This window comes from Flavobacterium lindanitolerans (genome assembly GCF_002846575.1).
GTDB lineage: Bacteria > Bacteroidota > Bacteroidia > Flavobacteriales > Flavobacteriaceae > Flavobacterium > Flavobacterium lindanitolerans.
In genome coordinates, this window is record NZ_PJND01000008.1 from 230,686 (window position 1) to 346,028 (window position 115,343).

Annotated in this window: 109 protein-coding genes (2 of these 109 only partly in view); 56 read left to right on the forward strand and 53 right to left on the reverse strand. The window is 38.0% G+C overall.

The features are described 5' to 3' along the window. The 5 genes from B0G92_RS10910 to B0G92_RS10930 form a co-directional block, all read right to left on the reverse strand. Window positions 1–2, reverse strand: partial view of a S8 family serine peptidase gene (locus B0G92_RS10910; RefSeq protein ID WP_101472219.1) — a 2-nt sliver only. It extends 3,052 nt beyond the left edge of the window; a 2-nt sliver of its 3,054-nt coding sequence is all that appears in the window; the start codon is cut by the window's left edge — 2 of its three bases fall inside, at window positions 1–2; its stop codon lies off the left edge, out of view. A 645-nt stretch (window positions 3–647) separates the two neighbouring features. Further along, window positions 648–1,664, reverse strand: a complete 1,017-nt coding sequence (locus tag B0G92_RS10915) for an LLM class flavin-dependent oxidoreductase (protein WP_101472220.1) — start codon at window positions 1,662–1,664, stop codon at window positions 648–650. Between the two features lie 6 nt (window positions 1,665–1,670). Further along, complete coding sequence (locus B0G92_RS10920) at window positions 1,671–2,189, reverse strand: peptide-methionine (S)-S-oxide reductase (RefSeq protein ID WP_101472221.1); 519 nt, start codon at window positions 2,187–2,189, stop codon at window positions 1,671–1,673. 2 nt (window positions 2,190–2,191) lie between these two features. After that, entirely contained in the window at window positions 2,192–3,184 is a 993-nt protein-coding gene (locus B0G92_RS10925; protein WP_101472222.1) for a bifunctional methionine sulfoxide reductase B/A protein, read from the reverse strand. A 199-nt stretch (window positions 3,185–3,383) separates the two neighbouring features. After that, window positions 3,384–4,139, reverse strand: coding sequence for an SDR family NAD(P)-dependent oxidoreductase (locus B0G92_RS10930; RefSeq protein WP_101472223.1), 756 nt, complete (start codon window positions 4,137–4,139; stop codon window positions 3,384–3,386). Between the two features lie 110 nt (window positions 4,140–4,249). Between B0G92_RS10930 and B0G92_RS10935 the strand changes: the two genes are divergently transcribed. After that, a complete protein-coding gene (locus B0G92_RS10935) occupies window positions 4,250–4,603 on the forward strand; it encodes a winged helix-turn-helix transcriptional regulator (protein WP_245867817.1) in 354 nt (117 codons plus the stop codon). Between the two features lie 187 nt (window positions 4,604–4,790). Continuing rightward, window positions 4,791–5,549, forward strand: coding sequence for an SDR family oxidoreductase (locus B0G92_RS10940; RefSeq protein WP_101472224.1), 759 nt, complete (start codon window positions 4,791–4,793; stop codon window positions 5,547–5,549). A 72-nt stretch (window positions 5,550–5,621) separates the two neighbouring features. Here the strand turns inward: B0G92_RS10940 and B0G92_RS10945 are convergent, their stop codons facing one another. The 4 genes from B0G92_RS10945 to B0G92_RS10960 all read right to left on the reverse strand — a co-directional run bounded on the left by B0G92_RS10945 (window position 5,622) and on the right by B0G92_RS10960 (window position 8,033). Beyond that, window positions 5,622–6,230 (reverse strand): HD domain-containing protein, encoded by a 609-nt coding sequence (locus B0G92_RS10945; RefSeq protein ID WP_101472225.1) that lies wholly within the window; start codon window positions 6,228–6,230, stop codon window positions 5,622–5,624. A 91-nt stretch (window positions 6,231–6,321) separates the two neighbouring features. After that, on the reverse strand, window positions 6,322–6,822 hold the full coding sequence (locus B0G92_RS10950) for a hypothetical protein (RefSeq protein WP_101472226.1): 501 nt from the start codon (window positions 6,820–6,822) through the stop codon (window positions 6,322–6,324). Window positions 6,823–6,970: 148 nt separating this feature from the next. Further along, window positions 6,971–7,825: a helix-turn-helix domain-containing protein gene (locus B0G92_RS10955; RefSeq protein WP_101472227.1), complete on the reverse strand. Its 855-nt coding sequence runs from the start codon at window positions 7,823–7,825 to the stop codon at window positions 6,971–6,973. 22 nt (window positions 7,826–7,847) lie between these two features. After that, window positions 7,848–8,033 carry a hypothetical protein gene (locus B0G92_RS10960; RefSeq protein ID WP_101472228.1) on the reverse strand — a complete coding sequence of 62 codons (186 nt, stop codon included), beginning with the start codon at window positions 8,031–8,033 and terminating at the stop codon, window positions 7,848–7,850. A gap of 192 nt (window positions 8,034–8,225) precedes the next feature. Between B0G92_RS10960 and B0G92_RS10965 the strand changes: the two genes are divergently transcribed. Next, on the forward strand, window positions 8,226–9,632 hold the full coding sequence (locus tag B0G92_RS10965) for a serine hydrolase domain-containing protein (RefSeq protein WP_101472229.1): 1,407 nt from the start codon (window positions 8,226–8,228) through the stop codon (window positions 9,630–9,632). A 136-nt stretch (window positions 9,633–9,768) separates the two neighbouring features. On the opposite strand, the gene B0G92_RS10970 is transcribed toward B0G92_RS10965, so the two are convergent. Both B0G92_RS10970 and B0G92_RS10975 read right to left on the reverse strand, forming a co-directional pair. After that, on the reverse strand, window positions 9,769–10,500 hold the full coding sequence (locus B0G92_RS10970; RefSeq protein WP_101472230.1) for a DUF3108 domain-containing protein: 732 nt from the start codon (window positions 10,498–10,500) through the stop codon (window positions 9,769–9,771). Window positions 10,501–10,671: 171 nt separating this feature from the next. After that, a complete protein-coding gene (locus B0G92_RS10975) occupies window positions 10,672–11,310 on the reverse strand; it encodes a TetR/AcrR family transcriptional regulator (RefSeq protein WP_101472231.1) in 639 nt (212 codons plus the stop codon). Window positions 11,311–11,408: 98 nt separating this feature from the next. Here B0G92_RS10975 and B0G92_RS10980 point away from each other — a divergent pair, with 98 nt between their 5' ends. Continuing rightward, on the forward strand, window positions 11,409–12,740 hold the full coding sequence (locus B0G92_RS10980; RefSeq protein ID WP_180326430.1) for a serine hydrolase domain-containing protein: 1,332 nt from the start codon (window positions 11,409–11,411) through the stop codon (window positions 12,738–12,740). Window positions 12,741–12,835: 95 nt separating this feature from the next. On the opposite strand, the gene B0G92_RS10985 is transcribed toward B0G92_RS10980, so the two are convergent. Continuing rightward, window positions 12,836–13,306: an META domain-containing protein gene (locus B0G92_RS10985; RefSeq protein WP_101472233.1), complete on the reverse strand. Its 471-nt coding sequence runs from the start codon at window positions 13,304–13,306 to the stop codon at window positions 12,836–12,838. Window positions 13,307–13,428: 122 nt separating this feature from the next. After that, the gene (locus tag B0G92_RS10990; protein WP_101472234.1) at window positions 13,429–13,947 is read right to left on the reverse strand and encodes a hypothetical protein; all 519 of its coding nucleotides are present in this window, start codon (window positions 13,945–13,947) and stop codon (window positions 13,429–13,431) included. A gap of 164 nt (window positions 13,948–14,111) precedes the next feature. Between B0G92_RS10990 and B0G92_RS10995 the strand changes: the two genes are divergently transcribed. From B0G92_RS10995 to B0G92_RS11035, 9 genes are all read left to right on the forward strand, one after another. Then, window positions 14,112–14,474 carry a helix-turn-helix domain-containing protein gene (locus tag B0G92_RS10995; protein ID WP_101472235.1) on the forward strand — a complete coding sequence of 121 codons (363 nt, stop codon included), beginning with the start codon at window positions 14,112–14,114 and terminating at the stop codon, window positions 14,472–14,474. A 275-nt stretch (window positions 14,475–14,749) separates the two neighbouring features. Then, entirely contained in the window at window positions 14,750–15,505 is a 756-nt protein-coding gene (locus tag B0G92_RS11000; protein WP_101472236.1) for an SDR family oxidoreductase, read from the forward strand. A 231-nt stretch (window positions 15,506–15,736) separates the two neighbouring features. Continuing rightward, window positions 15,737–16,192, forward strand: a complete 456-nt coding sequence (locus B0G92_RS11005) for a hypothetical protein (RefSeq protein WP_101472237.1) — start codon at window positions 15,737–15,739, stop codon at window positions 16,190–16,192. 32 nt (window positions 16,193–16,224) lie between these two features. Further along, window positions 16,225–17,961 (forward strand): ATP-binding protein, encoded by a 1,737-nt coding sequence (locus B0G92_RS11010; RefSeq protein WP_245867823.1) that lies wholly within the window; start codon window positions 16,225–16,227, stop codon window positions 17,959–17,961. Next, window positions 17,954–18,700, forward strand: a complete 747-nt coding sequence (locus tag B0G92_RS11015; protein WP_101472239.1) for a LytR/AlgR family response regulator transcription factor — start codon at window positions 17,954–17,956, stop codon at window positions 18,698–18,700. Before B0G92_RS11010 ends, B0G92_RS11015 begins: the two co-directional genes overlap by 8 nt. 355 nt (window positions 18,701–19,055) lie before the next feature. Next, window positions 19,056–20,423: a hypothetical protein gene (locus B0G92_RS11020; protein ID WP_101472240.1), complete on the forward strand. Its 1,368-nt coding sequence runs from the start codon at window positions 19,056–19,058 to the stop codon at window positions 20,421–20,423. Between the two features lie 73 nt (window positions 20,424–20,496). Beyond that, window positions 20,497–21,591: a phosphotransferase family protein gene (locus B0G92_RS11025; protein WP_101472241.1), complete on the forward strand. Its 1,095-nt coding sequence runs from the start codon at window positions 20,497–20,499 to the stop codon at window positions 21,589–21,591. Next, window positions 21,584–22,528: a T3SS effector HopA1 family protein gene (locus B0G92_RS11030; RefSeq protein ID WP_101472242.1), complete on the forward strand. Its 945-nt coding sequence runs from the start codon at window positions 21,584–21,586 to the stop codon at window positions 22,526–22,528. The genes B0G92_RS11025 and B0G92_RS11030 overlap by 8 nt, the downstream gene beginning before the upstream one ends. A 9-nt stretch (window positions 22,529–22,537) precedes the next feature. Further along, window positions 22,538–23,764, forward strand: a complete 1,227-nt coding sequence (locus B0G92_RS11035) for a lanthionine synthetase LanC family protein (protein ID WP_101472243.1) — start codon at window positions 22,538–22,540, stop codon at window positions 23,762–23,764. 64 nt (window positions 23,765–23,828) lie between these two features. Here the strand turns inward: B0G92_RS11035 and B0G92_RS11040 are convergent, their stop codons facing one another. Together B0G92_RS11040 and B0G92_RS11045 are read right to left on the reverse strand one after the other, a co-directional pair. Beyond that, window positions 23,829–25,292, reverse strand: a complete 1,464-nt coding sequence (locus tag B0G92_RS11040; RefSeq protein WP_101472244.1) for an AAA family ATPase — start codon at window positions 25,290–25,292, stop codon at window positions 23,829–23,831. Between the two features lie 44 nt (window positions 25,293–25,336). Beyond that, complete coding sequence (locus tag B0G92_RS11045) at window positions 25,337–26,455, reverse strand: vWA domain-containing protein (RefSeq protein WP_101472245.1); 1,119 nt, start codon at window positions 26,453–26,455, stop codon at window positions 25,337–25,339. A 161-nt stretch (window positions 26,456–26,616) separates the two neighbouring features. Here B0G92_RS11045 and B0G92_RS11050 point away from each other — a divergent pair, with 161 nt between their 5' ends. After that, on the forward strand, window positions 26,617–27,189 hold the full coding sequence (locus B0G92_RS11050) for a pentapeptide repeat-containing protein (protein ID WP_056065971.1): 573 nt from the start codon (window positions 26,617–26,619) through the stop codon (window positions 27,187–27,189). Here B0G92_RS11050 and B0G92_RS11055 read toward each other — a convergent pair whose 3' ends face one another. The 5 genes from B0G92_RS11055 to glyA form a co-directional block, all read right to left on the reverse strand. Next, entirely contained in the window at window positions 27,190–27,777 is a 588-nt protein-coding gene (locus B0G92_RS11055; protein WP_056065968.1) for a MiaE family protein, read from the reverse strand. 213 nt (window positions 27,778–27,990) lie between these two features. Next, a complete protein-coding gene (locus B0G92_RS11060) occupies window positions 27,991–30,138 on the reverse strand; it encodes a M56 family metallopeptidase (protein WP_101472246.1) in 2,148 nt (715 codons plus the stop codon). A gap of 19 nt (window positions 30,139–30,157) precedes the next feature. Next, window positions 30,158–30,535 (reverse strand): BlaI/MecI/CopY family transcriptional regulator, encoded by a 378-nt coding sequence (locus tag B0G92_RS11065; protein ID WP_101472247.1) that lies wholly within the window; start codon window positions 30,533–30,535, stop codon window positions 30,158–30,160. A gap of 7 nt (window positions 30,536–30,542) precedes the next feature. Then, a complete protein-coding gene (locus tag B0G92_RS11070) occupies window positions 30,543–31,919 on the reverse strand; it encodes a serine hydrolase domain-containing protein (protein ID WP_101472248.1) in 1,377 nt (458 codons plus the stop codon). Between the two features lie 171 nt (window positions 31,920–32,090). Next, window positions 32,091–33,365 carry a serine hydroxymethyltransferase gene (glyA, locus tag B0G92_RS11075; protein ID WP_056065956.1) on the reverse strand — a complete coding sequence of 425 codons (1,275 nt, stop codon included), beginning with the start codon at window positions 33,363–33,365 and terminating at the stop codon, window positions 32,091–32,093. Window positions 33,366–33,475: 110 nt separating this feature from the next. Between glyA and fahA the strand changes: the two genes are divergently transcribed. The 12 genes from fahA (at window position 33,476) to argH (ending at window position 47,033) form a co-directional block, all read left to right on the forward strand. Beyond that, window positions 33,476–34,759 (forward strand): fumarylacetoacetase, encoded by a 1,284-nt coding sequence (gene fahA / locus B0G92_RS11080; RefSeq protein WP_056065952.1) that lies wholly within the window; start codon window positions 33,476–33,478, stop codon window positions 34,757–34,759. A gap of 112 nt (window positions 34,760–34,871) precedes the next feature. After that, entirely contained in the window at window positions 34,872–36,053 is a 1,182-nt protein-coding gene (locus B0G92_RS11085; RefSeq protein WP_101472468.1) for a hypothetical protein, read from the forward strand. 130 nt (window positions 36,054–36,183) lie between these two features. Beyond that, window positions 36,184–37,041 (forward strand): TolB family protein, encoded by an 858-nt coding sequence (locus B0G92_RS11090; protein WP_056065947.1) that lies wholly within the window; start codon window positions 36,184–36,186, stop codon window positions 37,039–37,041. Between the two features lies 1 nt (window position 37,042). Continuing rightward, a complete protein-coding gene (locus B0G92_RS11095) occupies window positions 37,043–38,515 on the forward strand; it encodes an N-acetylmuramoyl-L-alanine amidase (protein WP_101472249.1) in 1,473 nt (490 codons plus the stop codon). 457 nt (window positions 38,516–38,972) lie between these two features. Then, window positions 38,973–39,581 carry a GNAT family N-acetyltransferase gene (locus tag B0G92_RS11100; protein WP_056065941.1) on the forward strand — a complete coding sequence of 203 codons (609 nt, stop codon included), beginning with the start codon at window positions 38,973–38,975 and terminating at the stop codon, window positions 39,579–39,581. A gap of 4 nt (window positions 39,582–39,585) precedes the next feature. Then, window positions 39,586–40,779 carry an argininosuccinate synthase gene (locus B0G92_RS11105; RefSeq protein ID WP_101472250.1) on the forward strand — a complete coding sequence of 398 codons (1,194 nt, stop codon included), beginning with the start codon at window positions 39,586–39,588 and terminating at the stop codon, window positions 40,777–40,779. Next, a complete protein-coding gene (gene argC / locus B0G92_RS11110) occupies window positions 40,772–41,749 on the forward strand; it encodes an N-acetyl-gamma-glutamyl-phosphate reductase (protein WP_101472251.1) in 978 nt (325 codons plus the stop codon). The genes B0G92_RS11105 and argC overlap by 8 nt, the downstream gene beginning before the upstream one ends. Before the next feature lie 17 nt (window positions 41,750–41,766). Continuing rightward, complete coding sequence (locus tag B0G92_RS11115) at window positions 41,767–42,903, forward strand: aspartate aminotransferase family protein (RefSeq protein WP_101472252.1); 1,137 nt, start codon at window positions 41,767–41,769, stop codon at window positions 42,901–42,903. Between the two features lie 5 nt (window positions 42,904–42,908). After that, window positions 42,909–43,859 (forward strand): N-acetylornithine carbamoyltransferase, encoded by a 951-nt coding sequence (locus B0G92_RS11120; RefSeq protein ID WP_101472253.1) that lies wholly within the window; start codon window positions 42,909–42,911, stop codon window positions 43,857–43,859. After that, a complete protein-coding gene (argB, locus tag B0G92_RS11125) occupies window positions 43,849–44,631 on the forward strand; it encodes an acetylglutamate kinase (RefSeq protein ID WP_101472254.1) in 783 nt (260 codons plus the stop codon). Before B0G92_RS11120 ends, argB begins: the two co-directional genes overlap by 11 nt. Before the next feature lie 11 nt (window positions 44,632–44,642). Next, window positions 44,643–45,734 (forward strand): M20 family metallo-hydrolase, encoded by a 1,092-nt coding sequence (locus B0G92_RS11130; protein WP_101472255.1) that lies wholly within the window; start codon window positions 44,643–44,645, stop codon window positions 45,732–45,734. Between the two features lie 12 nt (window positions 45,735–45,746). Continuing rightward, window positions 45,747–47,033: an argininosuccinate lyase gene (gene argH, locus B0G92_RS11135; protein WP_101472256.1), complete on the forward strand. Its 1,287-nt coding sequence runs from the start codon at window positions 45,747–45,749 to the stop codon at window positions 47,031–47,033. 224 nt (window positions 47,034–47,257) lie between these two features. Here argH and ytxJ read toward each other — a convergent pair whose 3' ends face one another. Continuing rightward, window positions 47,258–47,668, reverse strand: coding sequence for a bacillithiol system redox-active protein YtxJ (gene ytxJ / locus B0G92_RS11140; protein WP_056065918.1), 411 nt, complete (start codon window positions 47,666–47,668; stop codon window positions 47,258–47,260). A gap of 127 nt (window positions 47,669–47,795) precedes the next feature. On the opposite strand from ytxJ, the gene clpB reads away from it, so the two are divergent. Further along, the gene (gene clpB, locus B0G92_RS11145) at window positions 47,796–50,396 is read left to right on the forward strand and encodes an ATP-dependent chaperone ClpB (RefSeq protein WP_101472257.1); all 2,601 of its coding nucleotides are present in this window, start codon (window positions 47,796–47,798) and stop codon (window positions 50,394–50,396) included. Window positions 50,397–50,472: 76 nt separating this feature from the next. Here the strand turns inward: clpB and B0G92_RS11150 are convergent, their stop codons facing one another. Together B0G92_RS11150 and B0G92_RS11155 are read right to left on the reverse strand one after the other, a co-directional pair. Further along, the gene (locus B0G92_RS11150; RefSeq protein WP_056065912.1) at window positions 50,473–50,733 is read right to left on the reverse strand and encodes a hypothetical protein; all 261 of its coding nucleotides are present in this window, start codon (window positions 50,731–50,733) and stop codon (window positions 50,473–50,475) included. Between the two features lie 33 nt (window positions 50,734–50,766). After that, window positions 50,767–51,048, reverse strand: coding sequence for a hypothetical protein (locus tag B0G92_RS11155; RefSeq protein ID WP_056065909.1), 282 nt, complete (start codon window positions 51,046–51,048; stop codon window positions 50,767–50,769). Window positions 51,049–51,481: 433 nt separating this feature from the next. On the opposite strand from B0G92_RS11155, the gene B0G92_RS11160 reads away from it, so the two are divergent. The 5 genes from B0G92_RS11160 (at window position 51,482) to B0G92_RS11180 (ending at window position 56,235) form a co-directional block, all read left to right on the forward strand. Then, complete coding sequence (locus tag B0G92_RS11160) at window positions 51,482–51,889, forward strand: hypothetical protein (protein ID WP_143395023.1); 408 nt, start codon at window positions 51,482–51,484, stop codon at window positions 51,887–51,889. 91 nt (window positions 51,890–51,980) lie between these two features. Beyond that, complete coding sequence (locus tag B0G92_RS11165; protein ID WP_101472258.1) at window positions 51,981–52,826, forward strand: aldose 1-epimerase family protein; 846 nt, start codon at window positions 51,981–51,983, stop codon at window positions 52,824–52,826. 82 nt (window positions 52,827–52,908) lie between these two features. After that, window positions 52,909–53,463, forward strand: coding sequence for a DUF3575 domain-containing protein (locus tag B0G92_RS11170; protein WP_056065901.1), 555 nt, complete (start codon window positions 52,909–52,911; stop codon window positions 53,461–53,463). A gap of 50 nt (window positions 53,464–53,513) precedes the next feature. Then, window positions 53,514–54,677: an ABC transporter ATP-binding protein gene (locus B0G92_RS11175; RefSeq protein WP_056065898.1), complete on the forward strand. Its 1,164-nt coding sequence runs from the start codon at window positions 53,514–53,516 to the stop codon at window positions 54,675–54,677. Window positions 54,678–54,690: 13 nt separating this feature from the next. Further along, on the forward strand, window positions 54,691–56,235 hold the full coding sequence (locus B0G92_RS11180) for a GyrI-like domain-containing protein (protein ID WP_101472259.1): 1,545 nt from the start codon (window positions 54,691–54,693) through the stop codon (window positions 56,233–56,235). A gap of 34 nt (window positions 56,236–56,269) precedes the next feature. Here B0G92_RS11180 and B0G92_RS11185 read toward each other — a convergent pair whose 3' ends face one another. After that, entirely contained in the window at window positions 56,270–56,500 is a 231-nt protein-coding gene (locus tag B0G92_RS11185) for a VF530 family protein (protein WP_056065891.1), read from the reverse strand. Between the two features lie 56 nt (window positions 56,501–56,556). Here B0G92_RS11185 and B0G92_RS11190 point away from each other — a divergent pair, with 56 nt between their 5' ends. Beyond that, a complete protein-coding gene (locus B0G92_RS11190) occupies window positions 56,557–57,042 on the forward strand; it encodes a SixA phosphatase family protein (RefSeq protein WP_101472260.1) in 486 nt (161 codons plus the stop codon). A 56-nt stretch (window positions 57,043–57,098) separates the two neighbouring features. Here B0G92_RS11190 and B0G92_RS11195 read toward each other — a convergent pair whose 3' ends face one another. Continuing rightward, window positions 57,099–57,776 carry an OmpW/AlkL family protein gene (locus tag B0G92_RS11195; RefSeq protein ID WP_101472261.1) on the reverse strand — a complete coding sequence of 226 codons (678 nt, stop codon included), beginning with the start codon at window positions 57,774–57,776 and terminating at the stop codon, window positions 57,099–57,101. 143 nt (window positions 57,777–57,919) lie between these two features. Here B0G92_RS11195 and smpB point away from each other — a divergent pair, with 143 nt between their 5' ends. Both smpB and B0G92_RS11205 read left to right on the forward strand, forming a co-directional pair. Further along, the gene (gene smpB, locus B0G92_RS11200) at window positions 57,920–58,375 is read left to right on the forward strand and encodes an SsrA-binding protein SmpB (protein ID WP_056065886.1); all 456 of its coding nucleotides are present in this window, start codon (window positions 57,920–57,922) and stop codon (window positions 58,373–58,375) included. 61 nt (window positions 58,376–58,436) lie between these two features. Further along, window positions 58,437–59,483, forward strand: a complete 1,047-nt coding sequence (locus B0G92_RS11205) for a Fic family protein (protein WP_101472262.1) — start codon at window positions 58,437–58,439, stop codon at window positions 59,481–59,483. Between the two features lie 22 nt (window positions 59,484–59,505). On the opposite strand, the gene B0G92_RS11210 is transcribed toward B0G92_RS11205, so the two are convergent. Then, window positions 59,506–60,147, reverse strand: coding sequence for a protein-L-isoaspartate(D-aspartate) O-methyltransferase (locus B0G92_RS11210; RefSeq protein ID WP_056065880.1), 642 nt, complete (start codon window positions 60,145–60,147; stop codon window positions 59,506–59,508). A gap of 204 nt (window positions 60,148–60,351) precedes the next feature. On the opposite strand from B0G92_RS11210, the gene B0G92_RS11215 reads away from it, so the two are divergent. From B0G92_RS11215 to B0G92_RS11265, 11 genes are all read left to right on the forward strand, one after another. Continuing rightward, window positions 60,352–62,535 (forward strand): prolyl oligopeptidase family serine peptidase, encoded by a 2,184-nt coding sequence (locus tag B0G92_RS11215; RefSeq protein WP_101472263.1) that lies wholly within the window; start codon window positions 60,352–60,354, stop codon window positions 62,533–62,535. A gap of 113 nt (window positions 62,536–62,648) precedes the next feature. Beyond that, the gene (locus B0G92_RS11220) at window positions 62,649–63,728 is read left to right on the forward strand and encodes a sensor histidine kinase (RefSeq protein ID WP_101472264.1); all 1,080 of its coding nucleotides are present in this window, start codon (window positions 62,649–62,651) and stop codon (window positions 63,726–63,728) included. 3 nt (window positions 63,729–63,731) lie between these two features. Continuing rightward, window positions 63,732–64,454 (forward strand): LytR/AlgR family response regulator transcription factor, encoded by a 723-nt coding sequence (locus B0G92_RS11225; protein WP_101472265.1) that lies wholly within the window; start codon window positions 63,732–63,734, stop codon window positions 64,452–64,454. Window positions 64,455–64,542: 88 nt separating this feature from the next. Next, window positions 64,543–65,508 (forward strand): Gfo/Idh/MocA family protein, encoded by a 966-nt coding sequence (locus tag B0G92_RS11230; RefSeq protein WP_056065871.1) that lies wholly within the window; start codon window positions 64,543–64,545, stop codon window positions 65,506–65,508. Window positions 65,509–65,537: 29 nt separating this feature from the next. Continuing rightward, window positions 65,538–66,425: a 3-hydroxybutyryl-CoA dehydrogenase gene (locus B0G92_RS11235; protein ID WP_056065870.1), complete on the forward strand. Its 888-nt coding sequence runs from the start codon at window positions 65,538–65,540 to the stop codon at window positions 66,423–66,425. 233 nt (window positions 66,426–66,658) lie between these two features. Continuing rightward, entirely contained in the window at window positions 66,659–67,876 is a 1,218-nt protein-coding gene (locus tag B0G92_RS11240) for a DUF1015 domain-containing protein (protein ID WP_101472266.1), read from the forward strand. A 10-nt stretch (window positions 67,877–67,886) separates the two neighbouring features. Continuing rightward, the gene (locus tag B0G92_RS11245; RefSeq protein WP_101472469.1) at window positions 67,887–68,549 is read left to right on the forward strand and encodes a YggS family pyridoxal phosphate-dependent enzyme; all 663 of its coding nucleotides are present in this window, start codon (window positions 67,887–67,889) and stop codon (window positions 68,547–68,549) included. A gap of 51 nt (window positions 68,550–68,600) precedes the next feature. After that, window positions 68,601–69,962 carry an exonuclease domain-containing protein gene (locus tag B0G92_RS11250; protein WP_056065863.1) on the forward strand — a complete coding sequence of 454 codons (1,362 nt, stop codon included), beginning with the start codon at window positions 68,601–68,603 and terminating at the stop codon, window positions 69,960–69,962. 39 nt (window positions 69,963–70,001) lie between these two features. Then, window positions 70,002–70,820, forward strand: coding sequence for an ion transporter (locus B0G92_RS11255; protein WP_101472267.1), 819 nt, complete (start codon window positions 70,002–70,004; stop codon window positions 70,818–70,820). Next, entirely contained in the window at window positions 70,817–71,743 is a 927-nt protein-coding gene (gene miaA / locus B0G92_RS11260) for a tRNA (adenosine(37)-N6)-dimethylallyltransferase MiaA (RefSeq protein ID WP_101472268.1), read from the forward strand. The genes B0G92_RS11255 and miaA overlap by 4 nt, the downstream gene beginning before the upstream one ends. 12 nt (window positions 71,744–71,755) lie before the next feature. After that, window positions 71,756–72,496, forward strand: coding sequence for an acyl-[acyl-carrier-protein] thioesterase (locus B0G92_RS11265; RefSeq protein ID WP_101472269.1), 741 nt, complete (start codon window positions 71,756–71,758; stop codon window positions 72,494–72,496). A gap of 355 nt (window positions 72,497–72,851) precedes the next feature. Here the strand turns inward: B0G92_RS11265 and B0G92_RS16705 are convergent, their stop codons facing one another. The 18 genes from B0G92_RS16705 to B0G92_RS11350 form a co-directional block, all read right to left on the reverse strand. Further along, complete coding sequence (locus tag B0G92_RS16705) at window positions 72,852–72,989, reverse strand: hypothetical protein (protein ID WP_180326431.1); 138 nt, start codon at window positions 72,987–72,989, stop codon at window positions 72,852–72,854. 158 nt (window positions 72,990–73,147) lie between these two features. Continuing rightward, entirely contained in the window at window positions 73,148–73,558 is a 411-nt protein-coding gene (locus tag B0G92_RS11270; protein WP_143395024.1) for a hypothetical protein, read from the reverse strand. A 409-nt stretch (window positions 73,559–73,967) separates the two neighbouring features. After that, the gene (locus B0G92_RS11275; RefSeq protein WP_056065849.1) at window positions 73,968–74,684 is read right to left on the reverse strand and encodes a response regulator transcription factor; all 717 of its coding nucleotides are present in this window, start codon (window positions 74,682–74,684) and stop codon (window positions 73,968–73,970) included. 3 nt (window positions 74,685–74,687) lie between these two features. After that, on the reverse strand, window positions 74,688–76,271 hold the full coding sequence (locus tag B0G92_RS11280; RefSeq protein WP_056066722.1) for a sensor histidine kinase: 1,584 nt from the start codon (window positions 76,269–76,271) through the stop codon (window positions 74,688–74,690). 72 nt (window positions 76,272–76,343) lie between these two features. Further along, window positions 76,344–76,928, reverse strand: a complete 585-nt coding sequence (gene coaE, locus B0G92_RS11285; protein WP_101472271.1) for a dephospho-CoA kinase — start codon at window positions 76,926–76,928, stop codon at window positions 76,344–76,346. Between the two features lie 12 nt (window positions 76,929–76,940). Then, entirely contained in the window at window positions 76,941–77,939 is a 999-nt protein-coding gene (locus B0G92_RS11290; protein ID WP_101472272.1) for a glycosyltransferase family 2 protein, read from the reverse strand. 88 nt (window positions 77,940–78,027) lie between these two features. Continuing rightward, window positions 78,028–81,786, reverse strand: a complete 3,759-nt coding sequence (locus B0G92_RS11295) for a T9SS type A sorting domain-containing protein (RefSeq protein ID WP_101472273.1) — start codon at window positions 81,784–81,786, stop codon at window positions 78,028–78,030. Window positions 81,787–81,874: 88 nt separating this feature from the next. After that, on the reverse strand, window positions 81,875–84,871 hold the full coding sequence (locus tag B0G92_RS11300; protein ID WP_101472274.1) for a T9SS type A sorting domain-containing protein: 2,997 nt from the start codon (window positions 84,869–84,871) through the stop codon (window positions 81,875–81,877). A gap of 269 nt (window positions 84,872–85,140) precedes the next feature. Then, window positions 85,141–89,175 carry a T9SS type A sorting domain-containing protein gene (locus tag B0G92_RS11305; protein WP_101472275.1) on the reverse strand — a complete coding sequence of 1,345 codons (4,035 nt, stop codon included), beginning with the start codon at window positions 89,173–89,175 and terminating at the stop codon, window positions 85,141–85,143. Window positions 89,176–89,385: 210 nt separating this feature from the next. After that, on the reverse strand, window positions 89,386–90,579 hold the full coding sequence (gene fabV, locus B0G92_RS11310; protein WP_101472276.1) for an enoyl-ACP reductase FabV: 1,194 nt from the start codon (window positions 90,577–90,579) through the stop codon (window positions 89,386–89,388). A gap of 66 nt (window positions 90,580–90,645) precedes the next feature. Continuing rightward, window positions 90,646–92,298: a DNA repair protein RecN gene (gene recN / locus B0G92_RS11315; protein ID WP_101472277.1), complete on the reverse strand. Its 1,653-nt coding sequence runs from the start codon at window positions 92,296–92,298 to the stop codon at window positions 90,646–90,648. Between the two features lie 82 nt (window positions 92,299–92,380). Beyond that, window positions 92,381–93,265, reverse strand: a complete 885-nt coding sequence (gene porD, locus B0G92_RS11320; RefSeq protein WP_101472278.1) for a type IX secretion system protein PorD — start codon at window positions 93,263–93,265, stop codon at window positions 92,381–92,383. Continuing rightward, window positions 93,258–94,466, reverse strand: a complete 1,209-nt coding sequence (gene coaBC, locus B0G92_RS11325; RefSeq protein ID WP_101472279.1) for a bifunctional phosphopantothenoylcysteine decarboxylase/phosphopantothenate--cysteine ligase CoaBC — start codon at window positions 94,464–94,466, stop codon at window positions 93,258–93,260. The genes porD and coaBC overlap by 8 nt, the downstream gene beginning before the upstream one ends. Window positions 94,467–94,471: 5 nt before the next feature. Continuing rightward, window positions 94,472–94,789: a DNA-directed RNA polymerase subunit omega gene (locus B0G92_RS11330; RefSeq protein ID WP_056065814.1), complete on the reverse strand. Its 318-nt coding sequence runs from the start codon at window positions 94,787–94,789 to the stop codon at window positions 94,472–94,474. A 9-nt stretch (window positions 94,790–94,798) separates the two neighbouring features. After that, window positions 94,799–95,605 carry an outer membrane protein assembly factor BamD gene (locus B0G92_RS11335; RefSeq protein ID WP_101472470.1) on the reverse strand — a complete coding sequence of 269 codons (807 nt, stop codon included), beginning with the start codon at window positions 95,603–95,605 and terminating at the stop codon, window positions 94,799–94,801. 173 nt (window positions 95,606–95,778) lie between these two features. Continuing rightward, window positions 95,779–96,288 carry a ferritin gene (locus B0G92_RS11340; protein ID WP_056065811.1) on the reverse strand — a complete coding sequence of 170 codons (510 nt, stop codon included), beginning with the start codon at window positions 96,286–96,288 and terminating at the stop codon, window positions 95,779–95,781. Window positions 96,289–96,309: 21 nt separating this feature from the next. Beyond that, window positions 96,310–97,191 (reverse strand): 4-hydroxy-tetrahydrodipicolinate synthase, encoded by an 882-nt coding sequence (gene dapA, locus B0G92_RS11345; protein WP_101472280.1) that lies wholly within the window; start codon window positions 97,189–97,191, stop codon window positions 96,310–96,312. A 2-nt stretch (window positions 97,192–97,193) separates the two neighbouring features. Further along, window positions 97,194–97,712, reverse strand: a complete 519-nt coding sequence (locus B0G92_RS11350; protein ID WP_101472281.1) for a DUF6913 domain-containing protein — start codon at window positions 97,710–97,712, stop codon at window positions 97,194–97,196. A 49-nt stretch (window positions 97,713–97,761) separates the two neighbouring features. On the opposite strand from B0G92_RS11350, the gene B0G92_RS11355 reads away from it, so the two are divergent. Both B0G92_RS11355 and B0G92_RS11360 read left to right on the forward strand, forming a co-directional pair. Further along, window positions 97,762–98,541, forward strand: a complete 780-nt coding sequence (locus B0G92_RS11355; protein WP_056065801.1) for a 5'-nucleotidase C-terminal domain-containing protein — start codon at window positions 97,762–97,764, stop codon at window positions 98,539–98,541. Between the two features lie 23 nt (window positions 98,542–98,564). Beyond that, a complete protein-coding gene (locus B0G92_RS11360) occupies window positions 98,565–99,479 on the forward strand; it encodes a bifunctional metallophosphatase/5'-nucleotidase (protein ID WP_101472282.1) in 915 nt (304 codons plus the stop codon). Between the two features lie 127 nt (window positions 99,480–99,606). Here B0G92_RS11360 and ligA read toward each other — a convergent pair whose 3' ends face one another. The 5 genes from ligA to rpsF all read right to left on the reverse strand — a co-directional run bounded on the left by ligA (window position 99,607) and on the right by rpsF (window position 103,435). Beyond that, window positions 99,607–101,604 carry an NAD-dependent DNA ligase LigA gene (gene ligA / locus B0G92_RS11365; RefSeq protein ID WP_101472283.1) on the reverse strand — a complete coding sequence of 666 codons (1,998 nt, stop codon included), beginning with the start codon at window positions 101,602–101,604 and terminating at the stop codon, window positions 99,607–99,609. Between the two features lie 71 nt (window positions 101,605–101,675). Further along, entirely contained in the window at window positions 101,676–102,152 is a 477-nt protein-coding gene (locus B0G92_RS11370; RefSeq protein ID WP_056065791.1) for a DUF6495 family protein, read from the reverse strand. A gap of 139 nt (window positions 102,153–102,291) precedes the next feature. Then, window positions 102,292–102,732, reverse strand: coding sequence for a 50S ribosomal protein L9 (rplI, locus tag B0G92_RS11375; RefSeq protein ID WP_056065789.1), 441 nt, complete (start codon window positions 102,730–102,732; stop codon window positions 102,292–102,294). A gap of 59 nt (window positions 102,733–102,791) precedes the next feature. Continuing rightward, window positions 102,792–103,088, reverse strand: coding sequence for a 30S ribosomal protein S18 (gene rpsR / locus B0G92_RS11380; protein WP_020211613.1), 297 nt, complete (start codon window positions 103,086–103,088; stop codon window positions 102,792–102,794). A gap of 5 nt (window positions 103,089–103,093) precedes the next feature. Next, a complete protein-coding gene (gene rpsF / locus B0G92_RS11385; protein ID WP_056065785.1) occupies window positions 103,094–103,435 on the reverse strand; it encodes a 30S ribosomal protein S6 in 342 nt (113 codons plus the stop codon). 174 nt (window positions 103,436–103,609) lie between these two features. Between rpsF and B0G92_RS11390 the strand changes: the two genes are divergently transcribed. After that, a complete protein-coding gene (locus tag B0G92_RS11390; protein WP_056065783.1) occupies window positions 103,610–104,305 on the forward strand; it encodes a LytR/AlgR family response regulator transcription factor in 696 nt (231 codons plus the stop codon). Here B0G92_RS11390 and priA read toward each other — a convergent pair. The 3 genes from priA to nadC form a co-directional block, all read right to left on the reverse strand. Beyond that, window positions 104,302–106,755, reverse strand: coding sequence for a replication restart helicase PriA (priA, locus tag B0G92_RS11395; protein ID WP_101472284.1), 2,454 nt, complete (start codon window positions 106,753–106,755; stop codon window positions 104,302–104,304). The two genes, B0G92_RS11390 and priA, sit on opposite strands and share 4 nt — an antisense overlap. A 397-nt stretch (window positions 106,756–107,152) precedes the next feature. Continuing rightward, a complete protein-coding gene (locus tag B0G92_RS11400; protein ID WP_056065778.1) occupies window positions 107,153–108,076 on the reverse strand; it encodes a YihY/virulence factor BrkB family protein in 924 nt (307 codons plus the stop codon). 10 nt (window positions 108,077–108,086) lie between these two features. Next, the gene (nadC, locus tag B0G92_RS11405) at window positions 108,087–108,944 is read right to left on the reverse strand and encodes a carboxylating nicotinate-nucleotide diphosphorylase (protein ID WP_101472285.1); all 858 of its coding nucleotides are present in this window, start codon (window positions 108,942–108,944) and stop codon (window positions 108,087–108,089) included. Window positions 108,945–109,115: 171 nt separating this feature from the next. Between nadC and rlmH the strand changes: the two genes are divergently transcribed. Next, entirely contained in the window at window positions 109,116–109,589 is a 474-nt protein-coding gene (gene rlmH, locus B0G92_RS11410) for a 23S rRNA (pseudouridine(1915)-N(3))-methyltransferase RlmH (protein ID WP_056065771.1), read from the forward strand. A gap of 231 nt (window positions 109,590–109,820) precedes the next feature. On the opposite strand, the gene folP is transcribed toward rlmH, so the two are convergent. After that, window positions 109,821–110,639, reverse strand: a complete 819-nt coding sequence (gene folP / locus B0G92_RS11415; RefSeq protein WP_101472471.1) for a dihydropteroate synthase — start codon at window positions 110,637–110,639, stop codon at window positions 109,821–109,823. 127 nt (window positions 110,640–110,766) lie between these two features. Between folP and B0G92_RS11420 the strand changes: the two genes are divergently transcribed. The 6 genes from B0G92_RS11420 to B0G92_RS11450 form a co-directional block, all read left to right on the forward strand. Next, entirely contained in the window at window positions 110,767–111,309 is a 543-nt protein-coding gene (locus tag B0G92_RS11420; RefSeq protein WP_056065768.1) for a DUF1599 domain-containing protein, read from the forward strand. A gap of 57 nt (window positions 111,310–111,366) precedes the next feature. Next, window positions 111,367–112,464, forward strand: coding sequence for a MauE/DoxX family redox-associated membrane protein (locus B0G92_RS11425; protein ID WP_101472286.1), 1,098 nt, complete (start codon window positions 111,367–111,369; stop codon window positions 112,462–112,464). 6 nt (window positions 112,465–112,470) lie between these two features. Further along, on the forward strand, window positions 112,471–113,547 hold the full coding sequence (locus tag B0G92_RS11430; RefSeq protein ID WP_101472287.1) for an ABC transporter permease: 1,077 nt from the start codon (window positions 112,471–112,473) through the stop codon (window positions 113,545–113,547). Window positions 113,548–113,656: 109 nt separating this feature from the next. Then, complete coding sequence (locus B0G92_RS11435) at window positions 113,657–114,154, forward strand: TlpA family protein disulfide reductase (RefSeq protein WP_101472288.1); 498 nt, start codon at window positions 113,657–113,659, stop codon at window positions 114,152–114,154. Further along, window positions 114,154–114,906 (forward strand): triose-phosphate isomerase, encoded by a 753-nt coding sequence (gene tpiA, locus B0G92_RS11440; RefSeq protein ID WP_056065756.1) that lies wholly within the window; start codon window positions 114,154–114,156, stop codon window positions 114,904–114,906. The genes B0G92_RS11435 and tpiA overlap by 1 nt, the downstream gene beginning before the upstream one ends. Before the next feature lie 195 nt (window positions 114,907–115,101). After that, window positions 115,102–115,343, forward strand: partial view of a choice-of-anchor I family protein gene (locus B0G92_RS11450; protein ID WP_245867829.1) — the start only. 3,706 nt of this gene lie beyond the right edge of the window; only the first 242 of its 3,948 coding nucleotides appear in the window; its start codon is at window positions 115,102–115,104; its stop codon lies off the right edge, out of view.

A 115,343-nucleotide genomic window follows, 5' to 3' on the forward strand; every position in this document is an offset into this window, starting at 1 on the left:
ATGATTTCATAGTTTAGGTTTCTAATTGTTTTAGGTATGCTAAAAGGCAACCTCAGTTCATGGGGGATGAATTGACTTTAGATTCATCTGTAGAAAGGTGGGTATGTTTAGTAAGTTTGCCATAGTATATAGTAGAGGTGGTAGCTCTTTATATAACCGTTAAAAATGCAAATCCTTAAAATTCAATAGGTTTACCGAATTTACGATACACAAAAAGCCTATCCTTACGGCTTTCCCCATCTGGTCCTTTTTTCTGAAAATGAACGTCTAATCTTACGTATTTTTAGTCTGCGCGTAGTTTTAAAAAAAGGGGCTGAATACCCGTTTTTGTTTGTTTTTTCTTAAAAATCGTTATGGGTTTATTTTGAAAAAGACTTCTTGATTTTTTTAAAAAATTTTTTTTTTATTATTTCCAAAAAATGACCTAATTACGTTTTTCCTCAATAAAAAAAGACAAATAACTGTACTTCAAAATATTACACACAATCACAAGGTTCGAATTTGTATCCAAATGTTTACAAAACATAAAAAAAGAGGCATTTTAGCCTCTTTTTTTATTCGGAATAATTTGACACTAAAGTCCGATAATTTTGATACCAAATTTACCGGTCTACTGTGCTTTTGAACTCTCCAATCTTCTAATGCCTTTACTGGCTGTTCCTCTCATTTATAATCTCGGACAAAATCTGATACGACACAACTCTATCCTTATGCGCATGCATATTGGAAACTACCATAAGTTCATCGACACCGATTTCTAAAAGGAATTTATCCAATTGCTTGGCAACCGCTTCTTTTCGTCCTACAAATGAGTATTTAAGCATCTCTCGTACCGCAGGATTATGCTGTATCATCATTAGCTCGTCGGTCATTTCCATTGGTGGTTGGAGTGCTTCTCTTTTTCCTGTAAGGATACCGAGGAACATGCGAATGAGCGATGTAAAATTTCTTTCTGCTTCATCGTCGGTATTAGCCGCTATGACATTGACTCCGGCAATGGTATAAGGCTTGTCAAGCCACTCCGATGGTTGGAACTCCTTTCTGTATATATCCAACGCCTCTTGCAGCAAACCGGTAGCAAAATGGCTTGCAAAAGCATAAGGCAGTCCCATTTTTGCAGCAAGGTGTGCACTGTCCAGACTGGAGCCTAAAATATACAGCGGTACATTCACTCCTTCAGCCACAACCGCTCGTACCTGCGACCACTCATTCTCATTTGAAAAATACTTTTGTATCTGCTTAATCTCTCCCGGAAAATTGTGTACTGACTGCATTCTGTCACTACGTATGGCATGCGCCGTAATCTGGTCAGTACCCGGTGCCCTGCCCAATCCCAAATCAATTCGATTTGGATAAAGCCTGCCGAGCGTACCAAACTGCTCTGCCACGATAAGCGGCGAATGGTTGGGCAGCATAATACCTCCGGAACCTACCCTTATGGATTTGGTATTTCCGGCTATGTGCCCGATAAGAACCGATGTAGCTACACTCGCTACATGAATCATATTATGATGTTCTGCCAGCCAGAATCGCTTGTAACCCATTTCTTCTGTTTTTTGGGCAAGGTCTACGCTATTCTTAAATGTCTGTTCTATTGTCACCCCGCTCGATACGATAGCCAGTTCCAATATCGAGTAGGCTGTTTTTTTATTTGTTGTTTCCATAGTGTGTTATGCATCTAATTGTTTCAGATGCCTTAGCTTATCAGTGTCTGCAAGCTTAGAAAACCGTTCCATGATAAGCTTTAATTTGGGATTGATATAAAGTTCGCAAAAAGGTTTTTGCGGGTCATTAAAATAATAATCCAACAACTCCTCTCTGCTTGAGGTAAATGCCCCGTAGGGCAATACTTTTGTAATGATAGTACTTTCAAACTCTGGTTGTAGGGTTTCGATGGCTTCTTTGGCCGATTCTGCATCCTGAACATTAAATGTATAGATGGCAGAGCGATATTTGCCACGCATTGAATGTTGTGAGGTACTGCTGTGAGTATGCAGATGGATAGCAATAAGTGTATCGAAGGAAATAATATCGTCATTATATTCGACAATCACTCCTTCTGAAAATGACATATCTGAACCAGTTGAGGCAATCCAACCCTGTTGCACAGACACTATGCCTTTTAACGAGGAAAATACAGCCTCAGTACACCAATGGCATCCACCACCAAATCCCGCCTGCCTAATCATGCTTATTTTAATTCTCCTTCCTTCGTGTCTTTCAGCCTGTTCTTAAAAAGTTCCCTGAATTTTCTTAGTTTCGGATTGATAACCGCCTGGCAATAGCCTTCCTGAGAATTATTGGAATAATAATCCTGATGGTATTCTTCCGCTTTATAAAAGTATTCCAATGGGGCCACTTCTGTAACAATAGGTTCATCGTAGACTGCCTGGATTTCCGCAATGACTTGCTCCGCCTCTTTTTTCTCAGCTTCATTCCTGTAAAAGATAGCGCTTCTGTACTGTGTGCCAACGTCGGCTCCCTGCCTGTTCAAAGTTGTCGGGTTATGCGTGCTCAGGTGTATGCGAAGCAAATCACCATAGGTTATTTCATCAGGATTGTAAGTCACTTCTATAACTTCGGCATGGCCTGTCAGTCCGCTACAAACTTCCCTGTAAGTAGGATTTGCAATTTTGCCACCGCTATAGCCGCTTTCTACTTTCGTGACACCTTTCAGTTGGTTAAATACTGCTTCGGTACACCAAAAACAGCCTCCTCCAAAAGTCGCTTTTCTTTCGTTACTTTCTACCTTTTTAAGGGCTACAGCGTTCATGCAATATCTTAATCCACCAGGACCCGGCCCATCAGGAAAAACATGTCCTAAATGCGCATCGCAGGTATTGCATGTGGTTTCAACACGCACCATTCCATAACTTATATCCTTATGGTAGGCAATGGCGTTTTCGGTGACGGGCTGAGTAAACGATGGCCAACCGGTACCGCTTTCAAATTTTTCATTGGCATCAAAAAGCAATGTCCCGCAGCAAACGCAGGCATATTTTCCCGGTTCAAACAGGGAACACATCTCTGAACTATGCGCCCGCTCAGTGCCTTTTAAGCGGGTAATCCTGAACTCCTCAGGCGTAAGCAGCTTTTGCCACTCATCATTTGTTTTTATAACTTTTTTGTCTGGAACGGGGTTACCGGTGCCGGCAAACCGTATGATATCAATCCATTTTAGCATTTTTAATTTCCTTTCTTTTTTTACTTAGGATTATGTAATGTATAGTATAAAAAGTATGCCAAATAGGGTTTGGTTGTTTATCTGTAAAAAATCAGCCCTTTTGTCATGTTCAAAAAAATGGAAAAATCATGTGCCAAATTATAAATCTGGCGGCCAATAGCCGCCAGTTAAAGAATCAGTTATTTTTCAAAATGCAGGCTTAAAAACCATATATGCCACCTCCAACACTAATTTTCTCGCCGGTAATCCATGCGGCATCATCGGAGGCAAGAAATACGGCCACTTTTGCAATATCATCTGGCTGGCCAGTACGGCCGAGTGGTGTTTTAGAAACAAAACTTGCTTCGGCCTCACTACCAATAAATCCCGCACTATGAGAGCCCTCAGTCTCTACTATGCCCGGAAGAATTGAATTGATACGGATGTTCCTGCCGGAAAATTCCTTAGACAACGCAATCGTAATGGCATCCAATGCCGTTTTTGTTGCAGAATATACAGAACCAGTAGGCAAAGGCGAATTGCTTGCACCCGAACTGATATTGATAATGTTTCCACCCTTATCTCCAAAAAGCTTAAGGGATTCCTGAATTGCAAATATCGATCCCAGCACATTAATATTGAATGATTTATGAAAAGTTTCCGCAGATATCTGTTCGATTGGTTCATACAAATAAACGCCCGCGTTGTTCACTAAAATGTCCAGTGAGCCGAATGTATTTCTGGTTTCTTCAAATATTCTTGCCACATCGGCTTCTTTCGACACGTCACCCTGAACGGCTATGGCAGTTCCTCCCTGCTCAGTAATTGCCCTAACTACTTTGTCTGCTCCTTCTTTGCTCGAAGCATAATTTACTACCACCTTTGCGCCCTCAGCTGCAAAATATTTTGCTATCGAAGCCCCTATTCCTTTAGATGCTCCTGTAACTATAGCTACCTTGTCTTTTAATTTACTCATTTTTTAATCTGTTTAAAATTTTGAAATACAAAGCTATATACATCTGATTTATTTAAGTAACTTTGTAACCAAAAGTAACAGTAACCTTGAGGTAACAAAGTAACAACAGCATGGAATGCACACCCCGTATAGAAGAACAGCATAAAAAGGAAATGATGGCCGTTCAGGATTCAATGGATGTATTGAACGGTAAATGGAAAATAGCGATACTCTCCTCTATCTGCTACTACAATAAGAGACGATTTTCAGACATACTGAATGATGTTAAAGGTATTTCCAACAAGATGCTAAGTAAAGAGTTAAAAGAATTGGAAATAAATAAATTGGTCCGACGTACAGTTCTGAACACACAGCCTATTTCGGTATTGTATGAGCTTACGGAACATGGCCTTACCCTTAAAACACTAATCACCCATTTGGTAGAATGGGGAATTCAGCATCGAAAAGAAATTACTAAGAAATAGCCGATAACACCTCTATATCTTAGGTAGCAGACATTCATAAAACAGGGCTGTATGGAATGCGGTCAAAATACTTCCACCACATAAATTGTTTGATTTTTGCAATTATCGCTTTGTTTATTACAAAAAAAGAAATGACTACACAGACTAACTTTGTCTTATAATTTTTAATTTTAAAAAAACAAAGATCATGAATAAAATAGCATTAGTTACAGGAGGTAGTCGCGGACTCGGAAAAGACATGGCTCTTAATCTTGCCAAAAAAGGAATTGATGTCATCCTGACTTATAACAGCAATAAAGACGCAGCAGATAAAGTTGTTTCTGAAATTGAAAGCATGGGACAAAAAGCACTTGCCGTACAATTAGATGTAAGCCAACCGAATACTTTTGATACTTTTTTTGGTGAATTGGAAAAAGTCCTGAATCCAAAATTTGGTACTTCTAAATTTGACTTTCTTATAAATAATGCCGGAACAGGTGTTGCAGCGGTATTTACTGAAACTTCTGAAGAACAGTTTGATGAAATGATTAACGTTCAATTCAAAGGTCCATTTTTCTTTACCCAGAAAGCCCTTAACCACGTGAATGATGGCGGAGGAATCGTAAACGTTTCATCCGGACTGACACGCATTATCATTCCTTATTATCCGGTTTATGCCTCTGTAAAAGCTGCCATGGAAAACCTGACCAAATACCTGGCAAAAGATTTGGGTGTAGCACGTAAAATCCGTGTCAATATTGTTGCTCCTGGCGCTATAGAAACTGATTTTGGAGGTGGAGTTGTACGCGATAATCAGGAAATGAATACGTTGATTGCATCGCAAACCGCTCTAGGGCGTGTGGGACAGCCAACGGATATAGGTAGCGTGGTAGCCTTTCTTTGTACCGATGAAGCAAAATGGATTACTGCCCAACGTATTGAAATTTCAGGCGGGCAAAGTCTGTAATAATTATGAAGATATAAAAATGGGCACTTAATTATAAGTGCCCATTACTTTTAAAGAATACTACTACTTTAGCTAATCTTCTGCATCTTGATTTTTCCTGAGTATACCCTTTTCTACGCTTTCATTTAATAAACGTTCGGCATAGCTCCAGATTGAGGCAGAACCGTCCTTTATTGCTTTTTTCTTATTGTAGACGGTATGATATTCCACATCATATTCTGCCCACGTTCCTCCATTATTGCTTGTATTTTGTAACAATGGCTCAAAACGGTCCATAGCCCGTGCAAATTTGGCTTCGTCAGTATTACCCGCTTCAAATTCTTCCCAGATGGCTATGAATTCCTGTGCCTGTTTTTCGGGTAAAAGTCCAAAAATGCGTTTTGCAGCCAGCAGTTCTTCATCCGTATTGGTATGATTTTTTGAAGTATCGTATATGAAAGTATCTCCGGCATCAATTTCCACCAAATCATGTATCAATACCATTTGTACAACCTTAAGTATATTAACCGGTTTATCCGAATGTCCGGCCAGAACGAGTGCCATCATGGCCAGGTGCCAGCTATGTTCGGCATCATTTTCATGCCTGTCGCTTTGAAATAATCGGGTCCTGCGCTGAATGTACTTTAGTTTGTCAATTTCTTTGATAAAAGCCACTTGCTTCAGCAAATCATTTGTGTCCATTTTTTTTAATTTAGATACTCCGATACCGGTTTAAAGTCAGTATAAATATACTTCAATTATGGCTTATGCGGCTTTACGTCATTTGAAATTTTCAATCCTTTTTAATTACAGATACATTGACTTTTTTCTGCCTGATATATTGATAAACAGAACCGGCAATAAAAAGAAGAAAAAGAGCCAAAAGTGTCTGCCCAATTATTGGGTCGCTGATGTCCTTTGCCAAAGGATGTCCGATTGGAATTCTTGTAAATGTTTCGTTCACGGTAGGTACCAACGACAGAAAAAAACTAAACGACAAAAGAAAGTTTTCGAAATACCGGGCTCTGTTACTGGCTTTCTTTTTTGAAAATAAAAGATAGGCAACAACCAGTAAAAGGACAATGAATATAGAAAATGCATGTCCTGCATTAAAGCCACCGTGTTTTGAAATACCCAATGCACTTAAACTGGTGACGAGTGTTGTATAAAAATACATACTTCCTGATAATTCCCCCAGATTAATTTTGCCATATTTGATAAAGCCTGTTAATGCGGCTACAATTGCCACGATACCAATAATCGTGTGAAAAATTCCTAAGCTTGATAATCCCATTCTGATACTTTTTAATGATTACAGCTGCAAAGTTCTATCAGAAGTAAGAAAATGGTTTTGGGAATTAGTTCAATTATTTGGCATTTTAGTCCATAAAAAAGCGTTCCCCCATCCTTTTGGAAATGCTTCGTTTTTATACTATTATCTGTCAGTTATCTTTTGTCCCGTTTCTGTAATTTGTGGGAGTAACGTTATATTTATCGCTGAAACTTTTGGTAAAGTTAGCCAGGTCATTAAACCCGCAATCAAATGCGATATCGGTAATTCGCTGGTCTGAAACCCGCAACAATTGCGCAGCTTTTTCGAGCCTTTTGTTTTTAATGTAATTCGCCGGACTATCATTGTATAGTTTGGCAAATTCCCTTTTGAAGGAAGAAACGCTTAAATTATTCTGCTCTGCCAGCTGTTCAATTGTTAATTGCGAAAACAGATTGGCTTCAATAACCTGTTTGAAAGTATAAGTCGTAGGAGAAAAAAGCTGTGAAAGGATAATTTGTACGGCTTCTGCATTCTGCGTTTGCGATAGCAAAAGTATGATTTCCTTTAGTTTCAATACCAGTATATCCTCATTGATGAGCGACGGATTTTCAAAATAGAAGAGCAATCCCTCAATATATTTTTGGATTAGGAAGTCGTTATTTATTTTTTCATTAGACTTGTTTGAAACAATATTTTTTGGAGCATGAAGCAATGCCGGCAATTCTCTGTCGTAGATTTTCTTCAATATATCCGGATAAAACGTAACGATTACAATTTCGCATGTGCTTGACGGCTCAGGATTACGAAGCTGCTTTCCGGATGTGATGCAGTTTAACAATAGGGAATAATTGGCCGGGATATTTATTTGCTCTGTATCTACCTGATATTGGAATTCTCCCTGCAAAACATAGAGGAAACAAGCCTGTTCTGTAACCGGAAAATCAAATTTAAATGGTGCCGTAAGTGCAATTTTTTGCAGCAGTGTTTTGCCAAATAAGTCGTGTTTCTTATAATCGTTTACCATAACAGCTTGAATTCCGTTTAATTTAAAGATTTTGCAATTCCTTTTCTATCAGATTCAAAGAAAAACGGAGCGCATTTATTCGTCGCACCATCAATGTATGCTGCGGTGAATTTTCTTTTAATTTGGCAAATGCCTTCTCACATTTGTTTAATATGGAGTCGAGAGATTTCTTTGCTTCAATAAGTTCGTCCGGGGTAAAGCTTGTCATGCGATAAGGTATTTGTAGCAACAAAGATACTATCAGATGAGTAAATCTCATTCAAAAGTATGGATTTATCCATAAGTATAAAAAACAAAGTAACAGCCAATTAACTATTTTATCATTTAACGAACTAAAATTACAGTTGTATAACTAAAAAATTAGTTTTATGTTTGGATATCATTAATCATCAATCAAAACATGAAACAGTTTACATTATTTTTTATGCTGCTAATCATCAGCAACTTTGCCTATGCGCAAAAAAAACAATCCGAAAGACTCGACAGTCTTTTTACAGTACTCTATCAACAAAACCAGTTTAACGGGACGGCTCTTATTGCCGAAAAGGGAAAGATTATCTTTAAAAAGAGCTATGGAATTGCCAATGAGGACACCAAAGCGCCTATCAATGAAAAGACAATATTTGAGCTTGCCTCCTGCTCCAAACAATTTACGGCCACAGCCATAGTTTTGCTTAAAAGAGAAGGCAAATTGCAATATACCGACAAGATTTCGAAATATTTGCCGGAGCTTGGCTTTTGGGAGAATGTCACTATCTATGATTTATTAAGGCACACCAGCGGAATTCCTGATTTTTTAAAGTACATGCCAGACAACTGGAACCACAACAAAATAGCCGATAATAATGACCTAATCAAAGTGCTTGCCGCTAAAAAAGACACCTTAGAATTTACTCCAAAAAGCAGACATAGTTATAGCAATTCCAATTATATTCTTTTAGGCAGTATCGTAGAAAAGGTATCCGGTAAAAAGTTTCCTGATTTCTTATCGGATAGAGTCTTTAAGCCTTTAAAGATGAAAAATACGTTTGTGTATTGCAGACATAAATACCCTAAAAAGATTGACAATTTTGCTTATGGTTATGTGTGGGAAGATGGCGGGTTTAAGAAAATCCTTGAAGAGAATAGCCAACGCGAAATCTCGGAAGTCTATTATCTGGATGCCATACTTGGTACATCAAAAGTTCATTCCAATGCAGAAGATCTTTATACATGGATGACCAGCCTGAAGAACAACACGCTTCTCACGAAGAAAGAGTTTGATGAAATGACGGAAATTACCAAAACGTCTAATGGCAGGGATGTAGCTTACGGGTTTGGATTAGACCTCAGGAAAGGCGAAAATAAATTCACATTCGGACATACCGGAAGTTGGGACGGTTATAGTACTTTTATGCTTCATGATGTGGTAAAGGACAGGACGTTTATTATACTGCAAAATTTCCATTTTGGTGCCGTACCTTATACCAATATGTTCCAGATAATGGAAGATAAACCGCTTCAATTACAATATCCTAAGAAAATTGCACTATCAGATGATGAAATAGCTCAGTATACCGGTACCTATACCAATGAAGAAGGCGAAACCCATATTATCACCAGTAAAGAAAAGCACTTACTTTATAATACTCCGACAGTTTCATGGAATATGAGATTTTTTCCTTATTCCGATCATGAATTTAGGGGAATCAGGCAAGCCGGTGCTGATGCCGTATTAAACTTTACCAAACTTGACAACGGAGATATAAAACTGGAAATGTTTCAGGATAAACAAATTGTAGGTACCGGAGTCAGAAAAGGGAAATAACAAGGATTGAGAAATTTTCCGGATTGTATATTCCGATTATGCAATGGCAAATTATAACAAAAGAGGCTCCCGGCCTCTTTTGTTACATATCCGAACTTTAATGGGTGTTTATTATAACCAGATTAAAAAATGAATATCAATCCGCAGAAAGTTCCATAAACATTTTACGGGCTCCCATATTTATTTCCTGCCCCAGAAGTTTGCGGGTTTTTGAATCAATGTAAAATATAACGGTGGATTGATTATCCGTTATATCGTCTGTTACCTCTACCGTCCATACATCTTTATCCTTATAGATATCTTTACGGGTATTTTTGATATGGGCTTTCATTATGCCCTTGCCTGCCTGTGGATTGTAATCGAAAATTGAGATGCTTGTTTTATAATTTTCTTTTAACGGTAGCCAACGAATCAACTGCGGATAAATATTACTGTCAAAATAAGAACCTTCTGCCATTTCATTAATTTCTGTCTTTTCATTAGTGGGTTTACGCAGATAATATCCTGTTATTGTTTTTCCAAACTGTAAAACCATATCCCTTTGCCCGTTAAAGGAAGAATGAGCTATAGGTAAAAGATTCGGGAGTTTTGCCCGGGTGGAATCAATCCAATCTGATGTTGAATTTACCATCTTTACTTTTGTGGTGATAAGAACTTCGCTTTTTGATTTCTTGATTTCGGTAAAAATCTTTGCAATCATTATCTTTTTATCTTCCCGCATAGTATACCAATCCATAGTATATTGCTCATTATTGATAAGTTTGCTGTTAATTTCATTACGTAATGGGGTCTGAAGGTCTGTTTGGGCGTTCAAGCCGGTATATTGCAACGCAAATAAGATGATAAAGACGAGGTATTGTGTAGTCATAAATAATTGGGCTTACTATTTTATTGGATTTTTATTTCTATTTCTGCCATGAAGTATCCAAAATTACAATATTTTTATTCTGATATTGAAACTATTAAAAAATTGTAATAAATCTGAATTGCGTCCCCCGGTTATCAAAAAAAAGTACTTTTATCAAACCATTGTCTAGGATTAATTTTCCTTATTATGGTCTTCATAAACAAGGTCAATTATTTTTTCAAGAGCTCCTTTAATCTGTTGACTCCCCTCCTTTTTTGTCAAATCGATTCCACAAAATGTTTCAGCATTCACCCCTTTATACAAATTCAGATAGTAGATCCCAGAAATTAGTATTGCCATGATGGCTCTGTATTGCAGGGCGTTTTCGGCAAAATAGGGGTCTGCAATCTGGTTAAAAAGCTGCTCGCCATTGCGCTCGCGTTCATCGGCAATATTTCTTAGCGAGTTACGCTTTTCAGCCACACCCCAAAGCAATATTTTCTGAAGGTTTTTATTACTGGCAACATAATCAAATTGTTGTGTGAGTAGCTGTTTCGAAAATTCTTGTCCTCCGTCGACAATTTCCGGAGCCGTATTGCCATCAACATTACTCCAGAAATCAAGCGAACTGATGTATTCGTCAATGAGTTGGTCTGTTCCACCAAAATAATTATAAATCATTTTTTTATCAACTCCGGCTGTGGCAGCAATATCATTTACTTTCAGACCTGAATAACCTTTGGTTTCCAGGATTTTGCCCACGGCTTCCAAAAACTTTTCCTTACTCCTTTCTTTATTCCGGATATTACCAGCAACTGCTTTCCTTTCCATAGCGATTATTAATGTGTCTGCAATTTAGCAAAATTCGACAACTATTTAGACACTATTTAGTGTTTTATTTTTATACCTTTGCGGAAAATAGACCCATAATGATAAATGCAATCACCAAAAAGGTAAAAACAATTACCCTAATCTTCCTCTGTTTTATAGGACAAACAGCAGATGCACAGAATAAACTTGATGCTTATTTCAACCACCTTCAAGCCAACAATAAAATGATGGGAAGTGTGGCCATATCGTTAAATGACAGTATCGTCTACAAAAAAGCAATTGGTTATTCCAATGTAGATGCGAAGACAAGCAATACAACCGATACAAAATTTCGTGTGGGTTCCATCACCAAAACCTATACGGCTGTGCTGGCATTGAAAGCGGTAGAAGAAGAACTTCTTACACTGGATACAAAACTGAGCCATTACTATCCGGAGGTAAAAAATGCGGAGAAGATAACCATTGAGTACTTACTAAAGCAACGAACAGGCATTTACAATTTTACTGAAATTGCAGGTGAAGTTGAATGGGGACAGCAATTTCATACACAACAAGAATTCATCAATTACTTTGTCAACCAAAAAAGCAATTTTGAACCTGGTTCCGAATACGAATACAGCAATACCAATTATGCCCTATTGGGATTCATACTCGAGAAAATTTATGGCAAAACCTATGCTGAAATCTTAGACGAAAAAATTGTCAGGCCGCTGCATTTGCACAATACCTATTACAGTTTTGAAACAGACGAAACTAAAAACGAAGCACTTTCCTATAATATTCAGGACAAGTATGTCAGAAATGAGAAAACCAATTTCTCCAATCATCCGGCAAGCGGCGGAATCGTATCCACTCCAACAGAGCTAAACAAGTTTCTTTTTGCCCTGTTTAACGGCAAACTTATTACGCCGGAAAGCCTTAAAATAATGCTTCCTGAGGAGAAAGGCGCTTATGGGATGGGAATCATAAAATTAAGTTTTAAAAATCCGGAAGGCTATACGCATAGCGGAAGAGTGGAAAACTACATTTCAGATTACTATTATTTCCCGGACGAAAACATAGGGATTGTTTCCTTAACCAATGCTGTTAATATTAACACCGATGAAGTCATGAATACAATGTTAATGTATCTTTATAGAAAAACTCCCGAATTAGCTAATTTTAATGCAACTGCTGAGGTTTCAGAAAAAGATTTCATGCCTATAAAAGGTACCTATTATTTAAAAGAAACCCATGCAACGGTAACCATTTCATCTGACGGTCAAAACGTAATTTTTCAGGATTCCAGAGCCGGACAGATGTATGTTCCGCTAACATATAAAGCCAAAAATGAGTTTGAATATGAAGATTTAAAACTTTCGTTTGTTCCTAAAAAGAAAGAAATGATTTTTGAGCAAGGTGGTGTAAAGGTTGTTTATAAGAAGAAATAAACCCCGGATATAAAAAAACTGTTGAAATTAAAAAGAGGCTGTTATGCCTCTTTTTGTATTTAGAAAATTAACTGACAGTAACCATGTTCAGCATTTTATTTCCCCGTTACTAATTTCGCCACAACTTCTTTCTTTTCGTTATCAAGCATAAGGCTGTTGTTTTCGATACGATAGCTTTTTACTTGTTTGAATACTTTAAAGAATTCGCCTTCAATACCAAGATTTGGACAGGCCATCATGGTTGCTCCGCCTTCAGACAATTCAATACCGTCTGCATCTTTTAGTTTATAGCTGCCTGAAAAATTGTTACAGCCTCCATTTCCGGTTAGCTTGCCGGTTCCTTTTTGAAAAACCATAAGCGGTTCTTTTTTGAAAGTAGTATCTAACTTAATCGCTTTTCCGTTTAATTCCTGCAGCTTCCATTCTTTATCGAACAAATCTATGGTTGCAGCAGCCGCCGGTTGAACTTCTTCGGTAGTAACACTTTCTTCCATTTTGTTTTCTTCTTTTTTATTACAGGCAAATGCTGCAAAGGCCAATGCAATAATTAAAATGTTTTTTTTCATACTCTTTTGGTTTTAAGTTTATTAATTGGGTTTATTATTTAGGTTGTAAATTGTCCTGTATCTTCCATTTACTCTGTAAAAGTTACGGTCAATTTTTTATAAAAATATCTATAACAGATGTTTTACTTTTTCAGAGCCTTTAAAGCATCATTATATATTTTCTGTATGCTTTTTTTCTCTTCTTTTTTGATAATACCCTCTATCGCCGGCAATAAATCTTTATTGTATTCTGTCCTTAATTTCAGAATTTCACCCAATGCAAATGCAGCACTCCAACGGACCACCGTTCCTTCATGCGCTGTGTTGATAAGCAAATGGGCAATTGGGGTTTTCAATCTTGTGTTAAACAGATGGGCAATATTGCCTATTACTTTGGCACTCTCCCATTTTATTCTTGGCACCTTGGAAGTAAGTGTATCGGTTACAAAATTTAATACATTCTCATTCGCAATTTCCGGATGCTCTTTCGTAGCATATTCCAGGGCTTCAATACAGGTTGCCATTGCAGAGTCCTTTTGGCTTTCTGCAAAAGCAATAAGCTCGTCAACAGGCAGTGATTTTTCCATAATCCACTTGCTTATTATTTCTGTTTTTTCTTTAGACTTTATCGCCTTGTCTTTTAAAAGCTCTTCTATTGTCATCGTGATTTGTATAATTATTTTACTTAAACCGAGCTCCAGATAATAACAAATTTATTAAAAACTTAGACATGTAACCGTTTTACAACTAACCTAAATAATAAAATAATTATTTTTAACAACCAAAAAACATTTTATAACTTGCATGAAGGCTAACAGTTCCAATCATGACCAAACAAGACACTCAAAAACGAAGTGAAGAAATTACCCAAAACTATTTTCAGTTTCTGGACAGGCATATAGCCGACGTGGTTACCGGAAAAGTGACCGACTTTATGGAAATTAACCAGATAGCCAGCGAATTATTTGTTTCTCACAAGCACCTGACGGATACTATCCAACAGGAAACAGGACATCATCCCTGTCATTTTTATGACCTGAAGATTATCGACCAGGCAAAAAAAATGTTGAAAGAAACAAACCTACCCGTTGCAGAGATTGCAAAAATACTGACCTACGACCCTTCTAATTTTTCCAAGTTTTTTAAAAAATTTACGGGACAGGCTCCCGGAACATTCCGGAAAACATAAGCCAATTCATGGAAACTTTGCGGCTCTGCGGCTTTGCGTGAAATTAGTTGCTCGCAAAGCCGCAGAGCCGCAAAGGGAAATTATTGAAAGTAAGCCCGTTCTTTTCATTGATCTTTAAATCTGTGCAATCATTTTAATCTGTGGCTAAAAATCATGACCGGAGCGAGTACTCAAAATTACTTTTCTATAAACTTCCGAAAAGTTCACCATAATTAAAAAACGGACTCTTCTCACCTTTGTCTTATCAATTTGTAACTCATTAAACAACAAATACAATGGCAAGAAACGATTTAAAAGGAAAAGTGGTTTTGATTGCAGGTGGTGCAAAAAACCTGGGAGGTTTATTAAGCCGAGATTTTGCGGCTAAAGGTGCGAAAGTGGCAATTCATTACAACAGCAGCAGTACAAAAGCTGATGCGGAAAAAACATTAGCTGAAATCCAAAATGCCGGAGGAACGGCTTTTCTGTTTCAGGCAGACCTGACAAAAGTAGATAACATTAAAAAACTCTTTGAAGAAACGAAAGCAAAATTTGGAGGTATAGACATTGCTATCAATACCGTGGGAATGGTTCTGAAAAAGCCTTTTTTGGATACAACAGAAGCAGAATACGACACCATGTTCGACATCAATTCTAAAGTAGCTTATTTCTTTATACAGGAGGCCGGAAAAAAGGTAAACGACAACGGTAAAATCTGTACGATAGTAACTTCGCTTTTAGCAGCCTACACCGGATTGTATTCCACCTATGCCGGAGCAAAAGCACCGGTTGAACATTTTACCCGAATGGCTTCCAAAGAATTTGGTTCAAGAGGAATTTCGGTAACCGGAGTAGCTCCCGGCCCAATGGATACACCTTTTTTCTACGGACAGGAGAGCAAGGATGCAGTGGCCTACCATAAATCGGCTTCTGCTTTGGGTGGCCTGACCAATATTAAAGACATAGCTCCTTTGGTTGAGTTTCTGGTAACTGACGGATGGTGGATTACCGGACAGACCATCTTCGCAAATGGCGGATATACGACCCGATAATTTTTTATCAAAACGGCTGATATTTTCAGCAAATTCAATTTATCACTCTGGCATACCTCATCTCAAAAAAATTTTGGTATAGCCGGAGTTTTTTTAGTAATAGAAGGATTATACAATTCCGAAATCAAATATTTCTTACTAAAAAGAAATTTATTAAAGAAAAAAATTACCTTTAACCTTCCAAAAATACCCCAAGCCCTGCCAAATCTTCAACAATTAAAACTTAATAGTATGAATGCTTCAATTTCATCAGGCAAGCTGACGCCTATAAGCGCACAGCAAATTTCTCAAATCAATTTTGAAACTCTTAATGTAATAGGCGTAATTGACCCTTCGGAACTTTTAACCCCTATGGTTTCTGCAGAAATCGATTTGACCGACAAGGGCCCGGTCTTAAATGTAAGAATGGTTATCCTTATTCCGAAAACACTTTTGGGGAAAGCTCCGGTTGAACTCTTCCTTGACCTGGATAATGCTGCCCAAAATGAATTAAGGTTAGTGTTAAACTACGAAAGTGCCGAAAAGACTCCTAAAGATTATCTAGCCTGGTTTGTCAGCTATGCCCATGATATAAAAGATGGAGAGCAGGAAATCAAAAGTATCAGAACTTTTACGCAGAACACCCATTTTGAAGATGCCAACCCAAAAACTTCAAGAGGAACAGTAACCCACGTATTGCAAAGCTAGGAACGAAATTATTGCCACTGCACCACCCAGTAATGATGTCCCAAATTAAATTGGCACTTATTCTCCTATTCCTTTTTCCGGCTTATTTTCTTTTTTCACAGGAGCAGAACAATAGTCTCCTGAATTCAGAAATCAGAAAAAAAGCCCTCGAAAACAGGGACAAGACTGATTTTTATAAAGCGCAGGCTTTCTTTTTAGAAAAAAACTGGGACTCTACACTGGTGTATTCCATGAAACAGCTGGCACATACCGGCAATCTGGAAATAGCCGATTATTGCCATTATTTCAGGGCATTCAGTTTCAAGAACAAAAGATTGCTTCAGGAAGCCAGAAAGGAATTTCTACAGATTTCTAAAAGATTCCGTTTTTATTATAAAGTCAGGCTCTATCTGGGCGAAATTGCCCTCGAAGAAAATAATTACGAACAGGCTATCCGTTATTTTAAAGAAATCGAAAATCTTCCGGAAACCGGTAATTATGATTTTAAAAGAGGTGTGGTCTATCACAATCTCGGGCTATGCTATCTGCATCTAAAAAAATATGAGCAGGCTGATGCCTATCTTTCTAAAGGCTCGGAAGTCATGCAGGCAGAAAAAGATACCCTCTCTCTGATAGGTTCCTATATGAATATTGCAAATCTTTACTACGAGCAATACAAAGACAATCTGGCTATTCCCTATTTTGAAAAGGCCTATTCCCTATCTAAAAAGATTAAAAATGTAGAATTAAAGCAGAATGCCGTACTGAATATGGCGGTTGTTGCAGAAAACAATAAAAATTTTCCTCTTGCCCTAACCTACAGAAAAGAATACGAAAGCTGGAGAGATTCTTTAAATGACCAGAATAAAGTTTGGGCAATTGCTGAACTGGAAAAGAAATTTACCGTCAGGCAAAAAGAAAAGGAAATTGGCATCCTGGAGGCTGAAAACAAGCTGAAAATAGCAGAAAGAAACGGTTTTTTCTATTCTTCTGTGCTATTGCTGGTTTTGTTTGGAACAGGTATTTATTTCTACAGGCAGAAAATAAAAAGCAACCGAATCATCCTTTCACAAAAAAACAAGCTGGATGAACTGAATGCTGCCAAAGACCAGCTTTTTTCAATCGTCAGCCATGACCTGCGCTCTTCTGTCAATGCATTAAAAACAAGTAATTCTAAGCTAGCAGAAAGCCTGGAAAGTAAAAATTTTGAAGCATTAGACAAACAGCTTCAAAGTAACAGTGCTATTGCCCACAGTTCCTATAATCTGCTTGACAATCTATTGCATTGGGCACTGCTCCAAACAAAACAGCTTTATTTCCACAAAGAATCAGTACACCTCTTTTCTGTCGTACAGCAAATGGAATTCAATTACAAGCCGCTGATGCAGGAAAAAAATATCCATTTTGAAAATTTGGTTCCCAAAGCATTATTCGCCTGTGCTGATTTAAGTTCCTTAAAAATAATACTGCGAAACCTGATGGATAATGCCATCAAATTCTCCGGAGAAAATGGCCGGATAACAATTCATGGCAGCGCTTCGGAAGATTTTTGTACCTTGACCGTTGAAGATTCCGGACAGGGAATGAGTCAGGAAACAATCCGGCAGCTTCTGGAAGAATCAGCATTGGTGTCTAAAAAAGAAAATCCTGAAAAAAACGGAACCGGATTAGGCATGCAATTATGCTTGTCAATGGCACAGAAAAATGATGGGAAGCTACTTATTGAAAGTGAAGAAAATAAAGGTACAAAGATTAGTATTCAACTGTTAAAAGCAAAGAAAAATGAGTAAGGTAAGCGTTTTAATTATTGAAGACACTCCGGCAGAAAGTGAGGCACTTGTCAAAGTACTCACGCAAAACAATTATGCTATTGCGGGCGTGGCTACAACCTTCAGTGATGCCTTGGCTTTATTTTATAAAAATACGGTCGATATTGTAATTATTGACGTTTTCCTGAACGGTTCACCGGAAGGCATTACGTTTGCAGAAACTATTAATATTACTCCTGATATTGCACGTCCGTTTGTGTTTCTTACAAGCTCCAACGACCGCCAGATTTTCGAAAGGGCCAAACTCACAAAACCTTTCAGCTTTCTGCTAAAACCATTTAACGAATTGGAAATACTGTATGCTGTGGAAATGGCCGTTGAAAAATTTTATGAGCAGTCCAATGTCTTTCTAAGCGACGACCAGGACACTGTTCTCAGCACCGACTCCCTATTCATCAAGAAAAAAAACGCTTTAAAAAAGGTGTTGATTGATGATATCGTTTACATCGAAGTCGAAGAACGCTACTGCAATATCATTACGGAACATGAAAAATTCGTAATCATGATTTCCCTGACCAAAATCAGTGAACTTTTGGAAAAGAACAAGTTTGTCAAAACCCATAGAAATTATATCGTGAATGCTAATAAGATAGAAGAAATAATATTGCATGATAATCTGGTCATCTTAAAAGGAAATCATAAAGTAACCCTAAGCGAAAAACATAAAGATTTTATCAAAAAACTGAACATCCTGCGATAAGGTATTTTCTGCTTTTATTGTCATAGCTCTTCCCTCATCCGGAAGGGCTTTTTTTATTCCTTATTATTTTCATGCGCTGTTTTTTTATGGTTCATGTCAATAATTTCCCTACTCATATCATTTGTTTACTACAGCCTTGGAATGCCCAGTAATTTTAGTTCAGAATACAAAAGAAAGCTAGCGTCGATTGTTTCTGGGCTTATTTGAAAATCCCCCTTCCTAAATAACCTGCATGTGTTTACATGCCTATATCTAAACTGAATTAGGAATTTATTTTGAATAAGCCATTTATTAAAAACAGGGAAGCAAGCCGAAAAACCCTATAAAAGAGTAGGCAAACTGATACATAAATAACATGGCAAAAATAGCAAACGTAGAAAAAGTAGAAGAAGGCGCCGTTTATAGCGGATACGACCATCTTGCTGCTATGGAGTGGTGTACGCCCTCTTTTTTAAGTTGTAGCGCGTGTGTAAGTGCGAGTGCAGTCAACGGATTAGTAACTATTACCATTAATTTAAGGACTCCTTTCGGCAATGTTGGTAAAAGTTTCAACTTCAATTCCAATGTAAGCTATACCTGGCAGCCTTTCTCAAGATTTAAAATTTCTGTAAGCATCACTAACTTTAACGAAGCTGGTGGTGTTTTTAGTTTTGACCTGGGCCTGGAACCTTGTGTTGATGTTCCTTTCATGGGATGGAAATGCTTTAATTTCAGCCACCACTTTAGTGTGCCATTGAAGCTGAATGGTATTGAAAGTGATGTGGACGACAATCAATTTGCAAGCATCCTGGCATTACATTCCGGAAATGCTTTCAACGCTTCCTGTGGTTGTGACGCTAAAGGTTCTTCTTTATTGCAAGGTGACATTTACAACAACTACCTGAACAGCCAGGCTGGTTTCCCAACGATTCCGGTAACACAGTGTTTTCCAATCCCTACTGTTCAATGCGTTCCAACTGTAACTTCATGCATAACAGGAATATCTCCTATTTGTGCTGCACAGCAGGAAGCTAAACTGGGAGCCGGATTCCCAACGATTCCGGTAACTCAGTGTTTTCCAATTCCTACCGTTCAATGCGTTCCAACTCTAACTTCATGCATAACAGGAATATCTCCTATTTGTGCTGCACAGCAGGAAGCTAAGTCTGGAGCCGGATTTCCAACGATTCCGGTAACACAGTGTTTTCCAATTCCTACTGTTCAATGCGTTCCAACTGTAACTTCATGTGTTACCGGGATATCTCCTATTTGTGCTGCACAGCAGGAAGCTAAGTCTGGAGCCGGATTCCCAACGATTCCGGTAACTCAGTGTTTTCCAATTCCTACCGTTCAGTGTGTTCCAACTGTAACTTCATGTGTTACCGGGATATCACCAATCTGTAAAGCTCAGGAAGGACTTGTTGGCACACCGGCTACCGAGAATATCCCAACTATCGTTACTCCACAGTGTTTGCCTACATTGCCGCAATCCTGTTTTGCAACTAATCCGGTTATATGCCGTCCTTTACCTACTATACCAATCATGTGTCCTCCAACACATATGAGTGTTTGTTTCACAAATCCGGTGGCATGCCATTTAACCCACCAGGGCGGTAATGATGGACTAAAAGCAGCCTCAGCGCCAACACTACCGGTAGACCAATGTATTCCAACCGTTGGTTGTATTCCAACAATATCTTGTATCCCTACAATTTCCTGTACCGGAATACCATTTATCTGTTAAGAATACTGTATTTCTTCATAAGCCGTGAGAATAAATCTTACGGCTTATTCTTATAAATCCTAAAAAAACTCCTATGCAGCTAATTCCAGAAAACGTGTACCACTACCTGCACAAAAGGCAGCTTATTGATGAGGAAGCCGTAGTAAGAGGGCATTTTATGGTACATCCGGTAAAAACCCGAAACACGATATTAAAGGTAATTGTAGAACCACATAATTCCCTTTTTGTAAAACAGACAGGAAACGATGCCGTGTCTAAAAGCCTTTTTTTACGGGAAATAAACGCTTATGATTTATTCAAAAACAGCCAGACATTTTCTGCTGTTGCCTCTGTTACCTCACGCCTGTTAGACCATGATGATGAAAATAATGTGATGGTTTTTGAACTGTTGCACAACGCAAAAAACCTGACTGAATATTATATGCTCACTAAAAATTTTGACTTACATCTTGCCCGCGAGCAAGCCTCTATATTGGCTTTATGCCATATCCGACCTAAAGTTGAAACAGATACCTCCCTATTTCCAAAATTACTGCCATGGGTGTTGCAGCTTGACCGTCATACTGCCGATGCTTTTTTTGCAAATAACGAAGCCAGTACCTCTGCCATTCAACTGATTAAGGATAATCCGCTATTGCTAAATGCTTTGTCACAATTGGGCGCTACGTGGCAGTATACCCATCTGATTCATGGCGATATCAAATGGATTAATTTTCTGGCTATTGAAAACGAAAACGGAATCAGCCAGAGACTCATTGATTGGGAGTTGGCCGATATTGGTGACCCAATGTGGGATGTAGCCGGACTCCTGCAGTCTTATGTAGCAACGTGGCTACTGGGATTTGACAACAATAACCCTTTCAGCAACAAACTGCCGGAACATATGAAATTTTATGACCTTAAAAATATGCAGCCATCTGCACAGGCCTTTATCTACCAATATATAGAAGAAAAGTCAATTCCGGAGTCAGACCACCCGGCTTTTTTTACACGGTTGATGCAATTTACTGCTGCCAGAATCCTACAGACCAGCGTTGAAGGAATCACTTTCAATACTAAAATTGAAGCCAACAATATGCGTTGCATCCAGCTTGCCTTCAACATCATGAAAAATCCTCTGGCTGCTTTAGAAGAATTATTCGACATTAAACTCTACCAATATGTTTAAAGATTCCGCCATCATAAAAGAACTAACCCGGCTCATCAATCAATTGGAGATTACATCTTCGCATATTGTGTTTAGGGGCAAACAATATGCTGTCACTCCGGATACTTTACAGGAATCGCTTACCGGAATTCTGTATTCTGAATGTTATGCCCTTAAAGAATCCTACCAATCTGATTTGCTTCATAAACCGAATTACTCCATTGAGAATGATGCTAATTTTATGAGACTGCTTTCCCAAAACAACCATAGCAAAGACCGGATTGAACAGGGCTGGCAGGTCAAAACCAATTATCCTGGCGGTTATGTAGAAGTTGTAAGGCAGGCAGAAAGCCATATTGTTCCATTAAATGCATTAAAAGAAACAGGCGGGCAAAACGTAGCCGTATTTTTCCCGAAAGAAGACCAACACCGGCAACCCACCTTTTATTATGTTTTTGGAAATCAAAATCTCGATTTTTCAAAAAATCTGGTTCGGGTGTATTGGAACATTACAAGTGAAGGCGCACCTGTGCTGATTGACAGTATTACCAAAAAGCTCAACCGCTACAATATTCCATTCCTTTTCAAATGCCTTAACCATCCACAGCTTTATTTCAGGCGCGATGCCGCTGTCTTGTATATTGAAGACACACTACAACACTTACTTGGCCAATTGCTTCCGGAACTGTATGAAGATATAAAAGAATTTCTGGAAGAAGATGTACCTCTTTTTAGCTACCGCTACCAAAAAGGTATAGGCATGGCGGAAAATCCATCTTCACAGGAAAGTTTCGGGATGAACCGCATGGCTATTGTTGCCTCTGTACTTGCAAACTCGGCACCTAAAAACCCCGATGCAGGCACATTGCTTCAGGAAATCGCGACAGCTTTTCAGCAAAAAGGAATCCATCCCGAGACTACCTTTTTAAATAAAGGAACAAAAAAAGCATTCAATTAAAAAACAATCATGGAAACTATATCTAAAAACATCTTTCTGGAAACGGCATGGGAAATTGGCTGTCAATTGATGAAAAACATCATCTGGCATGGAAATTCCTGTAATTGGCAAGGGTATTCCGTTGAATTTGTGGATGGCGTCTACCAGCCTATTATGAGAACTTTTGGAGCCGATTTGTATTCCGGAACTTCAGGAATTGCACTTTTTCTAACGGCATTATATGCTGAAAGAAAAGACCCAATCCTGCTCAAAACGATAGAAGGAAGTATTGTACAAATACAAAACACTATCGATACTGTACCAGAACTTGGTTTTTATGCCGGAAAGCCCGGCATTGCCTCTGCCCTAATTCATATTGGAAAAGAATTGGACAGGGAAGATTGGATAGCATACGGAATCAGCCTGCTTGACAGTATCGTTCCCTCATCATTACAGTCACATGAGGTCGATATTATAAGTGGCGCAGCCGGAACGATTCCCGTGCTAATTGACGCTTATAAAGTTTTTCAAAAACAGGAACTTTTAGATAAAGCCATTACGCTTGGCCATCTGTTATGTGACAGGGCGGTGAAAAATGAAACTGTATGGTCGTGGGCTACGGTTCCTTCTCCTAAAAACCTAACAGGATTTTCTCATGGTTCATCCGGGGTTGCCCTGGCCTTACTGCAATTGCATGAAATTACCGGAGAGGAAATTTTTCTAAAAGGTGCCGAAGGCGGTTTTAATTATGAAAGACAATCGTTTGATATCTCACAGCAAAACTGGCCTGATTTCAGGGACGGAGTTTCTACTACGGCTGCAAAAGTATGTGGATTAGCCTGGTGCCACGGAGCTCCAGGTATTGCTTTGTCAAGGCTAAAAGCCAATCAGGCAAAAGCCGATGCTGTTTTTGTACAGGAAATGAATGTTGCTTTAAAAACTACTGCTTCAAGCATTTATCATGCGCTTACGGATAATCTAAATACCACAAATTACTCTTTATGTCACGGAATTGCAGGCAATGCGGAAATATTGCTGGATTGCGGCGGCGTTGAATACCATCAATTAGCAGAAGCTGTGGGAACTGCCGGTATCCAAAAATACCAGAAAAACCGGATTCCATGGCCAACCGGACTTAACACCGGGCAATATACGCCAGGACTCATGATGGGAATTGCCGGAACGGGTTATTTCTATCTCCGTCTGTTTAATAAAAACAGGCACAAGACTTTTCTGGTTCCGGGTTTGCTAGATTAACAGTGACAGCTCTTTTTCCCCTAAGTTTTATGCAAAAAATGCCTCTCAAATGAGAGGCATTTTTTTATAATTTCCGGATATAACTTCCGTAAAGGTCGTTAAACTGGTAGCCTTTGACAATTCTGTCTTTGCTAAGTTTGTTGTACTCCACCAATCCCCAAAGCACAAATTCTTTCATAAAGTAAATGTCTTCGGGTGCTACATCTGGCTGATATTTGGCTATCAATGCCCTAAGTGGGATAATAGAATCAAGCTGTTGCTTGTATTCGGCATCAGTCGCATCATCCAAAAGTTCAAAGCCGCTTTCATTGAAAAACCAATCAATTGTATCTTTATAAGGGCTTTTTTCTTCCTGTTTTTCGAGCTTTTCTATTTTGGGAAAATACAGCGAAAAGAAAGTCTTGATGGCATCGCCAATCAAATGTTGGGCTACTGCTCCTGCTCCTTCCTGTTCGCCTTCATAAACCAATTCTACTTTTCCTGTAATGGCAGGAATAATTCCCATAAAATCAGAAAGCCTCAGCGTGGTTTTTTCAGCGCCTGTTTTTAAAGCCCTGCGTTCTGCTGTACTCAATAAGTTTTCAAAAGCCGTAATGCTCAATCGGGCACTTACGCCACTCTTGGCATCAACATACTCGCTTTCTCGGGCTTCAAAGCTAATCTGTTCCAGCAAATCTTTTGCCAGTGAAGGCACATGCACCAAATTGCTTTGGCGGCTGTCAAGATTGGATTCCTGTTCTGTAATTGTTCTTGCAATTTCGATACTTTCCGGATAATGCGTCAATATCTGCGAACCAATCCTGTCTTTTAGCGGCGTAACTATGCTTCCTCTGTTGGTATAATCTTCAGGGTTAGCAGTAAATATAAATTGCATATCCAAAGCCAAACGTACTTTAAATCCGCGTATCTGTATGTCTCCTTCCTGCAATATGTTGAAAAGTGCTACCTGAATTCTTGCCTGTAAATCCGGCAATTCATTGATAACAAAAATACAGCGGTTGGCTCTCGGTATCATCCCAAAATGGATAACCCGGTCATCCGCATAAGATAGTTTCAGGTTAGCCGCTTTAATCGGGTCTACATCTCCTATAAGGTCGGCTACGGTTACATCTGGTGTGGCGAGCTTTTCAAAAAAACGTTCGCTCCTGTTTATCCATTCTATGGGTGTGTTATCTCCCTGCTCTGCAATAAGGTCTTTGGCATATCTTGAAATAGGCTGTAACGGGTCGTCATTGATTTCGGAACCGGCTACAATCGGCATCCATTCATCCAATAAATTAACCATCAGTCGTGCCAGACGGGTTTTGGCCTGGCCTCGAAGTCCTAACAGATTAATATTATGGCGCGAAAGTATGGCTCTTTCCAATTCCGGTATAACGGAATCTTCATAACCATGTACACCTTGAAAAACGGTTTCTCCTTTGCTGATTTTTTCCCGAAGGTTGTTACGCAATTCGTCTTTTATGCTTTGGGATTGATATCCTGATTTTTTTAGTTCTCCCAGGGTTTTTATAGTTTCTGCTTTCATTTTTATTCTTACTCTTTTTATTAGGGATTCTTTTACTTCGTCTGTTATTTTATTCTCTTTTTCCTGTTGGTTTCATAATCTTCAAAAATCATTTCGCCCAAACCTTTCAATCCTGTATAGAATGCTTTTCCTTGATTGGCTTCTGTAAAATAATTGACAAATTGCTGCAAATACGGGTCATTGGCAATCATAAAAGTCGTGATTGGAATATGCAGTTTTCTCGCCTGCTGTGCCATGGCATAACATTTATCAACAATATAATCATCGAGCCCATAACTGTTCATATAATACGAACCATCCCGTTTGCGTATGCAGCTTGGCTTACCATCCGTTATCATAAAAATCTGCTTGTTGGTATTTCGTTTTCTACGCAACAAATCCATTGCCAGCTCTAATCCTGCCACTGTATTGGTATGGTATGGGCCTACTTTAAGATAAGGCAAATCTTTTATAGCAATTGGCCAGGCATCATTTCCAAACACCAATATATCGAGCGTGTCTTTCGGATATCGGGTAGTAATCAGTTCTGCCAGAGCCATCGCAACTTTTTTGGCCGGCGTGATACGGTCTTCTCCATACAAAATCATACTGTGGCTGATATCAATCATCAACACGGTACTCATCTGTGCCTTGAATTGGGCATCTTCCACCACCAAATCATCTTCCGTCAGTTTAAAACTTTCGATACCATTATTGACCTGGGCATTTTTCAGGCTTTCCGTCAAAGAAATTCGTTCGAGGCTGTCTCCAAAATGAAATTCCCTGAATTCTCCGGTATGCTCGTCTCCGCTTCCTGAATATTTTGTTTTGTGGTTTCCTGAACCGCTTCGTTTCAGATTTCCAAAAATCTGTTCGAGTGCCTGCTGGCGTATGGCTCGTTCTGTTTTTGACGTAATGGCGAGGCCGCCAGAACCGTCATCTTTTATTTCTTCCCGTATGTATCCTTTTTTCTTAAGGTCTTCGATAAAGTCATCAATAGTATAGCTTGAATCTGTCAGTTTATATTCCTTGTCCAGTTCACGAAGCCAATCTATCGCTTCGTCAAAATCGCCTGAAGTGTGCGTTATTAGTTCTTTGAAAATTTCGAAGAGTTTATCAAAAGGAGACAAATCTGGAGCTTCGTATTTTTTGAATAAGAAGCCTTTTCTTTTATTAGTTTCCATAGATGATAAAATTACTATTTAATCAAATGTGATGGTTTGGGCACGGTATTAATTTTTAGTTAAAATGAAAGCCTGCTCCTATCGGATTGTTGACAAGTATTGATGATAATTTTTGGTTGCATTTGAAATTGAAATAGCTTTGCAGTTTCATCCAAAGATTTATGACCGATTATATTCACGACCAGAATTACGCTAATGAAGTTTATACAGAAGATGCTTTCAACCTGAAAGAATTTGAAGTTTGCCATTTTTCAAACTGCGATTTTACACGCTGTAATTTTATCGGGGTCACTTTTACGGATTGTACTTTTACCAACTGTGATTTTAGTGGTGCCCGAATCAATCATGTCGCTTTCAGGGGAGTGAATTTTATCGATTGTCAGGTATTGGATGTCAATTTTTCGATGTGCGACAGGTTGATTTTTGAAATCCATTTCAAAGACTGTATCCTGGATTTCTGCAAATTCTATGACCTGACCATGAAAGGCACAACGTTTAGCAATTGCAGTATGATAGCGCTTGATTTTATGAATACTGATTTAACCAACGTTTTGTTTGACCATTGCAACCTGCATAAGACTGTTTTTTCCAACACAACAGCTATCAAGGCTGATTTCACAACAAGCTATAATTTTTCTATTGACCCGGAAAAGAACAAAATCAAAAAAGCCAGCTTTTCATTAGCCGGCCTTAAGGGTTTATTGCAAAAACACGAATTGATTATCAAAGAGTGATTATCCGTGTATGGTTTCTTTCTTGCCATATTTTGCGATGACGGTCGCTTCAAATTCAAGCCATTCTTTCCAACGTTTTTCTACATCAATTCCCTGTCCATACTTTCGGGCATAGGAAATAAATGTAGTATAATGTCCGGCTTCGCTTTCCATCAGGTCTCGGTAAAATTTTGAAAGTTCCTCGTCATTGATATTTTCCGAGAGCACTTTAAAACGCTCACAGCTTCTGGCTTCAATCATGGCCGAAAAAAGCATTCTTTCTACAAATCCGGACACACGGCTTCCAGTATTACTGCGTTTCATATATTGCGCCAGCTCTCCAACATATTCATCTTTACGTTCGCGTCCCAGCTTTAATCCACGCTTCTTGATGATTTCATGAACCATTTCAAAATGCTCAATTTCTTCTTTAGCCAGGGCCAGCATATCCGTTACCAAATCCGGATATTCCGAATTGATTGTAATAATTGTAATTGCATTAGAGGCTGCCTTTTGTTCGCACCAGGCATGGTCTGTCAGTATTTCTTCAATATTGGTTTCAACAATGTTCACCCATCTTGGGTCTGTTGGCAATTTTAAACGTAGCATTGACATAGCGAATAATTTAGGTTGCAAATTTAGGGATTTGTTTTTGAAGGTGCTAAGGTACTAAGGGTCTAAGTGGCTTAGAAACTATAAAAAACATCAAAAGGAACCCGATAATGAACGGATTCCTTCTGCCTACTAAACTCAATAACAAATTTAATTTTTGATTTTTTGATTTGATGATGATTGAAACTCTGCTGATTAGGCAGTTTTTTTTTAGGATTTTACAGGCTTTACTGCATCTTTAAGATTCTGATTTGCGGAATCAAAATTGTAGTATAGGGCACTGCTATTCGGTTTCAGGTATTTTGTTGGCTTAGTATATGTGTTCCCGATAACCGCTTCACCATAGAAAATAATATTATCGCTGTTAAGCTTATAAGACGGGTTATTCAAATTGGCAATGGCTCTTTCTTTGGTTAAAACCGGAATAATCTGGCCATTTCTATTAGGAACATCGGTACTTCCTGTTTTTTGTCCCCAGTTTTCTTTATAAACCTTTAAAAGACTGTCTTTACTAAACTTTATTTTTTGCAAGTCCAGTTGTTTTATCTTTTTGATTTCAATCATTTCTGCTTTTTTCAGCCTAAACTTAGCTTTCTGGTCTATCAGCCACAAATCTCTTTTTTCTTTCAGTGCATCAGCCTGTACCATTTTTTCAACCAGAAGCTTATCTTTTTCTTTCATTTTAATTACAAGAAGCTCGTCATTCTCTTTTAATTTTTTAACAAGAGCATTATCGGCTTTTATCTTATCGGTAATAACACAAATTCCTGATTTTTGTGCTTCTTCAAACGTCATTGGCCTAACAATCTGATAGGTAGTACCAACAGATTTTCTGTCTTTTTCTGCCTGAATCATTGCTTTTTCATGCTCTTCCATAGCCTTTTTGTGCTTTTTCATAGCTTTTTCGTGTTCCTTCCAGACTTTTTTATCTTCTTTTTGGACTTTTTCATGCTCCTTCATAGCTATTCCATGCTTCTTCATTGCCTTATCATGCTCCTCCATGGCAATTTCATGTTCTTTCATTGCAATTTCATGTTCCTTTTTAGCCTTTTCAAATTCAACTTGTGCCTGTGAAGCTTCAGCCTCATATTGTTTGGCTTCATCATCAGATAGTGTACCTTGTTGTTGGGCTTTTTGGGCTTCATCTTTTGCTGTTTCAGCCTTTACCTTTGCCGCTTCCGCCTCAACTTTTGCTATTTCGGCTGCTTTATGTGCCTCTTGTGCTGCAATTTCTGCCTGTCGGATTTCCTCACCTTCAGACAGCTTAGCTCTTGTAAGGCCTTTCAGATATGCAATTTCAACCTTATTTTCCTTTTCGGCTGTTTTAGCTGTCGTTGCCTTCGTATTGGAACAAGCCAAAGAAAAGGTTAGCATGATAATAATACACACTGACAGAAAAGTCTTTTCAACAGTATTCAGCGACTTATTATTATCCTGGATGATGCGTTTTGCTCTGGCTAAAAGCTGGTTCTTGTTTTTTCCAAAACCCAATGCCAATTCGTTCTGCTTCATATTGTATTCCTGAAAAGAAACCAAAGCATGAATGAACTTCGATTTGCTTTGCGTGATTGTAACGGCAATATCATCGCAGCAGTTTTCTCTTTCATCTTTGATTAATGAAGATATCCAAAGAACACCCGGATTAAAGAAAAATAAGATTTCGGCAAAGCTTTGTAACAGATTAATAAAATAATCTTTACGTCTGATATGCGCCAGTTCATGCAATAATATCGCTTCTATCTGGTCTTGCGGAAGATGGGAAAGCAATCCTACAGGAACCAATATGATAGGCTTAAAAAAACCTGTAACCGAAGGTACTTTCACTAACTGCGATTCTAAAAGCACAATCGGTTTGCTGATGCCTAATTTCTTGCTCAGGTCTGCCACTTTGCTGCTCCAAAATTCAGGTGCATTATGAACTTTATAGTTTCGTATTCTGTAAACATGGGTCAGGTTTCTGAAAATTCCGAAGCATTTTATGGCAAAAATCAGGAACCAGACTACTACAATTGTTGTTGCATATTGGTTAAGATAGCTTATGCTTTCTTCGAAATAATCGGGAGCAATTGCTGACGGGCCCGTAAATGTATTTTGCAATTCCGGATTTGTTCCGGCAATCATTATTGCATCCGGCTCTATGGCAATTTCCTGATGGTATTCGTAATTAAATGTAAAACCAACTGCTATTAAAAACATCACGAACAATCCTGACAGCACATTATAACGAATCGCTGCTTTGGATTTTCTTGTAAACACTATAACCAATCCGGCTAAAATAGCCAGAACCAATCCTTGCCACACTGAATGTATCAGTGTCCAGGAGATTGCCTTCAATATGTTTTCATTGGGCATAATCATAGTCTGAATTTTTAAGTTGTTATTTTTTCTTGTCTAACTTATCCAAAAGGCTTCGAATCTCTTCGATTTCTTCCTGGGTTGTTTTTTTATTGCCGAGCAGCTGCATTACCAGGCTACTGCTGGAACCATTATAAAGTGCATCAACAAATTTTTCCAAAAGAAATCCTTTTGTTTTCTTTTCTTCTATTGCCGGACTGTAGACGTGCTTCATTTGAGTCTTATCGCTAACAAGCATTCCTTTTTCGGTCATAATCTGCATCAATTTTAAGGTTGATGTATACTGAACGGCTCTTTTTTGCTCGTTAAGCTGGTCGTTTACAAATCGTACAGTCGAAGGACCAAACTGCCATAAGACTTGTAAAATTTCTAATTCTGATTTTGTGGGTTCTGCCTGCATATCCTGTCTATTTAATTTTTACGGCCTCAGAACGGACTGAGAGCTCTGGTTGTGTAACAATATATTTCGAAATTTTATTATTCTCTGCTACAAATTCATAGAAAACTTCGGGTTGGTAACCATCAGCCAAAAATTTATTTTCTGAAATTGGAATCAGTTCCAGCTTTTGTTCTGCATTGAGCTTTGTGTAAAGCTTTCCTTTTTCAAAAAGCAATTCCCTTTCATTTCCTTTCTCCGTTTTATAAATTCCTACTATTTCTTCCATTTTTTTCTTATCTGCCTTATAAATTGGCTCAAAGAGGATGTTCCTGATTTCGGCTTGAGGAATTTTCGTGTTTTGGTTCATTGCATTTTGAAGTATAATTATAGTGCAATTGCGGTCCAGATAGCGGGCAATATAAGTTACATAGCCTGACCAACCGCCACTATGGGATGCTATTTTCCCATACAGGCTGCTTGTCGAAACTTTCCATCCAAAACCATAATTGGTTGCTTTGCCGCTTTGGGTAGGATACGAACTAAAAATCAATTCTTTGTCCTGCTTATTGACCAACTTATCTGTATATAATGCCTGATCCCATAACAGCAGGTCGGTTGTAGTCGAATTAACCATACCATCGCCAACGATTCCGTCAAGATAAATCGTAAAATAATCCTTGCTGATTTCATCTGGTGTGGCTAGTCTTTTAAGACTGTCCGAATAAATATATCCTTTGGTGACATCTTTGACTTTTTCAGGCTTAAACCATCTTCTGTAAACTCTTGTATCGTTCATTTTTAATGGTTTGAAAATGTTTTCCGCCAAATAATCGCCATAACTTTTCCCGGATGCCTTTTCTATGATACTGGCCAATAAGGCATAACCCGTATTGCTGTATTCATGTTTTTCGCCCGGTTTAAATACAACCGGAGGCTTCTTTTTAACGAACAGGTCAATAATGGTTTGGTTTGTTGCAAAACCATCGTGATTTTCTTCCTGACTCATAAGCTCCATATAATCCGGAAGTCCTCCGGTATGCACCAGAAGGTTTTTAATCGTAATGTCATTGTACATTGACAATTCCGGTAAAAATTTGCTGATGGGGTCGTCATACGAAAGTTTCCCTTGCTTTTGCAACAGAACAATTCCCATTGCGGTAAATTGCTTGGAAACGGAAGCCAGTTCAAAAACTGACTTGCCGGTCAGTTTTTCCTTTGCCTTGATGTCGGAATAACCGAACGATTTCTGATAAATGACCTTGCCCTTTTCTGCAATCAGGACATTGCCGTTAAATGAGCCATCGTTTACAGCAGATTGGAACAGACTATCCAACTTTTCAGTTTTAGTCTGCGCTACTGCAACCTGCAAAAAAAAGATGGCAGAGATTGTGATTAGTTTTACCATTTGATTGATGATGATATTTATTAAATAAACAATTATTTATTTTGATTAAACCAAAGGTAGGAAATTTTTCGTACGAAAATATTATTAGCCTATTTTTTTTTCAAAAAAATTTTTATCAATAAAAAAGCCCATACAAAATGTATGGGCTTAGTCCTATTTTTTGACTTGTGATTAATAAACAAAAATGGGTCTTTCGCTCATCATTTCGTTTACTTCATCAGCAATCTGCTCTAAAAGTTCTTCATTGGTATGGTCCTGAATCACTCTGTCCATTAAATCAACAATGGTTTCCATATCTGCCTCTACCAAACCTCTGGTTGTGATTGCAGCAGTTCCTACGCGGATACCGGAAGTAACAAACGGAGATTTATCATCAAACGGAACCATGTTTTTGTTTACAGTGATTTCAGCTTTTACCAATGCATTTTCGGCTTCTTTACCTGAAATATTTTTATTTCTAAGGTCAATCAGCATCATGTGGTTGTCTGTACCACCGGAAATGATATTATAACCTCTTTTTACAAAAGCGGCTGCCATTGCTTTGGCATTTTTCTGCAACTGTCTTGCATAAGTAAAAAACTCATCAGACAAAGCTTCTCCAAAAGCGACAGCTTTAGCTGCAATGATGTGCTCTAACGGACCTCCTTGGTTTCCAGGAAAAACGGCAGCATCCAATAAAGACGACATCATTCTGATTTCACCTTTTGGTGTTTTGATACCGAATGGGTTTTCAAAATCTTTCCCCATCAGAATCATACCACCACGTGGTCCTCTTAATGTTTTGTGGGTAGTTGTGGTTACGATATGGCAATGTGGAATCGGGTCGTTCATCAATCCTTTGGCAATCAATCCGGCCGGATGCGAAATATCGGCCATCAAAATAGCACCAACGCTATCAGCAATTTCTCTAAAACGGGCAAAATCCATATCACGGGAATAGGCCGAAGCACCTGCGATAATCAATTTTGGTTGTTCTTTAGTAGCAACTTCCTGAATTTTATCATAGTTCAGCAATCCTGTTTCCTGGTCAACGCCATAAAATACAGGGTGGTATAATTTACCTGAAAAGTTTACCGGAGAACCGTGCGTCAGGTGGCCACCATGGGAAAGGTCAAAACCAAGAATCTTATCTCCTGGTTTTAAGCAGGCATGGTAAACTGATGCATTAGCCTGTGACCCGGAATGTGGCTGTACGTTGGCATACTCAGCACCAAACAAAGCTTTTGCCCTGTCAATCGCAATCTGTTCGATTACGTCTACTACTTCACAGCCCCCATAGTATCTTTTACCTGGATAGCCTTCAGCATATTTATTAGTTAGTATTGAACCTGCCGCTTCAAGCACTTGGTCACTCACAAAGTTCTCGGAAGCAATCAGTTCCAATCCGTGGATTTGTCTGTCTTGTTCTTCTAATATTAAGTCAAAAATTTGTTCGTCGCGTAGCATTTGATAATTTTTTGTTAATTTGAGGACAAAAATACAAAAAGCGTTTGTTAAAATGCCATATAACGATATATTTGATACTTGATTTATAAACAAATAAACTAACAATAATAATGCCTATAACAGCAAACGACCCAAATAGAAAATCATGGCTGGAAGTACCACAAGACAGCGATTTTCCTATACAGAATATACCTTTTGGAGTTTTCCTTACTAAAGATGATGTAGTCACAATCGGAACAAGGATTGGTGACTATGCCATTGACCTTGGTGCCCTACAGCAATTGAACTATTTTGAAGGAATTGACCTGACTGACGATATGTTCATGCAGGACACCCTAAACGATTTTATCTCTGACGGAAAAAAAACATGGCGATTGGTGAGAAACAGGATTGCCGATATTTTTGACGCTACCAATTCCGAACTAAGAGATAACGAAAAACACAGAGAAACGGTTATCTTTAAGATAGAAGATGTTGAAATGCAACTGCCGGTATTGATTGGCGATTATACTGATTTCTATTCCAGCAGAGAACATGCTACCAACGTTGGAAAAATGTTCCGCGACCCTGAAAATGCCCTGCTTCCTAACTGGCTTCATATTCCTGTAGGCTATCACGGAAGAAGCTCAACCATTGTCCCTTCCGGAATTCCTGTTCACAGACCAATGGGACAGACTTTGCCTAATGGTGAAACGACTCCTGTATTTGGACCGTCAAGATTGGTTGATTTTGAATTGGAAACTGCTTTCATTACGACCGATGCCAATATTATGGGAGAAAATATCCCGGTACATGAAGCGGAAGATTATATTTTCGGGATGGTTCTTTTGAACGACTGGAGCGCCAGGGATATCCAAAAGTGGGAATATGTCCCATTAGGACCATTCCTTGCAAAAAACTTCGCCTCTTCTATTTCACCTTGGATTGTAACTATGGATGCTTTGGAGCCTTTCCGTACAAAAGGTCCAAATCAAGACCCTATGCCGCTGCCTTACTTACAGGAAAAAGGCAAGAAAACTTTTGACATTAATCTGGAAGTTTCCTTACAGCCGGAAAATGCAGAACCTACAGTTATCTCAAAATCAAACTTTAAGTACATGTACTGGAGTATGAGCCAGCAATTGGCTCACCACACTTCTAACGGCTGCCGTGTCAATTCAGGCGATATGATGGGCTCCGGAACTATTTCCGGTCCTACACCTGACAGTTTCGGCTCAATGTTGGAATTGACCTGGGGCGGAAAAAATCCGCTTACTATGAGCGACGGTACAGAACGTAAGTTCATTAATGATGGCGATACGGTCATTATGAAAGGCTATTGCAAAAAAGACAATGTCAGAATTGGATTTGGTGAGGTTTCCAGCAAATTGCTACCTCCTTTTTTCAGAAAATAACAGACACTATATATTTTACAAAAGCTCCGGTATTCCGGGGCTTTTTTGTTTTGGTCCCAAAGCAGAAAACACTTTGAAAAAAGATATATATTTGCTTAAATTTTTAACATTTATGAAGAAGATTACTCTCCTGTTTTTAGTATTTGCTTTAGTGTCCTGCGGCGTAAAACAAACTACCAATATGTTAACCAGCGGTGATTATGACGGAGCTATTGACAATGCCGTAAACAGTCTCCGCTCCAACAAAGACAAAAAAGGAAAACAGGACTATATCTACTTACTCGAAGAGGCCTTTGCCAAAGCAAAAGAGCGGGACTTGCGCGACATCCAATTCCTGGCAAAAGACGCCAACCCAAGAAATCTGGAACGCATCTATACGACGTATGTTCAGTTAAACAACCGCCAGGAAAAAATACGGCCGCTTTTGCCTTTGCGTCTGATGAAAGAAAACAGAAATGCCATCTTTCCGTTTGACGATTATACTGACCAGATTGTAAACAGCAAAAATGCACTTTCAAAATATCTCTATGACAATGCCAAAGCCTTATTGTTGACTAAAGACAAAATGACAAGCCGCCGTGCCTATGACGACCTTCTTTATCTTGACCAAATCAATCCGGGTTTTAAAGATGTCCGTAAGCTTATGGATGAAGCCCAATTGAAAGGAACTGATTTCGTAAATGTCTATATGAGAAACGAAACCAATATGGTTATCCCAATTCGTCTGCAAAACGACCTGTTGGATTTCAGTACCAACGGATTGAATGACAAATGGACGGTATATCACAGTAGCAAGCAAAAAGGCGTGAATTATGATTTTGAGATTGTAGTAAACTTCCGCCAAATCAATATCTCTCCGGAACAGGTAAAAGAAAAACAATTCATTAAAGAAAAACAGATTAAGGACGGTGTAAAAAACCTGACAGATTCACGTGGTAATGTAGTCAAAGACAGTTTGGGTAATGTAATTAAGGTTGACAAATTTAAAACGATTAAGGTTGACATCTATGAATTTACACAATTCAAAGCCGCGCAGGTAACTGCCAAAGTAGATTACATCGACTACAAATCCGGCCAATTATTGCAGACTTTCCCACTAACCAGTGAATTTATTTTTGAGAACATCTACTCTACTTACCGTGGTGACAGAAGAGCTGCAGACGAATCGTATTACACTTACTTCAACCAAAAAGCAGTTCCTTTCCCGTCTAATGAACAGATGATTTATGATACGGGAGAAGATTTAAAGGTAAAACTGAAAAATATTATTTCCCGAAACAGCATCAGAAGATAATTCTTAAAAAACAACCGTAAACACTAGGTTTTACATCGCATAATGAATTAAATTACAATAAATTAACATAATTAGTATTTATTTATAAGATTTTATAGGTTAAATTTATCACAACCTAAATTTATCAATTATGAATAAAACTACTATGTTATGCTCATTCCTTATGAGCTTATCGGTGTATGCGCAAAAAATCGAGGATTTTGAACGCATTGAGGTAGACGGTTTTTACACCAATCCTCTCTTTTCTCCTACCGGAGAATATGTACTCTTAACCGGAGAACACCTTAAAGGTGTCTATCTTCTGGAATTGAAAACCAATACAGTAAAGCCAATTTCTGACAAACAAGGTAGCGGTTATGCTTATGTCTGGGACAAATCGGGCGATTCTTTTTACTTTAAAGAAAAATCCGACAAGGAATATTTCTCAAATGCTAAGGTTATTAACTATAATATCCGGGATAATTATTCTAAAAAGGTAGAAAATATTGACCCAAACTATCTACCGTCTTACAGAGGTGCTTCAAAAAAGGGAGACAATCAGGTTGTGGTGTATACCAATCTGGCGAACTTAAAAATTGAGGCCAAAGATTTAGCTACTTCAAAACAATGGGTTGTAACCAATGATGAAGGCCAATTTTACAATGCCATGCTTTCTAACGATGGCAAAAAAGTAGCCGTACATAATGGAGCCGATATCTATATTTATGATATTGACGGAAAAACCAAAGGCAGAAAAATCGGAACAGGAATCGCCACCGCCTGGTCTGATGATGACTCCTATCTTATCGGGTTTTTAGACGAAAGCGAAAACGGGCATACCGTTAGCAATTCAGAACTCTATCTTTTTGATGTCGAGAAAGGCAAAACCAAAAAGATTACGAATACTGAAGTGATTTTTGAAATGTTTCCGACCATCCACAAGGACAAAGTCATTTTCTCTGATGACAAAACCGGAAGACTCTTTATCGCAACTCTAAAAATGAATTAAGATGAAAAAGACAGCCTTTATATTTGGTTTATTGCTATGCTCTTTAGGAATAAACGCACAGATAGTTGTACTTGACCCTGGACATGGCTATGGAACCAGCACAAGTGACAATCCGGACGGAAGGACGGCCACAGAAATAGAAACAGCTCTTGCTGTTGCCCAAAAAACAAAAGCTCTGATTGATAACAGTTGTACATGGACTGTGCATCTTACCAGAACAACCAATGTAAACGGATGGATTTCTGTCAACCAGAGAGCTACAATGTCCAATAACTGGAATGCCGACCGTCTTTTAAGTATTCACTGTAATGCAGGTGGAGGAACCGGAACAGAGACTTTTTACTGTACTGCTGATGACACCAATACAGCTCCTGATATTGCTTTTGCACAAAAAATTCAAGCTGATATGGTCACTCACGGTTCCTGGACCAACAGACGTTGTGTAGAAGACAACAGCTTTTTAGCCTACCATTTAGGAGTTCTGAGATATTCTTCAGCAACAGCCTGTTTGAATGAAATTGGTTTTGTTGATACTACTTCAGATGCGGCAAAATTAAACAGCAATACCTGGAGAGACAGCTTTGCCCTGGCCTATTTTAATGCGTTCAAATCCAATTTAAATCTTACGTGTAGTGCGGTAGCCGCTCCTGGAACTTTTTCGCTGACACTTACACCGGAATGTAGTGGGACCTCTACACAAAACCGTTTGAACTGGACAGCTTCAAGCAATGCTACCGGATATGACATTTACAGAAACGGCGCATTATATGCCAGCAATATTACAGGAACACAATACATCAACACACTTGTAACCGGTGGTACAACTTACACCTACTATGTTATTGCTAAAAACAGCTCCGGAACAAGAACAAATTCTAACGGAACGCTTTCTGCTTCAACTTTGGTTTGTAATGCCACACCAGGAAGTTTTACCATATCAGCAACAGCAACCTGCAGCGGAACGCAAAGTGCCATCAATGTTACCTGGACAACTTCCAGCAATGCTACTTCTTATGACATTTACAGAAACGGAAACCTGTATGCTCCAGACGTAACAGGAAATTCATTCCTGAATACGTATCTGATTACTGCCGGAACCAGCTATTCTTACTATATCAAGGCTAAAAACGCCAATGGTTCTGTCAACAACTCTAACGGAACAATTAGCAGAACTGCTATTAGCTGTGGCTCAGGTAGGGCCGCTGCAAGCCCGATTGGAAAATCAGAATTGGATGTTAAAATCTATCCAAATCCAAACAACGGGCAGTTTACAATTACTGTTGACAAAGCTTCTGCCGGCGATGTTCAGTATGCGATATATGATATTACAGGTAAGGTAATCGAATCGAAAAGCATCGAAAGTGATGGCCGCTTGGAAACCGCAGTTGATATTTCAAGACTTCCATCTGGAACTTACATTATCAACGTAACAACAGACAATCAGGAATTTACCAAAAAGATTATCAAAAACTAAAAAACCTTTCCAATCCAAAAACAGAAATCCGGAGTCCAAAAGACTTCGGATTTTTTTTGTGACATTTATACAACATTTTGTTAAAAACCATCAACACCTGAAATTATTATATTTTTTGTGTACATTTGCACCGATGAATAATTACAATTTACATACAACTTCTATCCTACGGACACTTCCTGCACTAACTTCGCGGGTTGTGCGGTCATAATCTGTACCGCCAAAGTTTAACGAGTCCTAAAACCTTTATTCATTTTTTATTTTTCAGTTTTGAAATTTCCAATCATTTTACAGGGATATTACTATCCTGACTTGACTACAACATCTTTATTTTTTTCAGCTTCGGCCAGTTTCCGGCCTTAGGTCTGCTATATTTCTATGAAATAGGTCCGTCCTGTTTCCTCCTTCCGCAAAATTAATATCACCTTATTTTTTTAACCCAATCTTACATTTAAAAATGAATGTAACCATCTGTATTGCTCAGAAAGAGCACTATAAGTTCGCACAGGAAATTTGCGATACCATGGAAGCGTCGGCACTTTTAAGAGGCACTGGAATTGCCAAAAGGTCGCCCGAGTACATCCAGAAAAAAATGGAAAACAACGATGCCATAATCGCTTTGGAAAATGGAAAATTTGCAGGTTTCTGTTACATTGAAAGCTGGGAACATGGCCAGTTTGTAGCCAATTCCGGACTCATCGTACATCCTGATTTTCGTCACCTCGGACTTGCCAAAAAAATCAAGAAGAAAGTCTTTGAATACTCCCAGGAAAAATATCCGGGAGCAAAAATTTTCGGGATTACGACAGGCCTGGCAGTAATGAAAATCAATTCCGACTTAGGATACAAACCCGTTCCTTTTTCTGAACTGACAACCGACCCTACCTTTTGGGCCGGATGCAAAGGCTGCACCAATTATGACATTCTGGAACGAAAAGAATTCAAAATGTGCCTCTGTACAGGAATGCTTTATGACCCGGAAAACAAAAAAACGGAAGAGGTGAAATTCAATAAAAAAGTGCTGACAAGATTGAAACAAATCAAGCAGACATTTCTAAAAAAATAATCATATGAAAAAAGTAGTTTTAGCTTATAGCGGCGGTTTGGATACCTCATTCTGCCTGAAATATCTGAAAAATGAAAAGCAACTGGAGGTCCATACCATATTGATAAACACAGGAGGTTTTGATAATGAAGAATTAGATGCCATCGAAAAAAGAGCTTATGAATTGGGAAGTGCACAGCATATCAATCTGGACATCATTGACCATTATTATGAAAAAGCCATCAGGTTTTTAGTTTTTGGAAATGTACTGAAAAACAATACCTATCCCCTGTCTGTAAGTGCGGAAAGAGTTTTCCAGGCTATAGAAACCGTAAAATACGCCAAAAAAATAGGCGCTTCGGCTATTGCCCATGGCAGTACCGGTGCCGGAAACGATCAGATTCGTTTTGACCTGATTTTCCAGACAATTGCACCCCAACTGGAAATCATCACGCCAATCAGGGATTTGAAATTATCACGTCAGGAAGAAGTCGACTATCTTCAGAAAAACGGAGTAGAGTATTCCTGGGAAAAGGCGCAATATTCAATCAATAAAGGCATTTGGGGGACCAGTGTTGGCGGTAAAGAAACATTAACCTCTAATCTGTCATTGCCAGAAAGTGCCTATCCGTCTCAGCTTCAGAAAACAGAACCGGAAAAAATCACGCTTCATTTCAAAAAGGGAGAAATCATTGGTCTTAACGATGTATTTGACAAACCAACGGCTATTATTACCCAATTGGAAAAATTAGCCAGTGCCTACGCTATCGGGAGAGACACTCATGTTGGCGATACGATTATTGGAATCAAAGGAAGAGTCGGTTTTGAAGCAGCAGCTCCACTGATCATCCTAAAAGCGCATCATCTGCTGGAGAAACATACGCTTGGAAAATGGCAGCAATACTGGAAAGAACAGTTGGGCAATTGGTACGGTATGCTTTTTCATGAAGGGCAGTTTTTAGATCCTGTAATGAGAAACATCGAAACTTTTTTAGAAGACACCCAAAAAAATGTAACGGGAACCGTGACCGTAACCCTAAAGCCATATTATTTTTCATTGGACGGAATCGAATCCGAACACGACCTGATGAACAGCAAATTTGGCCAATATGGGGAAATAAACAATGCCTGGACGGCTGATGACGCCAAAGGTTTTATCAAGATTCTTGGTAATGCCCAGTCTATTTATTCACAAGTAAATTCCATCGATTATGATTAAAGCAGGAATTATTGGAGGTGCCGGTTATACTTCAGGCGAATTGCTTCGAATTCTGGTAAACCATCCCAAAGTAGAAATTGATTTTGTTTTCAGCACCTCACAGGCCGGAAAGCCTTTAACGGCAGCACATCCCGATTTGATAGGCGAAACCGGTTTGGTATTTACAGACAAAATAAATCCTGATGTAAATGTCGTATTTCTATGCCTCGGACATGGCAAATCAAAAGCCTTTTTGGAAAATAACAAATTTGCTTTACATACCAGAATCATCGACCTGAGTAATGATTTCCGTCTTGATAATGATGCGGATTTCAATTCTGATTCTTTTGTTTATGGCCTTCCGGAACTAAATAAAAATAAAATAGCTGCTGCAAAATACATTGCCAATCCGGGATGTTTTGCAACCGCCATACAATTGGCACTTTTGCCTTTGGCTTCAGAGAATTTACTGGAAAATGATGTTCATGTTAACGCCATAACGGGAAGTACCGGAGCCGGAGTACAGCTTTCAGAAACTACGCACCATAGTTGGAGAAATTCAAATATTTCCCATTACAAAGCTTTTGAACACCAGCACCTGGCAGAGATAAAACAAAGTCTGAATAGTTTGCAGGAAGATTTTGAAAATGAAATACTATTCATCCCAAATCGCGGCGAATTTACCCGAGGCATTTTTGCAACGCTCTACACCAAAACAAGCAAAAGCAAAGAAGAACTGATTGATTTGTACCAGACATATTACAAAGAACATCCTTTTGTATGGGTTACGGCAGAAGACATCAGCCTGAAAATGGCGGTTCAGACCAACAAATGCATTCTTAGTCTGGAGAAAAAAGGAGATTATCTTTTGGTCACTTCCATTATCGACAACCTGCTAAAAGGAGCATCAGGCCAGGCTGTACAGAACATGAACCTGATGTTTGGCCTGGAAGAAACAACCGGATTAAAATTAAAACCCAGCGGTTTTTAAACCCTAAAAAAAAGAAAATGAGCTTATTTAATGTATATCCAATATATAACATCACACCTGTCAAAGCCTTGGGAGCCAAAGTTTGGGACGATAAAAATCAGGAGTATCTTGACTTCTATGGCGGTCATGGTGTAATTTCAGTAGGACATTCCCATCCCAACTATGTGAAAGCCATCCAGTCACAGATTGAAAAAATCGGGTTTTATTCCAATTCCATCCAAAACCCATTGCAGGAGGCCTTCGCAAAGAAATTAGGCGAAATGTCAGCTTATCCTGATTACAGTGTGTTTTTATGCAATTCGGGTGCAGAAGCCAATGAAAATGCCTTGAAACTGGCTTCTTTTCATAACAAAAAATCAAAAGTGATTGCTTTTCACAAAAGCTTTCACGGACGAACTTCTGCCGCAGTTGCCGTAACCGATAATCCATCTATTGTAGCACCAATTAATGCCAATCATCCGGTTCTTTTTCTACCGCTCAACGATATTGAACTGGTCAAAAAAGCAGTTTCAGAAAATGAAATCTCGGCAATCATCATTGAAGGAATCCAGGGTGTTGGCGGATTGGATGAAGGAACTCCCAAGTTTTTTCAGGAATTGGAAGAGCTCTGCAATGCCAATGACATTATCCTGATTGTCGACGAAATCCAAAGCGGCTACGGGCGTTCCGGACAATTCTTTGCACACCAGCATCATGGCATCAAGCCGGATATTATTACGATGGCAAAAGGAATGGGCAACGGATTTCCTATTGGCGGATTGCTCATCAGTCCAAAATTCAAAGCCTCGTTTGGTTTGCTCGGAACCACTTTTGGCGGTAACCATCTTGCCTGTGCTTCGGCTCTGGCAGTTTTAGAAATAATCGAAGAGGAAGCAGTTTTGGAAAACGTAAAAAAACAATCCGATTATTTTATCCAGGCCGTTTCACAAATACCTCAGGTAAAAAAGATTAAGGGAAAAGGCCTTATGCTAGGTCTGGAGTTTGATTTTGATGTGGCAGAACTGCGCAAAAAATTGGTCTATGAGCAATTTATCTTTACGGGGAATGCCTCCCAAAAGAACCTGCTAAGAATACTTCCGCCATTACTTATCACTGAAACGGAAATCGACAAATTTGTTGCCGGACTAAAAAATGCATTACAATACTTAAATTAAAAAAAATGAAAAAGTTCACTACTGTAGACGATATAAATGATTTGGACGAACTGATTTTAACCGCCAAAAAAATCAAGTCTGACCCTTTTGTAAATTCCGGTTTGGGTAAACACAAAACGCTGGGACTACTGTTTTTCAACCCAAGCCTCAGAACAAGATTGAGTACCCAAAAAGCCGCGTTGAATCTTGGGATGGACTGTATTGTAATGAATCTCAATACAGAAGGCTGGTCGCTCGAATTTGAGGACGGCACGATTATGGACGGCGATAAGGCGGAACACATCAAAGAAGCCGCACAGGTTATTTCTCAATACTGTGACATTGTTGGCGTTAGAAGCTTCCCTACCTTAACCGATAAGGAAAAGGACGAAGCAGAACAGGTCATCAATGCTTTTACAAAATATGCTTCTGTTCCGGTAATCAGCCTGGAAGGCGCAACCGAACATCCGCTCCAGGCCGTTGCGGATGCACTGACTATACAGGAATACAAGACCAAAAGAAAACCAAAAGTGGTTCTGACCTGGGCACCGCATCCTAAGGCTTTGCCTCATGCCGTACCCAATTCTTTTGTCAAGATTATGAAACTTTCCGGTTATGAGCTTGTAATCGCGCATCCGGAAGGATATGAACTGAATCCTGAAATCACAAAAGGAGCAACAATCACAAACAATCAGGATGAGGCCTTCAAAAATGCCGATTTTATATATGCTAAAAATTGGAGTGCCTATAATGATTACGGGAAAATCCTTTCTAAAGACATGAATTGGACCATCACACAGGAAAAAATGGAACTTACAGCTAATGCAAAGTTCTTGCATTGCCTTCCGGTTAGAAGAAATATGATTGTTTCTGATGAGGTTTTAGACGGCGATAATTCTATCGTTATCCCGCAAGCCAACAACAGGACTTATGCAGCACAGGCAATATTGACAAAAATTCTGGAAAATGAAAACTAAACCAGGTCTTAGCATCATAAAAATAGGCGGCAACATCATCGACAATGAACAACTCTTGTCAGAATTCCTTACCGACTTTTCGGAACTGAAAGGACATAAAATTCTGGTACATGGCGGTGGTAAAAAAGCCAGCGAAATAGCCGAAAAACTGGGATTAAAACCTTGCTTTTCAAACGGCAGAAGAATTACAGATGAAGCTATGCTCGATGTTGCCGTTATGACCTATTCCGGTTTATTAAATAAACAGATTGTAGCCCAATTGCAACAATTTGGCACAAACAGCATCGGATTTTCGGGTGCAGACGGTAACCTCATCCAGTCAGAGAAAAGGAAAAACACGGAAATCGATTTTGGGTTTGTTGGTGATGTAATCCAGGTAAACAATAAGCTGATTTCGGCCTTGTTAGTGCAAAACTGCATACCTGTTTTTTCAGCCATTACACATGACGGAAAAGGTCAGTTATTGAATACGAACGCCGATACGATTGCTGCAGAAATTGCAATTTCCTTATCTGAAGAATATGAGGTAGAACTCATCTACTGTTTTGAGAAAAAAGGTGTTTTACTTAATTCGGAAGATGATGATTCGGTTATTGAAGTTCTTGATTTTGAGAAATACCAAACATTAAAAAACGAGCAGACCATCCATTCGGGAATGTTGCCCAAACTCGAAAACTGCTTCAAATCATTGAACAATGGCGTTCACACAATTGTAATTGGAAATCAAAAAACGCTGAAAAACAAGGCTGCAGCTACCCAAATAAAATTATAAAGAGAAAAATCATGACGCATAAAAGCATCGAAATAGTAACCAACGAAGCCATCAGTTTATTAAAACAGCTTATTGAAACACCGTCTTTTTCATCAGAAGAAGCCCAAACAGCACTTTTACTGGAAAACTGGTTTCAAAACAATTCCATTCCGTTTCAGAGAGAAAACAACAATGTCTGGGCTGTAAATTTGCATTATGATGCATCAAAACCAACACTGCTGCTGAATTCTCACCATGATACAGTAAAACCAAACGAAGGCTATACTTTAAATCCGTTTGAAGCTATTGAAAAAGACGGAAAATTATTTGGACTTGGAAGCAATGATGCCGGAGGTTGCCTGGTTTCTTTGTTGGCTACGTTCACCTATTTTTATGCTTATGAAAACCTTCCTTACAATATTTTATTTGCGGGTACTGCCGAAGAAGAAAGTAGCGGCCCAAACGGACTGAATGGTTTATTGAAACATCTGCCTGAAATAGAATGTGCCATAGTAGGCGAACCAACACAGATGCAGTTGGCCATTGCTGAAAAAGGACTTCTTGTCCTGGACATCATCATTCCCGGAACAGCAAGTCATGCGGCTCACCAAAATACAGACAATCCAATTTACAATGCACTTGCCGCTATTGAATGGTTCAGGACGTATGAATTTGAAAAGGTATCTGAAATATTAGGCCCTGTAAAAATGACCGTTACGCAGATAAATGCCGGAAAACAGCACAATGTAGTACCGTCTGAATGCAGTCTGGTTGTAGATATTCGCGTAAACGATTGCTATACGAATGAAGAAATCCTCAAAGTTGTACAACAACATATCAAAGGAAACGTAAATCCAAGGTCAATGCATTTGAATGCGTCTTCAATCGACAAAAACCATCCTTTGGTACAAGCGGGAATTTCTTTGGGAAGACAAACATACGGTTCGCCTACACTATCTGACCAATCGGTTTTGAACTGCCAATCGATGAAACTGGGACCTGGCGACTCGCTGCGTTCACATACCGCCAATGAATTTATTTTTCTGGAAGAAATAAGGGAAGGTATTCACTTATATACCAAAATTTTATCCGATTTTTTTAATCTAAACAACACAATAACCTAAATAACACACACTATGAAACTTTGGGAAAAAGGAATACCTACCGACCAGAAAATAGACCTCTTTACGGTTGGAAATGACAGGGAACTGGATTTGGTTCTGGCAAAATACGATGTATTAGGCTCTATCGCACATGCCAAAATGTTGGGCAAAATAAACATCCTGACCGAAAAGGAAACAACCGATTTGGTATTGGCTTTAGAAGATATTCTGGCACAAATAAAACAAGGCAACTTTACAATTGAAGCGGCTTTTGAAGATGTGCATTCTAAAATAGAATATCTATTAACTGAAAAATTAGGCGAAGCCGGAAAAAAAATCCATACGGCCCGTTCCAGAAACGACCAGGTTCTGGTAGATATACATCTTTATCTGAAAGAAGAAATCACATCTGTCAAAAAACTCGTTAAGGAACTTTTCGACCTGCTGATTTTATTGAGCAAAAAACACGAAGATATTATTCTTCCGGGCTACACGCATTTGCAGATTGCTATGCCTTCTTCTTTTGGGATGTGGTTTTCTGCCTATGCAGAATTACTCATTGACGATATGGTTATGCTCAATGCGGCACAAAAAATTGTAGACCAAAATCCGCTGGGTTCTGCTGCCGGATATGGAAGTTCTTTTCCTATTGACAGAACATTTACCACTCAGGAATTAGGGTTTTCGATATTGAAATACAATTCGGTAGCCGCACAAATGAGCCGTGGAAAAGCTGAGAAAACAGTTTCATTCGCATTTTCAGGACTGGCAGCCACTTTATCCAAGCTGGCTATGGATGTCTGCTTGTATATGAGTCAGAATTTCAACTTTATAAGCCTTCCAAATCACCTGACTACAGGTTCCAGCATTATGCCCCACAAGAAAAATCCGGATGTTTTTGAATTGATCAGGGCAAAATGCAATAAGATTCAGGCCCTGCCTTATGAAATCACTTTGCTGACCAACAATCTGCCAAGTGGCTATCACAGAGATTTCCAATTACTAAAAGAAGGACTTTTTCCTGCTATTCAGAATTTAAAATCATGTCTGGAGATTGCCTGCTTTTCTTTAAAAGACATTCAGGTGAATACAACCATCCTTGAAGATAAAAAATACGATTACCTGTTTACCGTTGATAATTTGAATGAACTGGTTCAGCAGGGGGTCCCTTTCAGAGATGCTTATAAAATAATTGCTACACAAATTGAAAATGGCGAATATGAGCCTTCATCAAAAACAACGCATACACATGAAGGCAGTATTAATAATTTGTGTTTAAAGGAGATTGTTTTGAAGATGGAGAATTTTTTGAGGGACTAAGGCACTAAGGTTCTGAGGCACTAAGGCTTTAAGACGTTAAGAATAGAGTTTATGCTATGAGAATCTGGTTTTCCGTTGTAAAATCAGATAACAATTGCTCAGAAAGAACAAAACTTAGCTCCTTAGTGTCTTACAACCTCTTTTAGCTAATTCAATAACTTCTCTTTTACTCATAAGAACACAAAACCTTAGTGCCTCAGAACCTTAGCAACTTAGCACCTCTTTCACAATTTCCCTTCCAAAGCCTCCGCATCAATTGCACTATGTGAAACATCATAAACTGATTTTCCATTCTTAATCAGCAATAATTGAGGAGATTGATGGATAACATGAAAGCGCTGTGCAATTTCATTTGAAATATCACGGTAATTCAAAAGGTCTAAAAAATATAGCGAGGCCTCGTTATCATCTGCTTTATATTCTCTTTCAAAATTCTTTAGCGCCATCCTGCTAATGCTGCAGCGTGTGCTGTGCTTAAAGATTACTACCGGTTTTTCTTCCGACTCTTCTATAATAGAATCCAATTGTTTTAATTCTGTTAAATCATTCCAATTAAAGCCGTTTTGATTCGTATCTTTATTATCCGATTTATCTGATTTATCTGTATTGCCAAAAATTTTATCAAAAAAACTCATATCGTCAGGATTTAAGACTTTTTGTCTTGTTAAATTAATAAAAATACTTCTTTTTAAGCCATTTTGTCAGATTTACCCTATTGGAATATAAATTGAAATGACTTTATCAAATTTAAAAATTTAATCTATGAACTTTAATAATTTTACCATAAAATCTCAGGAAGCCATCCAAAGGGCTCAGCAAATTGCTCAAAACTTTGGAAATCAACAGATTGAAAACGAACATATCGTAAAAGGAATCTTTGAAGTAGACGAAAACGTTACTCCATTCCTGCTTAAAAAACTCAACGTAAATCTGGGACTTTTGCAGCAGATTCTGGATAGTACATTACAATCTTTCCCAAAAGTTTCGGGAGGTGATATTATGCTATCGAGAGAAGCGTCAAGCACATTAAACAATGCGGCAAACATTGCCAAAAAGATGAACGATGAATTTGTATCTATCGAACATCTTCTATTGGCTATTTTCAATTCAAAAAGTAAAATTGCCCAAATTTTAAAAGACCAGGGAGTTACTGAAAAAGGACTAAAAGCGGCTATTGACGAACTTCGTAAAGGCGATAGGGTTACTTCTGCTTCCGCTGAAGAAACTTACAACTCGTTAAACAAATACGCTAAAAACCTAAACGAACTTGCCAGCAGCGGAAAACTCGACCCGGTTATTGGCAGAGATGAAGAAATCCGCAGGGTTTTACAGATTTTGACAAGAAGAACAAAAAACAACCCAATGCTTGTAGGGGAACCCGGTGTTGGTAAAACGGCCATTGCCGAAGGACTTGCCCACAGAATCGTTGATGGTGACGTGCCTGAAAATCTAAAAGACAAGATTGTGTATTCTTTAGATATGGGGGCCTTGATTGCCGGTGCCAAATACAAAGGGGAATTTGAAGAACGATTAAAATCGGTTGTAAAGGAAGTAACCTCTGCAGAAGGTGATATTGTCCTTTTTATTGATGAAATCCATACCCTGGTAGGTGCCGGAGGCGGTGAAGGCGCAATGGATGCAGCGAACATATTAAAACCTGCACTCGCCCGTGGTGAACTAAGAGCTATTGGTGCGACAACCTTAGACGAATATCAAAAATATTTTGAAAAGGATAAGGCATTAGAAAGACGTTTCCAAAAAGTTATGGTTGATGAACCGGATACGGAAAGTGCTATTTCCATCTTGCGTGGTATCAAAGAAAAATACGAAACACACCATCAGGTTCGCATCAAAGACGAAGCTATTATTGCGGCTGTTGAATTATCTCAACGCTATATCACCAATCGTTTTCTTCCGGACAAGGCTATTGACTTAATGGACGAAGCAGCCTCTAAACTCCGAATGGAAATTAATTCAAAGCCTGAAGAACTGGACGTTCTGGATAGGAAAATCATGCAGCTTGAAATCGAAATGGAAGCGATTAAACGTGAAAACGACGAAAACAAGCTGAAAAGTCTGGGTCTGGAATTGGCAAACCTGAAAGAAGAACGCAATGAGATTTTTGCCAAATGGAAAAGCGAAAAAGACATTGTAGACAACGTTCAGGCTACCAAAACAGAAATTGAGAATTTCAAACTGGAAGCAGAAAGAGCCGAACGCGAAGGCGATTACGGAAAAGTAGCCGAATTACGTTACGGAAAAATCAAAGAAGCTCAGGAACGATTGGATGCTTTCCAAAAGCAATTGCAGGAAAACGAAGGGCATTCTTTAATCAAAGAAGAAGTAACCCGTGAAGATATTGCCGAAGTTGTTGCCAAATGGACCGGAATTCCGGTAATGAAAATGCTGCAGGGCGAAAGAGAAAAACTGCTTCATCTTGAAGAAGAACTGCATAAAAGAGTTGTAGGTCAGGAAGAAGCTATTGAAGCCGTCAGTGACGCCGTAAGAAGAAGCCGTGCCGGATTACAAGACGTTAAAAAGCCTATCGGTTCCTTCCTGTTTCTGGGAACAACAGGTGTAGGAAAAACAGAATTGGCAAAAGCATTGGCCTCTTACTTGTTTGATGATGAAAATGCCATGACAAGAATCGACATGAGCGAATATCAGGAAAGGCATAGCGTTAGCCGTTTGGTTGGTGCGCCTCCGGGATATGTAGGTTATGATGAAGGCGGACAATTGACGGAAGCTGTTAGAAGAAAACCATATTCTGTTGTATTGCTTGATGAAATTGAGAAGGCACACCCTGATACGTTCAATATTTTGTTGCAAGTATTAGACGAAGGCCGTCTGACCGATAATAAAGGTCGTTTAGCCGATTTCAAGAACACGATTATTATCATGACTTCCAATATGGGAAGCTCTATCATACAGGAGAAATTCGAGAACCTGAAAGGGAATGTTGAAAGCGCGATTGAAGCTGCCAAAGTAGAAGTACTTGCTTTATTGAAACAAACCGTACGCCCTGAATTTATAAACAGGATTGATGACATCGTAATGTTTACACCTCTTAATGAAAACAACATTAAGGAAATTGTGGGACTACAACTAAAATCTATCACTAAGATGCTGGCATTACAAAACATTACTTTAGATGCCACACCGGAAGCGATTGATTACCTTGCTAAAAAAGGCTACGACCCGCAATTTGGTGCACGACCTGTAAAAAGAGTTGTTCAGAAAGAAGTCCTGAATGAACTTTCGAAAGAAATACTTTCAGGAAAAGTCACTACAGACAGCATTATTCTGTTAGACAGCTTTGACGGAAAACTGGTATTTAGAAATCAGACCGAATTGGCAAATTAATAATTGAGATTACTAAAATAAAAAAAGCCTAACCAAGTTTTTGGTTAGGCTTTTTTGCAGAAAAGAATTTTCGCTATTAACGTGTGCTTCTCTGCGGATAATATTGCCTTACGGTACGGATTCCATAATGCTTCCTTCTTCCGAAACTTCGTTTTTTTCTGAAAAAGCTAATAATGCAATATCCATTTACAATAAAAGAGCAAATAAAAAGCAATATGAAACCTCCTTTGAGCAATAGGCTGGCCATTTCTGAAGAATTATCAGCAAATCTTCCGGGTAGTGCATAACCCGAAATCAGCAGGCCAACTGTTGAGATGGCAAAGGTTAAACGATTCATATTAAATTAAGTTTATAGTTTGGTGGCAAATTATCAAACAGCAGCTCTCAAATATTCATATTCAAATTCCTCATGGTGGTCATAAGCAATTTCCAGAATATCAATCTCGTTGTAAGCTACTTCCCCGTCAGTGTCCTCTATGACACATATACCCAAAACCTCAAAAGGTCTTTCAATTTGCATATTATTACTAACAATATATTCCATTGCCAGCTCGTCAAAATTTTTAGGATGTAGTACAAGCATTACACTATCCGTTAATTCGTTTTCAATGATAAATTCTTTGATGCCCAATAATGTGATTAGATTTTTCATAATGCTTTGTTTTGGTTAGGTTAGTAATTATTTTAGGTTGGTATGTTTACAAATTTGGCTTTTTTATATTTACCAACACCTTCAACAAGTATTAAATTTTACGCAAAAAACCATTAAAATAATGTTAAAAACGTAGCAAAAACCTTAATTTTTATACTATAAAATTTATGTTTATATAATTACCATTTTTAACAATTCTGAAAACAACTTTTGCACTTAAAAAACAATCAAAAAAAGATTCTTAATAATCCCAAATCTTTAAACATCACCATTGCGAAAAATTGATGCCGGTTGTTATTTCCTTTTTTTCTAAAATATTGATTTTTAATAGGCAAGAAAAATAATACAAAAAAAGATGTTAAAATTCATAGCAAAAAAGCAACCTTTTCATTTTACTACATCTTTAAGAAAAAACAATTTAAAATTTTTAACTATGAAAAAGTTTGCATTAAAAACAATGGCGTTAGTTTTGTTCGTTTCGACGGCTCTTACTTCTTGCAGTAACGATGACGATTCTAAAAGCAACAACCAAACCACACAAAAAGAATTTACAACAGCAGTTACCGGTCCTACAACTGGAGCTAAGAATCAGGAAATCACTTTAACGGTGACCCACGTTGTTGATAATAATTGTGGTGTGTTCAACAGATTTGTAGAATCTACAAGCGGAAATACAAAAACTGTTGAGGTAGAAGTAAAATACACCGGAACAAACTGCGGAACAACTCCTTCAACCAAAACTCAACCGTACAAGTTTACTGTTAGCCAAAATGGTACTTACGTGTTTAAGTTCAAAAAAAGCGCAACAGAATTTATTACGCACAGCGTTGTAATTCAATAATTCCGTTTCAAAAAAAATTGTAAAACACCAGCCTGCACGCTGGTGTTTTTTTATTCTATTTTTGCCATATATCATCTTAAATCAAATCCGTATGAACATTGTTCTACAAAATAAAGAGCTAAAGGCTACCATCAATACAAAAGGGGCTGAATTAATTTCATTAAAGAGAAACGCTAAAGAATATATATGGGAAGGAAATCCTAACTTTTGGGACAAGCACTCTCCTATTTTATTTCCTATTGTAGGTACACTAAAAGAGGGGCAATATAACTATGAAAATAAGTCGTATCAATTATCAAGACATGGATTTGCGAGAGATAATGTGTTCTGTGTGGAGGAAACCTTTAAAAATAAAGCTGTATTTTCCTTTCGTTCGTCTGAAGAAACAGCAAAATACTATCCTTTTGATTTTGAATTAAAGATAATTTACACTCTGGAAGAGAATTATCTTACTATCAAATATGAAGTTACCAATAATGGCAATACAAAAATGCCTTTCTCCATAGGCGGTCATCCTGCCTTTGCGCTAACTGATACTTTTGAAAATTACTCGCTTCTTTTTGAAAATGATGAGTCGCTTACTTGCTATTCTTTAGAAAACAATTTGCTTTCTGAACGTACCACTGTATTAAAACTATCAGATCACAAACTGCCTCTGTCCTATTCTCTATTTGAAGAAGATGCCTTGATAATTAAAAAACTGGAATCGAAAAAAATCCAAATACTCAAAAACGGCAAGCCTTACGTGGAAATCTCTCTGTACGATTTCCCAAATCTTGGAATCTGGACAAAAAACAATGCGCCTTTTATCTGTTTGGAGCCTTGGCATGGCTATTCAGACTCTATAAAAAGTACGGGGAATTTATTTGAAAAAGAAGGAATACTAATTCTTTCTGCAAAAGAAACATTTGAAACCTCTTTCAGAATAAAAATCTAATTTCTTAACCTAAAAAAGCAATTGTGAATAGGCATACACAACATTATCCTTGCTACATTTGCAAAAATTGATTTCATTAAAAATGAAAAAATACTTATCGCTGTTGTTCCTTGCAAGCACATTCTTTTCTTACGGCCAAACCTATGTAAAATTTAACGGTGCCTCAGCTTTGGCGCTTATCCCCAATATAGGCGTGGAAACCAGCATCGGGAAAAAAATGACTTTCCAATTTGATGCAACAGCTTCATTTTGGGAATCTGTAAACGGTGCCCCATTCAAAGCACTAATCATAACACCCGAAGTACGTTATCACTTTAATGAAAAAAATAACGGGTTTTATGTCGGAGCGAACGTCAGCGGAGGTACATTTGAACTTCAGAAGTACGGTTATAAAGATACCGACTTTTATCAGAAAGGTTATAACTATATGCTAGGATTAACACTTGGCTACCAATGGAAACTAAGTGATAAATGGGCTTTGGATCTTTTTGTTGGTGGCGGGCATCAGGAAGCATTTTACAAAGGATATTTATTATCAACCGGAGAACGGTATGACACCTGGATACATAACTACAACAAAAGTGGGGAATGGATATTATATCGAGGTGGTTTGATGATTGCATACAAAATCAAATAAAATACTATTTGGAAGATTTTTCTGTTATATTTGATATATAGACTTATATCATGACAGAATTTGAGAAACAATTCCAGGAAATCAAGAGTTTTCTGGATTTTGAAGATTATTCACTGCTAACCAAAAGAATAATCGACCTTACGCTCGACACGGAAGATATTTCCTTTTACCAAAAAACTAACGAGTTATTAGATTGGCTTGACCAGAATGAGAATAACATCGAGCTAAAAAAACAACGTTTCGCACTACTGCTTGAGGAACTTTACCAACAGTTAAAAAATAAACCTGTTCCTGAAAAACAAATTCTTGTCACAGCAGAAAACCTCAAAAAAACATATGGAAATGCAAGTTTTTCGCTTGGGCCAATACATCTGGAACTCAGTCAGGGCGAAATTTTAGGTCTTGTAGGTGAAAATGGCAATGGAAAAACAACACTTCTCCGACTACTTTGCGGAGAATTATTTGCAACTTCCGGAAAACTAGGTTATAATTTTGATTTTAACGATACCTATGATTTAAGAACACAATTGGTCTATATACCGCAAAGGACAGCAACCTGGCATGGTTCTATGTTTGAAAATCTTCAGTTTACAGCTTCAAGTTATGGTTATAAACCTGCTGAAAACAAATTAATTGTAGAACTAATCATTGCCAGACTCAACTTAAGAAAATACCGAAATCACAGTTGGAAAAACTTATCATCCGGGTATAAGATGCGTTTTGAACTGGCGAGAATGCTTTTAAGAAAGCCTAAAATATTGCTGATTGACGAACCGCTTGCCAATCTGGATATTCTTGCCCAGCAAACCGTATTGGAAGATTTCAGGGCGATTGCGAAATCTCCTTTCCGCCCGATTGGAATCGTTTTGAGCTCACAACAGTTGTATGAAGTCGAAAAAACTTCAGACCAGGTAATTTTCTTAAAGAACGGAGAGCAGAAAAATCTTCATTCAAAAGCGACTCCACAAGAAACAGAAAAAACAGAAGAGCAATTTCTTATTATTGAATTTGAAAGTGAATGGTCACAAAACCAGCTTAATGATGCCCTATCAGGCGAATTAATTTCACTTAAATTTAATGGCGGTACTTATATTGCAACGTTTTCTGAAAAATTAGACACTTACGGTTTTTTAAGAATCATCACAGAAAAACAGATTCCGCTTCAGTACTTCAGAAATATTTCAAAATCTACCCGAAGATTCTTCGTTTCCTAAAAAACTCATCCTTATGTTTGCCAATATTCAAAAAAAACTTCTGCTTACGCATCCGTTGCTTTGGAACAGTAAAATCGCCTTGTTTTCGGTACTGACGCTGATTTTCCATCTTATCTTTTTCCTTATGGGATATTCAAAAGGGGAAATTGATTTTAAGGATTCGAATAATTTTTATGATTACGGAATCGACAACACCATAATTGTATTTGTCAGCGTATTGATAAGTATACTTATGTCCATCATATGGGTGGTTTACTATTCGCGAAACAACGCTTTTAAATCTTTTTATCCTAAAGGAAAGTTTTCACTTTACAGAGAATGGTTACTGATTTTGTTGTTCTGCATTTTGAATTCCTCCTATGCTGCTTCCTTTTTCTATGCTCAGGACCTAAAGGCAAGAAATTATTTTTCGGAAGAGGAAGTGAGCAGACGACTTGAAATTATCAGCCTTTCTTCATTATTTGTTGAAGGTCCATATCGTGAAAGTAATTTTATTACAGAGTACAAGGACGGTAAATACCTCCAGGTAGAAAGAGATTCATTTCAATACGGTTCCAGAAATTACTCGCTTAAGTCGTTGGTAAATAAAAGAATTCAGGGATTCACTTATTTCAATGATGAAAAAGATTCATTAATGGAATTGAAAGGCAAACGATGGCTTATTGAAAACAAAAAGGACTCTATACAATTGCTGTTCAGGGAATTTTTCAAAATTTCCAAAGAACACGGTCTGTCATCAAACATCACTCCTGAAAAATGGTTCGAACTGATTTATGATTATCCAGAATTCACAGAATATATTAACGTTGGAAAAACAAGCAAAGAATACAGTCAAAACTATAGTTATTATGAAGGCGTAAATGTTGACTATGATTATGCAATAGAGCCAGAAGGTGTTACTCATGATACACTATCAAAGACTATTAAAGTTGTTGGAGGTCAAGAATATATTTATTCAAAATATTATGTCCCATTTGATGCATTGACAAAATCTTATGGTAAGATTTCCAGGGCCTATGAAAACCCCGTAGTCAACTTGGAGTTTATAATGAGTCTTATTTATCTTGCAATAGGTCTATCGCTTTGTGTTTTCTCCTTTAAGATAACATCAGGCAGAAACTGGTTGATTGCTTTTGTAACACTGGGCCTTTTTGGAATTATTAGCGGAATTATTTCTGTAATAATCAGATATAGCATGACTTTCCCCATCATTTATATACTGTTGTTTTTAGGGTTGTTATTCTATTTTGTTATTATCCTGAAAGCAAAAGAAAGCAAAGGAATTACAGGAATCACTATCAATCAGACTTTATGGTTGATGCCGGCTATCATTCCTACAGCTTATGCAGTCCTCATAGATATTCTCAAACGTACCTCAGGGTATTATGAATCCTATTCCTATGGGGCAGATGGAATGAAAAGAGAGCAATTTCCGAGAATAGAATGGTTAGAGGAACATTATGTTTATATGTTTATCCTCAATATAGTATTTATCTTTTTATTTATGCTTCTGTTTTCGATATATATAAAGAAATGGAAAGGCATTGCAGAAGCCTAAAAAAGTGCGAGCTGGAAAACCTGCTCGCACTTTTTTATTTGGGAAATTTAGGAAGTGTCTTAATATAAAGCTGTTCTACCTTGGTTCTGGCCCAGTCTGTCTTTCTTAAAAAAGTAAGGCTTGATTTGATACTGGGGTCAACATTAAAACATTTGATTTTTATCAATTCCCCTAAGGTATCAAATCCATAAAAATCAACCAGTTGTTCCAGCATTTTTTGCAATGTGATTCCGTGAAGCGGATTATTAGCTTGTTTGTTTTCCATCTGACAAAAGTACGGATTTCAAAAATTAGTTTAATTTTATAGAAAGCAAAAACGCAATGAAAAATCTTTGTCTCATATTATTATTCTTCCTTATGCAAACCGTTTCAGGCCAAAACCAGGCCACTACCACACTTTATCTGATTCGTCATGCAGAAAAAGCTGATTTTTCAGGCAATCCGGAACTTTCGGACGCAGGAATGAAAAGAGCCAAAAGTTGGGCCGCTTATTTTGAGAAAACACCTATCGACCTGTTTTATACGACTATGTATAAAAGAACACAACAAACCTGTTCTGCCATTGCGGCAACCAAGCAAAAGGATATTATTTTTTATAAACCTGAAGCGATGGACTTAAAAAAGATAATTGCCGAAAACCCGGGAAAGACACTGCTTATAGTTGGACATAGCAATACGATTCCCAACTATATCAACAAACTTTTGGGTACAGCAAAATATGCCGATATACCAGAACCAGAATTTGGAAATTTATACCGTATAACTGTCACTGGCGAAGAGATATGGGATGAACTTATTCATCTATAAAAAGAAAAGACTGCCTCAAAAAGCAGTCTTCCCCATCTAAAAACTAAAAAAGGACATTAAAATTTCATTCCTACACCAAAACCTAACAGTAATGGATTGATTTCAACATCTGCAGGAATGCTTAACCCTGTGGCAAGATTTGATGCATCTACAGTCACATCAGTTTTTAAAAATATCTTTTTAATATCAGCATTGATAAAAAACTTGTCATTTAACATCAGGTCAAAACCTACTTGAAAGGCATAACCAAAAGAATTGTCATATTCAATACCCCTTACAGTATTACCTGCTTTCTCATTATAAAAAATCGTATAATTCACACCGGCACCTACATAAGGATTAAAAATCTGGTCCGGAAGAAAATGGTATTGCACCGTCAATGTTGGAGGCAAGAGATATACGCTTCCTAAATTCACATCAACCGAAGTAGGTCCTCCTACTGCAGAAATATCAGAACCTACAGTACTCACATCGTGTTTGGATGTTCCTAAAATCAGTTCGGCAGAAATGTTCTTTGTAAAAAAATAAGTAAAATCAAGTTCCGGAATAAACGTATTGGAAATCTTTGCGTCACCACCTATAATTCCAATTTTAGCACTTTCGTCAGGAACAACGCCAACACCCCTGACGCGAACCTGCCACTTTTTAAAATCTACCGAATTATTTTCCTGGGCATTTGTTAAACCTGTTCCGAATACTGTTAGCGCCATTACAGCAAAAATTATTTTTTTCATTGTTATCAGTTTTAAATTATAGTCCAAAAGTAGATGGGAAATAAAAAGTAAAGACTGACAAAAATCATAGTCTGAAAAATATTATCTAACAATTTCTTAACCCTAATTGCGGTTTACCTAAATGTTCCTACATTTGCACTCCTATGTTGAAAACAATTAATATATTAAACAAAAGAGCCCGTTTCGATTATGAAATAATCGAAAAATATACGGCTGGAATAGTACTGACCGGAACTGAAATCAAATCTATCCGGTTGGGCAAAGCCAATATAGCCGAAAGTTTTTGCGAATTCAACAATAATGAACTCTTCGCCATCAATATGTATATCGAAGAATATGCATTTGGAAATCAATTTAACCATAAAGCCCGAAGCGAAAGAAAATTGCTATTGAATAAACGGGAACTTAAAACACTTTCCAAAAGCGTACAGACAAAAGGACTAACAATTGTTCCCTTACGACTTTTTACTAACGAAAAAGGATTGGCAAAACTGGATATCGCATTGGCAAGAGGTAAAAAAACCTATGACAAAAGAGAATCTCTAAAAGAACAGGACACCAAAAGAGATTTAGACAGAATAAAAAAGTCGTTTCGTTAGGGAACGATTTTTTTTCTCGAAAAAAAATGACTAAATTTGTCAAGACAAAATAAAGCATCAAATGAAAACACTTCTAAGAAATGCCAGAGAACTAAAAAATATGAAAGTGAGAGAAGTGTCTCAACAAACCGGTATTGACCAGGCACTTATCAGCAAATTTGAAACAGGAACCCGAAAACCAACACGAGACCAACTACTAAAATTAGCAGCAGTTCTCGAAATCGACCTGGAAACATTAATGGTGGCCTGGCTCAAAGAAAAAATCTTATATGAAATTGGAGATGAAGAATTTGCTTTAAAAGCAATGAAAGTTGCAGAAGAAGAAATCCGCTATCAGGCAAAAACTGCTAAAAAAGTTTCAGGTTCTCTTCAAAAAATCCTTGCAGAAATAGACACTCTCAAAACAAAGTTAGACAGATTCAGGGAATTTGACAGTTACAGGATTACACAGGCACTTGAACTCGAATACACTTTTGAGAGCAATAGAATTGAGGGAAACACACTTACTCTTAGAGAAACAGACCTTGTAATTAATGAAGGCCTGACAGTTTCCGGAAAAAGCATGCGGGAACATCTTGAGGCTATTAACCATCAGGAGGCCATAGGCTATATCAAACACCTGATGGAAAAAAATTCGCTTTTAAACGAAAGAGAGGTTCTTAGCTTACATAATCTAATTTTGAGAGGAATCCATCCCGAAGATGCCGGGCGATATAGAAAAGTACAGGTTATGATAAAGGGAAGCACTTATATGCCTCCACAGCCCTATATGGTTTCAAAACAGATGGAAGACTATTTTATTTGGTATGAAGCCAATAAAAATTCCTTACATCCAGTTATTTTAGCCGGAGAAATGCATGAAAGATTAGTAACCATACATCCTTTTGTTGATGGTAATGGCAGAACTTCTCGTTTGGTGATGAACCTGATTCTGCTTTCGCATGGTTATATCATTGCCAATATCAAAGGTGATTATGATACCCGAATGCAGTATTACCAAACTCTTGAAAAAGCACAGACAACCTCTGATAAGGAAGATTTCCTTCTTTTTATAGCCCAGATAGAAAAAGAAAGCCTTGAAAGATATTTAGATATTATCAGTCAATAAAAAAGCCCATTTAAGGGCTTTTTTAGTTTTTATTTTCCAGCAAAGGCACAAAACGGAATTCTCCAAATTCATGCTTTTCAAATTGGGTTTCGTTTTTACGTATGAGCATTGTCATAATCTGATGTTCTTCTCCCAAAGGAATAACAAGCCTTCCTCCTACTTTTAATTGTGCCATTAATGGCTTGGGAATAATTGGCGCTCCGGCTGTAACAATAATACTGTCAAACGGAGCATAGTTTGGCAAACCTTTATAACCGTCTCCAAAAGACAAATGTTTTGGGCGAATCCCTAATTTTGGTAATAACAAAGAAGTTGTCTTAAACAGTTCATTTTGTCTTTCCACACTATACACTTTTGCTCCCATAGTACACAAAACGGCCGTTTGATAACCTGAACCTGTTCCGATTTCTAAAATTTTGTGGTCTTTCTCGACTTCCAATAACTGACTTTGGAAAGCAACCGTATATGGCTGAGAAATTGTCTGTCCGGCACCTATAGGAAAGGCCTTGTCCTGATACGCATAATCTTCAAAACTTGAATTCAAAAATAGGTGTCTTGGAATTTTCTTAATTGCTTCCAGAACATTTTTATCTGTTATGCCCTTTTGTTGCAAGACAGTTACTAATTGATTTCGAAGTCCTTGATGTTTGGCTGTATCTTTCAAAATTTGGAGGTTTATTTGAGGGGTAAAAATAAGAAAAGAAAACTCGATTTTAAAACGTTTCGGCTAATGTTTTATCAGTAGCCTACCATTCAAATGCTTTATTAACCGTTCGTCATTTTTTTGGCTTTTTTATCTGAATACACTCCTACTTTTGACTCATCAATCAAATAACGTTCGCATAATCACAACCAAAAAACAAGAATTATGGAAATGACCACATTAAGAAAAATTGCAATGCTGACAATCGGCATTACTTTCACAGCCAATTCTTTTGGGCAGACAAAACCTTCAAAAGCTCCTTCTGTTCCTGCAACAGATGATTATTATGGAATCAAGATTGAAGACAAGTATCGAAATCTTGAAGATTTAAAAAATGAGCAAACGCTTAACTGGATGAAAGGCCAGGCAGATTATACCAATTCAATATTGGGTTCTATTCCGGGAAGACAGCATATTATTGATGAGTTGACTTCAATAAATAAACGAACTACAGAGAGTATTGGAGGTCTAGCAATCCTTGATGATGGTACTTATATTTATCTTAAGTCCACACCAAATGACCAAATAAGCAAATTATATAAGAGAAATGGCCTGAAAGGAAAAGAATCCTTAATCTTTGATCCTGAAACTTATCAAAAGAACGGCAAGGATGTTTATAGTGTCAGTTCTTTTTCAGCTAACAAAAGCGGAAAACTTATAGCTATCAACATTTCAAAAAACGGTGGCGAAATGAGTGAAATGTTTCTAATGGATTTGACTAACAAAAAGATTCTTCCTGAAAAATTTGACAGGTTACGTTTTGGAGGTGCCAACTGGCTGAAAGATGGCAATTCATTTATTTACATCCAATCACCAACAGAAGATGTCCATGACATGAATGCCCAAATGGATATAGTCACAAAAATTCACATTGTAGGGAGCGATGTTTCGCAAGACAAGACTTTGTTTACAAAGGCAATGTATCCAGAATTAAACATAGCTAATGAAGAAATTCCTTTTGTTAGTTATGATATCGATAGTAACCTTTTGTTTTTTATGCCTTATACTGTAGACCAGAATCAAAAAGTATATATAGCACCGGGTTCTGATCTTAATCAGAAAAAAATAAACTGGAAATTACTTACCGACAGGAAAGATGAAGTAAAAAATTTCATTTTAAGCGATAAAGACATTTATATGTATACCACTTTAAATGCTCCAAAATTTAAAGTAATAAAAACCAGCATTGCCAATCCAAATGTGGCTACAGCTACCCTGGTCATCCCTGAAAGCAGCGATTCCAATCTCAACTCGCCTATTGTAACCAAAGACGGTATATTTTATACTAGGACAAAAAATGGTGTGGAAAGTAAGCTTTATTTTACTGACTTTGAAGGAAAAAAACACAAGGAAATTGCGACTCCTAAAAAAGCAGCTACCATATCCGTAACGGCCAGAGCGCCTAAATTCTCTGATGTATGGATAAGTACAACAGGTTGGACAACCAAAGGAGAAAGATATCGATATGATCTAAAAAAGAATACTTTCACAAGAGAGCAACTTTCAACAATTATTGAATATCCTGAATTTAAAGACTTTGAAGTTGAAGAACTAATGGCTAAATCCTATGATGGTGTTGAAGTTCCTTTATCCATTATCTACAAAAAAGGAATCAAAAAAGACAAAAATAACCCCGTATTATTCTATGGTTATGGTGCTTATGGAGCCTCAATAACGCCATCTTTTAATACTCAATTGCTTCTGTGGGTAGAGCGTGGAGGAATTCTGGCGGTAGCCCATGTCAGAGGTGGTGGCGAATTAGGTGAAAAATGGCATCTTGCCGGCCAAAAAACAACGAAACAAAATACATGGAAAGACGTAATTGCCTGTACAGAATATATGATTAATCAAGGTTATACTAATCCAACCAAAACAGCTATCTATAGCCGAAGCGCAGGAGGAATTTTTGTAGGAAGAGCAATGACAGAAAGGCCAGACCTTTATGCAGTTGCCATTCCGGGTGTGGGAATGATGAATACTGTTCGAAGTGAAAACACACCAAACGGTCCTGCCAATATCGCTGAATTTGGTTCTATGAAAATAGAGTCTGAAGCAAAAGCCCTGATTGAAATGGATTCTTATGTTCACTTAAAAGATGGAGTAAAATATCCGGCCACATTGACAACAGCCGGATTCAACGACCCTAGAATCATTGCATGGATGCCTGCCAAGTTTGCAGCGCGATTATTGGAAGCCAATGCTTCAAACAAACCCACTTTATTAAAAGTGGATTATGAAGCCGGTCATTTTGGAGGAGCTTCTAAAACAAAATCATACGAAGAAATTGCCGATGTACTGAGCTTTGCCTTCTGGCAGGTAGGACACCCGGATTTTCAACCTAAAAACTAATTTAATCCATTACCTTTGGCAGATTATCTCTGCCAAAGGTATAAAACCTAAGAAAGATGATATCATTACTATTACAAATAGCAAGTGCGGCATTGGAATGCCTGATGTAAACTATGAAACTTTTAAAAAGCGGCAAATATCACTTATTGAATTTTCTGGGCTGGCAGGTCTATACTTTTAGCACCTTAACTTTTAGCAAAATTTCTTATGCTAAATTTGCGGATGGCTTGACAACCGCACAACTTAACGCCTTATATTATACACTATGGGAAGGATTTCTCTGTGCCTTATTAGGATTTGTTTTGTCGTATATAATACTGCTATTCCTTGAAACAAAGTTTAATCTTTCCAACCTAAGAAGAAAAGACTGGTGGAATCTGTTTTTTGTATTTTCATTGGCACAAATTATTTACCACTTTACTTTATGGCCTTTACTTGACATTCCGGTTATGTATTATTTTGGCAGCAGTAATATTCAACATTTAACGCTGTTGATGAAAATAACAAATGTGCCCGGGTTTCTGGCAGAGTTTCTTGTTTGGCTTTTTATTGTACTGGCAATAAAAATCTATGAATACATAAATGAAGTAAAATTCAACAGGCTGAAACTGGAATCTTCCCTGAAAGAATCACAACTCAATTCTTTAAAAGGGCAAATCAATCCGCATTTTATGTTTAACAGCTTGAACAATATTCGCGGTCTGATTCTTGAAAACCCTTTAAAATCAAGAGAAATGATTACCCGGCTATCCGAAATGCTTCGATATTCGCTAACCAAAAACGACATCAACACAATTGCACTGGAAGAGGAAATTGAAATGGTAGAAAATTTCATTGAAATTTCCAGAATACAGTTAGAAAACCGGTTAAAATATACTCCTAAAATTGACACCGGTCTTTTAAAAATGGAAATCCCACCCATGATTATCCAAATGCTGATTGAGAATGCCGTAAAACACGGTATAGCAAAGCTCAAAGAGGGTGGCGAAATTATTCTGGACATTCATAACAATGATAAAGCACTGAAAATTGTAGTATCCAATACCGGAGTCTTAAGTATTGGAGAAGATTCTACGCAGTTGGGTATTAAAAATATTGAAAAGAGACTGCATCTCATTTATGGAGAAAATGCTAATTTTAAGCTACAGGAAATAGATAATCAAGTCGTTGCAGAAATAACCATCCCATTTTAAGTCATGAAAAAAATAAAAGCTGTAATAGTTGAAGATTCCCGTCTGGCCCGAAATGAACTGAAAGAGCTTATTAAGAACCATCCGGAAATCGAAATTATAGGTGAAGCAGAAAATGTAGACTCCGGCTACCAGCTTATCAACTCTACCCATCCTGATTTGCTTTTTCTCGACATCAATATGCCGGAAAAAGATGGTTTCCAATTGCTTGAAATGCTAGACAGGGTTCCTATTACCATATTTACAACGGCATTTGATGAATATGCCATAAAATCGTTTGAATATAATGCTCTGGATTATCTCCTGAAACCTATTAATCCGAAAAGATTTGCCAAAGCCATTGAAAAAGTGAGCCAAAATCTGGTGGAAAAGGAAGAGCGAAACAGTAAAAAACTCACTCTAAACAACCAAATTTTCTTACGGGATGGTGAGAAATGCTGGTTGGTAAAAATTTCAGATATTTATCTGTTTGAGGTTGACGGAAATTATACCAAAATATTTTTCCAGAATGAAAAAGCCATTATCAGTAAATCCTTAAATCAGATTGAAGAAAAATTGCCTGAAGATAATTTTTTCCGTGCCAATCGAAACCAGATTATCAATATGGAATATATTGGCAAAATCGACCCGTGGTTTAGCGGCAACCTGCTTGTTCACCTGCCTAAGGACACCAAAGTGGAAATATCAAGAAGGCAAACCAACAATTTCAAGGAAAAATTAAGTCTGTAATCTACCCGAAATAACTTCAAATATTTTTGTGTTTGCAAGCACTTAAACTTTAAACAATTAATGTTATTTTTGTGGAAAATACATTTTTATGCTAAAAGTTGGAGTATTAGGTGCCGGGCATCTAGGAAAAATTCATTTGCGTTTATTACAACAATCTGAAAAATACGAATTAGTAGGCTTTTATGACCCTAATCAGGAAAATGCCGAAAAAGTAGCCAAAGAATTTGGTTATCAAAAATTCGACACTATCGCAAAACTTATCCATGCTGTAGATGTTGTCGATATTGTAACTCCTACCCTTTCCCATTATAAATGTGCCAAGGTAGCCATCAAATCAGGCAAACATGTTTTTTTGGAAAAACCCATATCAAATACAGTCGAAGAAGCCGAAGAAATCATTGCTTTGGCTAAAGAATACAACATCAAAGGACAGGTTGGCCATGTAGAACGGTTTAATCCGGCTTTCAAAGCTACCAAAGCGATGATTGAAAACCCAATGTTTATTGAAACGCACCGTTTGGCTGAATTCAACCCTCGTGGTACTGATGTTCCGGTTGTTTTAGACCTCATGATTCACGATATTGATGCCATATTGAGTGTTGTAAAATCAAAGGTGAAAAATATAAATGCCAGCGGTGTTTCTGTCATTTCCGATACTCCGGATATTGCCAATGCGCGTATCGAGTTTGAAAACGGATGCGTGGCAAACCTTACTTCAAGCCGAATTTCATTAAAAAATATGCGCAAGTCGCGTTTTTTCCAGAAAGACGCCTACATTTCTGTGGATTTTCTGGAGAAAAAATGTGAAGTCGTAAAAATGAAAGACGCTCCGGAAGTACCCGGCGATTTTGATATGATATTGCAAAATGCGGAAGGTGTTAAAAAACAGATTTACTTTGATAATCCGGACGTAGAAGCGAATAATGCCATTCTTGATGAACTGGAAACTTTTGCAGATGCCATCAATAACAACACCACACCAATCGTAACACTGGAAGATGGTACTGAAGCCCTGAGAGTAGCCTACCAAATCATTGATTGCTTCAAAAAATAATTTCAACACTAAATTCAAACCTTTAATAAATGAAAAACATAGCCGTAATCGGAGCCGGAACCATGGGTAACGGAATCGCTCACACCTTTGCACAAAGCGGATTTACAGTAAAACTAATTGACATTTCAGAAAAGTCATTAGACAAGGGGATGGCAACAATTGCTGCAAACCTTGACCGTATGGTAGCAAAAGGAACTATTACTGAAGACGATAAACTAAAGACAATCAGCAATATCATTACCTATACTGATATTAAAGATGGTGTTGTTGGTGTAGACCTTGTAGTAGAAGCAGCAACCGAAAACGTAGAATTAAAGCTAAACATCTTCAAGCAACTGAACGATGCCTGCTCTCATAACACCATTTTGGCAACCAACACTTCCTCTATTTCTATAACGCAGATAGGTGCTGTAGTTTCACATCCGGAAAGAGTAATTGGTATGCACTTTATGAATCCGGTGCCAATTATGAAACTAGTTGAAATCATCAGAGGTTACAATACATCTGACGAGGTTACAAAAATCATCATGGACCTGTCTGTAAAATTGGGAAAAGTTCCTGTTGAGGTAAACGATTATCCTGGGTTTGTTGCCAACAGAATCCTGATGCCAATGATTAACGAATCTATCGAAACCTTATACAACGGAGTAGCCGGAGTTTATGAAATCGACACCGTAATGAAACTGGGAATGGCTCATCCAATGGGACCATTGCAATTGGCTGACTTTATTGGCCTTGATGTTTGCCTTGCCATATTGAACGTAATGTATGAAGGCTTTAAAAATCCAAAATATGCACCATGCCCTCTTTTAGTGAATATGGTAAGAGCCGGAAAATTAGGAGTGAAATCCGGAGAAGGTTTCTATGACTATTCAGAATCCAAAAAAGCTGAAAAAGTAGCAAAACAATTTATATAATGTTTTAAAGTTTTAAAGTCTGAAAGTTTAAAGTCTAAAGTAGGAAAGATTCTTATTTTAGACTTTTGGTTTTTGATTTTAGATTTTAGATTTATGTTTTTAGAGTGGATTAGTTTTATAAATGAATTTATTTACATATAAACCAAACTATCCACTATCCCTTATCAACTATCCACCACTATAAACTATCCACTTTCAACTATCCACTTTCAACTATCCACTATATTACACTTATGGCAAAAATAATTCCTTTTAAAGCAGTACGTCCTACACGCGACAAAGTGAGCCTGGTGACTTCGCGCTCCTATGACGAGTATTCGCCGGCTGAACTGGCTTCGCAATTGGATTTTAATCCGTTTTCATTTTTACATGTCCTGAATCCTGCTTATGTAAATCAGCAGAAAATAGGACTTGAAAAAAGATTTAAGCTGGTTGCCCAAAAATATCACGACTTTAAAGAGGAAGATGTGCTAATCAAGGAAGAAAAACCTGTTTTCTTTCTGTATGAGATACAAACCAAAACACAGACTTTTACAGGAATAATTGCAGGAACGAGTATTGAAGATTACCAAAATAATGTCATCAAAAAACACGAAGATACATTACAATACCGCGTAGAACTTTTTAAAGATTATCTTCATAGCACAGGATTTAATACCGAACCGGTTCTGATTACCTATCCTGACGATGCCGAATTGACTAATTGGATACTTGAAAAAAAACAGGCTGATTCGCTTTATGAGTTCTCTACAACCAAAAGGGAAAAACACATTCTTTGGAAGATTGAAACTCCTGAAGAAATTTCATGGTTGCAGGAAAAATTTGCCGCTATAGGCAATGTGTATATTGCTGACGGACATCATAGGTCTGCTTCTGCTGAATTGTTATATGAAGAAGACAAAGCTTCCGGAAATGAGAATCTCAACTATTTTATGAGCTTTCTGATTGCTGAGAGCAACGTTAAGATATATGAATACAACAGGATTATCCGCGATTTGAACGGACATTCTAAGGAAGATTTTCTTGCCCTTTTATCCAATGAATTCTGGATTAAAAATAAAGAGCAGGAATTATGGAAGCCAACTAAAAAGTTTGAATTCGGGATGTATCTCGACAACGAGTTTTACTCCCTGATTTTAAAAGACGGGCATAGTTTTTCTTCTGTTTTGGAGAGTCTTGACGCACAGATTTTATATACAAAAGTGCTACATCCTATTCTTGGCATTACCGATTTGAGAAATGATGAACGGATTGATTATATTCCCGGAAAACAATCTATAGTGACGATAAAAGAAGTGATTGATGAAGGTGAATTTGAATTAGGATTTATGCTTTTTCCAACCGATATTTCTGAAATTAAAGAACTGGCAGACAACAACCTGATTATGCCTCCAAAAAGTACCTATATCGACCCGAAATTTAGAAGCGGATTGGTGGTTTATGAATTATAATCTTTTTAAAATGTCAATAAAAAATAACCTTCTTGAAATAAAAGCCACATTGCCGGACAATGTAACGCTTGTTGCAGTTTCCAAAACAAAACCGGTGTCTGACTTAATGGAAGCCTATGAAGCCGGACAACGTGTTTTTGGCGAAAACAAGATTCAGGAAATGGCTGAAAAGTTTGAGCAGATGCCAAAAGATATCGAATGGCATATGATTGGACATGTCCAAACCAACAAGGTCAAATTTATGGCATCATTTGTGAGTCTGGTTCACGGCGTTGACAGTTTGCGGTTATTGGAAGAAATCAACAAACAGGCCCTAAAAAACAATCGGGTTATTGACTGCCTGTTACAGGTTCATATTGCGGAAGAAGAAACAAAATTCGGTTTAAGCGAATCAGAACTTAACGAATTATTGCAATCGGAATCTTTTAGCCAGTTAAAAAACATAAAAATCAAAGGTTTGATGGGAATGGCAACATTCACTGACAACCAAAACCAAATCGAAAAAGAATTCAAGCATTTGAAATCTGTTTTTGACCGACTGTCCCAAACTCAAAAAACCGGCAATTACGAAATGAAAATACTTTCCATGGGAATGTCCGGCGATTATCAGCTGGCAATTGAATGCGGAAGTACAATGGTTCGGATTGGAAGTAGTATCTTTGGAACAAGATAATTAAATAATCCTGCAGCAATGTTGCAGACTAACAGAAACGCATAAAAGAATTTGTACGCAATATTAGACATAGAAACAACCGGCGGCCAATATAATGAAGAAGGAATTACGGAAATTGCTATCTATAAATTTGACGGACATGAAGTCGTTGACCAGTTCATCAGTCTTGTCAATCCTGAAAAGGCAATACAGCCCTTTGTAGTAAAATTAACCGGCATTAACAATGCCATGTTAAGCAGCGCTCCTAAGTTTTATGAAATTGCAAAGCGTATTATTGAAATTACGGACGATTGTATAATCGTAGCCCATAATGCTCAATTTGATTACAGAATTTTGCGTACAGAATTCACCCGTCTTGGTTATGACTACCAACGCAAGAATCTTTGCACTGTTGAATTATCCAAAAAACTGATTCCTGACCAGGTTTCCTACAGCTTAGGAAAATTAGTTCGTGCATTAGGCATTCCTATGGCCGACAGACATAGAGCTACCGGTGATGCTATGGCAACTGTAAAGCTCTTTAAAATGCTTTTGGCCAAAGACCTTGAAAAAGAAATTGTCAAGAGTTTTGTCAAAACCGAAATTGAAAAAGGACTTACTCCAAAACTTCTCGATATCGTATCAAAATTACCTTCCACCACAGGAATTTATTATATCCATAAAGAAAATGGTGACCTGATTTATATTGGAAAAAGCAGAAATATCAAAAAACGCGTCAATCAGCATTTTACCGGAAGTTCTTCCAAATCTAAAAAAATACAGCTGGAAGTTTTTGACGTGACCTATGAAGAAACCGGAAGCGAACTGATAGCACTTTTAAAAGAGGCAGAAGAAATCAAAATCAACAAGCCTAAATACAACCGTTCCCTAAAGAAAACCATCTTTCCCTGGTCACTTTATCAAGAGAAGGATTTGAATGGTTATATTGCTTTAAGAATCCAAAAAACAGATGCCCGGAAAAAGGAACTGGCTTCATTTTCAAGTCCTGCAGAAGCCCAAAGTGTCTTGTTCAAGATAACGGACAGTTATCAGCTTTGCCAGAAAATAAACGGTCTTGAAACTGTAAAAAGCCACTGTTTTCCATATGAGCTCAATCAATGTAATGGTGCCTGTATTCAAAAAGAATCATCAGAAGAATATAACATCCGCGTAGAAAGCTTTTTTGAAAATAACGAGTACCAAAAGCAGAATATGATAATCATTGACAGAGGAAGAAATATTCAGGAAAGAAGTGCCATACTTATTGAAGATGGGATTTTCAAAGGCTATGCTTTCTTTGACCTCAATTATCAGGTAAATAATATCGACATCCTGAAAAATATTATCATCCCGATGAAAAGCAACCGGGATTCTAAAAATATAATTTTGAGCTATCTCAAAAAAAAGAAAGTCCTTAAAACCTTATCTTTTTAAGACTTTTAGTAAATTTGATGTAAATCGACAACTACTGATTTGGAAATCACTAAAACAGAAAGGCTACGAAATAAGCTTCATGAAATTATCTATGAAGCCGATACTCCGTTTGGTAAACTTTTCGACCTCTTTCTGTTATTGTTGATTATTGTAAGTATTGTTGCCGTAATGCTCGAAAGCGTTGTCACAATACGATTGATATATGGTCAGGAACTGGCAGTAATTGAGTGGATTGTCACTATTTTTTTCACGCTTGAATACATAGGGAGAGTAATTGCAGTCAAAAAACCTTTAAAGTATATTTTCAGCTTTTACGGGATTATTGATTTGCTGGCTACCCTACCTACTTACATTGACCTGCTTTTTCCGGGATTGCACTTTCTTGTTTCCTTACGCGCCGTCAGACTGCTTCGAATTTTCCGAATCTTAAAACTCGTACATTTTGTTGGGGCGTCAAATCAGCTGGTACGTGCCTTAAAAAAAAGCCGGTTAAAGATTGCCGTTTTTCTCTTTAGTGTTATCGTACTTTGTATTATTCTGGGAACAATCATGTATATGATTGAAGGCCCCGAAAGCGGCTTTACCAGTATTCCTATGAGTATTTACTGGACTATAGTTACTTTAACTACGGTGGGTTTTGGCGATATTACGCCGATTACACCATTGGGGCAATTTGTTTCTATGATAATTATGATTTTAGGATATGGTATCATTGCCGTACCAACCGGATTGGTCACGGCCGAATTTATGTCAAAAGACAAGACGGTGCATCAAAACACTCAGGTTTGCCCTAATTGCAGTGCAGACCATCATAGAGACGATGCGAAATATTGTTACCATTGCGGCCATAGCTTATGAAATACCTGATTACCATTATCGGCCCAACAGCCATTGGCAAAACCGCCTTAAGTATCCAACTTGCCAAAAGTTTTAATTGTGATATTATTTCATGCGATTCACGTCAGTTTTTCAAAGAAATGGCTATTGGTACGGCTGTTCCTTCAAAAGAAGAACTCGATGCTGCTGCGCATCATTTCATCCAGAATAAATCTATTCTTGAAAATTATACGGTAGGCGATTTTGAACGGGAAGCCATCAGTCTGCTGGATAAATTATACGAAACGAACGATTGTGCCGTATTAGTTGGCGGTTCCGGGTTATATGTGGATGCCATACTTAAAGGATTTGATAGTTTTCCGGAAATTGACCCGTCCATACGGAAAGAAATTATATCAAACTATGAAAAATCAGGCATTAGCTATCTGCAGCAGGAATTAGAAAAACTGGATAAAACTTATTTTGATACTCTTTCAAAAGAAAATCCCCAAACCTTGCAAAATCCCCAAAGGTTGATGCGTTTTGTGGAAGTATCTATCGGAACCGGTAAGCCGTATTCTTCCTTCCTGAACCGGAAAAAGAACACCCGAAACTTCACTCCAATTATAATTGGACTGGAAGCGGAACGTGCTGAAATGTACGAACGAATCAATCTGCGGGTGAGCCTTATGATGCAAGCCGGATTATTAAAAGAAGCCGAAAGACTCTATCCAAACAAAAACCTGAATGCATTACAAACTGTTGGCTATCGCGAACTGTTCAGCTATTTTGACGGCGATAGTACTTTGGATTTTGCCGTTGAGGAAATCAAAAAAAATACGCGGCATTTTGCCAAACGCCAGATGACGTGGTTTAAAAGAACAGAAAATGTTAAATGGTTTGACTACAAAACTGATTTTAATGTAATTTTAGAGTACGTTAAAGAAACTATTAAAACATCCTAAAACCAATTATCTATGCCATTAAGCCCAAATTTTACATCCGTTTACAGCCGTGACTGGGAGTTGAATTTTACCCACTGTACTCCTAACGGTTATCTTAAATATACAGACCTGTGCAACCTGTTGCAACTTACGGCAGGCGACCATGCCGATATTGGCGGTATCAGTTTTACTGATATGCAACAGCACAATCAGGCCTGGGTATTAAGTAGGATGAAATTGGAGATTGAATCGCTGCCGAAATGGAGAGATATTGTCACTGTAAAGACCTGGATAGTTTCTTTAGAGAATTCACGTTCCGTAAGGGCTTTGGAAATGCACGTTAACGGTAAAAAAGTGATTGGCTGCGAAACCTATTGGGCCGTTTTTAATACCAAATTACGCCGACCGGAAACTTTGGCTCTTCCACATGAGCATTTTAAAAAATATCCTGAACGATTGGCTACCGAAGAACGGGTAAAGAAAATTGACCTTCCGGATTCTATGAAAAAAATAGCAGAACGAAAAGTCGTACTTTCCGATTTGGATATTGTCAATCATGTGAATAATGTAAAATATCTGGAATGGTGCCTCGACCTTGTCAATCCAAAATCCATTCTGAAACAGCAATTGAAAAGCTTTGACATGAATTTTATGAAGGAACTCGTACTTGGTGATGAAGTAGCAATTGACGAGGCTACTGATACTAACCCATCTATCTTTTCCATTAACAAAAACGGAAAACCTTGTTTTGCCCTGAAATTGGATTGGAAATAAGCTAAAATAAAAAAATCAAAAAGAACTTCCCTTTAATTTGGCTTTAAAAAGCAATACAATCATTATCAAATAATTAGTAGAGATTGGATTTCTTAAATCGAAATATTTTTTTCAAAAAATGAATTACACATCCCTTCACATTAACATATGTTTATCTCAAACAGACGAAACAAAGTGGTCTAATCTGATTTTGATTAATTCTAACATAGGCTGTAATATTAGGTGTTTAATTGGACAAATATTGGTATCTATATTTTAAGGACATGATTAATATAGAGGAAACCTAATACTTATTGCTTTTCAGAGAAAAAACGCCTGAATAAATCAGACGGTTTCATTTTTTATAAGGCTATTATTACTCTTGTTTTGCAAATTCGGTTGGAGTTAATATTTCTGTTTTTCTGATTTTATTATATTTTATTCCAAAAAACACTATTAACGCCAACATCACTAATAAACTAACAGATGCAACTATTTTTATTATTTTTTTCATAAGTAATAAAATTAACAACTTTTACATACTGATTCCTGAACACACAGATAATACGATTCCGCTTGTTTGTCTCTAGTTTCTTTATCCAAAGATGTAGGTTCCGGACATCCTATTGAACCTATTGCTGCTAAAATTCTACCCCAAAATCCACAACAACTTCAATCAACAGTACCTTTATCAGTCAATTTACAACATGCTCCCTTCGGACTTGTATTTGATAACTTCCTTGCATATTCCATCATCTCAATTTGACCATAATCTAAATACAAATCATGTGAAACATTATGCAGGGCTATATAATGCTCATCTAGTAGTTCTCTGTCCTTATTAATGTCATAAGGCTCCATAACTTTTAAAATACTATCTAGCTGGTATACTCTTTTATCCTTATCAAAATCAGAAATTGTTTTTGAATAAGTTCTTCTTGTCGTGTGTTTAAAGTCACTTTTATTAACAACTTGGTTAGAAACATGTTCATTTTTTTGTAAATTTTCTGATTCAGAGCAAGATAATAGCACTAATAGTACAGGAATAAAAAAGATTTTTAAAATTTTTTTGGCGTTTATCATAACTTTAAGTTTAATATATATCAAATATAACATATTCTATATATTTATAACTAATTAAAACATTTTATTTCAAAAATATTTTCCAACAATTGATTATTAGTTTGGATTTACCATCTATAACTTCCATGATCTCTTTACTATTGTAGTCTGAAGTAATTTTTTAGTCCTTAGTTTGTCATTTTTCAATTGCTAGTTGTCTGGTTTTCATTTCTTTTAATTTGACAACAACTTTAAGTATACTTAATTATATTTATAGGAAATCAGTATATCAATAGATTATCATTCCTTATTTCAATAAAAGTAATAGAAGTATATTTATAAAAAAAGACCCTCTTGAATTAGAGAGTCTTGAAAAGTTAAAACATATTTGTTTTAAAAAAAGCTCCAATTTCTTGAAGCTTTTCTCGTATTATTCTGAAACTTTGTTTTTGACTACCAGTCTAAAACCTTCACCGTGGATGTTCAAAATTTCTACATCCTCGTCTGCTTTCAAGTATTTTCTCAATTTTGCGATGTAAACGTCCATACTTCTTGAAGTAAAGTAGTTGTCATCACGCCAGATTTTTGTCAGCGCCAATTCTCTCGGCATTAAGTCGTTTTCGTGAACCGCAAGCATTTTAAGCAATTCGTTTTCTTTTGGGGAAAGTTTAATCGGTTCTTCGTCTTTATATGTCAAGAAACGTAATTTTGAATTCAGGTGAAAATTTCCAATCTGGAATTCAAATTTGGTATTGTCTGCTTTGCTATCTGAAGCCTTTCTCTGGATGATAGCTTTGATTTTCATCAATAATACTTCAGAGTCAAATGGCTTGTTCAAATAATCGTCTGCTCCTACTTTGTAGCCCTTCAGCACATCTTCTTTCATCGATTTTGCTGTTAAGAAAATCAAAGGAATGTCTTTATTTTTCTCTCTGATTTCTTTTGCTAAAGTATATCCGTCTTTATAAGGCATCATTACGTCAAGTATGCACAAATCGAAGGTATCCTTTTTAAATTTCTCGAAACCTTCCATCCCGTTTTTAGCCAAGGTAACCTCGAAATCGTTGAGACTCAGATAATCTTTTAAAATTGAACCAAAGTTAGGGTCATCTTCGACTAGGAGGATTTTCTTGTTTACATTTTCCATAGCTTAATTAATTAGTGGTAATTTTATAATGAAGGTGCTACCCTTCCCTTTTTCGCTTTCTACAAATATTTGACCGTTATGGTCGTCTACAATTCTTTTCACGTAGGCCAATCCCAAACCGTGACCTTTTACGTTATGCAAATCTCCGGTATGTTCTCTGTAGAACTTCTCGAAAATTCTTTTTTGAGCCGCCTTACCCATTCCTTGTCCCTGGTCTTTTACTTTAATCAGGATAAAGTCCTTGACATTTTCTGTATAAATATCAATTATCGGGGCTTCCGGCGAATATTTTATCGCATTGTCCAGAATGTTTACCATTACGTTAGTAAAGTGAACATCGTTGACCAGCGTTGTTGTTCTTGTTGCATTAAAATGCGTTCTTATTGTTCCCTGCCTGTCTTCAACAATCAAATTCACATGTTCTACGGCATCTTCAACTATCGTTTGCACGTCGATTGGGTCCTTAGTAATTTCGAGCTCTTTCTTCTCCAACTTGGAAATTCGGAGCACATTCTCAACCTGGGCATGCATACGTTTGTTTTCGTCTCTTATCATTTGAAGATAGCGGTGTACTTTTTCCTTATCTTCAATAATCTTAGGGTTCTTGATTGCATCCAAAGCCAGATTTATGGTAGCAATAGGTGTTTTGAACTCATGCGTCATATTATTGATGAAATCCGTCTTGATTTCTGAAATCTGGCGCTGCTTTATCAATTGGTTCAAAGCACTTGCATAGGCAATGATGATAATCAGGGTAAATGTGATTGACAAAATCGTAATTCCTATCAAATCTGTAAAAAGGAATTTCTTTTTTTCCGGAAAGCTTACCAGCAGCTGGTACTTGCTTTTTCCATCGCTATCGGTCAGGATAGGTGTCTGGAAAGTAGAATTCTTGTCAAACTTAAAATTGTCTGACCTGATTTTTGTAGCAAGGCCATCACTGTAAATACCAAATTCGAAAGGTGTCTTTACTTCATACTGCTTCAGTTCCTGTTGCAACATTTTTTGCAACTTTTCTTTTGAAACCCTGTCTTTCAAAGGTTTTGTTTCCGCAATATCTTTATAGAACATATCGAATTGTGCTCTTTCAAGCATTTCGATGTTTCCAGATTTTTCAATTGTAATATCTGGAGTGGTATTTTTCTGGATGCCCGAATTGTCAATCGGTTTGCCTGAATATATTTCGGTTCGGCGTTTGGAAATAAAATTTTGCGCCTTAACCGAATCTTTTTTCTTATCAAAGAACGTCAGATTGATATTATAATCCTCTGCAATAATGTTGTTTGAATAAATTATAGTTTCGTTTGTAACTTTGTTCTTCTGCACAAGAACGAAGTCCAGCAATTGGCTTGGGTTTGGGTCTTTTCCAATGCTGTCACGCAAAATGTTATACTGATTTACAATTGTATAAGTTTCCTGCTGCTTTAATTTCTCTGAAACATTCCCTATAACCTGTTGTACATGATATTTAAATTGTTCTTCGTTATTATTGAAAGATGTATTAATCAAATATAACTGAACCAAAATAATTCCTATCAAAGATAGGCTCATTAACACAACCAGTAAGCGAAACAATGTCTTATTCATCAAAAACAAAATTAACATTTTAACATTTAATCAATGAATACATTAACCAAACATTAACATCTAATTCATAAATTATTGATTTCTTAATAGGGTAATTATGTTTTCTGCAGATTGTTTTGCTTTTTCCAATTCGATGTTTTCGATTATAAAATCGCTCATAGACTTTTTTGTCTCATCATCCCATTGGTGTGACATTCGCTGTTCTACAGCTTCTCTTGTCACGGCATCGCGCTTCATGACTCTTTGTATGCGGTTTTCTTTCGGAGCTGTGACCAAAATAATTTTATCACAGTCTTTATAGCTTCCACTCTCAAAAAGAATAGCAGCTTCTTTAACCACCAGTGGATAATTGTTATGCTGTTTTACCCAATTCTGAAAATGAAGATAGACTTCGGGATGGATGATGGCATTGTATTTTTTAAGTTTTTCCGGGTCCTGAAAAACCAGTGCCGCTATTTTTTTTCTGTCGATTTTACCATTTTCCAGTATATCATCTCCAAAAAGGGCAATAACCTTAGCAATTACATCGGCAGTATCGAGTATTTTTTTCGCCTCGGTATCAGCAATATAAACCGGAATCCCGAGTGATTCTATATGTTTGGCAATAGAACTTTTTCCGCTTCCTATGCCCCCTGTCAGACCGATGATTTTTGTCATGATTTTGATAATTTATTTTTTAAAAAACAACTCCGGAAATACTTCCTGAGGTTTCTTTTTCAGCACTTTGATATTCCAAAACGATTTCAGAAAGCCCGTGCCGTAGCCATAAAACTGTGTTACTACTGCTATCAGGGAAAAGAATCCTATTTTCAGGCTTTTATTCTGAAAAGTGGAAACAATAAAAATTGCTAAGAAATAAAAAACATATAAGACCAGAAAAATGCATGTCCAGAAAAAAGAAAATACCACCGAAGCAAGGAATCCCAAAAGAAAGAGCGTTGGAAAGAAAAAGGTCAGCTTACTGTATTCCGGATACCAACTATCCAATATGGGTCTGGCTTTGCCGAACTTGTTTACCTGTTTGTAGAACTTTGACCAATCAATTCTTCTTTTATGATAGACATAGGCTTTTGGGAACAATCGTGTTTCAAAATTCATTTTCCAAAGTCTTATCGAAAGGTCCGGGTCTTCTCCGGGATGGATATTCCCAAAGCCCTGGCTGGCCTCAAATGCTTTTTTAGACAATCCCATGTTAAAACTTCTGGGCTGAAATTTATCTATTTTTTCAGAACCTCCTCGAATTCCTCCAGTTGTCAAAAAAGAAGTCATTGAAAAATTAATGGCTTTCTGTATGTCGGAAAAGCTGTCCAGAGCTTTATCAGGACCTCCAAAACAATCTACATAATTCAGTTCCAATGCTTTTTCTGCTTCTAAGAGATAGTCTGGCGGAAGAATACAGTCTGAGTCTAAAATTAAAAAATAATCGCCTAGAGCTTTTCTCATTCCAAAATTTCTGGAATCTCCCGGTCCTGAATTTTCTTTAAAATAGTACGAAATGGCGAGTCTTTCCTGGTAAGTATCAATAATATGTTGGCACGGAATAGTAGAACCATCCTCAATTACAACAACTTCAAAGGGCTTGTCGTATTTCTGCAAAACCAAACTTTGTAATAATTCGTCGATTTCGTCCGGCCTGTTATAGACCGGAATTATAAAAGAAAATTTCATACGGAATTTTAAACTTTAACAAAGATAACTTTTATAAACAAAAAAACCATCCCGTTAGAGGATGGCTTTTATCGCTTTTTAAAAACTATTATTTTTTGACAATCTTTACATTTTTCATCACATTGCCTATTGCCGCTTTCAAAATGTAGGTACCTTTTGGTAGTTGTGAAAAATCAAGCTGTTCCTGCATAGCATCTAATTTTTTTGAAAAAACTCTTTGCCCTAAAAGATTATAAATTTCCACAGAATCAATGTTTTCAGAAGCTACCAGATTTAACCTGTCTGATACCGGATTAGGATAATATTTAAAAGCGATTGCCTCAAAATCATCAGTTCCCAGGTTAATTCCTGCCGTAACAGCAAGCCTGCCACTACTTTCACAGCCATTTATGGTTTGTGATGCATAATAGGTTGTACCACTCACCAATATTGTTGATAATGGCAGTCTGTTTCCATCTGCATCATACCAAATGATATCGCTTCCGTTAACAACAAAATCAACCAACGTCTGTCCTGTTACGAAATCCTGTACTGGACTACCGGTTGGTTCCGCTACAGTTCCGCTACAAATTATTTGTCCATGAGAAAAATATCCTGAAAAATCAGACACTCTGATTGACGAATAAGTATACAAATTGTCTGCGGCAACTATTGAAGCCGGAGAAAATACCGCATATTCGCCATTTGCTGTTGCTGATTTCAGCATTTTACTGTTTGCGGTTATGCCTGCATCTACTATCCTGACATTTGCATTCAGTAAATTTGCGTTTCCGGCAATGAGTAAGGCTTCCCAACGGTTATTGGAAAGTGATGAAACATTTGACGGGAAAGTTCCGGAATTTGCCACAAATGCCTCTCCTTTCATTTGTAAAGCACCTCCCGATGTTGACGGGTCAATATAAAAAGGCAAATAACTGCCGTCTTTTCCAACCGGATAGATTGTCACATTCGAATACGTACCTACTGCCGTTCTGTTGTTACCGAAGGTTCTTGCCAAAGGTCCGTTGATGTATGCTGTAGCAGAGCCACCTGCAATATCACCAGCCACAGTTGCCGTTCCAACCGTTAGTAAATTAGTATTTGAAGTATTTACCTTGCCTTCATTAAGAGTCAGGGTTCCGCTTAATGATACAGGGGAATTTAAGGTTACACCCGCCGTACTTCCGTTATTGAACACCATATTTGCAAAATTAGCAGTTGGCGAAGCAGCAAGATTTCTTATGATTCCGTTGTTAGTCAGCTGTTGTAAGTTTAAGCTTGGGCCAAAAGCCACCGTTGATTCGTTTACGAATCTTGCGTTTGCAAAGAAAAAACCTGTTGTTGATGTGAGTATACCTCCAATGTTGACCATTGCACTACCGTTTAAATAAATGGTAGAGATACGGCACTCGGCACCATTATTAATCGTAAGGTCTCCATTAACCGGAACCGGATAGGTACTTGTAAGATAACGATTTGTTCCTTCCGGACCTTCTACAATGACATTTCCTAAAGGCAAACCTGTTACCGTTGCCCAGCAATTTATCCTGAATCCGTTTGTGGCATTACCGCCGGATTGTACCGATACACCATCACCGAATCGGATTGTATGTCCGGATGTCACATTTACAGAGCCTTCAAAGGCCCCATCAATCCTTAAAACATCATTGGCAGTTGTTGAAGCATGCGGGTCGACTATTGTGAGTATTCCTCCAGTCCAATTAAGGCTTTCAGAATCTTCCGGAATGATGTTGATGATTCGGGTTCCATTAGGCACACTGGTTGCAGCATTACCCGAATTTCCATCCACATTGATATTCCCCCCACTTTGAGAAAATACCGAACCAAAAGAAGTCGAAATATTACCGTTCACATTCAGGGTTCCGGCAGTGACTTCTAAAACTCCCAAAACATTTAATGTATTGTTATTGTCTGTACATCCCACAACCAAATCACCTCCGGAAACCGAAAGCTTACCTCCAAGTGAAACCGTAAGTCCCTTGCAGCTATTTCCGGCTGAATTTATACTCACGGTATGGTTAGGTGCAATGCTTACTATTTCATTACAGTTAGGAACATTTCCTTTGCTCCAAATGGCAGCATTGTTCCAGTTTCCACTTGCTATTGAAGCATTAGGCGTGTCAGCAAAAGCAAGGCCAATGTAAAGCGGTGATTGGGTTAACTGCGCCAATGTCAATCCTGTTCTTTGTCCCATTGGAAGGTTTGTCCCGTTGAGATGTGTTCCTTCGACTGCTGCTGTTTCCCTGATAATCCTGCTGTTTCCATTGGAAGCCAAATAAGCATTTTGTCCAATAAGCGCGATGTTGTATGTAGCTGAAACAGGCACAGTGCCCGGAGTCGAAAACGTCCAATTCCCGTCATATTTTGAATCCAGCACATAACCGGAATCAGAAATTGACGATGCAGAAGTTGTAGCTGCATCAACATATTTACAAGCTATCTGCCCTCCTGCTGTTGGCGTGACACGCTGTACATAGGCAGCCCTGTTAATTCCGGTACTGCTAATAAAAGGATATCTGCCTAAAGCGGCCGTTGGCTGACTTCCAGCAGTCAATGCTGTCCCTGTAGCCGTATTTGCCCACCATCTTGAAAAAGTTCCCGACACAAATCCTCCGGAAGTATAGACAAGTGCTCCAATGGCATTATTTCCTGTTCCGGCGGCTACTCCCGTACCTAAAATCAGCGTATTGCTTCCCAAGGCCACTTTTCCTTTGGTGAAAGTAAGATTACCACCTACTCTCAAATCATTAAAGTTCCAGGTTATTACTCCTGTAGAAGAATTGTTGAATGTGAGGTTCCTGATGAGATTGTTTGTAAATGTACCTGTTCCTCCAATTGTTTGAGGAATTATACCGTCAAATGTCAAAATATTATTAACTGCCGTTCCTTTGGAAAGGTCAATATTACCATTATTTGTCATGTTTCGTGAAACCACCAGGCTTTTTCCTGTCGTACCGGCAAAAGCATCCAGATTACCTCCCGTGTTGACCAACAAATTACCCTTTATCGCAAAAGTAGCAGCAGCCGTTGCATAGTTCAGGGTTCCGTTTATGGTAAGGTCGTTTATGGCTAAATTATTTACGTTAAGGGTTACTGTTGTCCCTGTTGAAACAATTGCATTGTCTGCGCTAGTCGGAACTGCATTTATATCCCAGGTAGCGGGAAGATTCCAGTTTCCTGACGCTACCGATGTAAAAGTTCTTGGCGGATTGGATATCATAGAAACCTGGTCGATTGCTGCAGGCGGATTCACGACATCTAAAATATCAGATTTCCAACTGAATACCAGCTTATAAGAATTTCCCGGCACAACAGCAAGAGAAATATTGGCGGTACTCCAGTTTGTAGAACTTAATTTATACAATGTTCCTATTTGATAGTTTGGCGGTATCGGAACCCCTGATACAGGATTGTAAGAGGAAGGCACCAAAAAGGCTTTCATATTATCCCAGTCATTGGTTCCTGTTCCTTCACCTCCAACTTTCCATCTAAAGGAAAGTGTAATTTTAGGTTCGTTGGCGGGAACGGTTATATTCTTATACAAATGGATTACCGAACTTGTTTGCGAATATTGCCAGGTCGCACCTCCTGTTGACGATACAAAAGCACAGTTTGTTCCAGCTCCTGCAACAGGAACATTTCCAACATTCCAGCTATCAACAGAGGCATTTACTGCATTCCATCCATTGGCAGCTAATGTATTTCCATTTTCAAATCCACCATCTGTAGTTGGATTTATTAAAGTAGTCTGGGAAAAAGTGCTTGTGGAAACTAATAGCAATAAAAATTTTAAGAATAGTTTTGCTTTTGCTCTTTGTGAGATAGGGCCAAAGTAATTTTTTTCCATAAGTTAATTATTTGGGGTAAAATACTTTACGAAAGTATAAAAAAAGCCACCAAAAAAGGTGGCTTTTCATAATATTTTGATGAATTGATTATTCCTTAACGATTTTTAATGTCTTAACCTGATTGCCAACATTTACTTTTACCAGATAAGTTCCACCTGCTAAAGTTGACATATCAATCTGGCTTTCTGTCGCATTGATTTTCTTTGAAAGAACCTGCTGTCCTAACAAATTAAATATGGCAACATCAGACATGTTTTCTGTATAAGACAAATGAAGCCTGTCTTTAACCGGGTTAGGATATACTTTGAAGCTCATATTATCAAAAGATGTCGTCTTCAAAGAAGAATCATAGGCCGATATACCAAAACTTCCCGTACTGTCATTTGAATACTCATAAACTCTCAAATATAATGTTGAACCCGGAGTCTGTCCTGATAATACAACTAAAGAATAAGCTCCTTCACCACCATCATCATCACAACCCACCTGAACTAAAGAACCGCAAGCTCCGGAGTATGCAGTAACCACCGTATCCAATCCGCTTGCACCTGTGCTTGAATTTCCTGTTTCAATAGTCAGGTTACCACTAGGCGGTACTACTACAGAGAACCAAACATCACCACCAGAATATCCGTTACAGTCTACCGGTACAGTTTCTGTAGAACTTGCTGTAGCTCCAACATTGGTTCCGTCTGTTGGAACAAAAGTTGCCGTAGGTGTTATGGCTACTGCGTTAGCACAATTATCATTTACCGGAGGACAAGCTGTCTGGTTTTGTGCCGGGCTTGTCACTACACAGTTTCCATCCTGATTGCTTGCTACTGTAAGAATTACAGATGTGTTATTCGGATATGGCCCGAATTGAACTGTGCCTGCAGCCGTTACCTGTTGTGCCGGACTTGATTGATTGTCTGTAACAGTCAAAGAAGTTGCCGTACCCAAACTTGTTATGTTTGCATTAACAAAGAATCCTGGTGAAACGGCACAGTTTGATGTTCTGCTGAATGTAACTGCTGGAGCTATACAAGTATTTTCCGTAATATTCAAGGTATACGCAAAGCTTTGCGGAGATGGAAAAGTGGAAAGAACAATATAGTATGTTGTTCCGGCAGTAACAGAAAACTGATTGATTTCCCTGTTTCCGATATCACTTCCGGAAGCACAGGCAACAGCTGCCGTTCCAATATCACTACAGCTTGTATAGACTAAGATTCCTGACCATGCTGCTGCTCCTGGAATTCTTATGTTAATTGATGTGTTGGTTGTTGGCGTATAAGCATATACAACATCATCACCATTCAAATAATAGTTTGAAGTACCAGAACAACCTGAATTTCCTCCATTTGGAAAATCATAATCATCACCATACAGGTTTGTATTATCGGTTGTGGTGTATGGCAAGCTTGTCACTACAATTGGATTTCCACATACAGAACCTACCGGCGGCACACCTATGCAAACATTAAAAGTTGAAGTAGCCCCTGTGTCTGAAGAATTACTAAATACCCTTACATAATAAGTAGTACCTGCTGTTAATCCTGAGGCAGTACTCATGTCATTATCACTTACATATCTGCTGATTAAACCTCCTCCACAAGTTCCTTCCAATACTTCATGCACAAGGTCTGTTGGAGACCCGGCCACGTTCAAAAGTGAAATTTTATGTACCGCCTGGGTGGCCACAAATTTATACCAAACGTCATCATTTGGAGTACCTACACCATTATCTCCTTCTCCTGAATCTGTTGCCGAAGTCAGGTTTCCTGACGAAACTGCCGCACAACTAGCATTTGGATTTACGGTAAGCGTTACAGCTCCGGAACAGTTATCATTTGCAGGTGGCGGTGGAAATGTTCCCACACAAAGATCAAAAGTTGTATCCGCATTAGTATTGGCTCCATAGCTGAATACCCTTACGTAGTATGTAGTTCCCGGAGTAAGACCGCTAATGGTACTTGTGTTAGGGTCACTTATATTCAAGCTGATAAGACCGCCTCCGCAAGTTCCTTCCAATACCTCATGTACCAAATCAGTTGTATTTCCGGTTACATTTGAAAGCTGGACACGGTGTGTTGTTCCCGTAGCCACAAACGAATACCACACGTCATCATCAGGAGTTCCTGCACCATTATCCGGCTCACCGGAATCTGTTGCTGATTTAAGCGTGCCTGATGTCTTTACAGTACACAATAAATCTGAATTTACTGTTAATGCTATTGCTGATGAACAAATATCATTGGCAGGACTAGTTGTAAATGAAACTGTTCTCCAAGGACTCTGAGTAGCAGTACATATTGTTCTTAAATGAAAATAATAGGTTGTGCCAGGAGGTAAACCTGAAGGCGAATAAGTATTAGCCGTTATTGATGTTCCTGCGCCTGAAGGATCTGCACTTGTTGTATTCAAAACATATTCAAAGCCAGTAACTCCTGCAGTAGCATCCCAGTTGATTGTAGCACCACCAGGATTCAATGAAGCGACAACCAATCCTGTTGGCGCACCGCAAGCAATGGAACGAATTGTTGGCGAGCTAAAACAAAAACCATAATTCCAATCCGGACCGTCAGGATTATCATCATAAAAAATACGATATCTGAATCCTGTTAATTGTGCAGGAGTAAAAGTAGAAATGTTAAGCCCTTCCGTTAAATAGGTCGTTTTGGGGATATTACAAAAGTTATCAGTAATAGTAGTATTGTTACCCGGAATTGAGCTTGAACCCCACGGAACCCATGTTGAAGTGGCCGCATTCCAGTATTCAAATCTCAAGACATCATAATCTAAATAATAGTAGCCATATTGCACTGTTATTTCCAATGTGGTTTCTCCGGCAGTGAAAGCCGGTGTCAGGTCAATTACAGGTGATTCTGCCGCAATGTTATCTTCATGTGAACTATTCCCGGCATCGTCATCGTCATAAGCAAAAAAAGCAGTAGTTCTTGGGTCAGATTCGAAAGCAACAGCACTCGAATTGTAGGTACCCGTTATTGTCCAGGCGGGATTAGGCCAGTTCGCTGATTGGTTCAGCGTCTGGGAATTGACTTGCCAGCATAGCAGGACAAGCAATGCGTAGATTTTCTTCATATTGTTTAAAAGTTTAGTTAATACACTGCAATATAACCAATTATTTTAATATAATTTTAAGATTTAAAGAATAAATATTTATCCTCAAAAATGCCTTATTTTGCTATATTCTTACCAAAAAACATTAGTTTAAAAACACATTTACGTTCAATTCATTCTTGTTTGAAAATGATAAAAGCGGTCTTAAGGAACCGCTTTTTTAAAATATAATAAAACAAAAAATCCCGGCTACAAATGCAGCCGGGATCCTTTTTAAAAGTTATATCAAATTATTGTTTGATTACTTTAATTGTCTTAACCTGATTATCTACAGCAACTTTCACTAAGTAAGTTCCTCCAGCCAGGCTTGACATATCAACAGAAGCATCTGTAGCTCCGATTGTTTTTGTAAGCACTTGCTGTCCAAGTAAATTAAAGACAGACACATTAGAAATTTCTTGTGTGTATGACAAGTTCAATACGTCTACAACAGGGTTTGGATATGCTCTGAAGTTATTATCTTCAAATGTAGGAGCACTTAAAGATGCGTCATAAGCAGCAATTCTAAATTCACCTGTATTTGCAGCAGCAGTTCCATATCTCCAAACTCCAATATATAATGTTGCACCAGGTGTTTGGTTTGTTACAGTCAACATAGAGAAGTTACCATCTCCCGTATCATCATCACAAGCAATTTCTGTTAATGAAGAACAAGTTCCAGAAAACACACTCAAAACGCTATCTGTCATCGTAGATCCAGTTTGAGCTTTTGTTTCTATAGTCAAACGACCAGAAGCCGGAACAACTACAGAATACCATACATCTTCAGCACGGTTTGTCTGACAGGCATATGTTAGCCCGGTTACTGTTGTTGCACCAGATACAGTTCCAACAATAGCTCCGGTAGCAAAATCACCCGAAGCAGTCAATGCAATAGCACCAGAACAATTATCGTTAACAGGCGCTACCGGTGGTGTTGAAACACACAAAGTAAATGCTGTTGACACAGTAGGAAGAGCAGAATTTGTAAAAACTCTTGCATAATATACTGTTCCAGGTGTCAAGTTTATAAAATTCAATGTATTTCCTTCAGCACAACTTCCAGCTACTTCTACAAGAGATCCCGGAGTACCCGTGTATAACACTCCAACCATAGTAGTACCTGTTGCCGTTCCAGTAAATGTAAATCTAGCGCGGTCAACTGTTGGTGTAAATGTATACCATACGTCATCATTAAATCCAGCAGCACTACAAGCTGGTGCAGGCTCTGCAGATTGGGTTGCACCAATAGTTGTTCCTGTAGTTGTAGCTGTACAAGTTAAAGCCGGATTAACTGTTAAGTTAACAGCACCACTAGCCTCATTATTAGCCGGTACTGCAGGCGCAGCAGAACTACCAATACAAACATCGAAAGTTGTTGTAGCATCAGTTGCCGTTCCGTAACTGAAAATTCTAACATAATAAGTTGCTCCTGGTGTCAAACCTGTATAGGTAGAAGTATTAGGATCACTAACATTCAAACTCACTAAACCGTTACAAGTTCCAGTCATAAGTTCATGTACCATATCTGTTGGAGTTCCTGCAACATTAGAAAGCGCAATTGTATGAGAACCTGTAGTAGCTACGAAAGAATACCAAACATCATCGTTTGGAGTACCAGCTCCGTTATCAGGCACACCTGAATCTGTAGCAGACTGTAAAGTTCCAGAAGTTTTCACTCCACAAGCCAAATCAGCATTTACAGTCAGAGCAATAGCACCACTACAATTATCATTTGCTGGTGCGCCAGGCAATGTTCCTACACAAATATCAAATGTCGTATTATTTGTAATTGCAGCAGCAGCAGCACTGAATACTCTAACATAATAAGTATTTCCTGGAACCAAACCTGTTACAGTACTTGTATTAGGATCACTTACGATTAAAGAAATCAAACCTCCACCGCAAGTTCCATCCAATACTTCATGTACTAAATCTGTTGGAGTTCCTGCAACATTAGAAATAGTAATTCTATGTGAAGTAGCCGTTGCTACGAATTTATACCAAACGTCATCATCCGGAATACCGGCTCCGTTATCACCTTCACCGGAGTTTGTAGCTGATTGTAAAGTGCCGGAAGTTTTTACACCACAAGCCAAATCAGCGTTTACTGTCAAAGTTACAGCAGCAGGACAATCGTCATTCGCAGGAGGTGGAGGGAATGTACCTACACAAACATCAAATGATGTAGTAGCTCCTGTTGCTGTTCCATAACTAAAAATTCTTACATAATATGTATTTCCTGGTATCAGGTTAGTCAAATTACTTGTATCCGGATCGCTAATATTTAAGCTGATCAGACCACCACCACAATTTCCTTCCAACACCTCATGTACTAAATCTGTAGGAGTTCCGGTAACGCCGGTAAGCGTAATTCTATGAGAAGCAGCTGTTGCTACAAATTTATACCAAACATCATCATTTGGAGTTCCTGCTCCATTATCCGGCTCACCAGAGTCTGTAGCACCCAATAATGTTCCGGTTGTTTTCACTGCACATAAGAAGTTTGGATTTACTGTTAAAGTAATCGCATTAATACAGTCGTCATTTGCAGGTGGATTAGGAAGTGTCTTGAAACTTCTTGTAGTCCATGCACTAAATTCTGAACCGCAATTATTTCTAACGTGGAAATAATACGTTGTGTTTCCTGCCAAAGAAGAAGCAGTATGTGGCGCAGCTGCAATCTGAGTTCCTGCACCTGTAGGATTTGTAGCTACTTCATCAAGAACATATTCATATCCTGCAGAACCAGCAACAGCATCCCATGAGATAGTTGCGCCAGCGTTTGTTATTCCTGTAAAGGATACAGTTGTAGGTGCTTCACAAGTAGGAATAGCCTCAACTAAGAAATTGTCAACATAAAAGTTATAATCCGGGGTATCGTCAACAGGTCCATCAGTCGCGTAGAATGCAAATTTAGTATTTGCACTTACGTAAGCTGGAAGGTTTACAGAGTATAAAGCTCTTTCATTCGTTGGAGAGTTTGTAGAATCCCATGTATGTATTATCGTCCATGTAGCACCATTATCCTGTGATGCCAGGAAAACAACCTTGTCATCATTCACAATCTGAGCCGGACCTGAACCAGTAAAAGCTGTTACTCCAACATCAAATCTAACTCTGTAATTCCCCGCACTCATATCAATAGTAGGTGAAATTAACCATCCTTTTCTATTAAGGCTGTATAAGTTAACTCGAGCTGCACCTACAGTTCCATCATTCAGGAATCCATCCGCAACCCAGATACCGGCACCTGTACCAGACGGTCCGGTAGTTTCATCTCCTGCGCCAGCTGTTGTCCAACATGCCGGTGGGAAGACTGCGCCATTAAAATCCTGAAGGAAGCTAGGAATGTACGTAGCACAAGCCGTTGTAAAAGTAGTCTGAACCCAAATACTCTTGTCGGTAGTACCACAATTTGATCTTACCCAAACATAATGTTGCGTTGCTGAAGGCAATCCCGAAAAACTTTTTGTTGTAACACCAGCACCAACAGAACCTGTTGGAGTTGCAGATGGAAGTGGTGCCGTAGCAGAAGTACTTAAATAATATTCATAACCTTCTGACGGTACAACTGCAGGAGGTGTCCAGTTGATAGTCGCGCCTGTTGATGTAACATTTGCCGAAGCTAATCCTGTTGGAGCATTACATGAAACATTAAAATCGAAAGCAATTAAAGGCCTTCTATAGTCTGAAGAACCTAAAGTCGTTGGCATCGTACCTGAAGTATTATTTGAATACTTCGTAGTATTAGAATCGCTGGTATTGACACATGGACTGGTATATTCATAATTCCATGTAAGTGCCGTACTCGCAGTTGAATTAGTGTATTCAAAGAAAACAGCTAAATTTTGCGTTCCGGAGTAGGTAAAAGTGTTTGAAAAAGGAAAACTTTTCCATCCTGCCGATGACCCAACCACAGTTGCCGGGTTAGAATCATAAACCAAAGTTGCTCCGGTTGTAGCCGTTGCCCAATCCAAACCTCCACTACCCCAGGTAGTACTTGTAGTTTCTTTCAAATAAATCCTAAGATTTGGAGTTCCGGCCATTGTTCCTGTAGCAGTCGCCCTTTTGAAATAGACAGCATTTAAAACCTGACCAGCCATTCCCGTTAATTGAGAAGAAGGATAGATCACCGCAGTACGGTTCGTGGCATTCGCCCCAGCCACGCTGTACATGGGTCCGTATGTACTGGACCCAAGATCAGAACATGATGCTACTGTCCATAATTGTCCATAGGACAAATAACTGACAAACAACATCAGCAATAACGTAATTTTTTTCATAAAAAAGTATAAATTGATTAACAGACTGCTAAAATAACAATTTTAAAAGATTAAAAAGTTAAAATTGAAGGAGGGAACAAAAAAAATAACCATTATAAACAATAAGATTAAACTTATATTATGCAAAAAAGCCTGCATTAATGCAGGCTTTAGAATTTTTACGTGATAACTATACTTTTTTTTATATTATAGCTAAATATTCAATATAAACTATTCTTTTATGCTCTCAACGGCTACCATTTCATTAGTATCAGCCTTATAATCCACTCCTTCAATATCAAATCCGAACAGATTATAGAAGTCTTTTCTGTAACCTTCCAAATCTCCAATTTCCGAAAGATTTTCGGTAGTGGCTTTTTCCCATAATGCGGCTACTTTTTCCTGAACATCATCACGCATTTCCCAATCATCGATTCTGATTCTTCCTTTCTCATCGGTTGGGACTTCACCTCCTGTATACAAGCGCTGTTGGTATAACCTTTGAATTTGTTCAATAGTTCCTTCATGAATACCCTCTTCTTTCATTACTTTATAAAGCAGGGAAATGTATAAAGGAATAACAGGAATTGCAGAACTTGCCTGGGTTACCAAGGCTTTATTAACAGAAACATAGGCTTTCCCTCTAATATCTTTCAGACTATCTGTAATTGAAAATGCAGTAGCTTCCAAATGGTCTTTTGCACGACCAATAGTTCCTTTACGGTATACCGGTTCTGTTAATGACGGCCCTATATAAGAATAAGCTATTGTCATTGCTCCCGGAGCCAAAACACCGGCTTTTTTCATCGCTTCCATCCACATTGCCCAATCTTCACCTCCCATTACGGCAACTGTATTTTCTATATCATCTTCCTTACTTGGTTCGATCGAAATCTCTGAAACCTTACCTGTATGGAAATCTACCGTTTTATTAGAAAAAGTATCTCCTATAGGTTTTAAAACAGAACGGTGTGTAATGCCTGTAACCGGATTAGTTCTTACCGGAGAAGCCAGACTGTAGATTACCAAATCTACCTGTCCCAAATCTTTTTTAATAAGTTCTATTGTCTGGTCTTTAACTTCGTTAGAGAAAGCATCCCCATTGATACTTTTAGCATACAGACCTGCTTTGTGTGCCTCAGCTTCAAAAGCTGCCGAATTGTACCAGCCTGGTGAAGCCGTTTTCCCTTCCATTGGCGGCTTTTCAAAAAATACTCCAATAGTAGCGGCATCAGAACCAAAAGCACTCGTAATTCTGGAAGCCAGACCGAATCCTGTAGAAGCACCGATTACCAATACTTTTTTGGCACCATCGATTTTTCCTTTTGATTTTACGTATTCAATTTGATTTTTAACGCTTTGCTCTGCCCCTTTTGGATGGGCTGTTAAGCAAATAAATCCTCGCATTCTTGGTTCTATAATCATAAAACAGTATTTATATAGTCAATAAATTATAATGTTAGTGTTCCTAAGCAAATATACCTCGTTTTTTTAGTTCAGCAAGGCCTTGGCGTGATTTATAGCCGAATCGGATATGTCTTTTCCTGACAGCATCTGCGCAATTTCAATGACTCTTTCGTCGGCTGAAAGCAATTTAAGTTCGGATTGGGTCTGGTCGCCCACTACCGATTTGAATACTTTAAAATGGGTATTTCCTTTAGCAGCAATTTGGGGCAAATGTGTGATGGCAAATACCTGCATTGTTTTGCTCATTTCTTTCATAATTTCACCCATTTTATGGGCAATTTCTCCGGAAACCCCGGTATCAATTTCATCAAAAATAATAGTTGGGAGTTTTTGATATTGTGCCAGTATTGATTTTACGGCAAGCATAATTCTTGACATCTCTCCTCCTGATGCTGTTTTTTTTAGCAGTCCGAAATCCGAGCCTTTATTGGCGGCAAATAAAAATTGTAAATCGTCTTTTCCGTTAGCATGATAGCTATCTGACAGCTTTACCTCTATTTTGAACCGGACATTTGGCATTCCGAGCAATTCCAAAATCGCAACCAGCTTTTCTGTCAGCACCGGAATTGCATTCTGTCTTTTCTCACTGATTGTAGCAGCTATAGTATCCAAACCGGATTCGCTTTCTGCTATTTCTTTTTCGGCCTGCTCGATTTCCTGTTGCAGACTGTCAACCGAAATTACCTTTTTATCCAGGTCTTCCTGTATCAGCAAAAGTTCTTCAACGGTTTTCACCTGGTGTTTTTGCTGTAAATTATAGATGGTTTGTAATTTTTGGTTAACCAACTCAAGCTGTTCCGGGTCGCTCATCAAAGATTCTGCTTTCTGACTCAGTTCAGAAACAATATCATCAAGTTCAATTGACGCGCTTGTTATTCTTTCAAACAACGAATTGTAATCTGCGGAAAAAGAAGCTATTTTTTGAAGCGACGCCTTAATTTCTTTAAGATTGTGAAGTACGCCAAATTGTTCTTCTTCGGCGATTGAAACGGCGCGGTCCAGATTTTCTTTAATCAGTTCAACATTATTCAATTGTTCAAAAACACTTTCCAATTCTTCTTGTTCGCCTGATTTCAGTTTAGCCGCAAGCAATTCTTCTAAAAGGAACGAGTTATAATCCTGTTCTTTTGAAGCTTCCTGAAGCTTGGATTGCAATGCCGTGAGATTGGTCTTCAGGCTACGGTATTTTTTTAAAAGGGATTTATATGCTGCAATTTCGGAAGTGTTTCCGGCCATCGAATCAATAATATCAAACTGGAAATTTTCTTCAGAAAGCTCCTGAGTCTGGTGTTGCGAATGGATGTCTATCAAATACTCACCCAGTTCCTGAAGTTCCTGTAGATTAACGGGACTGTCATTGACAAAAGCCCTTGATTTTCCGGAAGAAAGAATTTCTCTTCTGATGATGGTTTCTTTTTCAAAATCCAAATCATTGGCTTCAAAAAAAGGTTCCAGATTGTAGCGCGCAATATCAAATTGTGCTTCAATAACACATTTTTCTTCTTTGTTTTTTAGCGAACTTAAGTCTGCTCTTTTGCCCAAAACCAACCCTAAAGCTCCAAGGAGAATCGATTTTCCCGCTCCGGTTTCTCCTGTTATTATTGAAAAATTCTCTGAAAAATCAATATCGAGTTTTTCAATCAGTGCGAAATTCTTTATGGATAATGACGTCAGCAAAGCCTTTACGTTTAAAGATAGTGATTATTTACGAGCTGCTTTGAGGCAAGCGCTTCGTATAAAACAAATGAATTCTTATGATTTAAAATCTGATTTTACCCCATTTACTGGAATTCAATGGAGAAATTCTGTTGAGATTTTCTACCAAATCCGCAATCGCAATAGAAGGTCCTCCTGTGTAAATCGAAACGATTTCATCTGATTTGGCATCAAAAAAGACACGTGTTAGCAATGCGTTTGGGCGAATATCATATATCTGAGCCAAAGTTTTCACCGAGTTTTTGATGTTTTCCTTTCCTCTTTTCAAATCTTCGCTCATTAAATCAATCCCTGTTGAATGGTATTGGTAAAGGGCTTCTCTGAAAGGAGCAAAAGTATTTGACATCAGGTCTGTAATCAGGAAATATCTCGAAACGTTTCCATCTGCCTGATTCCATCCTTTTGAGCCTCCTTGCTGTGCCAGGATTGCCACATTTTGAGCCAGTTCATAATATTGAGTTCCTCCTTTTGGCGAAAAGGTATCGGCATCCAATCCCATAATGATATAGCTGTAGAACGCCATAACAGATACCAGGTTTGAATCGTAGCTGTTTGGGTTGAAAATCAGGTTTTCAAATTCAACATACCTGAAATTGAAGTCTTTATCGTTAAAGTTGAAAACCGGCGAGGCATACATCGAGTTATACCCCGGACGCGAAGACTGTACCTGAATGGAAGCCGAAAACTGGTCAGAATTGTATCCTGAAACATTGATAAACATTGACGATTCAATTCTTTCATTCTCTGCAAACGTCTGATTGGTCCAACGGGTCTTATTCACAAATTCATTTAGTGAACGCTCCAGCGTCTTAAAAATCTGCGTATTAGCATTCGTGATTCGGTCATAGTTTATTTTTACGGTACATCTCAATTCCTGAGCCTGAACAGAACCTGCAACGAACAACAAAAACAATAATATCTTACGCATAAAAATGTTGTATTACTTTATTTAAAATATCTTCGGCCACGGCTTCTTTTGTTTTTAAAGGCATGGGCTCAATTTCCAAATTCCTGTCGATAAAGGTAATTTTATTTGTCGGTTTTCCAAAACCGGCACCTTCATCCTGCAATGAATTGAGAACTATCAAATCTAGGTTTTTTTTCTGGATTTTCAATTTTGCGTTTTCAATTTCATTTTCTGTCTCTAATGCAAATCCTATCAGAAATTGTTTTTGTTTCACTTTCCCTAAAGAAGCCAGAATATCCTGCGTTTTTTCCAATTCGATGGTAAAGGCATCTTCCGTTTTCTTTATTTTTTGTGTGGCCGGAAACTTTGGCCTGTAATCTGCCACAGCTGCAGCAGAAATTGCCACATCAACATCGCCAAAATAACGGTGGGCTGCCTCATACATTTCCTGTGCAGAGGTTACATTCACCAGAGTAATCCCTGAACTTTTAGGCTTTAAATGCGTTGGTCCGGAAATCAGAATCACTTCAGCTCCTAATCCGGCAGCATGCTCAGCAATGTCAAACCCCATTTTGCCTGAGGAATGATTTCCTATAAAACGCACAGGGTCTATTGCTTCGTATGTGGGTCCGGCTGTAACCAGTATTTTTTTTCCTTTTAGCGGCAATTTGCTTTCTAAATCGGCCTCAAGAAAGGCTATAATATTTTCAGGCTCAGCCATTCTTCCTTCTCCGGAGAGTCCGCTTGCCAATTCTCCCGATTCGGCCGGAATCATGATATTGCCAAATTGCCTGAGTAATTTAAAACTGGCTAAGGTTGAAGGATGTTTATACATGTCCAAATCCATTGCAGGAGCAAAATAAACCGGGCATTTGGCAGAAAGGTAGGTTGCTATCAAAAGATTGTCACAGGAGCCATTTGCCATTTTAGACAATGTGTTTGCTGTAGCGGGAGCCACCAACATCAAATCAGCCCAAAGACCTAATTCGACATGGTTGTTCCAAACTGCCTCTTCATCATCATTATAAAAAGTGGAATGTACCGGATTTTTTGAAAGCGTGGAAAGTGTGAGCGGTGTCACAAAATCCTTAGAAGCAGGTGTCATGACCACCTGGACATCGGCACCTGCTTTTATGAATAATCTTACTAGTGAGGCTGTTTTATATGCGGCAATTCCACCGGAAACTCCCAGCACTATTTTTTTACCACTTAAAACAGACATAGTAATTATTTAGTAGTATCTCTGTGATAGATTTTACCATCAAGCCATTCCTGCACAGCCAATGCATGCGGTTTTGGCAATTTTTCGTAGAATTTTGAAACTTCGATTTGCTCTTTGTTTTCAAAAATTTCTTCCAAGCTGTCATTATAGGTAGCAAACTCCTCCAATTTCTCTGTCAATTCTTTCTTAATTTCAGAGTTGATTTGGTTTGCTCTTTTAGCCATAATCGTAATCGCTTCATACACGTTACCTGTCGGTTCCTCAATCATCGTCTTATTGTAAGTAACTGTGTTTACAGGAGCATTAGTCTTTTTTAAATCCATGACTTTTATTTAATTAGAAAATTGTTGTAATTCTTTCTCGATTCGTGCCAATTTATCATCAGCATCTTTTTTATATTGTGTTGATGCATTGAATTTCATAAGCATTGCATAGGATGCTTTCGCCAGATTCAATCTTTCTTTCTTTTTGCTTTCTACACTATTGATTGCCAAAATATAGGCAGAATCAAACCTGTAGTACAAAGCGTCTTCTTTGAATGGCGTTCCCGGATAATCAGCAATAAAATTATCCAAAGCTTTTATGGCTGCTGAATAATCTCTTGTATAGCCTCCTATGGTGTGGTATTGTTTTGCATTTTCAAACGCCTTTTTTTCCAGCTTTTCACGCAACGCTTTTACAATTTCGTTTGCTTTTGGCAGGTATTCAGAATTTGGATAATTATTAATAAATGCCTGCAGCTTGTCAATAGCCTTGTCTGTATCGCCCTGGTCCAATGAATATCTTGGTGACAGTCTCGAATAGCTTTCAGCACTCAAATAGGCCGCTTCTTCTGCTTTTTCACTCTTTGGATAGCTGGAAGTAAAGCTTTCAAACTGATAGGCTGCAAGATAGTGCTGTTTTGTCTTATAATACGATTGCCCAAACATATAGAACATCTTTTCTGCAGCCGGCTTACCTCTGTATGATGGTGCTATCTGCTCAAAAAGGCGTATTGCTTTTGTATATTTTCCAGCGTCATACATTTTTGAAGCGATGTCATATTTTACAGCGATATCCTCTGATTTCAAAGCTTTTTGGTAAGGACTGCATGAAGCAAAAGCAACCGCAATTATAAGTAAGCAAAATATTCTATTCATTTTCAAGATTGTATTTACTGATTTCAAGCCGTTTGAGGTTTCTTAAAAATCAACCGCAAATTTAGTTATTAATTATAGATTAAAAAAACATTTTTTCAAGCCCCTTGAAAGAGTTAAAAATAAAAAAGATGCCAAATAAATTATGACACCTTTCTAACGATTAAATTCCGTATTTATTTTCCGGTTGTGATTGGACTTGTGAAGTTCTTCATTTCATTGTCGAACAAATAAAGTCCTCCCTTATCATCACCAATCAGATTGATTTTATCTAAAATGTAACGTGCATTTGCTTCTTCTTCAATTTGCTCTGCCACATACCATTGTAAAAAGTTATGGGTAGCATAATCTCTTTCATCCAGTGCTATGCCTACAAGGTCATTGATACTTTCAGAAACTTTGATTTCGTGTTCCAACAACTGTTTGAAAAGAACCTTATAGCTTGACAAATCAAGTACCGGCTCTACTATGGCAGATATTTTAGCCTGTCCACCTCTTTGGTTGATATATTTTACCAATTTCAGCATGTGCATTCTTTCCTCTTCGGACTGTGCAAACATGAAAGTCGATATTCCTTCAAATCCCTGAACTTCTGCCCAGGATGCCATAGCCAGATAAACTTGTGATGAGTCTCCTTCTACCTTAATCTGACGGTTTAATGCTTCTTCTATTGATTTTGATAACATAATCTGTAGGTTTTAAAATAACTAAAGTACTGTTTTCTTAACAAATTGCTCTATTCTTCCTGCTAAATCTTCGTTAACATTCACTAATGGCAAACGTACTGTATTTTCTGACAATCCCAAAACTTTAAAGATTTCTTTAACACCCGCAGGATTTCCCTGCTCGAAAATCATGTCGATTGAATCAGCAATCTGGTAGTGAAGTTCGTAAGCCTCATCTACTTTTCGCTCCAATCCTAAACGCACCATTTTAGAAAACTGTTTCGGAAATCCTTCAGCAATTACCGAGATTACCCCTGCACCTCCGGCTAAAACCATTGGAAGTGTTACCATATCATCACCCGAAATTACCAGAAAATCTTTTGGTTTGCCCTGAATCAGTTTCATTGCCTGAACAATATCACCGGCAGCTTCTTTTATCGCCACAACATTTTTAAAATCATTTGCCAAACGGATTACGGTTGACGGCAGCATATTACTTCCCGTTCTCCCCGGAACATTATACAGGATAACAGGAAGCGGTGAAGCTTCTGCAATGGCTTTGAAATGCTGATAGATACCTTCCTGGGTTGGCTTGTTATAATATGGCGAAACAGAAAGCACAGCCGTAAAACCTGTAAAATCTCTGGTTTTTAGCTCTTCAACAACTTCTGCAGTATTATTTCCTCCAACACCCAAAACCAACGGCAATCTGCCGTTATTGGTTTCTTTTACGGTTTTAATAACCAATTCTTTTTCTTCCTTATTCATGGTTGCCGGCTCACCGGTTGTTCCTAAAACTACCATATAATCAATTCCATTATCGATTTGATAGTTTACAATTCTTTTTAGAGCCTCGACATCAACAGAAAAATCTTTTTTGAAAGGTGTGACAAGCGCTACGCCTGTTCCTATAAGTGACTGCATAATTATATTTTATTTAGTATTTTTAAATATTTGAATAGTTCGAAAACAAAAACCTTGTAGTTTTCTGCATTGGTATTAATCATAAAATGGTTTAGCCTCTTGTCAATCGTTGAAAATCCAACTTTAAAATTAGCTTTTGACTTAAAAGTCGTAATCATCAAAGGTGCTTTTTCTGTATCATAATAGCTGATCAGCATATCGAACTCCTTATCGGTAAACTCTTTTACATTTTTATTGTCCAGCGTTCCTTTCCAGCTTAAATCTTTATGGCTAAAGCTCGGATAATTTACGGTTTCTTTTTTCTTAAAACGGTCTTTATATAACAATATCTGGATATTCTCTCTTTTGATTCCGTTGGCTAAAAGCTCTTCAATCAGGTTGACCTTATCTTCAAAATAAGTCTTGTCAATTAACAATCCGACCGTTGTTATCGTTTCGTCAGACGGGTTTCCCTTTACGTGCAGGGAACTATTTTTTAATGTTCTTTTTGCAGAAAAGTTCTTGAAAAAATTTAAAAACATAGTACTTTTACTTGTGATTACAAATTTAATTAAATAAGCCGTATTTCAGATGCTAAAACAAAAAAACTATAACGCTGCTCTGACACAATTTGTTTCAATTCTAACATTATTTCTGGTAATTTCCTGCGCTACCCAAAAGCCGTATGTTTCCAAAATTGAAGGCAAGCAGATTGGCATTACGAACACCAACCCACAAACTCCTGCTATCGAGGAATTTATAAAGCCTTACCGCGAAAATATTGATAAGGACATGAATCAGATTCTTGCCTATGCCCCGGAAACAATGGACAAAAGTAAAGGTGAATGGCAAACAACTATTGGCAGCTTACAGGCAGACATAACGCTTGCAACCGCTAACAAATTATTTCTGAAGAGAGAAAACAAACCGGTGGATATCTGCCTGCTGAATCATGGCGGTATCCGAAGCATGATTTCCAAAGGAAATGTGACTACCCGTACTGCATTCGAACTGATGCCTTTTGAAAACGAATTGGTTGTCGTTGCCTTAAAAGGCCAACAGATTGTAGAAATGGTGAATTATCTGATTTCTGAAAAAAAGCCGCACCCGCTTGCAGGCATGGAAATCGTGTTAAACAAAGATGCTTCTTCCTATAAAAGCATTACGATACAGGGAAAGCCTCTGGACATCAACAAAACCTATTATGTGGCGACAAACGATTATTTATATAATGGTGGTGACAGCATGAATTTCTTCAAAAAAGGAACCATGACTTCATTAGATTATAAGCTCCGCAACGTTTGGATTGATTATTTTAAAGAAACAGACACGATTCCGGTACCGCGAAACAAAAGGATTATTGTTGAGTAATCAGAAAGCCTAAAAGACACAAAATGAAAAGAAGAGATTTTATACAGAAAACGGTAGCAGGTTCGGCTTTACTGACTGTTGGCGGATTATCATTAAGCAGTTTTAACACACTTAACAAAAAGCATATCACCATACTGCATACCAACGATGTTCACAGCCATATCGACCCGTTTCCACCAACAGACGCCAAAAATCCTAATATGGGCGGTGTTTCCAGACGGGCCAGCCTGATTGAAAGCATTCGCAGGGAAAATCCAAATGTTTTGCTTTTGGATGCCGGTGATATATTTCAGGGAACTCCTTACTTCAACTATTATGGCGGCGAATTGGAATTTAAGCTGATGAGCATGATGAAATATGACCTTGCCACTATGGGAAATCATGATTTCGACAACGGGATTGACGGTTTCTATTCGCAATTGCACAATGCAAAGTTTGATTTCGTGAGTGCCAATTATGATTTTAAAAACACTGTTCTGGATGGCATTGTGAAGCCTTATAAGATTTTTATCAAGGATGGCATCAAGATTGGTGTTTTTGGATTGGGTGTTGAATTAGACGGATTGGTAGACAAGAAGAATTATAAAGAAACAGTTTATAATGACCCGGTTTCTGTATCGCAGGAAATGACGCGAATCCTGAAAACACAGGAGAAATGCGACCTTATCATTTGCCTTTCGCATATTGGATATGCTTACAAAAACGACCCGGATAAAATTTCAGATTTAAAATTAGCCGCCGCAACAAGAGATATTGACCTGATTATTGGCGGACATACACATACTTTTCTTGACAAACCTACCATTGTAAAAAATCTGGACTGGATTGATACATTGGTGAATCAGGTAGGTTGCTATGGTATTAATTTAGGAAGAATCGATTTTTATTTTGATACGGATAAAAATAAGATCCATAGTGGAAGAACTATTGTAGTTTAATCTTTGGTTTTATTTTGAACGCGGATATACGCTGGTTTCGCGGATATACGCGGATTAAAAAAGCCATTAAAATTTTCATTTTAATGGCTTTTTTGTCTTTATATGGATTTGTCAGGTTGGCATTTAGCTATCCTAACATTGCGATAAAATCATCTTCTGAGATAATCGGGATATTCAGTTTATTGGCTTTTTCCAGTTTGGCTGGCCCCATATTATCGCCGGCTACTACATAGTCTGTTTTGGCAGAAATAGAGCTTCCTACTTTCCCTCCGTTATCTTCAATGGATTTCTTCAGGTCATCGCGTGAGAATTTTTCAAATACTCCCGAAATCACAAAGGTTTTTCCTGCCAGTTTATCTGTTGCATCCGGATTAAATACGGTTTTGGATTCGAGCTGAACGCCATAATCACGTAATCTCTGGATGATAATTCGGTTTTCCGGATTTTCAAAAAATTCAATGACGCTTTGCGCTATACGTTCGCCAATTTCATCTACCAAAATCAAATCCATCAGGCTGGCATTACTTAGGTTATCGATATTTTGGTAGTGTTTTGCTAATTTTTTTGCAACGGTTTCGCCTACATAGCGGATTCCTAAAGCAAACAGGACTCTTTCAAAAGGAACTTCTTTGGATTTTTCGATTCCGTTGACGAGATTTTCTGCTGATTTCTGCGCCATTCTTTCCAGAGGAATTACCTGCTCGACGGTAAGGTCATACAAGTCAGCGTAATTCTGTACCAGATTGTTGTTAAATAACAAGGCTACCGTTTCTCCGCCAAGTCCTTCAATATCCATTGCCTTTCTGGAAATATAATGCTGGATTCTGCCTATAATTTGTGGTGGGCATCCGTAAAAGTTCGGGCAATAATGCTGGGCTTCGCCTTCTTTACGGATTAACTCTGTCTGGCATTCCGGACAGTTTGTAATATAAACTGTTGGCAGTAAATCTAAAGAGCGTTTTGTAAAGTCTACACCTATAATTTTCGGAATAATTTCGCCCCCTTTTTCTACAAAAACTTCATCACCAACACGGATGTCAAGTTTTTCAATCTGGTCTGCATTATGCAATGAGGCTCGTTTTACAATGGTTCCCGCCAATTGTACCGGCTCGAGATTGGCAACCGGCGTAATCGCTCCGGTACGCCCTACCTGGTAAGAAATGGAATTCAGGTGTGTAGAAACCTGCTCTGCCTTAAATTTATAAGCAATCGCCCAACGCGGTGATTTGGAAGTATAGCCTAATTCTTCCTGATAATGCAGGTTATTTACTTTTACAACTACGCCATCGGTTTCATAAGGCAATTCATGACGGTGGATGTTCCAGTAATCGATAAAGTCAAAAACTTCCTCAATACTTTTTACCAACCTGGCTTCTTTAGGCACTTTAAACCCAAAACTTCTGGCTTTTTCAAGGCTTTCAAAATGGGTTGAGAATTTAACATCATTACCAATAAAAGTATACAGGAGGCAATCCAACGGACGTTTCGCCACTTCAGAACTATCCTGTAACTTCAAACTACCAGATGCAGTATTTCTTGGGTTTGAATAGGGGGTTTCACCAATCTCTATCAATTCCTGATTCATTTTGGCAAAACCTTCCAACGGCAAAATAATTTCACCGCGTATTTCAAAACTATCCGGATAATCGCCTTTTAACTGTAATGGAACCGATTTGATTGTTTTGACGTTATTGGTTACATCATCGCCCTGAAATCCGTCTCCCCGTGTTACGGCCCGTTTTAATTTTCCGTGCTCATAGGTAATTGAAATAGAAGCTCCGTCATATTTCAATTCACAGGTATATTCCAGCGGCACATCTCCTAATATTTTTTGGATTCTTTTTTCCCAATCCAAAACGTCTTCTTTTGAATAGGAGTTATCCAAAGAATACATTCGGTTTTTATGGGTAATGGTTTCAAAGTTTTTGGTAATCATCCCTCCTACACGCTGTGTTGGGGAATTTTCATCAAAAAACTCAGGGTGTTTGCTTTCAAGCTCCTGCAGCTCTTTCAGTTTTGTATCAAAATCATAATCTGAGATTGTAGGATTGTCCAAAACATAATAATTGTAATTATGCTGATTTAGTTCTTCCCGCAATGATTGGATGGTACTCTGAATATCCATAAAAAAAATTGGCTAGTTTAGTTCTGTAAACAGAGCACTAAAATAACCAATTTCCAATAAATAATACGATTTTATGACGATTGAATTATGCCGTTGACCTGCAAATACAATTGGCCGTCACTTAGGATAGCTCCTTGCTGTATCAGGTTAAAAATAGCATCGTTCCGTTCCTCTTCATATTCTTTCTGCCCTATCTTAATCTCTACCGTTTCTGTAAACATATTGTCACTCAACCACTGCAATCCTTCACGGGTCATAAAATCGACTTCCGGAATAAGCGCTTTGAGTACGATTGACTTGATTACTTTTTCCTGACAATGGAAAAGAAAGATATAGCTTTTAGAAAAATGTTCCAAATAATGGGCTCCTGTCAAAACGCCTTCCCAAATCAAATCAGAAAACACATCCAATTCCTGCTCGGCAACTTCCGGTTTTTCAGCCTTGATGGCATCCCATTCCTTCTTATCGATTGACTGCGTTGCCAAAAAATTGGCAAATTCCATATGGAGCGCTTCAAACTGTTCTTTTGTTAATCTTTTGTATTTCATTATTTTGCTGTAAGCTATAGGCTTTAAGCTATAAGCTCCCACAAGCGTAATACTTACGGCTTATTGCTTAAAGCTTTTCTATAATTTAAAAAAAAATCCCGACTTTCATCGGGACTTTTATATTTCAGTATTGAAAATATTATTTTTCAGCTACGATTTCGTAAGGCAAATCAACAATAACCTCTCTGTGTAATCTTACAGTCGCATTGTATTTACCAGTACGCTTAACGATTCCAGAAGTGATGAATTTTCTGTCGATTGATTGACCTTGCTTCTCCAAAGCTTCAGCGATATCGATGTTAGTGATAGAACCGAAAAGTTTTTCACCACCAGCTTTAGCTGAAATTTTGATTTCAAGAGCTTTAAGTGCTTCAGCCAATTTCTTAGCATCTTCAACAATTTTAGCTTCTTTGTGCGCTTTTTGTCTTAGGTTTTCAGCCAATACTTTTTTCGCAGAAGGAGTTGCCATGTGAGCGAATCCTTGTGGGATTAAGTAGTTACGTCCGTATCCGTTTTTTACAGTTACGATATCATCTTTAAAACCTAAATTTTGAACGTCTTTTTTTAATATAAGTTCCATGTTGTTGTCCTTATTTGTAGAAGTTAGGTTTCACTGTGAAACCAACAACTTTGTTTTTACTATTTTAATAAATCGGCCACGTATGGCATTAAAGCTAAATGTCTTGCTCTTTTAACAGCTACAGACACTTTTCTTTGGTATTTCAATGAAGTTCCTGTTAAACGACGTGGAAGGATTTTCCCTTGCTCGTTAACGAATTTCAATAAGAAATCAGGATCTTTGTAATCAACATATTTGATACCTGATTTTTTGAAACGGCAATACTTCTTAGTTTTGTTTGTTTCAATATTTAAAGGCGTAAGATATCTGATATCTCCGTCTTTTTTTCCTTTTGCTGATTGTTCAATCGTAGACATAATAATTACGCTTTAGATGCTTTTAGTTTTTCTCTTCTTCTTTCTGCCCAAGAAATTGCATGTTTGTCAAGACTTACAGTCAAGAAACGCATTACTCTTTCGTCACGTCTGAATTCAGTTTCGAAAGCAATTAATACTTCAGGAGCTACTTTGAATTCAAACAGGTGGTAAAAGCCACTTTTTTTGTGTTGGATTTCGTAAGCCATCTTTTTTAGGCCCCAATCCTCTTTTGATACCATCTCTGCACCTCTGGAAGTAAGAAAATCTTCGAATTTGCTTACTGTTTCCTTTACCTGTACTTCAGATAAAACGGGATTCAAGATGAAAACAGTTTCATAGTGATTCATAATACAATGATTTTATTTGTTATAAAATTGGGTGCAAAAGTAACTATTTATTTTTAATGCACAAGCGAAATCCAATTATATTCGATGAATTACAAAAAAATGCGGAAAATATTGTTTTTTAATAAAAAAATTGTTCTACATTTATCGTACCCAATCTATAAATTCTGATTTATTATGAAATTGAATTGTGTTGTAGTAGATGACAGTGCCATACAGAGAATGACAGTAACCAAATTGGTTGCAAATCATCCAAACCTGAACTTGGTGGGCGATTTTTCCAATGCCATTGAAACTAAAAATTGTCTTACCAATAAAGAAGTGGACCTTATTTTTTTAGATATTGAAATGCCTGTCATTAATGGATTTGATTTGCTTGACGGATTAAAAGTAAAACCACAGATTATCTTTATTACCTCAAAAGCAGAATATGCCGTCAAAGCATTTGATTATGATGCAACAGATTACCTTCAGAAGCCTATTTCACCCCAGCGTTTCAATGCTGCGGTAAAAAGAGCCATGGACCTTTATCTGCTTCGTAAAGAAAATATTGATGAAGACAGCGAACACATTTTCATCAAGAGTAACCTGAAAAAATTAAAAATCTTTACTTCTAAAATCAAATGGATTGAAGCTTATGGCGATTATGTTAAAGTAGTCACTGAAGACGAGAACCACCTTGTATTATCGACTATGAAGTCATTTGAAAACGATTTGTCAAAAGAACGCTTTATCCGTGTTCATAAATCGTTTATCATTAATATTGACAAGGTAGATAAATTCAACAGCAAGTTTGCCGAGATTGGTGTGACCAAAATTCCTTTGAGCAGAAATAAAAAAGAGGATTTGGTGAAAGCTTTGGCTTCGGCTTAATAGAAATCAACATTTACGGCCACTTTAATCGGTCTGTATTGCGATACCGTTTCAAAACTATTCAGTATTTTCTGGATAGTTTTTTTTGTGCTTCCTAATGGCTGGTTTTGGGGAATCTTGATTAGGATGGTGCGTATGTACTCATTCCTGATTCTGCCTATAGCCGGTTCTTCAGGCCCTAATACCGGCAGGTAGAGATTCTGGCTCATGACCTGATACAGCCACATGGAACCGTCTTTTAGTTTTTCAAAATCACGGTGTTTGAGTGTAATCTTGATGAGTCGGAAATAAGGCGGATATTTAAAAATATGCCGGTCATACAATTGTTCTTTGTACATCCCCATATAATCATTGTTGGTAACCTGCTGGATTGTGTTATGGTTCGGGTTGTAGGTCTGAATAATGACCTTCCCTCTTTTCCCGGAACGCCCTGCCCTGCCTGAAACCTGTGTCATCATCTGGTAGCTTCTTTCAAAAGCACGAAAATCAGGATGGTACAACATATTATCGGCATTCATAATACCTACCAGGGAAACATTATCAAAGTCCAGACCTTTGGCCAGCATTTGGGTTCCTACCAAAATATCGATTTCACGGTTCTTAAAACTGTCCAATATTTTTTCATAGCCGTATTTGCCACGGGTAGTATCCTGGTCCATTCGGGCTGTCTTTTTATTGGGAAACAATCCGGCCAGCTCCATTTCTATCTGTTCCGTACCAAATCCTTTGGTAGTAAGGTCAACGCTTGAGCAGTTGTGACAATGCGTAGGCTTTGCCATCGCATAGCCGCAATAATGGCATCGCAATTGGTTTTTGTGCTTATGATAGGTCAGGCTCACGTCGCATTGCGGACATTCAGGAACGTGACCACAGGTCATACATTCCAGAACGGGTGAATAGCCACGACGGTTTTGGAACAATATTACCTGTTCGCCTAAAGCCAACGCTTCTGCCATGTATTCGAGCAGTGTATCGCTAAAATGACCTTTCATTCTTTTTCGGAAATATTTGTCTTTAAGATCGACCAATTCAATTTCCGGCAGCATTACATTTCCAAAGCGTTCGGTAATTTCTACCAAACCGTATTTGCCTCCGGACGCATTAAAATACGTTTCCAGACTTGGCGTGGCAGAACCTAAAAGCACTTTGGATTTGAAATAGTTTGCCAGAACAATTGCCGCATCGCGGGCGTGGTATCTTGGTGCCGGGTCGTATTGTTTGAACGTCTGCTCGTGTTCTTCATCAATAATGACAAGTCCCAAGTCATAGAACGGCAGAAACAGTGCCGACCTTGCTCCTATTACAATCTTTGCTTTTGGAGAATTTTCCAATACTTGTTTCCATACTTCTACCCGTTCGTTATTAGTGTATTTGGAATGGAATACGGCGACCTGATTACCGAAATGAGCCGTCAATCGTCCGACCAATTGGGTTGTAAGCGCGATTTCCGGCAAAAGATATAACACTTGTTTTCCCGAGACAATATAGCTTTCTATCAGCCTAATATAAATTTCGGTCTTACCGCTGGAAGTTACGCCATGCAACAGGCATACTTCTTTCTCTTCAAAAGCGTTTGAAATTTCATCGAATGCTTTTTGTTGGGCTGTACTTAGCTGAAGGTTATTTTCTTTTTGGTTTTTATCAAAAGAAACACGGTCTTCCTGTATATAATATTCTTCAAAAATGGCTTTATCTACCAATGCCTTTACCACAGCAGATGTAGCCTGAGAATGCTCCAAAAGCTGTTTTACGGAAACAGGTTTTTGTTGAGAAGCATTGAGTTGAAAATAACTCAATAGAATTTCTTTTTGCTTTTGTGCCTTTTTATTCAGATTATCTATCAGGGCTATCAGATTCTGTTCGTCGACGTAATCTGTATGCAGACGGATATATTTAGTAAGTTTGGGCTTGTACAACTCTACTACTTCTTCCTGAACCGCCAATATTTTTTTATCAATGAGTTTTTGGATTGTCGGAAAAACATTTTTCTTGCCTAATAAGGCTACAATATCTAATACTTTAAGAGAGCTTTGGTGTTGCAAGGCTTCATAAATAAGGAACTCATCGTCAGAAAGCTGTGTTTCGTCAACTTCGGTTTCTTTTTTCTGCGATATGATGGTTTCACTTTCTAATAGTAAAGCCGAAGGCATGGCACCACGATATACATCGCCAATGGCACACATATAATAAGAAGCTATCCATTGCCAATGGGTAATCTGGATTTCGGTTACGACTGGAATTTCGTCTAAAATCTGATGGATTTCTTTAGCTTCGTATAGAGCAGGTTCGTTTTGATGCAATTCTATAGCCAAAGCCGTATACACTTTGCTTTTGCCAAATGGCACTGCAATACGCATTCCTTTCTGAATGTAATTGTATTCTGCTTCTGAAACCCTATAGGTAAAAGTTTTAGATAAAGACAGAGGAAGAATGACTTCTACAAAATACATTTAAAGGCTGTTTGGTTTTTACAAAGATAAGGGTTTGCCGGAATAGTTTTATATTCAATAATTATAATCAGAACAAAACCTTAGTACATTAATCACTTAGAATCTTTAAATTGAATGCGGATTAAATCGATGACGCGGATTTTCGCGGATTTATAAATATGGATAAACAAAACCCAGAGCCTCAGTAGCTTGCCCTCCTTAGAACCTTTTAAAATTAAATGCGGATTTACGCGGGTTTTCAAATCAGAATAAACAAAACTTAGAAACTCAGTAGCTTAGAACCTTTAAAATTGAACGCGGATTAAACCAATGACGCGGATTTTCGCTGAATATTAATATCGAATGCAACAAAACTTAGAAACTCAGCACCTTAGCCACTTAGAACCTTAGCAAAAACTCAATTAAACAAATTCTTCCTCTTTAATCGATTAATCGCTCCATTTAATTCAAAGCCCAACAAAAGAATCATACAATTCAACCAGATATAAATCATCAGGATTAATAGTGTTCCGATAGAGCCGTATAGTTCGTTGTATTTTGCAAAACGCACTACATAAATCCCGAAGATAAAGGAAGTCAGTATAATTAAAATGGTAGTAAAGACAGAACCTATGCTAAAAAAGGAATGGCGCCGGGTTTGTTTGGTTCCGAATTTAAAGAGTATGGAGGTTGCCGTCAGAATCATTAATCCAACGAATACAAAACGGCCAATGCTAACAAAATTGATGTTTTCAAACAAACCTTCGCTTTTCATACGCTGTATGATGTATTCGAAAACGACAATAGAAGAAACAGTCACAATTAACAGGAACGATAATATAATGGCTATACCTAAAGCCACGGCATACTGACGAAAAAAGCCACGGGTGACGGTAATATGTCTTGAAATTTCAAAACCTCCCAAAATGGCATTGACACCGTTCGCCATCAAAAAGATAGAAAGCAGGAAACCCGAGGAAAGTAATCCGCGGTAACTATTATTTAAAATATCATTGATGATTTTGTAGATGGCTTCATAGGTATTGGGCGGTACGCTTTCTTCTACAAATTTCAGGAAATCGGCTTGAAATCCTTCAATGGGAATGTATGGAATCAGGTTTAGGATAAAGAGCGCAAATGGAAAAAGCGCCATGAAAAAGCTAAAAGCAATCGCACTCGCCCTATAGGAGAAGGCTCCTTTGGCAATTCCGATAAAATAGAGCTCGAGCAGGTCGTAAAGCGACAATCCCTCCAGCCACGGCAACTTGATACGCTGCGTGAGATGCATTAACGGACGAATTACGGGAATCTTTTCGAGCTTGTCTTCTATTATCTTTGTCACCTTGTTTGTTTTAGATGGCTTTTAGGCTAAGATCCATATTATAGACCGAATGCGTCAACGCCCCGGATGAAATATAATTGACACCACATTCTGCATAGTATCGGATTGTCTTTTCATTGATATTTCCTGAGGATTCCGTTTGGCATTGGTCACCGATTAATGCTACGGCTGTACGGGTCATATCATAATCGAAATTGTCGAGCAGTATTCTGTAAACATTATCCGATTGCAGGATTTCGCGTACTTCATCCAGGTTTCTCGCTTCGACTATTATTTTTAAATCCAGATTGTTTTGCTTTAGATAGTCGTTTGTCTTTTGGATGGCTTTGGTAATTCCTCCGGCAAAATCGATATGGTTATCTTTTAGCATGACCATATCATAGAGTGCAAAACGGTGGTTTTCCCCTCCTCCTATTTTCACAGCCCACTTTTCAATAGCACGAATACCCGGTGTTGTTTTTCTGGTGTCCAGTACTTTGGTTTTGGTTCCTTCCAAAAGTCGGGCAAAGGATTGGGTTTTGGTTGCTATGGCAGACATACGCTGCATGGCGTTTAACACCAGGCGTTCTGATTTTAGTATGGATTGTGAGCTTCCGCTAACATGAAAAACAACATCTCCATATTTTACAGGTGTTCCGTCCTGAATGAATGTTTCTACTTTCAGGCCTTTATCAACATATTGGAAAATCATTTTAGCAAATTCCACCCCGGCAATAATGCCTTCATCTTTTACCAAAAGCTTGGCTTTTCCTTGTGCTGTTGCGGGAATACAGGCTAGTGAACTATGGTCGCCATCGCCTACATCTTCGCGTATTCCGTTTTCTATGATTAGTCTTAATTCGTTTTGAAACTGTGCTTCTGAAATCATCTTGCCATTTTAATTGAAGCTAAAATAATAAAATCTTTAGACTTGAATGCTGTTTGCTTTATTTAATTGCCCACAATTTACCGGGTTTTCTATTTTTTGAATTCCTGATGAGATAGGCTTATCTTTGCCGTGCAACACTTAGAAACTTAGCATCTAAAATCTTAGAAAAAAATGAACATCAAGCTTATCGCCATTGGAAAAACCGACAATAAATCGTTACAAACGCTGATTGACGATTATCAAAAACGTTTGTCTTTCTATATTAAGTTTGAGCTGGAGATTATTCCGGATATCAAAAATGTAAAGAATCTTTCGGAAGCGCAGCAAAAGGAAAAGGAAGGAGAATTGATTTTATCAAAATTGGCTGCCACAGACCAGCTTGTGTTGCTAGATGAAAATGGTAAGAGTTTTTCGAGCGTCGGATTTTCTGAAGAATTGCAGAAGAAGATGAACTCAGGCATCAAGACCCTGGTTTTTGTTATTGGCGGCCCTTATGGTTTTTCAGAGGCTGTTTATGCTAAGGCTCAGGGAAAGATTTCGTTATCTGCCATGACGTTTTCGCACCAGATGGTTCGTTTGTTTTTTATTGAGCAGTTGTATCGAGGTTTTACTATTTTGAGGAATGAGCCATACCATCATCAATAGTGGATAGTTGATAGTTTTTAGTGGATAGTTGTTGTAGTGAATAGTTGTTGGAGTGGATAGATGATAGTGGATAGATGATAGTGGATAGTGTTTAGTTGGGCTTGCGGTATAAACAAATTTATTTATAGAACCAGCTTTCTCTAAAATCTTAAATCAAAAATCTTAAATCCCAAATTCTCTAAAACAAACACTTCTTATCTAAACCCACTAATAACTAAAAACTATCCACTATTAATTATCAACTGCTCGACAGAGCATAACTGTTTCTAAGGCTTCTTTTACATCGTGTACTCTTAAAATCTTTGCGCCTTTGAGTAGGGAAATTGTATTGAGGACTGTGGTTCCGTTCAGGGATTCCTGTGGTGTGGTACCTAATGTTTTGTATATCATGGATTTTCTGGAAATACCTGACAGGATTGGCAATTCAAGCATTTGAAACAGTTCAAGTTTGTTCATTACTTCAAAATTCTGCTCAGTGGTTTTTGCAAAGCCAAAACCGGGATCGATTATGATGTCGTTTATGCCAAGGCTTCGGGCGTGGTTTACTTTTTCGGAAAAATAGTAAAGCATTTCTTTAATGATGTCATCATATTGCGTAAGGCTTTGCATCGTTTTTGGGTTGCCACGCATGTGCATCATGATATAAGGCACATTATATCTGGCTACAGTTTCCATCATTTTGTCATCTAATCCTCCGGCAGCAATGTCATTGATGATTGCCGCTCCATGTTCGATGGCATTTTTGGCCACTTCACTTCGAAATGTATCAACAGAGATAATAATTTCCGGGAAAACTTTTACCAACAGGTCGATTATGGGAATAAGCCTGTTTAATTCTTCCGCTTCAGAAACAAATTCGGCATTGGGTTTTGAGGAATAGGCTCCGATGTCAATAAAAGTAGCGCCTTCATCCAGCATCTGTTTTACTTTATCGATGATAGCCTGTTCGTTGTCATTTTTTCCTCCATCATAAAAAGAATCGGGAGTGATATTCAATATTCCCATTACTTTGGGAGTTGAGAGGTCGATAAGCGTTCCTTTACAGTTCATTTGACTGGTTCTCGTCTTTATATTTTTTGTTGGATTAGAAAATTGTCTGTTGCAAGGCTTTTTGCTTTTCGCCCTAAACCTTTTTTCACTATTTTTGGACAAATTTCATACAAAGATACACCAAATAATGAATAGTACTTCTCAAGAATTTGACCGCATCATTGGCATCTGCCGCTCTTTATATATCAACAAAATGCAGGATTACGGTAGTGCGTGGCGCATCTTGCGACTACCATCGCTAACCGACCAGATTTTTATTAAAGCACAGCGAATCAGAAGCCTTCAGGAAAACGATGTCCGTAAAGTAGATGAGGATGAAACGGGAGAATTTATCGGTATTATCAACTATTCTATCATGGCGCTTATCCAATTGGATTTGGGTGTGGTCGACCAGCCGGATTTGGATACGGAAAAAGCAACACAGCTTTATGATGAAAAGGTAGCTTTGACAAAAGCTTTAATGGAAGCCAAAAACCATGATTACGGCGAAGCCTGGCGTGATATGAGAGTGAGTTCCCTAACCGATTTGATTTTACAGAAATTACTGCGCGTCAAACAGATTGAGGACAACAAAGGAAAAACTATTGTTTCTGAAGGTATTGATGCCAATTATCAGGATATGATTAACTATTCTGTTTTTGCCCTGATTCTGATGGGATTTGCCAAATAACAACTCATTAACAAATTAGATATAGCATTAGCTTTATTTTTGAGAAAACTTAAACTCATGGAAAACTTAAAAAAATACCTGCCCTGGACCATCCGTATCCTGATTTCTTTCTTATTTCTAATTTCGGCCGTAGCTAAATTATACCCGTCCCCTTATTTTGCTATTTCTACATTTGAAGTAAAACAGCTGTATCCGATGGGATTTTCAGAAGATTTTTCTGTTTTCTTTTCCAGAATACTAATTGGAATTGAGTTGGCATTGGGGCTTTTACTGCTTCAGCCGCATTATTTAAAGAAATGGGTGATTCCGGCTACGATATTGATGCTTGTCGTATTTACAACGCACTTAACCATTGATACCATTCAAAATGGTGGTAATACCGGAAACTGCGGTTGCTTTGGCAGCCTGCTTCCTATGACGCCAATTGAAGCTATTATCAAAAATGTTATTGCAATAATACTTCTGGCGTATTTGCTGTATTTATTACCAAAAGGAGCTACAGATAAAAAGAATTTCTGGGTACTGACAACTGTTACTCTTGCGTGTATACTAGCAATTTTTATGATGGCTCCTATACAGCCAAAAGCGGTAGAGGGCAATATTGACGATGCTACTGCCCTGCCTATTGAATCTTTAGAGACTTTCCCAACACAATCTGCCGATTCCTTAGCGACAGCTCCAGCGGCTGAAACTAAAACTGCTGAAACTCCTGTTGTTGAAGCAGAAGCTAAAGCAGCCGATGAACCTGCTCCGCAAAAATCAGGTTATGCGCAGTATTTCAGTAAAGCCGATAAGGGCAAAAAAATAATCTGTCTTTTTGTTCCGGGTTGTGACCATTGCCGCGATGTTGCAAAAGAATTGGCCGAAATGAGAGCAAAAAACAAAAACTTCCCGGAAGTATCTGTTTTATTTATGAACGAAGAACCTGAAAAAATTCCTGATTTCTTCAAATTTGCAGGTACAGAATATCCGTATAAAGTTTTGGAAGTGATTCCTTTCTGGAAACTTTTAGGTACCAGTAAAGATACTCCGGGCGTCATTTACCTTTGGAATGGAAACAAAATCAAAGAATGGGACGGTATCAACGAAAAGAAATTCGTAGGTTCTGAACTGCAGAATGTCTTGAAAAAAAGCTATTCAGAGCTTAAAAAATAAGCATCGTTGATTAAATACTTAGTACATAAAATAGGATATGCACTGCTGACACTTTTCGGGGTTGTCACAGTCATATTCTTTTTATTTAATGTATTGCCCGGTGACCCGGCACGAATGATGCTTGACCAGAATGAAAATTCAGAACAATTGGCAATTGTCAAGAAGAAATATGGATTTGACAAGCCTATTTCTACACAATATTTATATTACCTCAACGACCTTTCCCCTGTTTCTTTCCACAGCAAAAATCAGGAGGATTATACATTTCTTACGGAAGGAAAATACAATGCCCTGCGTTTGTTTTCCATTGGAAATAATGAAGTCGTATTGAAAACGCCTTACCTGCGCGAAAGTTTCCAGAAAAGCGGAAAAAAAGTATCGGATGTGATTGGAAATACGTTACCCAATACCTTTCTGTTGGCTTTATTTGCTATTATTATTGCCATTGTAATTGGAATTCTGCTGGGAATAGTTTCGGCACTCTACAAAGACACCTGGCTCGACCGACTTATTGCTTTGTTAAGTACACTTGGAATGAGCATTCCCTCCTTTTTCAGCGCCATTTTGTTCGCCTGGCTTTTTGGATTCCTGCTGCACGAATATACCGGACTAAACATGACCGGAAGTTTGTATGAGGTAGATGATTTTGGTGAAGGACACTACATCCAATGGAAAAACATAGTACTTCCCGCTATTGTTTTGGGAATACGTCCTCTAGGTGTTGTGATACAACTGATGCGTAATTCGCTGTTAGAAACATTTGGACAGGATTACATCAGAACTGCCCGCGCTAAAGGATTGTCAGAATTCCAGATTATAAGAAAACATGCTGTCAAAAACTCACTGAATCCTGTAGTAACGGCTATTTCAGGTTGGTTTGCTTCGATGTTGGCAGGAGCTGTTTTCGTAGAATTTATATTTGGCTGGAACGGCTTGGGAAAAGAAATTGTAGAGGCTTTAAATAATTTAGACCTTCCCGTAATTATGGGCTCAGTATTGGTGATTGCTACAACTTTTGTAGTGATTAATATACTGGTAGATCTGGTATATGCGTATTTAGACCCGAAGATTCGATTGCAGTAAATTTTATTACCAACCCTGGCAGGGTTCTGAACCCTGCCAGGGTAAAATATTTAATAAATCTTTCTGAAAACTTAGTAGTATATTTGCTTATCACATTAAGAAAAAAACAATGAAAAAAATATTCTTATCACTTCTTGTCGTTTTAGGAACCATTTCTTGTTCTAAAGCACAAAAAAGCGAATTTTCTCCGGAAGCACTGACTGAAAAATTACAGACATTAGACGGAAAAGAAATATCCTTTAAGGAAATATTGAACAAACACAAAGGAAAAACTCTTGTAATAGATGTTTGGGCTTCCTGGTGCGGTGACTGTGTTAAGGCGATGCCGAAAGTCAAAGATATGCAGGAAAAAAGTCCAACGACAGATTACATCTTTATTTCAATGGACAAAACTGCCGACAAATGGAAAACCGGAATTGAGAAACATGAGCTTAAAGGGGAGCATTACCTGGCTCCGGACGGTATGAAAGGTAAATTTGGAAAAGCGATTGATCTGGATTGGATTCCGAGATATATCGTCATTGATAAAAAAGGAAAAATTGCTATCTACAGAGCTATTGAAACCGATTTTGATAAAATAAACGCTACTTTAAAAAAACTAAAATAATGAGACAAAAGATTGTTGCAGGCAACTGGAAAATGCACAAAAACGCTGAAGAAACAGAAGATTTACTAAATGACCTGATTGATAAACTTCCAAACGATGTAGAAGCCCATATCATTGTAGCTCCTACTTTCGTTAATCTGGCTTCTGCCGTTGATCATCTTGAGTTTACCAACATTGGCGTTGCCGCACAAAATATGCACCAGGCCGAAAGTGGCGCCTTTACAGGCGAAATTTCTGCCGATATGCTTAGAAGTATCGGTGTAGGCATTGTTATTTTAGGACATTCTGAAAGAAGAGCTTACTTCCATGAAACGGATGCCCTTCTTGCTGAAAAAGTGAATACGGCACTAAAGCATGACATGCAGGTTATTTTCTGTTTTGGAGAAGAATTAAAAGACAGACAGTCCGGAAACCATTTCAATATTGTAGAAAACCAATTAAGAGACGGATTGTTCCATCTGGAAGCCAAAGACTGGGAAAATATCATTCTTGCCTACGAGCCGGTTTGGGCTATCGGAACAGGCGAAACTGCTACACCGGAACAGGCACAGGAAATGCACAAATTTATCAGAGAAACAATCACTGCTAAATACAGCGCTACGCTTGCTGAAGAAGTTTCAATCCTTTACGGAGGTAGCGTAAAACCAGACAATGCAAAGGAAATTTTCTCCAAGCCTGATGTGGATGGCGGACTGATTGGCGGTGCCGCTTTAAAGGCATCTGATTTTGCTGCTATTGTCGCTTCTATATAAGCATCAAATAAATTAACATAAAAAAGGCCCGGATTTCGTATTCGGGCTTTTTTATTAAGGCAATATTACGCCAGCATTATGCCTTAACATTTATAAAACATCAGGATAGCACCTCTTAAACATTCTTTTATGAGACAGTAATAGCTGATTAACACCACATAGTGACTTTTGTCGGAATTAATCAACTACATACTTATGTCACACAACTACACCTCAAAAACCGGAAAAGTACTCCAGATGCTTCTTCTCCTTTTTGCAGCCCAATTTATGAATGGGCAAACCCTTATCCATTATTGGAATTTTAACAACAATGCTTCAGTAGCCACTATTACGACTCCAACACAGACATTGGTTACCGGTGCTTCGTTAACTGCCATTGCAGGAGGAATCAGTACTATTGACTTTGCCGGAGGAACCGGACAAAATTTTGACCTACA

Coding starts and splice junctions, on each gene's coding strand:
- B0G92_RS10915 (WP_101472220.1), bottom strand. CDS start 1,664: ATGGAAACAACAAATAAAAAAACAGCCTACTCGATATTGGAACTGGCT.
- B0G92_RS10920 (WP_101472221.1), bottom strand. CDS start 2,189: ATGATTAGGCAGGCGGGATTTGGTGGTGGATGCCATTGGTGTACTGAG.
- B0G92_RS10925 (WP_101472222.1), bottom strand. CDS start 3,184: ATGCTAAAATGGATTGATATCATACGGTTTGCCGGCACCGGTAACCCC.
- B0G92_RS10930 (WP_101472223.1), bottom strand. CDS start 4,139: ATGAGTAAATTAAAAGACAAGGTAGCTATAGTTACAGGAGCATCTAAA.
- B0G92_RS10935 (WP_245867817.1), top strand. CDS start 4,250: ATGGAATGCACACCCCGTATAGAAGAACAGCATAAAAAGGAAATGATG.
- B0G92_RS10940 (WP_101472224.1), top strand. CDS start 4,791: ATGAATAAAATAGCATTAGTTACAGGAGGTAGTCGCGGACTCGGAAAA.
- B0G92_RS10945 (WP_101472225.1), bottom strand. CDS start 6,230: ATGGACACAAATGATTTGCTGAAGCAAGTGGCTTTTATCAAAGAAATT.
- B0G92_RS10950 (WP_101472226.1), bottom strand. CDS start 6,822: ATGGGATTATCAAGCTTAGGAATTTTTCACACGATTATTGGTATCGTG.
- B0G92_RS10955 (WP_101472227.1), bottom strand. CDS start 7,825: ATGGTAAACGATTATAAGAAACACGACTTATTTGGCAAAACACTGCTG.
- B0G92_RS10960 (WP_101472228.1), bottom strand. CDS start 8,033: ATGACAAGCTTTACCCCGGACGAACTTATTGAAGCAAAGAAATCTCTC.
- B0G92_RS10965 (WP_101472229.1), top strand. CDS start 8,226: ATGAAACAGTTTACATTATTTTTTATGCTGCTAATCATCAGCAACTTT.
- B0G92_RS10970 (WP_101472230.1), bottom strand. CDS start 10,500: ATGACTACACAATACCTCGTCTTTATCATCTTATTTGCGTTGCAATAT.
- B0G92_RS10975 (WP_101472231.1), bottom strand. CDS start 11,310: ATGGAAAGGAAAGCAGTTGCTGGTAATATCCGGAATAAAGAAAGGAGT.
- B0G92_RS10980 (WP_180326430.1), top strand. CDS start 11,409: ATGATAAATGCAATCACCAAAAAGGTAAAAACAATTACCCTAATCTTC.
- B0G92_RS10985 (WP_101472233.1), bottom strand. CDS start 13,306: ATGAAAAAAAACATTTTAATTATTGCATTGGCCTTTGCAGCATTTGCC.
- B0G92_RS10990 (WP_101472234.1), bottom strand. CDS start 13,947: ATGACAATAGAAGAGCTTTTAAAAGACAAGGCGATAAAGTCTAAAGAA.
- B0G92_RS10995 (WP_101472235.1), top strand. CDS start 14,112: ATGACCAAACAAGACACTCAAAAACGAAGTGAAGAAATTACCCAAAAC.
- B0G92_RS11000 (WP_101472236.1), top strand. CDS start 14,750: ATGGCAAGAAACGATTTAAAAGGAAAAGTGGTTTTGATTGCAGGTGGT.
- B0G92_RS11005 (WP_101472237.1), top strand. CDS start 15,737: ATGAATGCTTCAATTTCATCAGGCAAGCTGACGCCTATAAGCGCACAG.
- B0G92_RS11010 (WP_245867823.1), top strand. CDS start 16,225: ATGATGTCCCAAATTAAATTGGCACTTATTCTCCTATTCCTTTTTCCG.
- B0G92_RS11015 (WP_101472239.1), top strand. CDS start 17,954: ATGAGTAAGGTAAGCGTTTTAATTATTGAAGACACTCCGGCAGAAAGT.
- B0G92_RS11020 (WP_101472240.1), top strand. CDS start 19,056: ATGGCAAAAATAGCAAACGTAGAAAAAGTAGAAGAAGGCGCCGTTTAT.
- B0G92_RS11025 (WP_101472241.1), top strand. CDS start 20,497: ATGCAGCTAATTCCAGAAAACGTGTACCACTACCTGCACAAAAGGCAG.
- B0G92_RS11030 (WP_101472242.1), top strand. CDS start 21,584: ATGTTTAAAGATTCCGCCATCATAAAAGAACTAACCCGGCTCATCAAT.
- B0G92_RS11035 (WP_101472243.1), top strand. CDS start 22,538: ATGGAAACTATATCTAAAAACATCTTTCTGGAAACGGCATGGGAAATT.
- B0G92_RS11040 (WP_101472244.1), bottom strand. CDS start 25,292: ATGAAAGCAGAAACTATAAAAACCCTGGGAGAACTAAAAAAATCAGGA.
- B0G92_RS11045 (WP_101472245.1), bottom strand. CDS start 26,455: ATGGAAACTAATAAAAGAAAAGGCTTCTTATTCAAAAAATACGAAGCT.
- B0G92_RS11050 (WP_056065971.1), top strand. CDS start 26,617: ATGACCGATTATATTCACGACCAGAATTACGCTAATGAAGTTTATACA.
- B0G92_RS11055 (WP_056065968.1), bottom strand. CDS start 27,777: ATGCTACGTTTAAAATTGCCAACAGACCCAAGATGGGTGAACATTGTT.
- B0G92_RS11060 (WP_101472246.1), bottom strand. CDS start 30,138: ATGATTATGCCCAATGAAAACATATTGAAGGCAATCTCCTGGACACTG.
- B0G92_RS11065 (WP_101472247.1), bottom strand. CDS start 30,535: ATGCAGGCAGAACCCACAAAATCAGAATTAGAAATTTTACAAGTCTTA.
- B0G92_RS11070 (WP_101472248.1), bottom strand. CDS start 31,919: ATGGTAAAACTAATCACAATCTCTGCCATCTTTTTTTTGCAGGTTGCA.
- glyA (WP_056065956.1), bottom strand. CDS start 33,365: ATGCTACGCGACGAACAAATTTTTGACTTAATATTAGAAGAACAAGAC.
- fahA (WP_056065952.1), top strand. CDS start 33,476: ATGCCTATAACAGCAAACGACCCAAATAGAAAATCATGGCTGGAAGTA.
- B0G92_RS11085 (WP_101472468.1), top strand. CDS start 34,872: ATGAAGAAGATTACTCTCCTGTTTTTAGTATTTGCTTTAGTGTCCTGC.
- B0G92_RS11090 (WP_056065947.1), top strand. CDS start 36,184: ATGAATAAAACTACTATGTTATGCTCATTCCTTATGAGCTTATCGGTG.
- B0G92_RS11095 (WP_101472249.1), top strand. CDS start 37,043: ATGAAAAAGACAGCCTTTATATTTGGTTTATTGCTATGCTCTTTAGGA.
- B0G92_RS11100 (WP_056065941.1), top strand. CDS start 38,973: ATGAATGTAACCATCTGTATTGCTCAGAAAGAGCACTATAAGTTCGCA.
- B0G92_RS11105 (WP_101472250.1), top strand. CDS start 39,586: ATGAAAAAAGTAGTTTTAGCTTATAGCGGCGGTTTGGATACCTCATTC.
- argC (WP_101472251.1), top strand. CDS start 40,772: ATGATTAAAGCAGGAATTATTGGAGGTGCCGGTTATACTTCAGGCGAA.
- B0G92_RS11115 (WP_101472252.1), top strand. CDS start 41,767: ATGAGCTTATTTAATGTATATCCAATATATAACATCACACCTGTCAAA.
- B0G92_RS11120 (WP_101472253.1), top strand. CDS start 42,909: ATGAAAAAGTTCACTACTGTAGACGATATAAATGATTTGGACGAACTG.
- argB (WP_101472254.1), top strand. CDS start 43,849: ATGAAAACTAAACCAGGTCTTAGCATCATAAAAATAGGCGGCAACATC.
- B0G92_RS11130 (WP_101472255.1), top strand. CDS start 44,643: ATGACGCATAAAAGCATCGAAATAGTAACCAACGAAGCCATCAGTTTA.
- argH (WP_101472256.1), top strand. CDS start 45,747: ATGAAACTTTGGGAAAAAGGAATACCTACCGACCAGAAAATAGACCTC.
- ytxJ (WP_056065918.1), bottom strand. CDS start 47,668: ATGAGTTTTTTTGATAAAATTTTTGGCAATACAGATAAATCAGATAAA.
- clpB (WP_101472257.1), top strand. CDS start 47,796: ATGAACTTTAATAATTTTACCATAAAATCTCAGGAAGCCATCCAAAGG.
- B0G92_RS11150 (WP_056065912.1), bottom strand. CDS start 50,733: ATGAATCGTTTAACCTTTGCCATCTCAACAGTTGGCCTGCTGATTTCG.
- B0G92_RS11155 (WP_056065909.1), bottom strand. CDS start 51,048: ATGAAAAATCTAATCACATTATTGGGCATCAAAGAATTTATCATTGAA.
- B0G92_RS11160 (WP_143395023.1), top strand. CDS start 51,482: ATGAAAAAGTTTGCATTAAAAACAATGGCGTTAGTTTTGTTCGTTTCG.
- B0G92_RS11165 (WP_101472258.1), top strand. CDS start 51,981: ATGAACATTGTTCTACAAAATAAAGAGCTAAAGGCTACCATCAATACA.
- B0G92_RS11170 (WP_056065901.1), top strand. CDS start 52,909: ATGAAAAAATACTTATCGCTGTTGTTCCTTGCAAGCACATTCTTTTCT.
- B0G92_RS11175 (WP_056065898.1), top strand. CDS start 53,514: ATGACAGAATTTGAGAAACAATTCCAGGAAATCAAGAGTTTTCTGGAT.
- B0G92_RS11180 (WP_101472259.1), top strand. CDS start 54,691: ATGTTTGCCAATATTCAAAAAAAACTTCTGCTTACGCATCCGTTGCTT.
- B0G92_RS11185 (WP_056065891.1), bottom strand. CDS start 56,500: ATGGAAAACAAACAAGCTAATAATCCGCTTCACGGAATCACATTGCAA.
- B0G92_RS11190 (WP_101472260.1), top strand. CDS start 56,557: ATGAAAAATCTTTGTCTCATATTATTATTCTTCCTTATGCAAACCGTT.
- B0G92_RS11195 (WP_101472261.1), bottom strand. CDS start 57,776: ATGAAAAAAATAATTTTTGCTGTAATGGCGCTAACAGTATTCGGAACA.
- smpB (WP_056065886.1), top strand. CDS start 57,920: ATGTTGAAAACAATTAATATATTAAACAAAAGAGCCCGTTTCGATTAT.
- B0G92_RS11205 (WP_101472262.1), top strand. CDS start 58,437: ATGAAAACACTTCTAAGAAATGCCAGAGAACTAAAAAATATGAAAGTG.
- B0G92_RS11215 (WP_101472263.1), top strand. CDS start 60,352: ATGGAAATGACCACATTAAGAAAAATTGCAATGCTGACAATCGGCATT.
- B0G92_RS11220 (WP_101472264.1), top strand. CDS start 62,649: ATGAAACTTTTAAAAAGCGGCAAATATCACTTATTGAATTTTCTGGGC.
- B0G92_RS11225 (WP_101472265.1), top strand. CDS start 63,732: ATGAAAAAAATAAAAGCTGTAATAGTTGAAGATTCCCGTCTGGCCCGA.
- B0G92_RS11230 (WP_056065871.1), top strand. CDS start 64,543: ATGCTAAAAGTTGGAGTATTAGGTGCCGGGCATCTAGGAAAAATTCAT.
- B0G92_RS11235 (WP_056065870.1), top strand. CDS start 65,538: ATGAAAAACATAGCCGTAATCGGAGCCGGAACCATGGGTAACGGAATC.
- B0G92_RS11240 (WP_101472266.1), top strand. CDS start 66,659: ATGGCAAAAATAATTCCTTTTAAAGCAGTACGTCCTACACGCGACAAA.
- B0G92_RS11245 (WP_101472469.1), top strand. CDS start 67,887: ATGTCAATAAAAAATAACCTTCTTGAAATAAAAGCCACATTGCCGGAC.
- miaA (WP_101472268.1), top strand. CDS start 70,817: ATGAAATACCTGATTACCATTATCGGCCCAACAGCCATTGGCAAAACC.
- B0G92_RS11265 (WP_101472269.1), top strand. CDS start 71,756: ATGCCATTAAGCCCAAATTTTACATCCGTTTACAGCCGTGACTGGGAG.
- B0G92_RS16705 (WP_180326431.1), bottom strand. CDS start 72,989: ATGAAAAAAATAATAAAAATAGTTGCATCTGTTAGTTTATTAGTGATG.
- B0G92_RS11270 (WP_143395024.1), bottom strand. CDS start 73,558: ATGATAAACGCCAAAAAAATTTTAAAAATCTTTTTTATTCCTGTACTA.
- B0G92_RS11275 (WP_056065849.1), bottom strand. CDS start 74,684: ATGGAAAATGTAAACAAGAAAATCCTCCTAGTCGAAGATGACCCTAAC.
- B0G92_RS11280 (WP_056066722.1), bottom strand. CDS start 76,271: ATGAATAAGACATTGTTTCGCTTACTGGTTGTGTTAATGAGCCTATCT.
- coaE (WP_101472271.1), bottom strand. CDS start 76,928: ATGACAAAAATCATCGGTCTGACAGGGGGCATAGGAAGCGGAAAAAGT.
- B0G92_RS11290 (WP_101472272.1), bottom strand. CDS start 77,939: ATGAAATTTTCTTTTATAATTCCGGTCTATAACAGGCCGGACGAAATC.
- B0G92_RS11295 (WP_101472273.1), bottom strand. CDS start 81,786: ATGGAAAAAAATTACTTTGGCCCTATCTCACAAAGAGCAAAAGCAAAA.
- B0G92_RS11300 (WP_101472274.1), bottom strand. CDS start 84,871: ATGAAGAAAATCTACGCATTGCTTGTCCTGCTATGCTGGCAAGTCAAT.
- B0G92_RS11305 (WP_101472275.1), bottom strand. CDS start 89,175: ATGAAAAAAATTACGTTATTGCTGATGTTGTTTGTCAGTTATTTGTCC.
- fabV (WP_101472276.1), bottom strand. CDS start 90,579: ATGATTATAGAACCAAGAATGCGAGGATTTATTTGCTTAACAGCCCAT.
- porD (WP_101472278.1), bottom strand. CDS start 93,265: ATGCGTAAGATATTATTGTTTTTGTTGTTCGTTGCAGGTTCTGTTCAG.
- coaBC (WP_101472279.1), bottom strand. CDS start 94,466: ATGTCTGTTTTAAGTGGTAAAAAAATAGTGCTGGGAGTTTCCGGTGGA.
- B0G92_RS11330 (WP_056065814.1), bottom strand. CDS start 94,789: ATGGATTTAAAAAAGACTAATGCTCCTGTAAACACAGTTACTTACAAT.
- B0G92_RS11335 (WP_101472470.1), bottom strand. CDS start 95,605: ATGAATAGAATATTTTGCTTACTTATAATTGCGGTTGCTTTTGCTTCA.
- B0G92_RS11340 (WP_056065811.1), bottom strand. CDS start 96,288: ATGTTATCAAAATCAATAGAAGAAGCATTAAACCGTCAGATTAAGGTA.
- dapA (WP_101472280.1), bottom strand. CDS start 97,191: ATGCAGTCACTTATAGGAACAGGCGTAGCGCTTGTCACACCTTTCAAA.
- B0G92_RS11350 (WP_101472281.1), bottom strand. CDS start 97,712: ATGTTTTTAAATTTTTTCAAGAACTTTTCTGCAAAAAGAACATTAAAA.
- B0G92_RS11355 (WP_056065801.1), top strand. CDS start 97,762: ATGCTAAAACAAAAAAACTATAACGCTGCTCTGACACAATTTGTTTCA.
- B0G92_RS11360 (WP_101472282.1), top strand. CDS start 98,565: ATGAAAAGAAGAGATTTTATACAGAAAACGGTAGCAGGTTCGGCTTTA.
- ligA (WP_101472283.1), bottom strand. CDS start 101,604: ATGGATATTCAGAGTACCATCCAATCATTGCGGGAAGAACTAAATCAG.
- B0G92_RS11370 (WP_056065791.1), bottom strand. CDS start 102,152: ATGAAATACAAAAGATTAACAAAAGAACAGTTTGAAGCGCTCCATATG.
- rplI (WP_056065789.1), bottom strand. CDS start 102,732: ATGGAACTTATATTAAAAAAAGACGTTCAAAATTTAGGTTTTAAAGAT.
- rpsR (WP_020211613.1), bottom strand. CDS start 103,088: ATGTCTACGATTGAACAATCAGCAAAAGGAAAAAAAGACGGAGATATC.
- rpsF (WP_056065785.1), bottom strand. CDS start 103,435: ATGAATCACTATGAAACTGTTTTCATCTTGAATCCCGTTTTATCTGAA.
- B0G92_RS11390 (WP_056065783.1), top strand. CDS start 103,610: ATGAAATTGAATTGTGTTGTAGTAGATGACAGTGCCATACAGAGAATG.
- priA (WP_101472284.1), bottom strand. CDS start 106,755: ATGTATTTTGTAGAAGTCATTCTTCCTCTGTCTTTATCTAAAACTTTT.
- nadC (WP_101472285.1), bottom strand. CDS start 108,944: ATGATTTCAGAAGCACAGTTTCAAAACGAATTAAGACTAATCATAGAA.
- rlmH (WP_056065771.1), top strand. CDS start 109,116: ATGAACATCAAGCTTATCGCCATTGGAAAAACCGACAATAAATCGTTA.
- folP (WP_101472471.1), bottom strand. CDS start 110,639: ATGAACTGTAAAGGAACGCTTATCGACCTCTCAACTCCCAAAGTAATG.
- B0G92_RS11420 (WP_056065768.1), top strand. CDS start 110,767: ATGAATAGTACTTCTCAAGAATTTGACCGCATCATTGGCATCTGCCGC.
- B0G92_RS11425 (WP_101472286.1), top strand. CDS start 111,367: ATGGAAAACTTAAAAAAATACCTGCCCTGGACCATCCGTATCCTGATT.
- B0G92_RS11435 (WP_101472288.1), top strand. CDS start 113,657: ATGAAAAAAATATTCTTATCACTTCTTGTCGTTTTAGGAACCATTTCT.
- tpiA (WP_056065756.1), top strand. CDS start 114,154: ATGAGACAAAAGATTGTTGCAGGCAACTGGAAAATGCACAAAAACGCT.